This is a genomic window from Shimia sp. SK013, from assembly GCF_001292625.1.
Classification (GTDB): domain Bacteria; phylum Pseudomonadota; class Alphaproteobacteria; order Rhodobacterales; family Rhodobacteraceae; genus Shimia.
The window spans coordinates 342,711-456,154 of sequence record NZ_LAJH01000012.1 but is presented as its reverse complement, the minus strand read 5'-3'; the positions used below and the strand labels follow the sequence as shown (position 1 = coordinate 456,154).

At 57.4% G+C, this 113,444-nt stretch carries 113 protein-coding genes (2 of these 113 cut by a window edge); 61 read left to right on the top strand and 52 right to left on the bottom strand.

All coding sequences use genetic code 11. The features are described 5' to 3' along the window. From SHIM_RS11925 to SHIM_RS11850, 16 genes are all read left to right on the top strand, one after another. Positions 1-918: the 3' portion of a BCCT family transporter gene (locus SHIM_RS11925; protein ID WP_054002854.1), read on the top strand. The gene continues 576 nt to the left of window position 1, outside the view; only the last 918 of its 1,494 coding nucleotides appear in the window; its start codon lies off the left edge, out of view; its stop codon occupies positions 916-918. Between the two features lie 187 nt (positions 919-1,105). Beyond that, positions 1,106-1,591: a VOC family protein gene (locus SHIM_RS11920; RefSeq protein ID WP_054002853.1), complete on the top strand. Its 486-nt coding sequence runs from the start codon at positions 1,106-1,108 to the stop codon at positions 1,589-1,591. Between the two features lie 143 nt (positions 1,592-1,734). Continuing rightward, on the top strand, positions 1,735-3,621 hold the full coding sequence (locus tag SHIM_RS11915) for a PhoX family protein (RefSeq protein WP_054002967.1): 1,887 nt from the start codon (positions 1,735-1,737) through the stop codon (positions 3,619-3,621). Between the two features lie 181 nt (positions 3,622-3,802). Then, positions 3,803-4,666 carry a branched-chain amino acid aminotransferase gene (locus SHIM_RS11910; protein WP_054002852.1) on the top strand — a complete coding sequence of 288 codons (864 nt, stop codon included), beginning with the start codon at positions 3,803-3,805 and terminating at the stop codon, positions 4,664-4,666. Positions 4,667-4,790: 124 nt separating this feature from the next. Beyond that, complete coding sequence (locus tag SHIM_RS11905) at positions 4,791-5,246, top strand: universal stress protein (protein WP_054002851.1); 456 nt, start codon at positions 4,791-4,793, stop codon at positions 5,244-5,246. A 106-nt stretch (positions 5,247-5,352) separates the two neighbouring features. Further along, positions 5,353-5,916 carry a NifU family protein gene (locus SHIM_RS11900; protein ID WP_054002850.1) on the top strand — a complete coding sequence of 188 codons (564 nt, stop codon included), beginning with the start codon at positions 5,353-5,355 and terminating at the stop codon, positions 5,914-5,916. After that, positions 5,906-6,346: a GFA family protein gene (locus SHIM_RS11895; protein WP_241488851.1), complete on the top strand. Its 441-nt coding sequence runs from the start codon at positions 5,906-5,908 to the stop codon at positions 6,344-6,346. Before SHIM_RS11900 ends, SHIM_RS11895 begins: the two co-directional genes overlap by 11 nt. A gap of 9 nt (positions 6,347-6,355) precedes the next feature. Then, entirely contained in the window at positions 6,356-6,946 is a 591-nt protein-coding gene (gene tsaB, locus SHIM_RS11890) for a tRNA (adenosine(37)-N6)-threonylcarbamoyltransferase complex dimerization subunit type 1 TsaB (protein ID WP_082358375.1), read from the top strand. Continuing rightward, entirely contained in the window at positions 6,939-7,361 is a 423-nt protein-coding gene (locus tag SHIM_RS11885; RefSeq protein ID WP_054002849.1) for a GNAT family N-acetyltransferase, read from the top strand. The genes tsaB and SHIM_RS11885 overlap by 8 nt, the downstream gene beginning before the upstream one ends. A 157-nt stretch (positions 7,362-7,518) precedes the next feature. Then, complete coding sequence (locus SHIM_RS11880) at positions 7,519-8,508, top strand: BMP family lipoprotein (protein WP_054002848.1); 990 nt, start codon at positions 7,519-7,521, stop codon at positions 8,506-8,508. Positions 8,509-8,592: 84 nt separating this feature from the next. Continuing rightward, positions 8,593-8,949, top strand: a complete 357-nt coding sequence (locus tag SHIM_RS11875) for a hypothetical protein (protein WP_054002847.1) — start codon at positions 8,593-8,595, stop codon at positions 8,947-8,949. Then, the gene (locus SHIM_RS11870; protein WP_054002846.1) at positions 8,946-10,523 is read left to right on the top strand and encodes an ABC transporter ATP-binding protein; all 1,578 of its coding nucleotides are present in this window, start codon (positions 8,946-8,948) and stop codon (positions 10,521-10,523) included. The genes SHIM_RS11875 and SHIM_RS11870 overlap by 4 nt, the downstream gene beginning before the upstream one ends. Beyond that, positions 10,516-11,610 carry an ABC transporter permease gene (locus tag SHIM_RS11865; protein WP_054002845.1) on the top strand — a complete coding sequence of 365 codons (1,095 nt, stop codon included), beginning with the start codon at positions 10,516-10,518 and terminating at the stop codon, positions 11,608-11,610. The genes SHIM_RS11870 and SHIM_RS11865 overlap by 8 nt, the downstream gene beginning before the upstream one ends. Next, positions 11,610-12,620, top strand: coding sequence for an ABC transporter permease (locus tag SHIM_RS11860; RefSeq protein WP_054002844.1), 1,011 nt, complete (start codon positions 11,610-11,612; stop codon positions 12,618-12,620). Before SHIM_RS11865 ends, SHIM_RS11860 begins: the two co-directional genes overlap by 1 nt. A gap of 180 nt (positions 12,621-12,800) precedes the next feature. Further along, positions 12,801-13,715, top strand: a complete 915-nt coding sequence (locus tag SHIM_RS11855) for a sulfite exporter TauE/SafE family protein (protein WP_054002964.1) — start codon at positions 12,801-12,803, stop codon at positions 13,713-13,715. Beyond that, on the top strand, positions 13,715-14,479 hold the full coding sequence (locus SHIM_RS11850; protein ID WP_054002843.1) for a TIGR02186 family protein: 765 nt from the start codon (positions 13,715-13,717) through the stop codon (positions 14,477-14,479). The genes SHIM_RS11855 and SHIM_RS11850 overlap by 1 nt, the downstream gene beginning before the upstream one ends. 11 nt (positions 14,480-14,490) lie before the next feature. On the opposite strand, the gene SHIM_RS11845 is transcribed toward SHIM_RS11850, so the two are convergent. The 6 genes from SHIM_RS11845 to SHIM_RS11820 form a co-directional block, all read right to left on the bottom strand. Further along, the gene (locus SHIM_RS11845; RefSeq protein WP_054002842.1) at positions 14,491-14,709 is read right to left on the bottom strand and encodes a DUF6500 family protein; all 219 of its coding nucleotides are present in this window, start codon (positions 14,707-14,709) and stop codon (positions 14,491-14,493) included. A gap of 1 nt (position 14,710) precedes the next feature. Further along, positions 14,711-15,439: an SDR family oxidoreductase gene (locus SHIM_RS11840; protein ID WP_054002841.1), complete on the bottom strand. Its 729-nt coding sequence runs from the start codon at positions 15,437-15,439 to the stop codon at positions 14,711-14,713. Then, the gene (locus SHIM_RS11835) at positions 15,436-16,968 is read right to left on the bottom strand and encodes an ATP-dependent DNA helicase (RefSeq protein ID WP_054002840.1); all 1,533 of its coding nucleotides are present in this window, start codon (positions 16,966-16,968) and stop codon (positions 15,436-15,438) included. Before SHIM_RS11835 ends, SHIM_RS11840 begins: the two co-directional genes overlap by 4 nt. A gap of 130 nt (positions 16,969-17,098) precedes the next feature. Continuing rightward, positions 17,099-18,673, bottom strand: coding sequence for a DUF1254 domain-containing protein (locus tag SHIM_RS11830; protein ID WP_054002839.1), 1,575 nt, complete (start codon positions 18,671-18,673; stop codon positions 17,099-17,101). 162 nt (positions 18,674-18,835) lie between these two features. After that, positions 18,836-20,122 (bottom strand): crotonyl-CoA carboxylase/reductase, encoded by a 1,287-nt coding sequence (gene ccrA, locus SHIM_RS11825; protein ID WP_054002963.1) that lies wholly within the window; start codon positions 20,120-20,122, stop codon positions 18,836-18,838. Positions 20,123-20,270: 148 nt separating this feature from the next. After that, positions 20,271-21,632, bottom strand: a complete 1,362-nt coding sequence (locus tag SHIM_RS11820; protein WP_054002838.1) for a 1-acyl-sn-glycerol-3-phosphate acyltransferase — start codon at positions 21,630-21,632, stop codon at positions 20,271-20,273. 195 nt (positions 21,633-21,827) lie between these two features. Here SHIM_RS11820 and SHIM_RS11815 point away from each other — a divergent pair, with 195 nt between their 5' ends. From SHIM_RS11815 to deoD, 3 genes are all read left to right on the top strand, one after another. Next, positions 21,828-23,807 carry a protein meaA gene (locus tag SHIM_RS11815; protein WP_054002837.1) on the top strand — a complete coding sequence of 660 codons (1,980 nt, stop codon included), beginning with the start codon at positions 21,828-21,830 and terminating at the stop codon, positions 23,805-23,807. Positions 23,808-23,994: 187 nt separating this feature from the next. Further along, positions 23,995-24,315, top strand: coding sequence for an H-NS histone family protein (locus SHIM_RS11810; RefSeq protein ID WP_054002836.1), 321 nt, complete (start codon positions 23,995-23,997; stop codon positions 24,313-24,315). Between the two features lie 135 nt (positions 24,316-24,450). Continuing rightward, entirely contained in the window at positions 24,451-25,155 is a 705-nt protein-coding gene (gene deoD / locus SHIM_RS11805) for a purine-nucleoside phosphorylase (RefSeq protein WP_054002835.1), read from the top strand. Positions 25,156-25,666: 511 nt separating this feature from the next. On the opposite strand, the gene SHIM_RS11800 is transcribed toward deoD, so the two are convergent. Then, positions 25,667-26,710, bottom strand: a complete 1,044-nt coding sequence (locus tag SHIM_RS11800; RefSeq protein ID WP_241488850.1) for an AraC family transcriptional regulator — start codon at positions 26,708-26,710, stop codon at positions 25,667-25,669. Positions 26,711-26,889: 179 nt separating this feature from the next. Between SHIM_RS11800 and SHIM_RS11795 the strand changes: the two genes are divergently transcribed. The 3 genes from SHIM_RS11795 to SHIM_RS11785 all read left to right on the top strand — a co-directional run bounded on the left by SHIM_RS11795 (position 26,890) and on the right by SHIM_RS11785 (position 28,726). Beyond that, entirely contained in the window at positions 26,890-27,717 is an 828-nt protein-coding gene (locus SHIM_RS11795; protein WP_054002833.1) for an NmrA family NAD(P)-binding protein, read from the top strand. Positions 27,718-27,746: 29 nt separating this feature from the next. Next, positions 27,747-28,154, top strand: a complete 408-nt coding sequence (locus SHIM_RS11790) for a DUF4345 domain-containing protein (RefSeq protein WP_054002832.1) — start codon at positions 27,747-27,749, stop codon at positions 28,152-28,154. Positions 28,155-28,216: 62 nt separating this feature from the next. Further along, entirely contained in the window at positions 28,217-28,726 is a 510-nt protein-coding gene (locus SHIM_RS11785) for an anthrone oxygenase family protein (RefSeq protein ID WP_054002831.1), read from the top strand. 330 nt (positions 28,727-29,056) lie between these two features. Here the strand turns inward: SHIM_RS11785 and SHIM_RS11780 are convergent, their stop codons facing one another. After that, positions 29,057-29,974, bottom strand: coding sequence for a LysR family transcriptional regulator (locus SHIM_RS11780; RefSeq protein ID WP_054002830.1), 918 nt, complete (start codon positions 29,972-29,974; stop codon positions 29,057-29,059). A gap of 99 nt (positions 29,975-30,073) precedes the next feature. On the opposite strand from SHIM_RS11780, the gene SHIM_RS11775 reads away from it, so the two are divergent. After that, positions 30,074-31,180: an alkene reductase gene (locus SHIM_RS11775; protein ID WP_054002829.1), complete on the top strand. Its 1,107-nt coding sequence runs from the start codon at positions 30,074-30,076 to the stop codon at positions 31,178-31,180. 137 nt (positions 31,181-31,317) lie between these two features. Here SHIM_RS11775 and SHIM_RS11770 read toward each other — a convergent pair whose 3' ends face one another. Then, positions 31,318-32,217 carry a LysR family transcriptional regulator gene (locus tag SHIM_RS11770; RefSeq protein ID WP_054002828.1) on the bottom strand — a complete coding sequence of 300 codons (900 nt, stop codon included), beginning with the start codon at positions 32,215-32,217 and terminating at the stop codon, positions 31,318-31,320. 117 nt (positions 32,218-32,334) lie between these two features. Here SHIM_RS11770 and SHIM_RS11765 point away from each other — a divergent pair, with 117 nt between their 5' ends. From SHIM_RS11765 to SHIM_RS20005, 3 genes are all read left to right on the top strand, one after another. Then, positions 32,335-32,964, top strand: a complete 630-nt coding sequence (locus SHIM_RS11765) for a pyridoxamine 5'-phosphate oxidase family protein (protein WP_054002827.1) — start codon at positions 32,335-32,337, stop codon at positions 32,962-32,964. A 44-nt stretch (positions 32,965-33,008) separates the two neighbouring features. Next, positions 33,009-33,989 (top strand): alpha/beta fold hydrolase, encoded by a 981-nt coding sequence (locus tag SHIM_RS11760; protein WP_054002826.1) that lies wholly within the window; start codon positions 33,009-33,011, stop codon positions 33,987-33,989. A 339-nt stretch (positions 33,990-34,328) separates the two neighbouring features. Next, complete coding sequence (locus tag SHIM_RS20005; RefSeq protein ID WP_193749912.1) at positions 34,329-34,943, top strand: hypothetical protein; 615 nt, start codon at positions 34,329-34,331, stop codon at positions 34,941-34,943. On the opposite strand, the gene SHIM_RS11755 is transcribed toward SHIM_RS20005, so the two are convergent. Next, complete coding sequence (locus SHIM_RS11755; RefSeq protein WP_054002962.1) at positions 34,879-35,304, bottom strand: DUF4345 family protein; 426 nt, start codon at positions 35,302-35,304, stop codon at positions 34,879-34,881. The genes SHIM_RS20005 and SHIM_RS11755 overlap by 65 nt on opposite strands. 128 nt (positions 35,305-35,432) lie before the next feature. Between SHIM_RS11755 and SHIM_RS11750 the strand changes: the two genes are divergently transcribed. Further along, positions 35,433-36,047 carry a TetR/AcrR family transcriptional regulator gene (locus SHIM_RS11750; RefSeq protein ID WP_054002825.1) on the top strand — a complete coding sequence of 205 codons (615 nt, stop codon included), beginning with the start codon at positions 35,433-35,435 and terminating at the stop codon, positions 36,045-36,047. Positions 36,048-36,049: 2 nt separating this feature from the next. Here the strand turns inward: SHIM_RS11750 and SHIM_RS11745 are convergent, their stop codons facing one another. Beyond that, entirely contained in the window at positions 36,050-36,952 is a 903-nt protein-coding gene (locus SHIM_RS11745) for a LysR family transcriptional regulator (RefSeq protein ID WP_054002961.1), read from the bottom strand. Between the two features lie 115 nt (positions 36,953-37,067). Here SHIM_RS11745 and SHIM_RS11740 point away from each other — a divergent pair, with 115 nt between their 5' ends. The 3 genes from SHIM_RS11740 to SHIM_RS11730 are packed head-to-tail and all read left to right on the top strand — an operon-like array spanning position 37,068 to position 39,406. Then, a complete protein-coding gene (locus SHIM_RS11740) occupies positions 37,068-37,796 on the top strand; it encodes a DUF4386 domain-containing protein (RefSeq protein WP_054002824.1) in 729 nt (242 codons plus the stop codon). 13 nt (positions 37,797-37,809) lie between these two features. After that, complete coding sequence (locus SHIM_RS11735; protein WP_054002823.1) at positions 37,810-38,847, top strand: NAD(P)-dependent alcohol dehydrogenase; 1,038 nt, start codon at positions 37,810-37,812, stop codon at positions 38,845-38,847. Further along, positions 38,840-39,406 (top strand): DUF4386 family protein, encoded by a 567-nt coding sequence (locus SHIM_RS11730; RefSeq protein ID WP_054002822.1) that lies wholly within the window; start codon positions 38,840-38,842, stop codon positions 39,404-39,406. Before SHIM_RS11735 ends, SHIM_RS11730 begins: the two co-directional genes overlap by 8 nt. Before the next feature lie 209 nt (positions 39,407-39,615). Here the strand turns inward: SHIM_RS11730 and SHIM_RS11725 are convergent, their stop codons facing one another. Further along, positions 39,616-40,161: a hypothetical protein gene (locus SHIM_RS11725; RefSeq protein ID WP_152926531.1), complete on the bottom strand. Its 546-nt coding sequence runs from the start codon at positions 40,159-40,161 to the stop codon at positions 39,616-39,618. A gap of 419 nt (positions 40,162-40,580) precedes the next feature. Here SHIM_RS11725 and SHIM_RS11720 point away from each other — a divergent pair, with 419 nt between their 5' ends. Continuing rightward, the gene (locus SHIM_RS11720; protein ID WP_152926530.1) at positions 40,581-40,826 is read left to right on the top strand and encodes a hypothetical protein; all 246 of its coding nucleotides are present in this window, start codon (positions 40,581-40,583) and stop codon (positions 40,824-40,826) included. Between the two features lie 406 nt (positions 40,827-41,232). On the opposite strand, the gene SHIM_RS11715 is transcribed toward SHIM_RS11720, so the two are convergent. The 13 genes from SHIM_RS11715 to SHIM_RS11655 all read right to left on the bottom strand — a co-directional run bounded on the left by SHIM_RS11715 (position 41,233) and on the right by SHIM_RS11655 (position 52,178). Further along, positions 41,233-42,087 carry an urea carboxylase-associated family protein gene (locus tag SHIM_RS11715; RefSeq protein WP_054002819.1) on the bottom strand — a complete coding sequence of 285 codons (855 nt, stop codon included), beginning with the start codon at positions 42,085-42,087 and terminating at the stop codon, positions 41,233-41,235. Positions 42,088-42,110: 23 nt separating this feature from the next. Beyond that, on the bottom strand, positions 42,111-43,751 hold the full coding sequence (locus SHIM_RS11710) for an FAD-binding dehydrogenase (RefSeq protein WP_054002818.1): 1,641 nt from the start codon (positions 43,749-43,751) through the stop codon (positions 42,111-42,113). A gap of 114 nt (positions 43,752-43,865) precedes the next feature. Then, complete coding sequence (locus SHIM_RS11705) at positions 43,866-44,111, bottom strand: hypothetical protein (RefSeq protein WP_054002817.1); 246 nt, start codon at positions 44,109-44,111, stop codon at positions 43,866-43,868. Between the two features lie 143 nt (positions 44,112-44,254). Further along, positions 44,255-45,034 (bottom strand): succinate dehydrogenase iron-sulfur subunit, encoded by a 780-nt coding sequence (locus SHIM_RS11700; RefSeq protein ID WP_054002816.1) that lies wholly within the window; start codon positions 45,032-45,034, stop codon positions 44,255-44,257. 57 nt (positions 45,035-45,091) lie between these two features. Continuing rightward, complete coding sequence (locus tag SHIM_RS11695) at positions 45,092-45,922, bottom strand: hypothetical protein (RefSeq protein ID WP_054002815.1); 831 nt, start codon at positions 45,920-45,922, stop codon at positions 45,092-45,094. Between the two features lie 9 nt (positions 45,923-45,931). Continuing rightward, positions 45,932-47,737: a succinate dehydrogenase flavoprotein subunit gene (gene sdhA, locus SHIM_RS11690; protein ID WP_054002814.1), complete on the bottom strand. Its 1,806-nt coding sequence runs from the start codon at positions 47,735-47,737 to the stop codon at positions 45,932-45,934. Positions 47,738-47,748: 11 nt separating this feature from the next. Then, positions 47,749-48,120: a succinate dehydrogenase, hydrophobic membrane anchor protein gene (gene sdhD, locus SHIM_RS11685; protein ID WP_054002813.1), complete on the bottom strand. Its 372-nt coding sequence runs from the start codon at positions 48,118-48,120 to the stop codon at positions 47,749-47,751. A gap of 11 nt (positions 48,121-48,131) precedes the next feature. Further along, entirely contained in the window at positions 48,132-48,515 is a 384-nt protein-coding gene (gene sdhC / locus SHIM_RS11680) for a succinate dehydrogenase, cytochrome b556 subunit (RefSeq protein ID WP_054002960.1), read from the bottom strand. A gap of 264 nt (positions 48,516-48,779) precedes the next feature. Continuing rightward, entirely contained in the window at positions 48,780-49,439 is a 660-nt protein-coding gene (locus SHIM_RS11675; RefSeq protein ID WP_054002812.1) for a DUF1194 domain-containing protein, read from the bottom strand. Between the two features lie 54 nt (positions 49,440-49,493). Continuing rightward, complete coding sequence (locus SHIM_RS11670; RefSeq protein ID WP_054002811.1) at positions 49,494-50,525, bottom strand: MaoC family dehydratase; 1,032 nt, start codon at positions 50,523-50,525, stop codon at positions 49,494-49,496. Further along, on the bottom strand, positions 50,525-50,728 hold the full coding sequence (locus tag SHIM_RS11665) for a DUF1737 domain-containing protein (RefSeq protein WP_054002810.1): 204 nt from the start codon (positions 50,726-50,728) through the stop codon (positions 50,525-50,527). Before SHIM_RS11665 ends, SHIM_RS11670 begins: the two co-directional genes overlap by 1 nt. Positions 50,729-50,732: 4 nt before the next feature. Next, complete coding sequence (locus SHIM_RS11660; RefSeq protein WP_054002809.1) at positions 50,733-51,284, bottom strand: NnrU family protein; 552 nt, start codon at positions 51,282-51,284, stop codon at positions 50,733-50,735. 39 nt (positions 51,285-51,323) lie between these two features. Beyond that, positions 51,324-52,178: an HpcH/HpaI aldolase/citrate lyase family protein gene (locus SHIM_RS11655; RefSeq protein ID WP_054002808.1), complete on the bottom strand. Its 855-nt coding sequence runs from the start codon at positions 52,176-52,178 to the stop codon at positions 51,324-51,326. A gap of 227 nt (positions 52,179-52,405) precedes the next feature. On the opposite strand from SHIM_RS11655, the gene SHIM_RS11650 reads away from it, so the two are divergent. Further along, on the top strand, positions 52,406-52,717 hold the full coding sequence (locus SHIM_RS11650) for a hypothetical protein (RefSeq protein WP_054002807.1): 312 nt from the start codon (positions 52,406-52,408) through the stop codon (positions 52,715-52,717). Here SHIM_RS11650 and SHIM_RS11645 read toward each other — a convergent pair. Together SHIM_RS11645 and SHIM_RS11640 are read right to left on the bottom strand one after the other, a co-directional pair. Next, complete coding sequence (locus SHIM_RS11645) at positions 52,714-53,454, bottom strand: sulfite exporter TauE/SafE family protein (protein WP_054002806.1); 741 nt, start codon at positions 53,452-53,454, stop codon at positions 52,714-52,716. The two genes, SHIM_RS11650 and SHIM_RS11645, sit on opposite strands and share 4 nt — an antisense overlap. A gap of 49 nt (positions 53,455-53,503) precedes the next feature. Next, complete coding sequence (locus SHIM_RS11640; protein ID WP_054002805.1) at positions 53,504-53,707, bottom strand: hypothetical protein; 204 nt, start codon at positions 53,705-53,707, stop codon at positions 53,504-53,506. Between the two features lie 212 nt (positions 53,708-53,919). Here SHIM_RS11640 and mdh point away from each other — a divergent pair, with 212 nt between their 5' ends. The 11 genes from mdh to SHIM_RS11585 all read left to right on the top strand — a co-directional run bounded on the left by mdh (position 53,920) and on the right by SHIM_RS11585 (position 66,344). Continuing rightward, entirely contained in the window at positions 53,920-54,882 is a 963-nt protein-coding gene (mdh, locus tag SHIM_RS11635) for a malate dehydrogenase (protein WP_054002804.1), read from the top strand. A gap of 118 nt (positions 54,883-55,000) precedes the next feature. After that, positions 55,001-55,792, top strand: coding sequence for a sulfotransferase family protein (locus SHIM_RS11630; RefSeq protein WP_054002803.1), 792 nt, complete (start codon positions 55,001-55,003; stop codon positions 55,790-55,792). 235 nt (positions 55,793-56,027) lie between these two features. Continuing rightward, a complete protein-coding gene (gene sucC, locus SHIM_RS11625) occupies positions 56,028-57,224 on the top strand; it encodes an ADP-forming succinate--CoA ligase subunit beta (RefSeq protein WP_054002802.1) in 1,197 nt (398 codons plus the stop codon). A gap of 4 nt (positions 57,225-57,228) precedes the next feature. Next, positions 57,229-57,621, top strand: coding sequence for a hypothetical protein (locus SHIM_RS11620; protein WP_054002801.1), 393 nt, complete (start codon positions 57,229-57,231; stop codon positions 57,619-57,621). Between the two features lie 37 nt (positions 57,622-57,658). Beyond that, positions 57,659-58,540 (top strand): succinate--CoA ligase subunit alpha, encoded by an 882-nt coding sequence (gene sucD, locus SHIM_RS11615; RefSeq protein WP_054002800.1) that lies wholly within the window; start codon positions 57,659-57,661, stop codon positions 58,538-58,540. 89 nt (positions 58,541-58,629) lie between these two features. Beyond that, entirely contained in the window at positions 58,630-59,205 is a 576-nt protein-coding gene (locus SHIM_RS11610) for a DUF805 domain-containing protein (protein WP_054002799.1), read from the top strand. Then, on the top strand, positions 59,202-62,162 hold the full coding sequence (locus SHIM_RS11605) for a 2-oxoglutarate dehydrogenase E1 component (RefSeq protein ID WP_054002798.1): 2,961 nt from the start codon (positions 59,202-59,204) through the stop codon (positions 62,160-62,162). The genes SHIM_RS11610 and SHIM_RS11605 overlap by 4 nt, the downstream gene beginning before the upstream one ends. A 3-nt stretch (positions 62,163-62,165) precedes the next feature. Continuing rightward, positions 62,166-63,653, top strand: coding sequence for a 2-oxoglutarate dehydrogenase complex dihydrolipoyllysine-residue succinyltransferase (gene odhB, locus SHIM_RS11600; RefSeq protein WP_054002797.1), 1,488 nt, complete (start codon positions 62,166-62,168; stop codon positions 63,651-63,653). 81 nt (positions 63,654-63,734) lie between these two features. Continuing rightward, positions 63,735-64,070, top strand: a complete 336-nt coding sequence (locus SHIM_RS11595) for a hypothetical protein (protein WP_152926529.1) — start codon at positions 63,735-63,737, stop codon at positions 64,068-64,070. 209 nt (positions 64,071-64,279) lie between these two features. Next, positions 64,280-65,677 carry a dihydrolipoyl dehydrogenase gene (gene lpdA, locus SHIM_RS11590; RefSeq protein ID WP_054002795.1) on the top strand — a complete coding sequence of 466 codons (1,398 nt, stop codon included), beginning with the start codon at positions 64,280-64,282 and terminating at the stop codon, positions 65,675-65,677. A gap of 163 nt (positions 65,678-65,840) precedes the next feature. Next, the gene (locus SHIM_RS11585; RefSeq protein ID WP_054002794.1) at positions 65,841-66,344 is read left to right on the top strand and encodes a hypothetical protein; all 504 of its coding nucleotides are present in this window, start codon (positions 65,841-65,843) and stop codon (positions 66,342-66,344) included. A gap of 51 nt (positions 66,345-66,395) precedes the next feature. Here SHIM_RS11585 and SHIM_RS11580 read toward each other — a convergent pair whose 3' ends face one another. The 6 genes from SHIM_RS11580 to SHIM_RS11555 all read right to left on the bottom strand — a co-directional run bounded on the left by SHIM_RS11580 (position 66,396) and on the right by SHIM_RS11555 (position 74,440). Then, positions 66,396-67,394, bottom strand: coding sequence for a sterol desaturase family protein (locus SHIM_RS11580; protein ID WP_054002793.1), 999 nt, complete (start codon positions 67,392-67,394; stop codon positions 66,396-66,398). A 169-nt stretch (positions 67,395-67,563) separates the two neighbouring features. After that, positions 67,564-68,331: an SDR family oxidoreductase gene (locus tag SHIM_RS11575; RefSeq protein ID WP_054002792.1), complete on the bottom strand. Its 768-nt coding sequence runs from the start codon at positions 68,329-68,331 to the stop codon at positions 67,564-67,566. Positions 68,332-68,437: 106 nt separating this feature from the next. Further along, a complete protein-coding gene (locus SHIM_RS11570; RefSeq protein ID WP_082358372.1) occupies positions 68,438-69,418 on the bottom strand; it encodes a TAXI family TRAP transporter solute-binding subunit in 981 nt (326 codons plus the stop codon). Positions 69,419-69,420: 2 nt separating this feature from the next. Continuing rightward, complete coding sequence (locus SHIM_RS11565) at positions 69,421-71,535, bottom strand: TRAP transporter permease (protein ID WP_054002790.1); 2,115 nt, start codon at positions 71,533-71,535, stop codon at positions 69,421-69,423. Beyond that, positions 71,532-72,800, bottom strand: coding sequence for an alkyl/aryl-sulfatase (locus tag SHIM_RS11560; protein ID WP_054002789.1), 1,269 nt, complete (start codon positions 72,798-72,800; stop codon positions 71,532-71,534). Before SHIM_RS11560 ends, SHIM_RS11565 begins: the two co-directional genes overlap by 4 nt. Beyond that, on the bottom strand, positions 72,797-74,440 hold the full coding sequence (locus SHIM_RS11555; protein WP_054002788.1) for a sulfatase-like hydrolase/transferase: 1,644 nt from the start codon (positions 74,438-74,440) through the stop codon (positions 72,797-72,799). The genes SHIM_RS11560 and SHIM_RS11555 overlap by 4 nt, the downstream gene beginning before the upstream one ends. A 125-nt stretch (positions 74,441-74,565) precedes the next feature. Between SHIM_RS11555 and SHIM_RS11550 the strand changes: the two genes are divergently transcribed. Beyond that, positions 74,566-75,408 carry a helix-turn-helix domain-containing protein gene (locus SHIM_RS11550; protein ID WP_054002787.1) on the top strand — a complete coding sequence of 281 codons (843 nt, stop codon included), beginning with the start codon at positions 74,566-74,568 and terminating at the stop codon, positions 75,406-75,408. Positions 75,409-75,441: 33 nt separating this feature from the next. Here SHIM_RS11550 and SHIM_RS11545 read toward each other — a convergent pair whose 3' ends face one another. Together SHIM_RS11545 and SHIM_RS11540 are read right to left on the bottom strand one after the other, a co-directional pair. After that, positions 75,442-76,614 carry a DUF3179 domain-containing (seleno)protein gene (locus SHIM_RS11545; protein WP_054002786.1) on the bottom strand — a complete coding sequence of 391 codons (1,173 nt, stop codon included), beginning with the start codon at positions 76,612-76,614 and terminating at the stop codon, positions 75,442-75,444. A gap of 218 nt (positions 76,615-76,832) precedes the next feature. After that, positions 76,833-77,594 carry an NAD kinase gene (locus SHIM_RS11540; protein WP_054002785.1) on the bottom strand — a complete coding sequence of 254 codons (762 nt, stop codon included), beginning with the start codon at positions 77,592-77,594 and terminating at the stop codon, positions 76,833-76,835. A gap of 182 nt (positions 77,595-77,776) precedes the next feature. Here SHIM_RS11540 and glyA point away from each other — a divergent pair, with 182 nt between their 5' ends. The 4 genes from glyA (at position 77,777) to SHIM_RS11515 (ending at position 83,322) form a co-directional block, all read left to right on the top strand. Continuing rightward, complete coding sequence (gene glyA, locus SHIM_RS11535) at positions 77,777-79,069, top strand: serine hydroxymethyltransferase (protein ID WP_054002784.1); 1,293 nt, start codon at positions 77,777-77,779, stop codon at positions 79,067-79,069. Between the two features lie 522 nt (positions 79,070-79,591). Further along, the gene (locus SHIM_RS11530; RefSeq protein WP_082358370.1) at positions 79,592-80,575 is read left to right on the top strand and encodes a LuxR C-terminal-related transcriptional regulator; all 984 of its coding nucleotides are present in this window, start codon (positions 79,592-79,594) and stop codon (positions 80,573-80,575) included. 714 nt (positions 80,576-81,289) lie between these two features. Next, entirely contained in the window at positions 81,290-82,477 is a 1,188-nt protein-coding gene (locus SHIM_RS11520; RefSeq protein WP_054002781.1) for a winged helix-turn-helix domain-containing protein, read from the top strand. Beyond that, positions 82,474-83,322, top strand: coding sequence for a DUF817 domain-containing protein (locus tag SHIM_RS11515; RefSeq protein ID WP_054002780.1), 849 nt, complete (start codon positions 82,474-82,476; stop codon positions 83,320-83,322). Before SHIM_RS11520 ends, SHIM_RS11515 begins: the two co-directional genes overlap by 4 nt. On the opposite strand, the gene SHIM_RS11510 is transcribed toward SHIM_RS11515, so the two are convergent. Further along, positions 83,319-83,693 (bottom strand): hypothetical protein, encoded by a 375-nt coding sequence (locus SHIM_RS11510; protein ID WP_054002779.1) that lies wholly within the window; start codon positions 83,691-83,693, stop codon positions 83,319-83,321. The genes SHIM_RS11515 and SHIM_RS11510 overlap by 4 nt on opposite strands. A gap of 74 nt (positions 83,694-83,767) precedes the next feature. On the opposite strand from SHIM_RS11510, the gene SHIM_RS11505 reads away from it, so the two are divergent. Continuing rightward, positions 83,768-84,538 (top strand): alpha/beta fold hydrolase, encoded by a 771-nt coding sequence (locus SHIM_RS11505; protein WP_054002778.1) that lies wholly within the window; start codon positions 83,768-83,770, stop codon positions 84,536-84,538. Here SHIM_RS11505 and SHIM_RS11500 read toward each other — a convergent pair. Together SHIM_RS11500 and SHIM_RS11495 are read right to left on the bottom strand one after the other, a co-directional pair. Continuing rightward, the gene (locus SHIM_RS11500) at positions 84,523-84,708 is read right to left on the bottom strand and encodes a hypothetical protein (protein ID WP_054002777.1); all 186 of its coding nucleotides are present in this window, start codon (positions 84,706-84,708) and stop codon (positions 84,523-84,525) included. The two genes, SHIM_RS11505 and SHIM_RS11500, sit on opposite strands and share 16 nt — an antisense overlap. A gap of 107 nt (positions 84,709-84,815) precedes the next feature. Then, positions 84,816-85,565: a YbaY family lipoprotein gene (locus SHIM_RS11495; protein ID WP_054002776.1), complete on the bottom strand. Its 750-nt coding sequence runs from the start codon at positions 85,563-85,565 to the stop codon at positions 84,816-84,818. A 179-nt stretch (positions 85,566-85,744) separates the two neighbouring features. On the opposite strand from SHIM_RS11495, the gene SHIM_RS11490 reads away from it, so the two are divergent. The 5 genes from SHIM_RS11490 to SHIM_RS11470 all read left to right on the top strand — a co-directional run bounded on the left by SHIM_RS11490 (position 85,745) and on the right by SHIM_RS11470 (position 91,297). Further along, the gene (locus tag SHIM_RS11490; RefSeq protein ID WP_446740604.1) at positions 85,745-86,413 is read left to right on the top strand and encodes a response regulator transcription factor; all 669 of its coding nucleotides are present in this window, start codon (positions 85,745-85,747) and stop codon (positions 86,411-86,413) included. Between the two features lie 68 nt (positions 86,414-86,481). Then, positions 86,482-87,663, top strand: coding sequence for an FIST N-terminal domain-containing protein (locus SHIM_RS11485; protein ID WP_054002774.1), 1,182 nt, complete (start codon positions 86,482-86,484; stop codon positions 87,661-87,663). A 1-nt stretch (position 87,664) separates the two neighbouring features. Next, a complete protein-coding gene (locus tag SHIM_RS11480) occupies positions 87,665-89,869 on the top strand; it encodes a PAS-domain containing protein (RefSeq protein WP_054002773.1) in 2,205 nt (734 codons plus the stop codon). 160 nt (positions 89,870-90,029) lie between these two features. Next, entirely contained in the window at positions 90,030-90,590 is a 561-nt protein-coding gene (locus SHIM_RS11475) for a DUF4202 domain-containing protein (RefSeq protein WP_054002772.1), read from the top strand. Then, entirely contained in the window at positions 90,587-91,297 is a 711-nt protein-coding gene (locus SHIM_RS11470; protein ID WP_054002771.1) for a sirohydrochlorin chelatase, read from the top strand. The genes SHIM_RS11475 and SHIM_RS11470 overlap by 4 nt, the downstream gene beginning before the upstream one ends. On the opposite strand, the gene SHIM_RS11465 is transcribed toward SHIM_RS11470, so the two are convergent. Further along, positions 91,294-92,283 carry a LacI family DNA-binding transcriptional regulator gene (locus SHIM_RS11465; RefSeq protein WP_054002770.1) on the bottom strand — a complete coding sequence of 330 codons (990 nt, stop codon included), beginning with the start codon at positions 92,281-92,283 and terminating at the stop codon, positions 91,294-91,296. The two genes, SHIM_RS11470 and SHIM_RS11465, sit on opposite strands and share 4 nt — an antisense overlap. A 157-nt stretch (positions 92,284-92,440) precedes the next feature. Between SHIM_RS11465 and gap the strand changes: the two genes are divergently transcribed. From gap to eda, 4 genes are read left to right on the top strand one after another with little or no spacing between them, the layout of a single operon-like run. Then, positions 92,441-93,448, top strand: a complete 1,008-nt coding sequence (gene gap / locus SHIM_RS11460) for a type I glyceraldehyde-3-phosphate dehydrogenase (RefSeq protein WP_054002769.1) — start codon at positions 92,441-92,443, stop codon at positions 93,446-93,448. Positions 93,449-93,454: 6 nt separating this feature from the next. After that, positions 93,455-94,909, top strand: coding sequence for a glucose-6-phosphate dehydrogenase (zwf, locus tag SHIM_RS11455; RefSeq protein WP_054002768.1), 1,455 nt, complete (start codon positions 93,455-93,457; stop codon positions 94,907-94,909). A 41-nt stretch (positions 94,910-94,950) separates the two neighbouring features. Beyond that, positions 94,951-96,759, top strand: coding sequence for a phosphogluconate dehydratase (gene edd / locus SHIM_RS11450; protein WP_054002767.1), 1,809 nt, complete (start codon positions 94,951-94,953; stop codon positions 96,757-96,759). Positions 96,760-96,763: 4 nt separating this feature from the next. Beyond that, on the top strand, positions 96,764-97,411 hold the full coding sequence (eda, locus tag SHIM_RS11445; protein WP_054002766.1) for a bifunctional 4-hydroxy-2-oxoglutarate aldolase/2-dehydro-3-deoxy-phosphogluconate aldolase: 648 nt from the start codon (positions 96,764-96,766) through the stop codon (positions 97,409-97,411). Positions 97,412-97,612: 201 nt separating this feature from the next. Here the strand turns inward: eda and SHIM_RS11440 are convergent, their stop codons facing one another. From SHIM_RS11440 to SHIM_RS11400, 9 genes are all read right to left on the bottom strand, one after another. Beyond that, complete coding sequence (locus tag SHIM_RS11440) at positions 97,613-98,065, bottom strand: CoxG family protein (protein ID WP_054002765.1); 453 nt, start codon at positions 98,063-98,065, stop codon at positions 97,613-97,615. A 114-nt stretch (positions 98,066-98,179) separates the two neighbouring features. Next, a complete protein-coding gene (locus SHIM_RS11435; protein WP_054002764.1) occupies positions 98,180-98,959 on the bottom strand; it encodes an XdhC family protein in 780 nt (259 codons plus the stop codon). Next, on the bottom strand, positions 98,956-100,143 hold the full coding sequence (locus tag SHIM_RS11430; protein WP_054002763.1) for a vWA domain-containing protein: 1,188 nt from the start codon (positions 100,141-100,143) through the stop codon (positions 98,956-98,958). Before SHIM_RS11430 ends, SHIM_RS11435 begins: the two co-directional genes overlap by 4 nt. Continuing rightward, positions 100,140-101,015 (bottom strand): AAA family ATPase, encoded by an 876-nt coding sequence (locus SHIM_RS11425; protein WP_054002762.1) that lies wholly within the window; start codon positions 101,013-101,015, stop codon positions 100,140-100,142. Before SHIM_RS11425 ends, SHIM_RS11430 begins: the two co-directional genes overlap by 4 nt. Before the next feature lie 56 nt (positions 101,016-101,071). Then, complete coding sequence (locus SHIM_RS11420) at positions 101,072-103,498, bottom strand: aerobic carbon-monoxide dehydrogenase large subunit (RefSeq protein ID WP_054002761.1); 2,427 nt, start codon at positions 103,496-103,498, stop codon at positions 101,072-101,074. Further along, a complete protein-coding gene (locus tag SHIM_RS11415; RefSeq protein ID WP_054002760.1) occupies positions 103,495-103,989 on the bottom strand; it encodes a (2Fe-2S)-binding protein in 495 nt (164 codons plus the stop codon). The genes SHIM_RS11420 and SHIM_RS11415 overlap by 4 nt, the downstream gene beginning before the upstream one ends. A 22-nt stretch (positions 103,990-104,011) precedes the next feature. Further along, complete coding sequence (locus tag SHIM_RS11410) at positions 104,012-104,866, bottom strand: FAD binding domain-containing protein (protein WP_054002759.1); 855 nt, start codon at positions 104,864-104,866, stop codon at positions 104,012-104,014. Positions 104,867-105,013: 147 nt separating this feature from the next. Then, entirely contained in the window at positions 105,014-106,108 is a 1,095-nt protein-coding gene (locus SHIM_RS11405) for an MHYT domain-containing protein (protein ID WP_054002758.1), read from the bottom strand. Between the two features lie 85 nt (positions 106,109-106,193). Next, positions 106,194-106,880, bottom strand: coding sequence for a D-lyxose/D-mannose family sugar isomerase (locus SHIM_RS11400; RefSeq protein WP_054002959.1), 687 nt, complete (start codon positions 106,878-106,880; stop codon positions 106,194-106,196). A 159-nt stretch (positions 106,881-107,039) separates the two neighbouring features. On the opposite strand from SHIM_RS11400, the gene SHIM_RS11395 reads away from it, so the two are divergent. Further along, a complete protein-coding gene (locus SHIM_RS11395; protein WP_054002958.1) occupies positions 107,040-108,149 on the top strand; it encodes a M24 family metallopeptidase in 1,110 nt (369 codons plus the stop codon). 49 nt (positions 108,150-108,198) lie between these two features. Here SHIM_RS11395 and SHIM_RS11390 read toward each other — a convergent pair whose 3' ends face one another. Beyond that, a complete protein-coding gene (locus SHIM_RS11390; RefSeq protein WP_193749911.1) occupies positions 108,199-109,719 on the bottom strand; it encodes a putative bifunctional diguanylate cyclase/phosphodiesterase in 1,521 nt (506 codons plus the stop codon). Between the two features lie 363 nt (positions 109,720-110,082). Here SHIM_RS11390 and SHIM_RS11385 point away from each other — a divergent pair, with 363 nt between their 5' ends. Both SHIM_RS11385 and SHIM_RS11380 read left to right on the top strand, forming a co-directional pair. Further along, positions 110,083-110,784 carry a GntR family transcriptional regulator gene (locus SHIM_RS11385; RefSeq protein WP_082358369.1) on the top strand — a complete coding sequence of 234 codons (702 nt, stop codon included), beginning with the start codon at positions 110,083-110,085 and terminating at the stop codon, positions 110,782-110,784. Then, on the top strand, positions 110,784-111,677 hold the full coding sequence (locus tag SHIM_RS11380) for a sugar kinase (protein WP_054002755.1): 894 nt from the start codon (positions 110,784-110,786) through the stop codon (positions 111,675-111,677). Before SHIM_RS11385 ends, SHIM_RS11380 begins: the two co-directional genes overlap by 1 nt. Positions 111,678-111,711: 34 nt before the next feature. Here SHIM_RS11380 and SHIM_RS11375 read toward each other — a convergent pair whose 3' ends face one another. The 3 genes in view from SHIM_RS11375 to SHIM_RS11365 are tightly spaced (each overlapping or abutting the next) and all read right to left on the bottom strand, a layout consistent with a single transcriptional unit that may run on beyond the window. Further along, positions 111,712-112,401: an ABC transporter ATP-binding protein gene (locus tag SHIM_RS11375; RefSeq protein ID WP_054002754.1), complete on the bottom strand. Its 690-nt coding sequence runs from the start codon at positions 112,399-112,401 to the stop codon at positions 111,712-111,714. Next, a complete protein-coding gene (locus tag SHIM_RS11370; protein ID WP_054002753.1) occupies positions 112,398-113,150 on the bottom strand; it encodes an ABC transporter ATP-binding protein in 753 nt (250 codons plus the stop codon). Before SHIM_RS11370 ends, SHIM_RS11375 begins: the two co-directional genes overlap by 4 nt. After that, positions 113,143-113,444 carry the 3' end of a branched-chain amino acid ABC transporter permease gene (locus tag SHIM_RS11365; RefSeq protein ID WP_054002752.1) on the bottom strand. The gene runs 682 nt beyond the window's last position, so the window shows 302 of its 984 coding nt (coding positions 683-984); its start codon lies off the right edge, out of view; its stop codon occupies positions 113,143-113,145. Before SHIM_RS11365 ends, SHIM_RS11370 begins: the two co-directional genes overlap by 8 nt.

Here is a 113,444-nt window from a genome sequence, read left to right as displayed (position 1 = left end):
GCCATCGCTGTTGGCCTTTCGGGCTCACTGGCGATGGGGGTGTTTCAAATTCAAACCGGCGTGGCCGGGCTGCTTGGGATCGCCGACCCCGCCAAGATCACAATCCCCGTATTTGTTGCCATGTGCATTGCCTTTGTCATCCCCTTGCGCAGCGATTTGGGCGACGGCATGTCCAAACTGTCCAATGCGGCCATGTCTATTGCTGTGGGCCTGATGCTCTATTTGCTGATCGCCGGTCCCACATCTTATTTGATGAACGGTATTGTGACCGGCTTTGGACGCTACGTGTTCAATGTGCTGCCTGCAGGGTTCGCAACGGCCGAGTTCTTCGAAAATAGCCTTGTCGACTGGTTCCAGGGTTGGACGCTGAATTACATGATTTGGTGGCTGGCGTGGTCGCCATTTGTGGGCATCTTCATCGCGCGCATTTCCCGCGGGCGTACCATCCGCGAATTTCTGGTTGGCGTGATTGTCGCCCCTACTCTGTTTTCCATTCTTTGGTTCGGCATATTTGGCGGCCTTGGGTTCTTTGATGCCTTGCGCAGCGACGGGGCGCTGTCGGCCATCAACAAAGAAAACCTCGACGCCACGACATTTGCCCTTCTGGAGAAGTTCCCGTTGGATGGGATCACCCGATTGGCCACCATCGTGGCCGCGTTCTTGTTTGTGGTTACCAGCGTCGTCAGCGCCGGTTTCACTCTTGCCATGATCGGCTCGGGTGGCGATGAAAACCCCTCTCCGCGCCTGCGCACAATTTGGGGCGGCATATTGGCGGCGCTTGGCTTTGCCATGGTATTGGTCGGCGACATTTCACTGGTGCGCTCGATCATCGCACTCTCGGCCATATCGTTTGTGTTCATTGTGCCGGTGCTGGTTGTCTGCCTGTTCCGCGCTCTCAAAAAGGAAGACTTCAAATGAGCAGTGAACTCCTTGATACCGTGCTCAACATAGGCGTGTTTGCCTATATTGGGTTTTTGATCTGGTTAAGCCTACGCCCCAACCCCTGAGACGTCGGTGCGCATTTTTGCACACCCTTCGCGCCAAATCGCTAGTTTCGCACGCCACCTCACAACAATACCTTTGTTTCAAGCAAAGGAGTCCCACCATGAACACCCCCATCCATCCAGCCGCCCGCATCGGCCACGTTCACCTCAAGGTCGCTGACCTTGACCGCGCCATTGGCTTCTATTCCGGCGTTCTGGGTTTCGAAGTTCAAGTCCGCATTGGGAACGACGCGGCCTTTTTGGGCGCGGGCGGATACCATCACCACATCGGCCTGAACACTTGGTCATCCAATGGCGCAACCCCGCCACCTCCGGGTCACACAGGTCTGTTTCACACCGCGTTTCTCTATCCGGACCGCGCCGAGCTTGCAGACGCGGTGCACCGTGTGATCGATGCGGGATACGCCATTGAGGGGGCGTCTGACCATGGCGTGAGTGAAGCGGTGTATTTGACAGATCCCGACGGCAATGGTGTCGAACTCTACCGCGACCGGGCCGAAGCGGATTGGCCGCGCAACCCCGATGGCAGCCTCGCCATGTACACCCGTCGCCTTGATCTCCCCGCACTTCTGGCCGAAGCCGCATAGCGAGGCGCGACCACCAGCGTCGCAGCCTGTCACAATATTGAATCGCGGCTGTCACGAATCCGTTCCTTGCACCTCTTATGGTCGCGCTGCACACTTTGGGCGCCCCGCTGCGGCGCCCTGTCCAGCAAGCCAAGGAGCCAGCAATGGATCACGACGACCTGTCTTTTGACGACATTGACGAACTGATTTCCCCCCGCGCGGAAGAGACCGATTTTGACCGTGTTGTGGACACTGCCCTGTCTCGCCGCGGTTTTCTGGGCGGCGTGATGACCTTTGGACTGGGCTCCTTCCTTGTGGGCACCACCGCCCTGACCGGCGACGCGCGGGCTGACAGCGATCGCTTCGGCTTTTCGGCCGTTCCGGCTAACTCCAACGACACCATCACCGTCCCCGATGGTTTTGAATGGGAGCAGGTTGTGGCATGGGGCGACCCGATCACCGCAGACGCACCAGACTTTGACGAAGCAACCCGCGGCACTGCCGCGACACAGGCGATGGCCTTTGGCGACAACAACGACGGCATGTCGATCTTCACCAGGGGCGGGCGCACCGTTCTGGCCGTAAACAACGAATACACCAACCGCAAGATCATGTGGGGCAACAACCCCGACGGCAAACCGGCCTCGGGCGACGACATCGCCAAAGGCATGATGGCGCATGGTGTTTCGGTCTTTGAGGTCGCGCGCGACGACGCAGGCAATTGGCAGGTCGTGAAAGACAGCGACCTGAACCGCCGCATCACGCCGCAGACCGACATGGACCTGACCGGTCCAGCCGCTGGCGACGACATGCTGAAAACCGCCGCGGATCCGTCTGGCACCACAACCAAAGGTACATGGAACAACTGTGGTAGCGGCGAAACCCCTTGGGGCACCTATCTGACTTGCGAAGAAAACTTTAACGGCTACTTCTCTGCTGCCGACGAAGCCCACGAAGTCACCGCCGAGCTTAAGCGCTACGGCGTGTCGTCCAAAGATTGGGGGTACGGTTGGGCCAAAATCGACGACCGCTTCGATGTCTCCAAAAACCCGAACGAGCCAAACCGCGCTGGCTATGTGGTAGAGATCGACCCCTTTGACCCAACATCAACCCCCAAGAAGCGCACCGCCTTGGGTCGTTTCAAGCATGAAAACGCCGCCGTTGTTCTCGCCCCATCGGGCCACGCCGTGGTCTACCTCGGCGATGACGAACGCGGTGAATTCCTCTACAAGTTTGTCTCTCACGGCGTCTATGCCGCCAACGGCGACAACTCTGATCTGCTGGAGAACGGCGATCTCTTTGTGGCCAAGTTCCACGACGACATGCGCGGCGAATGGCTGGCCTTGACACCAGACACCACAGGCATGACAGACGCCGAAATCCGCATCCACACACGTCAGGCCGCGTCCAAAGTTGGCGCGACGACCATGGACCGCCCAGAATGGGTGGCGGTGAACCCGACAAAGGCAGAAGCCTACGTCGCGCTCACCAACAACAAGAATCGCGGCAAGAAACCAAATGCCGGCGGTGATGACACTTCCGCGAACGGCCCCAACCCGCGCGTTGAAAACCACTATGGCCAGATCGCCCGCTGGATGCCCGACAACGACGACCACGCGGCCCAAGGCTTCAACTGGAACCTCTTTGCTCTGGCAGGCAATCCCGACGTGCACGACGACGAATATGCGGGATCGGAGAACATCAACTCGGGCAATATGTTCAACTCACCTGATGGCATGGCGTTTGACAGCACCGGCCTGCTGTGGATCCAGACCGACGGCAAATACTCCAACGAAGGTGACTTTGCCGGCATGGGCAACAACCAGATGTTGGCGGGCGACACTGTGACCGGTGAAATCCGCCGCTTCCTGGTGGGTCCAAACGAATGCGAAGTCACCGGCATCTGCTGGTCCGCGGATCGTCGCACGATGTTTGTCGGCATCCAGCACCCCGGCGAGCGCGGCGACAGCCATTTCCCTGGTGGCGGAACGTCGGTGCCACGCTCTGGCGTCTTTGCCGTGCGCCGCACCGATGGCGGCCTGATCGGCTAACGGAATTTCAAAAAACCTTTTCAGCATCAAACACAGCCCCCGGCCTTTCAGCTGGGGGCTTTTCTTTGACCCACCTAACCCGCGCTGATCCGACCCATCACAAATCGCAATCTCCGCCCTCTGGACCTTGCGTCAGCGCAGGCATAGTCTGCGCTCCAGCGAGCGAGGGGAGTTTCCGCACATGGCCACCGGCAAAAATATCCGCACCTATTTCAACGGCACTTGGCATGACGGCGACACGCCGATCATCTCGGCTGCCGACCACGGCGCGTGGCTTGGCTCGGGCATCTTTGACGGTGCGCGGTTTGTGAACGGCCTCACGCCTGATCTCGACAAACACTGCGCCCGCACCAACCGCTCTGCCGAAGCGCTGATGCTCACGCCCACCGTTTCCACAGAAGACATGGTCGAGATCGCGCTGGAAGGTCTTAAAGCCTATGACACCGGCTCCGCTGTTTATATCCGGCCAATGTATTGGGGCATCGACGGCGACGTGACCGCCATCGTGCCCAGCGCCGACAAAACCGGCTTTGCGATCTGCCTCGAAGAAATCCCGATGGCACCGGAATCTGCCTCGACAACCCTGACCAAGACCCGCTTCCGCCGCCCTGTGCTGGAAAGCTCTGTGGTCAACGCCAAGGCCGGCTGCCTCTATCCCAACAACGCCCGCATGCTGCGCGAAGTGCGCGACAAAGGCTTTGGCAATGCGCTGGTGACCGACGCCATGGGCAATGTCGCCGAAACCGCCACCGCCAATATCTTCATGGTGCGCGACGGCGAAGTCTTTACGCCCGTGCCCAACGGCACCTTCCTGTCGGGCATCACCCGTGCGCGCCACATCGAAAACCTGCGCGCCGATGGAGTGACCGTGCATGAAACCGTGCTGGGTTATGCCGATTTCGAGGCAGCCGACGAAGTTTTCATGTCGGGCAACATGAACAAAGTCACCCCGGTGTCCGCGTTTGACGACCGCCAATATCAGGTTGGCCCGCTTACACGCCGTGTGCGAGACATGTACTGGGATTGGGCAGCCTCAAACGCCTGATACAGAACCGGCCAAAGCCCCTTGCTTTGGGCGTTCGCCGCGCAGGTGCCGCAATGGCCGTTTCCAAAATCTGTTGCGCCACCGCGCCCTTCCCGCCAATATCCCCCGAAACGGGAGACACCTTATGCGCAAGTTCCTTGTGATACTGGACGACAGCCGCGAATGCCTGAACGCCATGCGCTTTGCCGCCATGCGCGCCGCCAACACCGGCGGCGGCGTCAAAGTGCTTTCCGTCATTGCGCCCGAAGAATTCAACCACTGGATCGGCGTCAGCGACCTGATGCGCGAAGAAGCCCGCGAACGCATCGAAGTGCACTTTGAAGTCTTTGCCAAATGGATGCGCGACCGTCAGGGCGTAGACCCGGAACTCAAAATCCGCGAAGGCGAGGCCGTGGCGGAGATCCTGTCTGAGGTCAAAGAAGACACCGACATCGGCGTTCTTGTGCTCGGCGCGAACAACGACCGCAAAGGCCCTGGCCCGCTGGTCACGCAATTGTCGCGCAACTCGGGCTCCATGCCTGTGCCAATGACGGTAGTGCCCGGCGACTTGACCAAAGAACAACTCGAAGCGATCACCTGATCACAAGGGCGCGATGCCAAAGCGGCCCTGACCTTAGAATCATTCTAATCCTTGACAGACGGGCTGCGCGGGCGCATATCCATTCCTGATAGGAAAGGTCTGCCATATGTTCATTCAAACTGAATCCACGCCGAACCCGGCCACTTTGAAATTCCTGCCCGGCCAGACCGTGCTGGAAACAGGCACGGCCGACTTCCCGACGGCCGAAGGCGCCTCCGCCTCGCCACTCGCCACGCGCATCTTTGCGGTGAACGGCGTGTCCGGCGTTTTCTTCGGCAATGACTTTGTCACCGTGACCAAAGGCGACGACATCGAGTGGGATCACATCAAACCCGCCATCCTCGGCGCGGTCATGGAGCACTTCCAATCCGGTCAACCGGTTATGGCCGGAGATGCGATTGCACCTTCGGGTCACGCAGAACACACCGGCGAAGACGGCGAAATCGTTGGCCAGATCAAAGAGCTTCTAGACACCCGCGTGCGTCCGGCTGTGGCACAAGACGGCGGCGACATCACCTTCCACGGCTTTGACCGCGGCGTAGTCTATCTGCACATGCAGGGCGCCTGCGCCGGGTGCCCATCGTCGACGCTGACCCTGAAAATGGGCATCGAGAACCTGCTGCGCCACTACATTCCCGAAGTGACCGAGGTGCGCCCGGTTGCCGTCTGACGGCACCACACATCACAAGATCACAGGACGGTGCTATTGCGGCGCCGTCCTTTTGGTTTCTGACCACCTGCCCGCCACAGTTGCCTATTGCCACTGTTCGGACTGCCGCCGCTGGACCGGCGCACCTTTGCCTGCCTTTGCCGCCTTTGGCGCCGATCACCTTTCGGCAAAACCGGATCAAGGCACCGGCATATCCCACACCCAAGGTGTCACGCGCTGGAACTGCAACGCATGTGGCTCTCCACTGATGGCACGGTTTGAGTATCTTCCCGATCAGGTCTATGTTCCGCTTGGTCTGATCGATCAGGCCGCAGACCTGGCTCCCGCTTTGCACTGTCATGCGGACGCCGCCTATCCTTGGCTGCATCTCCAAGACGACGCCCCGCGCGTTTTTGGCAGCGCACGCAACACGTTGAACGACGCCATCTGAGAGACGCCCGTGACCTTTTCCCCTCTGATCCTTGCGTTTGACACTTCCGGCCCACACGTGTCTGCCGCCCTGTTACGGGGTGACAACGTTGTGGCTCTGATAAGCGAAGATATGAAACGCGGTCAGGCCGAACGCCTCATGCCACTTTTGCAAGAGGTTCTGGCTGAGGCCGACACGACCTTTGCCGATCTGGATGCCATCGGCGTCGGCGTCGGGCCCGGCAATTTCACCGGTATCCGAATTTCCGTCAGCGCAGCGCGCGGTCTTGCTCTTGGTCTCGCTATTCCAGCCGTCGGCGTGTCGGCTTTTGCAGCCACCTCACTGGACGCGGCCACACCGCATATCGCTATGGTCCCTGCGCCGCGCGATCAGGCCTATGTCCTAGGCGAGGGATACCCGACCCCGAAACTTGTTCCGGCGGACGATTTGGACGCAAACCTAATTCGCCCGCTTGTCGATCCGGCAACGCAGGTCCGCAACATCGCGCGCATCGCCGCAACGCAGTTCGATCAAAACCCGCCGCGTCCGGCACCACTGTATATCAAGCCCGCCGACGCCGCCCCGCCTCGCGATCCAGCGCCAGTGATTCTTGATGGCTGACCCCGATTTCAAATCACTTGCCGCATTGCACTCTGCTGCATTTTTAGACACCCGTGCGTGGTCGGCTGACGAATTCTCGAGCCTTCTGTCCAGCCCGCACTGTTTCTGCGTCTCTGATGACGGGGGTTTTGCCTTGGGGCGCTGCATTGTCGACGAAAGCGAGCTTTTGACACTGGCCGTGCACCCCAGTCACCGCCGCAAAGGCCTGGGCCGCACACTTCTTAAGGCCTTTGAGAGCGAATCGCAGAACCGACGCGCCACCCGCGCTTTCCTCGAAGTCGCCGAAGACAACGCCGCGGCACTTGCTCTCTATCAGGCCGCAGGATACCAAATCACCGCCAATCGGCCTGACTATTACCGTCGCGACAACGGCAGCCAAATAGCTGCCAGCCTTATGGAAAAGACGCTAAACTAAGCACAGGCCCGATTCGCGGACCAATTTTTTGGCCAAATAGTCAAAATTCAGTTGACCCTTCGGGGCGCTGTGGCCTTACTTGCACGATGATCCTTCGGGATTGAACAATTGGGACGGCAAATAAACGACCGCCCCGCTACTCAAATGGGAGACATTCATGAGCCTCATGCACAAATTCCTCGGCGCTGCTGCTGCCGTTGCCCTATCCGCAGGCGCAGCTCTGGCAGAGCCAGCGCTGATCTTTGACCTTGGCGGCAAATTCGACAAATCGTTCAACGAAGCAGCCTTTGGCGGCGCGACTCGTTGGGCCGAAGAAACCGGCGGAACGTTCCGCGAAATCGAACTGCAGTCCGAAGCTCAGCGTGAGCAGGCCCTGCGTCGTTTTGCTGAAGCTGGCGCCAACCCGATCGTCATGACCGGTTTTGCTTTCGGCAACGTACTGTCCGAAGTTGCACCTGACTATCCTGACACCAAATTCGCAATCATCGACATGGTTGTCGACAGCCCCAACGTACGCTCCGTTGTTTTCAACGAGCACGAAGGCTCTTACCTGGTTGGCATGATGGCGGCGATGGCCTCTGAATCCGGCACCGTTAGCTTCATCGGCGGCATGGACATTCCACTGATCCGTAAGTTCGCATGTGGCTACGTTCAAGGCGTCAAAGCCGTGAACCCAGACGCAACCGTGATCCAGAACATGACCGGCACAACACCTGCCGCCTGGAATGACCCGGTAAAAGGCTCCGAGCTGACCAAAGCACAGATCGCCCAAGGCGCAGACGTTGTTTACGCAGCGGCTGGCGGCACAGGCGTTGGTGTTCTGCAGACCGCAGCGGATGAAAGCATCCTGTCGATCGGCGTGGACAGCAACCAGAACTACCTGCACTCCGGTAAGGTTCTGACGTCCATGATGAAGCGCGTTGACAATGCTGTTTATGACGCAATGACTTCTGGTGTTGATCTGGAAACAGGCTTCAACGTCATGGGCGTTGCCAACGGCGGCATCGACTACGCCATGGACGAGCACAACGCGTCGCTCGTGTCTGCTGACATGAAAGCAGCCGTGGACATGGCCAAAGGCAAAATCGCTTCCGGCGAGCTGGCTGTTCACGACTACATGTCCGACAACACCTGCCCGGTGGAATAAGACAACGCTCCCGGCCATTCGCTGGGGTCGAAAATTGGGGCCGTGCCACTGCGGCGCGGCCCCTTCCACTCAAAAAGGCCCGTCATGACACACGCGATCGCAAGCTTTTTCGCCGCATGGGGCGAAGCTGACGCGGACACCCGCAGCGCAAACCTGCGCCAAACTCTGTCCTCGTCGATCTCATATGCCGACCCTCGCACGCCTGACCCGATAACCGACATCCAAGCGGTCATCGATTATGTCGGCATGTACAGCCAGTTCGCCCCCGGTGCGACAGCCGAGGTGGTGGCACAAAGTGAGACCGCAGCGCAGCATCGCGCGACCGTCGCTTTCCGCATGGCGGACGGCACCGAGCAATTGGGCCAGTATTACATAGACCTCGATGACCAATCCCGGATCTCCCGCGCGGTTGGCTTTGCAGGAATCGGAGCACCTGAATGACCGCACCGGCGATTGAATTAAAAGGCATCTCCAAGGCCTTTGGCCCTGTTCAGGCCAACAAGGACATCTCGATCTCGGTCCAGCCCGGCACGATCCACGGAATCATCGGCGAAAACGGCGCGGGCAAGTCCACGCTGATGTCGATCCTCTATGGGTTTTACAAAGCTGACGCTGGCGAGATCTTCATCAAGGGCGAGAAAACCCTGATCCCCGACAGCCAAGCCGCCATCAAGGCCGGCATCGGCATGGTTTTCCAGCACTTCAAGCTGGTGGAAAACTTTACCGTTCTGGAAAACATCATCCTTGGTGCCGAAGACGGTGCGATGCTGTCCACCTCGCTGGGCAAAGCCCGCAAAGAGCTGAAACACCTTGCCGAGGAATACGGCCTCAATATCGACCCCGACGCGGTGATCGAAAACCTGTCCGTCGGTCATCAGCAGCGCGTAGAAATCCTCAAGGCACTCTATCGCAAGGCTGAAATCCTCATTCTCGATGAGCCCACCGGTGTTCTGACACCGGCCGAGGCGGATCAGCTGTTCCGCATCCTTGACCGGCTGCGTGAAGAAGGCAAAACCATCGTCCTGATCACGCACAAACTGCGTGAAATCATGGACACAACCGACACGGTTTCGGTGATGCGCCGTGGCGAAATGACCGCCACCGTGAAAACCGCCGACACCTCGCCCGAAGAACTGGCCGAACTAATGGTGGGCCGCAAAGTGCTTTTGCGTGTCGACAAAGTTGCGGCGACGCCTAAAGAAACTGTTCTCGATATCAAAGGCTTGCGGGTAATTGATGAAAAGGGCGTCGAGCGTGTCAAAGGCATCGACCTTCACGTCCGCGCCGGAGAAATCCTTGGCATCGCGGGTGTGGCCGGCAACGGTCAGTCCGAGCTGCTCGAAGTGCTCGGTGGCTTTGCACATGGCACAGGCGTGATCGAAGTGAACGGCGCCGAGATCCCTTTGACCGGACACGGTGCCGACGGGCAAGCCCGCCGTGCCGCGGGCATCAGCCACGTCCCCGAAGACCGCCAGCGGGAAGGCCTGATCATGGAGTATTCCGCTTGGGAAAACACCGTGTTCGGCTATCACCGCGACCCCGCGATCCAAAACGGCATCCTGATGGACAACGCAGGAATTCAGGCCGAAGCGCAGGAAAAGATGGACCGCTTTGACGTGCGTCCGCCCAATCCCAAGCTTGCGGCCAAAAACTTCTCCGGCGGCAACCAGCAGAAAATTGTTCTGGCGCGCGAAATCGAACGCAATCCTGACCTCCTGCTGATCGGCCAGCCGACACGCGGCGTCGACATTGGAGCCATCGAATTCATCCACGAGCAAATCGTCAAACTGCGCGATCAGGGCAAAGCCATTCTGCTTGTCTCGGTGGAACTGGAAGAGATCATGTCGTTGTCAGACCGCGTTGCGGTGATGTTTGACGGCCATATCATGGGTGAGCGTGACCCCGCTCAGACCAACGAACGCGAACTCGGCCTCCTGATGGCCGGTATTACTGACACCTCCGCCGTAGCCGATTCCGGTGATGGCGCTTCTGAGGAGGCTCTCAACGATGGATAAGATGCCTAAATGGGCCGACATCGTCCTGATCCCGCTCATCTCCCTGTTTTTGGCTGCGTTTTTCTCTGCTTTGGTCATTCTGGCCATCGGTGAAAGCCCGATCGAAGCACTCAAGTTGATGATCGATGGCGCATTGATGCGCTCGTCCGGCTGGGGATACACGCTCTACTACGCCACAAACTTCCTGTTCACTGGCCTTGCCGTATCCGTGGCTTTCCACGCGCGACTGTTCAACATCGGCGGAGAAGGTCAGGCGATGATTGGCGGCCTTGGCGTGGCGCTTGTGTGCCTCTACGTGCCTTGGCCGCACTGGTCGCTTGCCATCCTCGGCGCCTCTGTTGGGGCCGCCTGCTTTGGCGCGCTCTGGGCGCTGATTCCGGCTTACCTTCAGGCAAAACGCGGCAGCCACATCGTGATCACCACGATCATGTTCAACTTTATCGCGGCCGCGCTCCTGAACTATGTTCTGGTGGAACTGCTGCGCCCCGTGGGTGCGATGGATCCGGCCTCGGCCAAGTTCGCCGCCGCCACTCACCTGCCCTCGTTTCAGGACATGTTCTCAACCGCCGAAACCCCGATGTTCCGCGGCGCACCTGCCAACGTGACGTTCTTCCTTGCGCTGGCCGCTTGTGTGTTTGTCTGGGTGCTGATCTGGCGCACCCGTCTGGGCTATGAAATCCGTGCCTTTGGCCAATCCGAAACCGGTGCCAAATACGCTGGCATCAGTCCGGTCAAAATCACCGTGGTTGCCATGCTGATCTCCGGCGGCCTTGCAGGCATGATGTCCGTCAACACCACCATGGGCGAAACCGAACGCCTGATCCTGAACTCCACCGAAGGGGCCGGCTTTATCGGCATCGCTGTGGCCTTGATGGGCCGCAACCACCCGTTCGGTGTGTTCCTCGCAGCAATCCTGTTTGGCTTCCTCTACCAGGGCGGCGCCGAACTGGCGCTCTGGACGTCGATCCCACGCGAATTGATCGTGGTTATTCAGGCGCTGGTGATCCTCTTCACCGGAGCTTTGGACAATATGGTGCGCGAGCCGGTTGAAAAAATCTTCATCGCGATGCGCCGGAGGAACACCTGATGGACTTTCTGACACTGCTTCAGGTTCTGGACACCTCTGTCCGACTTGCGACACCGCTGCTGCTGGCCTGCCTTGCCGGTCTCTATTCGGAACGCTCCGGCGTTGTTGATATCGGGCTTGAGGGCAAAATGCTGGCGGCGGCATTCTTCTCCGCCGCTGCGGCCTATTATTCAGGCAACGCCTGGGTTGGTATGCTCGCAGGCATCGGCGCTTCCGTGGCGCTGGCAACAGTACACGGTCTGGCCTCGATCACCTTCCGAGGAAATCAGCTGATTTCCGGCGTGGCGATCAACTTTTTGGCCGCTGGTATGACCGTTCTTGTCGCGCAAAGCTGGTTCAAACAAGGCGGGCGCACCCCGTCCCTGACCGGCTCTGCACGTTTTGGACCAATCGAGTTGCCCTTCGCCATCGGCCCATCAGACGCCGAAGCCGCAGGCCGCCCGCTCAGCCGGATGATCGCCGAAGCAGGCCCCCTGCAACAGTTCTACTCGGAACTGATCTCGGGCCACTCGATCCTGGTGTATCTTGCGCTGCTGACGGTGCCTCTGACGTGGTGGTTGCTGTTTCGCACCCGCTTTGGCCTGCGTCTGCGCGCCGTGGGTGAAAACCCTGCCGCTGTGGACACCGCTGGCGTGTCCGTGGTCTGGCTGCGCTACAGCGCGGTGCTGATCTGCGGCGTGCTGTGCGGCATTGCTGGTGCGTATCTGTCCACGGCGCTTCAGGCCGGATTTGTCAAAGACATGACCGCCGGTCGTGGCTTTATCGCCCTCGCCGCGTTGATCTTTGCCAAATGGCGTCCGGTCTATGCGCTTTGGTCCTGCCTGCTCTTTGGATTGTTCCAAGCGCTGGAACTGCGTCCTGACATCATCACAAACCTGACCGGCTTTGAGGTCCAGATTCAGCTGCTGGGCGCCCTGCCCTACATCCTGACCGTGGTGATCCTCGCGGGTTTCATCGGCAAAGCTATCCCGCCGAAAGCCAGCGCCGAGCCCTACATCAAGGAACGCTAACCGCGCCCAACAAGGTTTCACGACAAAGCCCTGCCCGCATCACTGCTGGCGGGGCTTTTTTCATCTGACCAAGCTCTGAGACGCTCAAATAAGTCCAGATTGACCCCAAAGATCTGTCCTGTGGGGTTTTCTCTGTCCACCGTGGTTGCAAAAGGCCGCCTGCTGACGCTATCAAAAACTATGCAGATCTACCTTCCCATCGCCGAAGTCTCTGTGAACGCTTTTTTGCTCTTGGGCATGGGCGGCTTGGTGGGCATTTTGTCAGGTATGTTCGGTGTGGGTGGCGGCTTTCTGATGACGCCAATCCTGTTCTTTATAGGCATCCCTCCCGCAGTGGCCGTGGCCACCGAAGCCAACCAGATCGTGGCCTCGTCTTTTTCTGGCGTGCTCGCACATGTCAGGCGACGCAACGTAGACTTCAAGATGGGCACAGTGCTGCTTGTTGGCGGCCTGATAGGGGCCGCGTTTGGCGTGGTGGTCTTCAATTACCTGAAATCGATGGGCCAAGTCGATCTGCTGGTCAAACTCTGCTACGTGGTCTTTCTTGGCGTGATCGGCTCGTTGATGTTTGTCGAAAGCCTGAACGCCCTGCGCAAGTCGCGCAACAACGTCCCGCCCACACGTAAGAAACACAACTGGATCCACGGCCTGCCGTTCAAGATGCGCTTTCGCGTGTCTGGCCTGTATATCTCCGTGATCCCGCCAATTATCGTCGGCGTCTTTGTCGGTATCCTGTCCGCTATCATGGGTGTTGGCGGCGGCTTTATCATGGTGCCCGCGATGATCTATCTGCTGGGTATGCCGACCAAAGTTGTGGTGGGCACCTCGCTTTTCCAGATCATCTTTGTCACCGCGTTTACCACGCTCTTGCACGCCACCACAAACTTCACGGTGGATATCGCGCTGGCCGTGCTTTTGCTGGTCGGCGGCGTGATTGGCGCACAGATCGGCACCCGCCTCGGCACCTACCTCAAAGCAGAACAACTCCGCATCCTTCTGGCACTTCTGGTGATCGTCGTCTGTGCCAAACTGGCGCTTGATCTCTTGCTGCAACCCACCGAGCTGTTTTCGCTCGGCGCGCCAGGAGGCCACTGATGTTACTGCGCAGCCTGCTCCTTTTGCTGACCCTTGCGACACTTCCAGCCCGCGCCGAAGAGGTTGTGCTCGGCCTCAGCCAAGACAAAGTCGCCATCACCGCCACGTTCAACGGCAAAGAAATCTTGCTGTTTGGCGCCGTCAAACGCGAAACCGCCATTCAGGAAACGCCGCCGCTGCAAGTGGTGATCGCAGTCTCCGGCCCTACGGGTCCGATCACTGTGCGCCGTAAAGAGCGCCGGTTTGGCATCTGGGTCAATACCGACGCCATTGAGGTCGACACCGCGCCAAGTTTTTATGCCGTGGCCACCTCAGTGCCCTTCTCCGAGGCGCTCTCCAACGTCGAAGATCAACGCCACAAAGTCTCCATCCCGCTGGCGATCCGTTCTGTTGGCGCGCCGATGGATGTCGCCAACCCGCAAGATTTCACCGAGGCCGTGATCCGCATCCGCCAGAACGAGGGCCTTTATCAAAAGCTCGACGGCGCGGTGCGGTTTGACGAACAAACCCTGTTTCGCACAACCATCCAGATGCCCGCAAACCTGACCGAAGGAAATTATCCCACGCGGATTTTCCTGACCCGCGGCGGCAACGTGGTGTCGCAATTTGAAACCGTGATCAACGTCAACAAAGTGGGGCTGGAACGCTGGCTCTATGACCTGTCCCGTCAAAAACCGCTTTGGTATGGCCTCATGTCTTTGGCGATTGCCATTGCCGCAGGTTGGCTCGCCTCGGCGGTGTTTCAACTTTTCCGCCGCACCTAAGCCTTTCGGTCCTAGTGCCCGGCGGCAATCATCGCGCGGATTTTCACAGCTTTCTCGAAATGATCAAGCGCGTGAACCTTTATCCACCAATGTGCAGCTTCCCAAAGCAAATCGGGGTTGTCATTTTTGTTAGCGAAAAACGCATAAAACGACAGCCCAACCGTTTCTCCCTTGGCGGCAATCTTTCGGTCACAAACCTCGATTGCTTTCGCGCGCAAACTTTCCCGCATTCTAACCGCGCCCGATAAAAGGCATTTTGGTCGCCATCACCGTCATGAACTGCACGTTGGAGGCCAATGGCAACTCCGCCATATGCAGTACCGATTTCGCCGCATCCGCCACGTCCATCGTGGCAATAGGGTCTTTGCCCTCAGCCACCAAAGCATCATTCAAACCCGCCACCATATCCGTAGCGGCATTGCCAATATCGATCTGCCCGCACGCGATGTCATAAGGCCGGCCGTCCAGCGACAGCGTACGCGTCAAGCCTGTGATGGCATGTTTGCTCATTGTGTAACAGACCGATCCTTCGCGCGGCACATGCGCCGATAGGCTGCCATTGTTGATGATCCGTCCCCCCGCTGGGCTTTGGGTGCGCATCTGTTTGAACGCCAACTGTGCGGCCACAAACATGCCGCGCACATTGACGGACATGACCTCGTCAAATCCCGCCAGCGGCACCTCGTCTATGGTTCCCGCAGGCCCAAACAGCCCCGCGTTGTTAAACAGCGCGTCCAGCCGTCCCGCCGTGTCGACAAACCGTGCAAACGCCGCCGCCATCGCAGCCGCGTCATTCACATCAGCCTCAAGCACCACCGCGCCATCGCGTCCCTCGGCCACCGCCGCCAGCCTCTCCGCACTTCGCGCCAACAGACCCACACGCCAGCCCGCATCCAGAAACACCTCAGCCGTCGTGCGGCCAATTCCCTGACTTGCCCCTGTGATGATAATTCTTTTCATGGCGCATCCTCCTGCACTTCCAACGTCAACGGCACCGGCGCCACCGCCAGATCATCGACCTGCAAATCATAGGTCGGCTTGGCCAACCGGTTCCTGACAACCCAATAAAGCCGCTCACTCGCCCGCGTGATCGCCACATAAGCCAGCCGTTTCCACAATGGCTGCCCCGCTTCGATCCGGTTCATCCGCGCCGCCACAAACAGGTCCGGCGCAAACACCTGCACGTTCTCCCACTGGCTGCCCTGCGCCTTGTGGATCGTCACCGCAGCGCCGTGCAAAAACGTCGCTCCCATACGGGCCGCAAACGGAATAAACGGCTCTTCCTCGTCCGGCTTTTCAATCTTTACGATCGAGGCTGCAGACACCCGAGGGTCTTCCGCCCCCATCACATGCAAACGTGAAAATCCCGGTTTTCGTCCGGGCCCGAGGTACACAACCTGCGCACCTTTGATCAGCCCGCGCGCCTCCAGATCCAGCCGCTTCTTACGGTGCTTCGCGGGCAACTCAATGCCATCACAAATCAACGGCTCGCCCGCCAAAAGTTCGTCCTCAGGCGCATGATGCACCCGCCGGAACGCCTCGATCAGCCGGATGCGTGTCGCATTGCGCCACACCAAAACCGGCGAGCGCGCCATCAGGTCAACCTCAACCCGTTGCGCAAGAATTACCCTGTCATCCTTGCGTGACACATCCTCGACCATGCGCTCAAAATCCTGAAACGACAGCTCCGGATCAGCCAGCGCATGCGCCAGATCAAGGATCGGATTGTCGGCCTCCTGTCGGTGGATACGCTCAAGATTATACACCGCCGGCGCCGGCAATTTATCAAACACCATCGTGCCCGACTGGTTCACAGGTGCCAACTGCGCCGGATCACCAAACAGCACCAGCGTGCTGAAAATCTCTTTCAGGTCGTCAAACTGCTTGTCATCCAGCATCGAGCTTTCGTCGATAAATCCGATGTCCAACGGATCATCCCGCCGCTTCCAGCCGGTAATGAAATCACTGCCCCGCAGCCCGGCCGCCGCCAGCGCTCCGGGGATGGATTTGTGCAGTTGATAAAATGCCGCTGCACGATCCAGCGCCTCATCCGTCAGCCCCTCAATCTCGGGCCGCTCGCCATTTTCCGCGAGCCATTCCGCAATCTTTTCGTATTCCGGATCATAAACCGGCGTATAAATAATCCGGTGAATGGTCGTCGCCGGCACGCCGCGCATCCGCAAAACACTCGCCGCTTTGTTGGTGGGCGCCAAAATCGCCAAGGTCCTGCGATCTTTGCGCTTTTTACCCTCATAATCACCGGAAACGATGTCCACGCCCGCCGCTTCCAGCGCTTTGACCATCTCGGCCAACAACAAGGTTTTGCCCGACCCAGCCTTGCCGGTCACCGCCGCAATCGCGGTTTTGCCCTCAGAGGCTGGCGTCAAAATGCCATCGTCCAAATCCACCCCAAGCCCCTTGAGTAAGGTGGAGATATTGTCAAAGGCCTCGGCCTGATCGTGGCTGAATGTAACGGGTGTGCTGCTCATGGCGCGACCCTATATTGGGCGGCGGATGGGGGCCAGCCGGTTTCGCGGCTTTTGGCAAGGGCGGGCAAACACTGTTTCCCCGCCCCCTTTGCGTTTTTCCGACCTGCACTCTCAGATCGACAAACTTGGGTCACTCAAGCCGTTCGAACTCTCCCGGCTGCCACGTCCGATCAAACCATTCATCAAGCGGGCCATAAAGCCGGAGCAGCACAAACCACCCTTTTTCCGGGATGGTTTGCACCCAGTTAGCCTCTTGGCCTTCCGGTGCCTCCGGTCCGAAGTAAAGCGTTACGGATCCATCCGCATTCTCCACAATCGGGTCGCGCTTGTTGTTTTTGGACGGATACGGTTGGCTGGTTTGTAATTCGGACCGCGTTTGCGGGTCATATACAACCACAGACCAGAAATCTTTGGCTGGCACATTCGCCGGAATTTCCAATTTATAATTACCCGACCCGTTCAGAAACACCCCATCCGAATCCGTCGCGTTCAATGCATATTGCGATCCAACACCCGGAATTTTCAAAACCATCGCAGGCGTGTTCACGGTCGCCATATAAAAGAACATGGTCCGTGCGTCCGCATACCGCCCGCCATCACCGTCATTCTTGAGCCACTGATAGCTGCCACCGACAAATGCCGTATACCAACCGCTGTTCTCATACAGGTAAGCGTCTGGATCCCGCGGTTTCAACCAAATCGACCGCGCGGTTGCGTTGCCAACCGCCACAGCTTCCCGAAGTATTTCGCTCATGCGCTCATCGGGTGCGAATGGTTTGCCCTTTTCGATCCCAATAGACGCGGCAAGTCCGCGCAGTTCTGGGTCCAGCATACTGGTCGGTTCCCGCTGTATCACTTCGTCGAGTTCGTGATAAAACTCAAATGTGTTGGCATGGATCGTGTTGAATACCTGCTCGGACCCGCTGATGAACTCCATTTCAGGTGGGTTGTCTTTTTGGGCCAAAGGATAGATGCGCAACCCCGTCTTATAGGCCGCGACGGCTGTGTCAGTCTTGCCATCCACAAGAAATCCCCGTGCGATGAACCAATTGACGTAACTGGTCGATTTCGACACGAAATAGGTCTCGCCGTCCACTTGGGCCTCATAGCCTCCTTCTGGCGGATCAAGCTCGCCTTCGTATTCCGGCGGCAAAATCAGGTACTTGCCCCCTTCGCCTTTATCCAATCCCGGAACGCCCATATCCGCGACAAACCGGAAATAAGCGTCGTTGACCGTCGCCGGTCCCTGCCCTTTCGGAATTTCAATCACCGTAGCGCCGTCTCTTTCAAGATCCAGCATGGTCATGCCGTAAATTGTGTCCGTGTTCCCCGTCAGAAACAGCGGATTGGAATCCATTAATTTGTCAAAAACCATGACTTGGTTTGACGTTTCAATGCCCATTTCCACGTGCCCACGTCGAATGCCTTCGATGGACGTTGCCGGAATAAAGTTCAGAAAAACCTCGACGCCGCGCATGAAATCCAAAGTGTCCCACATCAACGCACTTGTTTCGGGCGTCGGACGCCCGTCATCAAATCGCAATGTGCCGATGCGTGTTTCAACAACGTCAGGCGTCATTATGTCTTCAGGTATGGGGGTGTTGTATCCGGGAACGGTTTCTTCTGCGTTCACAGTGCCGGCGGCCATGACAGCAACGCAGGCGAATCCAATCAGTTTAATGCTTAGCTTTCCAAATAGATGCATGAGGCAATCCAATGCTGGTGTTCAGTTTCGGTATGTTCAAAGTCAATTCAGCTGGTCCAATACCTCACGCTAACGCGGACACGCCCAAAAATCAAAAAACCCCGAGCCTTGCGGCCCGGGGTAAGTCGAAAACGGGGAAACCGTTTTATCAAATTGTAAGTCTTACTTACCTGCTTCAAGCACCTCTTCCAAAGTACGCAGGCCAGTCTTTGGCGCCTGCACCAGCACCGACATGTTGCCCGGCTTGTGCTCGTTGCGCAGCATTTTCATGTGTGCGTCAGGCAGCTCTGCCCAAGGGAAAACTTCGGACATACACGGGTCCAGACGACGCTCAACCATCAGCTTGTTGGCGGATGCCGCCTGCTTGAGGTGGGCAAAGTGGCTGCCCTGCAAACGCTTCTGGTGCATCCACATGTAACGCACATCAAACGTACAGTTGAAACCGGACGTACCGGCGCAAATCACAACCATGCCACCCTTTTTGCAAACAAAAGACGATACAGGGAACGTCGCCTCACCGGGGTGTTCAAACACGATATCGACATTGTTGCCTTTACCGGTGATGTCCCAAATGGCTTTGCCGAATTTACGTGTTTCTTTGAACCATTCGGCATACTCCGGCGTGTTCACAGTGGGCAGTTGACCCCAGCAGTCAAAATCTTTGCGGTTCAGAACACCCTTGGCGCCAAGATCCATTACAAACTGCCGTTTGTCCTCATCCGAAATCACGCCAATTGCGTTGCCGCCTGCCGCATTAATCAGCTGGATCGCATAAGAACCCAACCCCCCGGACGCGCCCCAAACCAGAACGTTCTGACCCGGCTTAAGCTCGTGCGGGTGGTGGCCGAACAGCATCCGATAAGCAGTTGCCAGTGTCAGCGTATAACAGGCGCTCTCTTCCCAGGTCAGGTGCTTGGGACGCGGCATCAATTGCTGCGCCTGAACACGTGTGAACTGCGAGAACGACCCATCAGGTGTTTCATAACCCCAGATGCGCTGGCTTTCGGAATACATCGGATCGCCGCCGTTGCACTCTTCGTCGTCGCCGTCATCCTGATTGCAGTGAATCACAACTTCGTCGCCAACTTTCCAGCGCTTGACCTTGTCGCCGACGGCCCAAACGATGCCCGCCGCGTCAGATCCTGCAATGTGATATGGCTGCTTGTGCACATCAAACATGGAAACAGGCACGCCCAGACCGGCCCAAACACCGTTGTAGTTCACACCCGCTGCCATCACCAGAACCAGCACTTCGTGACTGTCCAGTGTTGGCACGTCTACAACTTCTTGCAGCATTGCCTTATCAGGTTCGCCCTGACGCTCACGCCGAATTGCCCATGCATACATCTGCTTAGGCACATATCCCATCGGTGGAATTTCACCCACTTCATAGAGGTCTTTTTTAGGAGCGTCATAAGACGCAATTGCGCTTTCGGTATCCAGAGCCATGAGTGCCTCCATCTGTTGATGTTGCCGCGATGCAGAATCGCGCTGTCCCCCCATGAAATATCGATGGATGGGTAATATTGCAACTACGCTTGCCGTGTTTTTGAAACTTTATAACCCAGCAGCTGCAGCAATCAATGCTGCACTTGCACTATTCCTTCAGCAGATGTGCAATGGAATTGGCATAAAAAGAAAGTATATCACGCCGTTCAGGGTTGGCTTCAAATGTACCGTTGTGGCGCAGAATGACGCGGCGTTCTTCCAAAATGCGCAACCCCGCCTCGGTCGCATAACTCAGATCGCCCCGCGGCAAATGAATGTGCTCACGGGCCAGCTTTTGCATCCAGCCGTCATAGGCCGTCTCAATCGCGCTCCGGCTAATCGGCGCGTCGCTGGCTAGGATAATCGCAGCCACCATCGGCGCTGGCAGCACCGGCACCACACCATTGATCCGTTCCATCAATTCGCGGGCAAGCGGCTTAGCCAATTCGCCCTCATAGGTGTTGCTGAACTCCGACAGCGAAAGCGGGGTGCCAAAGCTTACCGCCGCATATCCGAACTTGTGATATTTGCCGCGGATACGCAGCCAGATCTGTTTAAAAAAGAAACCCGCAACCACGCTGATCTTGGCGTCAAAACGCCGCCCGCCGCTGGCCTGAGCGTTGATCAGGATCCGGTCCTCAAGCACGCGGTCATAGTTCAGCGCCACCGGCACAAACACAACGTCCCGCCCGCCGGGCTCATACGTGTCGGTGATGTATTTGAGCAATCCCAACTTCGGTTGCTGCGGCGCGCCATCCAAACTCAACCCGCCTTCGGGGAACATGGCTTGCGACACACCGCCTTGCGTGGCAAGCCGCACATATGCCGCCAGAACCTTACGATACAGCGCGTTGCGCGATTTACGCCGGATAAAGTAGGCCCCCATCGCCTTGATCAACCGGCTCAGCGGCCATACTCGCGCCCATTCCCCAACCGCATAAGCCAGCGCCGATCGCTGCGCCGCCAGATAGGTCACCAGAACGTAATCCATGTTGCTGCGGTGGTTCATCACAAAGACCACCGTTGCGTCTTTTGGGATGGCGTTGATCCCGTCCTCATCAAAATGCACCAGCCGCACACGATACAACGCCCGGCTCAGAAACCGCGCCAAACGGATGGCAAATCCGAAATAGGCCGACGCCGAAAACGACGGCACAATCTCGCGCGCATATCGCTTGGCCTCTTCAAAGGCGACGTTCTCCGGCACCCCGGTTTCTGCCGCATGTTCGGTCACCGCCTGCGCCACATCTGGCTGGTAAATCAACCGCTGGATCATGTCGTAACGCCGCGCCAGCTTGAACGGCTCAATTGGCCGCTCCAACCGCTCGTTGAGCCGCGCCACGGCCTTCTCCATTCGACGACGGAAAAACCAGCGAACGGATGGAAACAAAAAGTGGCTGGCCGCCGTGACTGCCGCAAACAGCATGATCAGGATAAACAGCCAGATAGGTAATTCGACAGTCTGCGTCATGGCTCACCCTTGCAACGCTTCGCACGCGCAGTAAACAGGAAATCTCGCTTGGTCGGCGTACGTGCGCGGGCACGACCCCACGTCTCATCACGCCGCATCGCAGCAAATTCGCTTGCATATGAAATTTCGCGCAACTAGGTTCTCACGCAACAATATTGCCCGCCGTGTTCTTCACAGTGATTCAGGAGGCCCCAGATGTCGCAGACGCAGCAAGACCGCACCAAGGACCGTCCGTGGTTGATCCGCACTTATGCTGGCCACTCCACGGCCACCGCGTCCAATGCTCTTTACCGCGCCAATCTGGAAAAGGGCCAAACCGGCCTTTCGGTGGCATTCGATCTGCCCACACAGACCGGTTACGACAGCGATCACATTCTGTCGCGCGGCGAAGTTGGCAAAGTCGGCGTTCCGGTCGGCCATCTGGGCGACATGCGCGCCCTGTTTGACCAGATCCCGCTTGAGCAGATGAACACCTCGATGACAATCAACGCCACCGCGCCTTGGTTGCTCTCTCTTTATATCGCTGCTGCCGAAGAACAGGGCGCCGATGTCACCAAACTTCAGGGCACAGTACAAAACGACCTGATCAAGGAATACCTCAGCCGCGGAACCTACATCTGCCCGCCGGAACCCAGCCTCAAAATGATCGCGGACGTGGCCGAGTACTGTTACACCAACGTGCCCAAATGGAACCCGATGAACGTCTGTTCCTACCACCTGCAAGAGGCAGGCGCGACGCCAGAGCAGGAACTGGCCTTTGCGCTGGCCACCGCCATCGCCGTGCTGGACGCGCTCAAGCCGCGCGTGCCAGCCGAAGACTTCCCCGCGCTTGCTGGTCGTATTTCCTTCTTTGTGAATGCCGGTATTCGATTTGTCACCGAGATGTGCAAAATGCGCGCCTTTGTTGATTTGTGGGATGAAATTCTCGAAACCCGCTATGGCGTAGAAAACCCGAAATTCCGCCGCTTCCGGTATGGGGTGCAAGTCAATTCGCTTGGCCTGACCGAACAACAGCCGGAAAATAACGTTTACCGCATCCTGATTGAAATGCTTGCAGTAACCCTTTCCAAAAAAGCCCGCGCGCGCGCGGTGCAATTGCCTGCGTGGAACGAAGCGCTTGGCCTGCCGCGCCCTTGGGATCAACAGTGGTCGATGCGCATGCAGCAAATCATGGCCTTTGAAACCGACCTGCTGGAATTTGACGATCTATTTGACGGAAATCCAGCCGTAGACGCCAAGGTCGAAGCCCTAAAGGACGGCGCCCGCCATGAATTGTCCAATTTGGAAAGCATGGGCGGCGCTATTGGCGCAATCGACTATATGAAGTCCCGCCTTGTGGACAGCAATGCCGATCGCCTTGGCCGCATCGAAGCGGGCGAAACCGTCGTCGTTGGCGTCAACAAATTCCAGAAAGGCGAACCCTCGCCTTTGATGACCGGCGACGGCGGCATTATGGTTGTCGATCCCGCGGTTGAGCAGGAACAGATCTCTCGGCTAAATGCGTGGCGGTCCACACGCGACACCGACGCCGTAGAAAAAGCCCTCGCCGATCTGCGGGCGGCTGCGGCCAATGGCGACAACGTCATGCCTGCTTCTATTGCAGCAGCTAAGGCTGGTGTCACCACCGGCGAATGGGCCGCCCAGATGCGCACAGTTCACGGGGAATACCGCGGCCCCACAGGGGTTTCCGGCGCACCCTCCAACAAAACCGAAGGCCTGGATGAATTGCGCGCGGCGGTGGACACCGTCTCCGACAAACTTGGTCGCCGGCTGAAATTCGTGATCGGCAAACCGGGCCTTGATGGCCATTCCAACGGCGCCGAACAAATCGCGTTCCGGGCCCGCGACTGTGGTATGGACATCACCTACGACGGCATCCGCCTCACGCCCGATGAAATCGTGGCCACCGCACTGGAAGACGACGCGCATGTGGTTGGTCTTTCCATCTTGTCCGGCTCGCACATCCCGCTGATCGAGGATTTGATGCACCGCATGCGCGATGCCGGACTCGGTGACAGGCCGGTGATCGTTGGCGGCATCATCCCCGACGAAGACGCGGACCGTCTGCGGGCGATGGGCGTGGCGCGTGTCTATACGCCAAAGGATTTTGAACTCAATACGATCATGACCGATATCGTGACACTGGCAGATCCAAAATCAGCCGCCGCCGAATAGGCCTGTTTCCCAAATCCAAATTGGTATTTCTAGAGGCCTTGCAATCTGATCGTTGCGAGGCCTCTCATATTCAGACACCATGAGAAAACTGCGGGTTTCCTAGTGAAACTGACACAAATAACTGCTTGTACCTTCCAAGCGGAATCGCCGTAATGGACGTGACGTCAATTAGAAGGACAGTATTAGCATGAATTTGAGCAAAAAATCCTACGAAGAATTGCAATTGATGATGGCGGAAATCGACGTCGAATTAAAAAGGCGCGAAGCGGATCGTCGCAAAGACGCGCTTAAAGCCGTTGAAGACGCTGCAGAAAAGTTCGGATACTCCTTGGCCGATCTGGCCGCGGCGACCGGCCTTGGCAAGCGCCGTGGCTCGTTGAACAAAGGTGTACCAAAATACGCCGACCCCAAAGACAAGACCCGCACCTGGACCGGCAAAGGTCGCAAACCCAAATGGTTTGACGAAGCGCTGGCCGCGGGCGTGGCCCCAGATCAGATGGAGCTCTGATACCGCGTTTGGCGTCGCGTGACCCGTTTACGCCTGACTTCCTGCAAGTCTCTTGCCGAATTAGGGCTTGAACACAGCAGGCGGTTTGCGGCATCTGATCACTCTGGATAAAACGTCAAAAAAAGGGGTCGACCCATGACAGTGCATATTGGCGCCAAACCCGGCGACATCGCGGAAACCGTTCTTTTGCCAGGCGACCCTTATCGGGCGCGGTGGGCTGCGGAGAATTTTCTTGAGGATGCCGTCTGCGTAAACGAAGTGCGCGGCATGTTGGGGTTCACCGGCACCTACAAAGGCAACCGCGTCACTATCCACGGCTCCGGCATGGGAATGCCGTCGCTGTCGATCTATGTGAACGAACTGATCAAAGACTTCGGCGCGAAAACCCTGATCCGCATCGGCTCAGCAGGTGGCATGCAAAAACATGTAAACGTGCGCGATGTGGTCATCGCGATGACCGCCTCGACCCTGTCGACACCCTCACGTGGTATTTTCAAAGAGCTTAACTTTGCCCCTTGTGCCGACTACGGCCTGCTGCGCGCCGCTGCGGATGCAGCGACTGCCAAGGGCACGCCAACGCACGTGGGCGGCATCTACAGCTCGGACGTGTTTTATGACGAACGTCCCGACCTGAACGAACAGATGGTGCGCCACGGCATTTTGGGCGTCGAGATGGAAGCCGCTGAGCTTTACAACCTCGCGTCCCGTCACGGCGTGCGTGGTCTCGCAGTGCTGACCATTTCCGACCACCTTCTGACTGGTGAGGCCTTGCCGTCCGAGGACCGTGAAAAGAGCTTTGGCGACATGGTTGAAATCGCGCTCGAGGCTGCTTTCGCTTAAACAGCGCGCTCCCGCCCTTCGGTTGGGCATGGCTCATCTCCTACCGGAGACGAGCCTGACGCATCCTGATACAACAGCGCCCGCCCCGTTTACCGGCGCAGGCGCTTGTTTTTCGCATCACCGCATTTGGTGTTGGACCCGGCAATCTCAAAAGCGGACATTGGGCTAACCGCGGCCAACTCTCAGTTTGAGCCCACACCGGAAGTGCCAAAATCTTGCTGCGCGCACTCGCAGCGCAAGAAATGCTGCGTGAGCGTAAGATCTGGTGCCGCCGCGCAGCGTGAAATGCGGCCATTCAAGCAGACCGCAGCAAGGATCAGCGGTCGAATTCACAGACGCGGACCAAGCCGACCTTAAATTCTTCGCCTTCGCTGACGCAGCATCGCTTTGCACATGCGGCGTGTTTTTCGCTTTGCTACAGCCCACGTCACGGAAGCGGTCATTGCTTGCTGGTTTCGAATGGCTGATTCAGACCGCGCTTTGCTCAGGACAATCGGGAACTGTAGGCACCCTATGAATTTGACTTGCGATAGCTTGCGGGTGTTACGCCCAACCATCGCTTGAAAGCCCGTGTGAAAGAGCTTTGCTCGGAGAATCCAGTGAGGAAGGCAATATCGATAAGCGAGTATTGCGCGTCGCGAAGAAGGCCTTCGGCCAATTCGCGGCGCGTTTCCTCGGTCAAAGTCTGGAAACTCAGCCCATGTTCAGAAAGCCTGCGATGAAACGAACGCGCGCTAAGCCCTAAGCCCTTTGCAACATCCGCCATACGCGGGCCACCTTCGTTCAAGGCTTGCGCAATGGCGTCTTTGGCTTCGGCAACAAGGGGCGGCGCACTTTGGAAATCTGCAAGTTCTGCGTCGAGGTGGAGCGTCAAATAGCGTGAGATGCCTTCGTCGCCGAGTTTGTTCGGACGCTCCATCGCTTGCCGCGATATGAGGACGGCATCAAAGTCGGCGTCAAAAGTCACGGGGCAGCCAAACCACTCCTCGTGAAATGCTTTGGACTTCGGCCCGTTGTGCTGCGCAAAGACCTCAACTGGGGCAAACGGCACAGGGCACACCTCGCGGCTTAGCGAGACAGCACTTGCCAGCGTTGCTTCATTGGAAAGGCGCAGCCCCAATCGTCTCTCGCCTGCGCGGTGCAGGACAAAGAGCGTGCCGCGCGGATGCTCGCGCAGCTCATAAGTTACTACGTCCGTCCAGAGCCGCGCATAGCGTTCGATCCGCGAACAAGACCCGTAAAGCGTGGGTGCGGCCTTCCACGCGAGGCCAAGTGCGCCGTAGTCGTCACACCTCATCGACGCGCCGACATGCACGGGCAGCTCTGTCACGTCGACCACCTCGGCCATCGCCTCAAGCATGTCATAGTAGGCGACGGCGGGGATCATGTGTTTTGGATCCCAAGGCGCGTCATGATCAATGCCAACGGGCGCCAGCGTCGCCTTAGGATCAATCGCGGTTCCGGCGGCGGCGACCATCTTACGCGCAAAAAGGGAGGTCACATAAGGCATATTCAGAAGGATTTCCGTAAACCGACATCGTACATACAGAGACATTATCCGCGGTTCTTCAAAAAGTCACAGAGCACCTCTGACTGTTTTGACACCGGAGCTGCTGAACCACCCGTTGACGCGTTTTTGGCGAGCGCGGTCAAATCCTTGGCATTCTCGGTCAATATCTGAGGCCTCCGCGTGGCCTATTCCTTGGTCACAGAAACTCACCCAAGGAGAAAACCATGACCACCCAACCCATTCTCGTCGTCGGCGCAACCGGTAAAACCGGCGCGCGTGTTGCGGCCAAGCTGGAAGACAAAGGCGTTGACGTGCGCCGCGGCTCGCGCGGTTCGTCCACGCCATTCGACTGGGAAAATCCCGCCACCTGGGCACCAGCATTGAGTGGCGTCGCCAAAGCCTACGTCACATACTTTCCTGACCTCGCCTTCCCCGGAGCGGTCGAGAAACTCGAAGCCTTCACCAAGGTTGCTGCCGCCAGCGGGCTTCAGCATCTCGTTCTGCTGTCGGGTCGCGGTGAGCATCATGCCCGCCTCGGAGAGGACGTTGTACGCCACTCTGGCATTCCGTTTACCCTCGTGCGGTCCGCCTGGTTCGCGCAGAACTTCAGCGAAGGCTATCTGCGCGATCCGATCCTCGGCGGTATACTTCCAATGCCCGGTGGCGACATCGCAGAGCCAATCATCGACATTGACGATATTGCGGATGTCGCCGTCGCGGCGCTGACAGAAAAGGGGCACATTGGTGAACTGTATGAAGTCACTGGCCCGCGCCTGATGACGTTCGCCGAGATGGCCGGCGTGCTGACGCAAGCCACCGGTCGGACGATCCAGCACATCCCCATAACGTTTGAGGATTTTCACGCCAATGTGGCCGCGTCCGGTGATGATTTCGTCGCCGACGTCTTCACCGCAATCGCGCGCGAAACACTCGATGGGCGCAATGCACACTCCAACGACGGCGTCGAACGTGCACTTGGGCGCAAACCTCGCGACTTTGCTCAATTTGCGGCTGCTGCGGCCACTCTGGGGGCGTGGAGCACTGCCGCCTAACCGAAATCCAAAAATAGAAAGAATGTCTCATGTCTTTAACACTCTTAGAAAAAATCACGCTCGGCATCTCTGGCCTGACCGCCGTCGGCATTGGCGGCTTCATCATGGTCGCGCCCCACGCCTTTTATGCCAGCTACGGTATCACACTTAGCGATGATCCAAATTTGCTCAGCGAGCTTCGCGCCCCGGCAGCAGGCCTTTTGACACTAGGCGCTCTGATGCTTGTCGGCATCTGGCGCTCTGCGATGGCCCAATTGGCAGTCGCGGCGACACTGATCGTTTTCCTTGCCTTTCCAATGGGTCGGCTGGTCGGTCTTGCGGTCGACGGGGTCCCATCGGGCGGCATCATCGGCGCACTGGTGCTGGAAATCGCCATCGCAGGTCTGTGCATCGTTGCCTTCCGCCGTCGGATGGGGCGCACCGTCGCAACAATCTGATCCTCATATACAGCGCGCACCTTCCAGCACGCCGCTGTCCAAATCCATAAGGAGTAGTCCCTATGTCCCCCTTTATCTTCGTTGTTCTACAAGTCTCTATCGTCGCCTACGCTCTTATCGGCGGCGTGTTCCTGGCATTCTCAGATTTCATCATGCGCTCTCTTGCCTATACCGGCGGCGTTGGTGGAATAGAAGCAATGCAAGTGATTAACCGCGAAGTATTTCGTTGGATTTTCATGGCCCTCTTCCTCGGCATGGCTGCCGTCTCAGTTTTCGTTGTGATCTATAGCGTGACGAACCTGGCTGGCGGTCCGGGAACGCTCATCCTGATCGGCGCAGCCGTCTATCTTCTGGGTTGTTTCGCGGTCACGGTGTTCTTCAACGTGCCGATGAACGAAGCGTTGGCCGGCATGGATCTGACATCCGATACGACCAAGGATTATTGGACCAACACCTATTTGCCGCGCTGGACCATGTGGAACACGATACGTACCGTCGCTTGCGCGGTTTCGGCCGCACAGGTGCTCATTGGGCTTATCTGGTTGACGCAAGTGCAGATGCGCCTCGCCTAATCTTGGATCGGTCGCCTCAGATGTGGTGGCCGGTTCGCCAGACAAACAGGACCAATTCGCGGAAGAGAAAGGAGTTCTGATATGTCCGATTACATTATGACAGGCTAAGAGCATAATCGCATACGGAAGTCGTCGCTCGGACAATCAATGCCCCTTTGAAATATCACTGATGTAAGTCATCAGCAGACCTTAGATCGGGTAAGGTATATACGGGTAGGCACGCAGGTTGGCCATGCGATTGAGTAGTGCCGCTTTTCTCCGGTAACGGCATTTGAGTGGTTCAAGTTCGGCACGCACCCTGAATTTCAGCAGCTCAGCACTTTTCTGACATCAATGTGATCTGATCGCTTCCAATTCGGCGCGTTCCTTTGCCTCCACTCTCTTGGCAATTGTTTCCAGATGCGAGATTGCCACATCGACCCGACGCGGTGAAAATCTGCGATCGGGGCGCACCAGATGGATTGATCGATCACTATGCCAAAAATTCTGAAGAACCGGAACGACTGCGCCGGTTACAAATGTGTCGCCAAATCCCGCAAGCGCCATATAGGCAACACCGAGATCACGCATGCATGCGTCTAAAATCGCCGGGCCCGCGTTCAGACTTAACCGTCCACGAACCATTACATCCAGTTGCTTCTTATTCTCAGAAAACCGCCAAAACTTAGAGTTCGTCATAAGGCACTGATGGTCCTTCAGATCCCTAGGGTGCCGAGGAACACCGTGGGCTTTGAGGTAATTCGGTGAGACCGCCGCGACCCTTGTCCGGGAGGTTAAGGGTTTTGCGATCAGACCACTGCTTTGCATCGGGCCAGCCCTGATCGCAAAATCGTACCCTTCACTTAGAATGTCGACTTGCCGGGGGTTAAAGTCGACTTCAATCTCGATGTCGGGATGTTGTGCGGCCATCTGGTTCAAGGCGGGGCCGACAACCTGATCCGCAAAGGAACCTGACATGGAAGCGATCCGCAGGCGACCCTCCAATTTGCGTTGGGTATTTGATACCTCCTGAAATGCCTTTTCAAGATCGTCTGATATCTTTTCAGAGCTTTTTCGAAGCTGTTCACCTGCAGTCGTTAGCCGAACGGATCGCGTGCTGCGCTGAAACAGCTTGGTTTCCAGCCGTGCCTCAAGTCGTCCAACTTGACGGCTGACATGTGCCACAGAAACGTTCAATGCGCTTGCTGCCCCGGTAAACGTACCGGCGCGCGAAACTGCTAGAAATTCACTCAACCCGTCCGAGTTCATTATTACCACCTAGTAATAGTGTTTTGATTATTGGGCGGATACCGCATTCAAACAGAAACAACAATATAGGGCGAAGATCAAACAACGGAGCACAGATCAATGACCAAAAATCTCTTCGATCCCATCCAAGTGGGTGACTACCGCCTTAACAACCGGATTTTCATGGCCCCAATGACACGCGCGCGCGCTGGTGCCTCTGGGGTTCCCAACGAAATGATGGCGACCTATTACGCGCAGCGCGCCAGTGCTGGGCTTATTATCTCGGAAGCCACGGCAGTTTCGCCGCGTGGTGATGGCTGGCCGGGTGCGCCCGGCATTTACACAGACGCGCAGCAAGCGGGATGGGCATCCGTCGCGGATGCAGTGCATGACCGAGGCGGACGCATCTTCCTTCAGATATGGCACATGGGCCGTGCAGTCCTGTCTGAAAGCATAGGCGGGCAGAGGGCCCTTGCTCCCTCTGAAATCGCTGCAGAGGGCGAATTGCCCAACAGCGAGGGCATCCCGACGGCCTTCGATACTCCGGAAGCGATGTCTGTGGATCAGATCGACGAGGCGGTCGCAGAGTTTGCCTCTGCTGCACGCCGTGCCATTGATGCTGGTCTGGACGGCGTTGAACTTCATGCCGCCAACAATTTTTTGATTGATGCTTTTCTGCGCGATGGAACGAACAAACGCGACGATGACTATGGCGGATCGCTGAAGAACCGCAGCAGATTTTTATTGGAAGTTGTCGACGCGGTTGTGGCCGAGATTGGCGCAGGCAAGATAGGCGTTCGATTTTCACCGACAAACGCTGTTTTCGGAATCAGCGACAGCAATCCAGAAGCAATTTTTTCATTTGCAGCGCGACAGCTTTCAAAAAGAGAATTGGCCTACCTGCATGTGCTGGAACCGGCGCTCGATAGCGGAAGTCCGATGGTTGCTGGATTGCCTTCTGTCGCCCCGGCACTACGGGATGTTTATGATGGGTTTATGATCCTCAATGGCTCTCTGACCCAGAAAACCGGAGCAGATGTTGTCGAAACCGGGCGCGCTGATGCAGTCGCATTCGGGGTGCCATTCATCGCTAACCCGGACCTTGCAGAGCGTTTCGCCAACGGTATCGCCCTGTCTGAACCGAAACCAGAGACCTTCTACAGCGGCGGCGCAGACGGGTACATCGACTACCCGAATGGGGGTCGTCTCACACCTGCAGGCCAATGATCAAATTTGGGCCGGATGTTTTGATCCGGCCCAAACATTTCAAGTGGCACTTGCGATCCACTGCGATCTCACATCTGAACGTTGCCGGGGCCGATTAGACTGGAGTTCCGCCTTTTGGGCTGGGCCGCACAGCACCCTTAATTGATGTGCTTATCTGTCCGAAGGCGCTCTACCATGAAGTCAACAAATGCTCTGACTTTGCCGCTGACCATGCGGCCTTCTTGATGGACGACATGGATTGGCATCGATGGCAATTCGAATTCTTCTAGCACTGGTTTCAATTGCCCTGCTTCAATGAACGGAGAAACTTGATAAGATAGCGCTCTCGATAGGCCCCATCCCCGCAGCGCCATTTCTATTGCGGCATCGTTTGTGTTCATCTGCACGCGTGGTTTAACGTGAACCGAACTCCGCGCACCGCTGATTTGAAAATCCCACGCGTGAGACCCCGCAGCCGCCACAGACTGAATAAGAGCGTGATCTTTCAGGTTCTCCGGATGCGTCGGCAGCCCATGTTTTTCGATGTATTCGGGTGCCGCAAAAACAACCTGCCGAACTTTGCCGCAGCGCACCGCAGTGAGCGAAGAATCCGGCAACTCTCCAATTCGGATGCCAACATCCAGTCCTTCATCAATCAAATTCACGACGCGATCCACGTACACCGTTCGGGCGTCAACATGCGCGTATGTGTTGAGGAACTCGCCAAGCGCAGGTGTTACGAACATGCGGCCAAACAGAACCGGGGCCGTAATGCTCAACGCGCCTCGCGGTTCAGAATGTGACCCAACAGCCGCGTTCTCTGCCTCTTCCAATTCAAGTAGGATCCGCCGTCCATCAGCCAGAAACCTTTTGCCTACATCTGTGAGCCCGATTGAGCGGGTCGTACGCATAAACAGACGGGCCCCAAGATGTTCCTCTAGCATCGAGATGTATCGCGTGACTGCGGGCGGGGACATGCCCAGCCGGCGCGCAGCAGGTGCGAAACCTTGGCAGTCAGCCACCGCAATAAACACCTGAATGGATCGTAGTTTGTCCAATTGATTATTCCATAATATTGAATAATCAATTTACTAATACAAGTATTATGCAAATTCAAGGAATAGACTAACTCTTGTCCAACGAGTGACAGCCTCACAAACGAACAGGAACATCCCATGCCACGCGCATTCGCAGAAATTAGTTTTACACCTGCCGTTCTTGCCCTGCAGACACAGAACGGTTCGGCGCAAGGGTATTCCAAATTTCTTCATCCGGACGCTGAGCGTGGTGATCGGATCGGCCCCGCTGAAGCAGAGTTTATTACCGGAAGGGATGGCTTTTACCAAGCCACGGTTTCAGACTCTGGATGGCCTTATGTGCAGTTTCGCGGCGGACCTGCGGGGTTCCTTAAGGTGCTGGATGATCAAACGATTGCCTATGCTGATTTTCGGGGAAACCGCCAGTATCTGAGCGCAGGCAATCTTGCGCAAAATGATCGCGTCTCAATGATCTTGATGGACTACCCAAATCGGCGAAGGCTCAAGGTTTGGGGCCGCGCAAAGCTGACCGCGGCAACCGAAAATCCGGAACTGATAGCCCAACTTCAGGACACGTCCTATCGCGGGCGACCAGAACGCGCTGTGGTCATAACGATTGAGGCGCTTGATTGGAACTGCCCACAACACATCCCGCAGCGGATGACCCTGGAGGAGCTGGAACCGCAACTTGAAACCATACGCACCGAACATTCGCGTCTGAAATCAGAGAACGAGGAACTAAGAACTGCGCTTGGTCTGAACGACTGATCAGCGCCTCACATTCACCCCCCCCTCAAAAAAAGGAAACCAAAATGACCAATCCGATTAAGTCGGCACTCTGCGCGAGCCTTCTGGCTTTGACCCTTGCATCCCCCAATTTCGCCGCGTCACCCGCCTTCGCGGTTGAAACCAACGCTGTGATCGATGTGACACAAACGTCGTTTCACTCGGAAATCATAGATGGCATCAGGATCGCATATCGTGAGGCTGGTGATCCGGCCAAACCAACGATCTTGCTTTTGCATGGCTTTCCAACGTCGTCACACATGTTCCGCAATCTCATCCCCGAGCTTGCTGCCAACTACCATGTCATTGCGCCAGACTATCCCGGTTTCGGGGCGTCAGACATGCCATTGGCAGAGGAGTTTGATTACTCCTTCGCCAAGGTCGCGGAGATGATGACCACGCTTTTGGATCGCAAGAATGTCAACAACTACGCGGTCTATTTGATGGACTACGGCGCGCCTGTCGGCTTTCGAATGTTTGCACAACACCCGGAGCGGGTGTCGGGCTTCATCATCCAGAACGGCAATGCCTATGAGGAAGGTCTGCGCGAATTCTGGGACCCCATCAAAGCCTATTGGGCTGAACCCTCAGCCAAAAATGGCGATGCACTGCGCGGATTCTTGGGAATGGAAGCGACGAAATGGCAATTCACCCATGGCACGCAAAACCCTGATGCGATCAGCCCTGACAATTTCTGGCACGTTCAGTACCTGCTGGATCGTCCGGGCAATCAAGAGGTTCAACTGGCCATGTTCCTCGACTACGGTACCAACGTAGCTGAATACCCAAAATGGCAGGCGCTGTTTCGTGAATATCAACCGCCGACATTGCTGATGTGGGGTAAGAACGACCATATATTCCCTGCCGATGGCGCACATCCGTACAAGCGCGACCTGAATAACATTGAGTTCCATTTGCTCGACACCGGCCACTTCGCGCTTGAAGAATTCGGCATCTATATCGCGGCTGGGATGATCGAATTCCTAGATCGAAACACCAACCAATAACGCGCCAGCAGAACCGGCAGATACCGCATCTTTCAAAGAGGTGCGGTATCCAGCCTGGCTGACAAAACCAAAGGAAATACCATGTCCATGACCTCTCATCCGACACGTGCACGAGTCCCATTTTGGAAACGGTTTTACCAAGCTATCGCCACCTATGAGGACACGATGGATATTGATCCCACTGAGCGTGCGGTTGCGGCTCTTCAAAAGAGAACAGCCGTTTTGGAGGAGAGAGTGGCCAAGCTTGAGGCCATTTGTCACGACGTTTCACACTCATAGAAAAGACGGCTCCCCGTGGCAGGAACGCCTTCGCTCACGTAATTTATCTGGAGAATACCGATGGAAACCCTTGAAATATTTGGCGTTCAGTTTGTCTTGAGCGTAATTGTCTTCGCTTTGATTGCAAAATGGTATGCCGCACCCTGGCTTGCTCATAAATCTAAGCAAGTTGCTTTAGGGTTGCTGATCCTTCCACACGCATTCCGCCATATCGGACTAACTTTCTTGACACCAGCAGGCGTCAACGAGGGCATACCAAGCACCTTTGCCACTGCCGCAGCCTATGGTGATTTTGCCAGCGGGATTCTTGCGATACTTGCCTTGATTGCTTTGCGGAGGAATTGGCCCGTGGCCATGGCGTTGGTTTGGGTTTTTAGCCTGGCAGGTCTTGCCGATTTGCTCAACGCGTTGCGGCAAGCAGAAGCCGTCCCTTACTTTGCCGCTGTTTGGTACATCCCGACATTCCTTGTGCCGTTGTTACTAATCACACATGTCATGATTTTTGTACGCTTGCTTGGCGGCGACATGGCCAATTGCGCCGCCCCGTGTTCACCGTCCATTCGGGATTCGAGCGGGGCAACGAGAGTGTCAAAAAGTGTTTGCCTAACTGTCAGCTCTGATCCTCTCGTCTTCCCGACACGACGAGCCACCACGCAAGAAGCGGAAAGCCAGTGAGTTCCAGTGCAATTGACGGGGCAATTGCCGCGCTGAATATCACACCGCTGTCGATGTCACTCAGCCGGAATAGGCCCGCGATCGCGATCATCGCCGACAGAATGATCAATGTTGGGCGGAACGTACGCATCGCAAGACCGCCGATTACGAAGGCGGCACCGACACCAAACCAGATACCACCAATGAACCTTATGTGGCTATCCTGAGCGTGGAATATTGCAGCATCCATGATCGCCACGAAGTCGCGTGTCGATTGCCAGCCGAGTGTTTTGATCCCACCTAGACCAACGTTCAGTCCTAGAAAGATGATGGCTACGCCGACAATGGTGACAACCAGATTCAGTAAATTGATCTTTTTCATTTCCATGTTCCTTGAGGGAGTTCTGCTGGGTATCCATTTTATTTAGCACGCGTTCTATATTAATGTAACCTTGACAACGCAAGCATTATTTGTGACGCGTGCTAAAATACTATTGGAGAACCCAACCCATGGCTAAGACCGCAGGCAGGCCGCCCCGCAGCGAGAGTGACATTGCGGAGTACAGATCAAAGATCGCAAAGCAAGCACTCGCGATCTATCGCGCAGAAGGTTTTGATGCGGTTTCGATGCGCCGTCTTGCCAAGGAGGTCGGATGTGCCCCGATGACGATCTATGCGCATTTTGAGGGCAAACACGATATTCTACGATATCTGTGGGCGGATGTTCTTGCCGACATGTCCAGCGAAATTCAAGGAAAATTAGAACGGATCGATGCACCGGCTGAACGTCTACAAATGGCTGCGCAGACCTTTGTATCTTATTGGGTCGATCATCCCGACCATTTTAGGCTCGTCTTTATGTCGAACGACGTAACGCGGTCGGACGTCAGCACATTTGTCATGGACGAAGAAACGTTGGCACACTTTCAGATGTTTTCGGATCTGGTGCAGGACATTCTTCAAAATGAGAGCAACGTCAAAGCAAGCACCGACACACTGATATCTGGAATGATAGGCATCGCACTTTGTCTCAATACAATCCGTGACTACCCTTGGACCGACGTTAAGATGATGACCGACAGATTGCTAAGAAGCACTATCTCCCCTGTCTATACAGCGCCCTGAAGTTAACCCCGCCTCAGTTCTTCTGCCAGAAAATCATAGACCCTGCGTATGCGGCGGCTGGTTGTGAGCTCCCGGTGCGAGACGAGCCAGATCGGGAAGACAAGTGGTTCGAGATCAGGGAGGACGCGGCGCACAACTGGGTCGGCGTCTCCTATATGCGCATCCAGAATGCCGATGGCTGCCCCTTGGCGCACAAGTTCCCACATGACCAAATAGCTTTCAGTCAAAAGCGGAAAGTTCGCCTCTGTCAGACCAAGCCCAAGCGTGTTGAGCCCTTTGATCATCATGCCGCCATGATCCATATTCACGAAGTCAGCGTGGCGCAGGTCGTAGGGTTTGGTGGGGTTGCCAATTTTTTCGATGTAGTCCGGAGTTGCATATAAAATCGCATCCGCGTCGCCGATCTTCTTGGCGATCAGATCGGGTTCGGTGGGCCGGAAATTACGGATCGCGATATCCGCCTCGCGGCGGCGTAGGTCGCTGACATGGTTAGCGACGACAATCTCAACCTGAATGCCGGGTTCAATGATGCGTAGCTTGGCGATAATGGGAGGGAGCAAAACAGCCGCGTAGGTCTCGCTGGCCGAGATGCAGATCGTTCCTTCTAACGCTTGCGACTGGCCAAGGGCTGTCATCGAGACACGGCCCGCCGCTTCCCCCATATCGCGAACATGCTCAAGCAGTTCCAAACCGCTTGGCGTGAGTGTGAGGCCACGACCGACACGCTCAAACAATACGATGCCTAACTCTTGTTCTAAGCCGTCAACCTGACGGCCAAGTGTTGGCTGCGCCATGCCCAATGCGCGTGCGGCAGCTGACAACGATCCTTCCTCGGCCGTGACCAAGAAAGCCCGCGCTTTGTTCCAATCAAATTTAACTGACCGCCAATCCATGCAGATATGCATATCAAACCACAGGATTTGGTCAATTCGCATAATTGTCCTGAAGCACTACACCAAAGCCAATCCAATACACCAACACATCTCATCCGGTCTGCCTTGACCCATGAAAGGAAATGTAATGCCGAAGGACACTCAAAACACATTGAACCTGAAAGACGCCCGCATTGCCGGGGCGCTTTACCTCACCATTGCCGTCTGCGGTGGTTTCAGCATCGGCTATGTGCCGTCGCAAATCGTCGTGGCGGGCGATGCCGCAACCACTTCTGCCAACCTTATGGGACAGCTCGGTCTGTTTCGATTGGGCGTCCTCGCCGATAGCGCCGTAATCCTACTTGAGATCGCGATCACGGTCATTCTGTATCAGATGTTTCGTACTATCAGTCCGCGGCTCGCCTTGATCGCGATGGTATCTCGCTTGGGTATGATCGTCGTCATGGGGATCAATCTGTTGCTGTGGGTTATGCCCTACGTGTTGTTGACCCAACCAATGGGGCTTGACCCAGCAGACAGTCAGGCCTTTGCGCAAATCTTTTTCGAAGCGCATGCCCTTGGTATTTACGTCTGGCAGCTCTTCTTTGGCGCACATTTGTTGGCCCTTGGATGGGTTATCCTGCGATCCAACTTGGTCCCGCATCTACTTGGTTGGGGTCTGTTTGTCGGGGCGTTTGGCTATCTGATCCAAGGCCTTGTTGAGCTGACGTTCACCGAGGTGGCCGCACTGGACATCACCATTATTGGATTGCTCACGATTGTGACGATCTCGGAACTCGGCTTCGGGTTTTGGCTGTTTATCCGTGGCCTGCGCGGCACTGCAAACCAATCCAAATCATCTCCCCAAATAGCTTGAAGGAACATTTGATATGTATGCCTATACTTATACTGAATACGGCAGCCCCGACGTCTTGAACTACGTTGAACTGCCCACCCCAACACCCAAAGCAAACGAAGTGCTGATCCGAATTGTTGCCACCACCGTCAGTGCAGGGGATTGGCGCGCGCGCAGCTTGACGATGCCCGCTGGGTTAGGACTGGTTGGACGACTTGTCTTCGGGGTAACGCGCCCTCGAAAGCCAGTTCTTGGCACTGAGTTGTCGGGAATCATCGAGGCTGTCGGCGCAGATGTGACGACATTCCAACCCGGTGACGCGGTCATTGGATTCCCTGGCGCAGGATTTGGCGCACATGCCGAGTACATCACGATGCCAGCTGACGGGAAGATCGCCCGCAAACCAGAAAACCTGAACTTTGAGGAAGCCGCTGCCATCCCATTTGGGGCTACGACCGCATATGACTTCCTCATCAACAAAGGGAAGTTGCGTGCAGGCGAACGGGTTCTGATCAATGGTGCGTCGGGGTCGGTCGGATCGGCCTGCGTGCAAATCGCCAAACACTTCGGTGCTGAAGTGACGGGCGTTTGCAGTGCCGCGAACGCCGATTTGGTCCGTGAGATTGGGGCTGACCATGTCATTGATTACAATGCAGAAGATTTCGCGAAAGAGGGTCCGCTGTACGACATGGTCGTGGATACCGTTGGCACCGCACCGTGGTTCCGGACGCGGCATGCATTGGTACCAAAGGGCTGCATGCTGATGATCGCGGGAAGTACATCCGATATGATCTTGGGTAGGTTGAAGGCACGATTGCGCGGCAAGCGGATGATTGGCGGTGTAGCGTCGGAGGCCGTCAGTATCCTGAGCAAGGTCGTCGATCTCTCAGCGGCTGGCGATTTCCATCCAGTGATTGATCGGAACTTTGACTTTTCACAAATGGTTGCCGCACATGCCCATGTCGATACGGGGCACAAGAAGGGCAACGTCGTCGTGACGGTCACTCCAACTGGCAGCACAGGTGTGCATGCTGACCGCGACCTTCAATTGGTGGGGACGGCAAATGTCTGATATTCTCAGGTTCCGGATCATTGGTCTGTGTATTTTGGCGGCCTTCCCACTCTTTGGCGTTGGACAGGCCCTCTTGGGCACGCAACAGCATGGCCTTGGCCTTCTCATGTGCTTCAGCAATTCGGTCGGCGTGATGACGATAGGGCTTCTCATGCGCCCCGTAATCGCAAGAACCGCACCACGAAGTGGCCAGATATATCTCGTAGCGCGCTTAGCAGAAGGTGTGCTGTTGGGCATGAGCGTCACGATCGTCCAGAGCAACGTTATGGGGCTGACAGTCTCAGGTGAGGCCCTCTATCAACTCGGGATGATCGGACTCGGCCTTGGCAGCTTGCCGATGTGCCTCTGGCTGATCAAGTCGAAGTTTGTTCCGACGATGCTTGGGGCGTTGGGTTTCACGGGATACGTATGTCTTATTGCGGCGATGATTGCCGCAGCATCCGGTGCAGAGACGACCTCAATGACACTGCTGCTGCCCGGTGCAGCATTCGAGGTAATGTTTGGCCTCATTCTCGTACTGCGTGGTCCAGGGAAGTGGGCGCAACGCTATGCACTTTAGGCCAATCCGTCCGAAAGCCCGCCTTTCGTGTTTTTTGTGAAAGGCGGGATCGTGGCGGCCGCGCCTTCTTGGTCCCTACTGAGACCTTCGCCATAACTGCCATAAGCGGCGGATATGGCTCTGACCCTCGGTTTGAGCCGATGTGCGACGGATTGATAAGAAACGTCTGACGATATGAACCCATTACTTGGGGCTTCAACAGGCATCGATCAGGCGTAGGCACGTTTCCTTTTGAACGCCCAAGAGCTGACACCAAGCAAGACGATCAAGACAGCAGTCGTCGTTAAGCCCGATTTCACAATGGAAGCGACACTTGCCGCCAAGACAGTGTTGGCTGATACTTCTGGCCAACTCAGGATCATGAAGCAGATGCCGGCGTTCTCTAGATAGTCAGCGATAGCTGCCGCACTAGAAAACCAAGTTCCAATTCGAACAAGCTTTTGACTTACGTCTCGTGAACCAAGCCATTTGAACAATGATATTAAGGTCAGCGCCATCAGAGAGGGATAAACTAGATCAAGTGGAATTTGTCGCGTGAGATAGTACCACCTTCCACTGGATTCCAAGGCATCGATCAGCGAATTTGCCGATTCAGCCGAATATCCGCCGGGGCGCATGTCGAAAGGGCGAAGGCCGGATACGGTCTCGATGTGCGCCAGAGTGCCAAAGATCATCAGCAGATAGATTCCGGCGGCAGCGAGACCGAAGAGTGCCGCTTGCCGCCCGTACTGCTTAGTTGGTATCGTCATATTCATTGGTTGTTCTCCTTACCGTTGGCACCGTCGTACTGAGCGCGAGCAAAGCTGGCATTATCGTTTGATAAGGAATTCGCGATTTGGACCTCTTTACCTTTCTGACATGTCCCCCGAACGCATTAAATGGAGACACAGCGCATGAGTTCGCGGCAGCATGGAATGTTGAATTTGTAGAAAAGGGGCGTCGCATTGCGACGCAAGGCGAACCAGATCCAATGGAGCACATCATTCTTGATGGGCGCGCCACGAGCCAAATTAGCGATCCAGAAGGCCGCGGCGTTTGCGTTAGCTTTAACGCAGGTCCGTGCGTGGTCGCACCAAATGTCGCGAGAACTAGAAACGGGACCTCGCTCGTATCAATAGATGTAGTTGCGGACGCGTTAGTTGCGCACATGGACAGCCGCGCTTTGACTGAGCTCATGTTGGTATCGGAGCCAATTCGCGAATGGGCACACGGCATTTTGCAACAAGAACTGGCCCGTAAGGCTGACCGGGAGTGGTGCCTTGCTGCGCTTGGCGGGGCAGACCGCCTTGCGTGGTTTCGCGAAGATTTCCCGCGTCACGAAGGGCTCTTCGGCCATCATTTGATTGCATCTTTTCTCGGTGTCACACCGGTCACACTCAGTCGGCTTCGCGGTGCCGAGCGAAACACGGCGGTTGACTGAGGGTTCGATGGGGGGGACCTATTGCTAGCAAAGCTGACAATGGTAGCTGCCGTAGCAAAATGGCGTCTAGTCCGCATCGTAACAGTTCACGTTCGGTGCAGCGAAAGTGTGGTTTGGGAATGCCAAATTTCAACCATTCTTAATGGCCGCTCTGGTGAATTCGCTGCGTCGCCAAAAGTATTGCCGCCGCAACTGCAAACGAATGCTGCGTCAGCAACATGGCCAAACGTGAATGTCAGGAAAGTCCGCAAAGCGGACCTAAATCCAAACTGCGGCGAATGATCTACCCCCGGTGCACAACTCTATTTTCGGACACACCCTTGTTTTTTTACCGCACTCGCACCGACGCAATACAGACGTGTTGCAGACGCGAAGCCGAAGGGCAAATTCTTGGACGGTTTGCCCCTTAACCTTCCGGCGTTCCGTGGCTTCGGTCATAGCCGTTCACCAGCGGAGAACTCCACTCTTCCAGGGCACGCGCAGGCGGTGCAAAAACCTCCACCAAAAGCGGGTGACAGGCTGCCACATCAGAGCTGTGCTCAGCACTACAGTCGCCTCCCGGACAAGCGCTCAGCCCGCCCAACAGGTCTATCTCGGCAAAGAACTCAAGATAATCACCGGGCCGTACCGGGCTGGATTTCATGAAATATTGTCCGGTGTCGCGGGTGAACCCGGTGCACATAAATACGTTCAAAACGTCATGCACATACCCCTCTGCCTCGTGCAAAGGCAGCCCTGTGTGATCCGCCAAAGCCCGCGTCAGATTGGAGTGGCAGCAATGGTGATATTGATTTTCATTCAACAGGTTAGACGTGTAGGGATCGCACCGCGTTCCGATCACATCATGTACCGATCCGCCGTATTCATCGATGCCGTACCACCCCAGCGTATCTGCAACGATTGTCGCCATGGGGCGCAATGCTGGAAAGCTCGACCATAGCCGCTCACCGGTCGTTACATGCGTGCCGTGCAGCGCCCGCGTCTTGCCGGAATAAAACCGCTCTGACAGGTCATTCAGGTTCCAAAAGTTCAGATCCCCAACCTGCGGCCCCTCAACCGAGGTGATCCGCACAAAATGCCCAGCGGGCACTTCAAAACAACGCGCATCGCGGGCAGGAACCAAAGTTTCCGACACTTTGCTCGCGCCTTCGCGCGCGGCCTGATACAGCGCCATCGGCACCCCAGGCAGCGTGTCATTGGGATAGCAGATTACCGGCTTGATAGCCCGCCGTTCTTCGGCGTCATCTGGCATCTGTGTCATCGGCTATCCCCTTGATTATGTGCTTAAACAGACCGTCCCACTGCGCGACCCGAGAAAATGCAGCCGCCAAGGAACGTCCCTTCCAAAGCGTTATAACCGTGATAGCCGCCGCCGCCAAAGCCTGCGACCTCTCCAGCCGCAAAAAGTCCTTCAAACGCGCTGCCATCGGGGCGCAGAACCTGACCCGTTATGTCGGTGTGCAAACCGCCGAGCGACTTTCGCGTCAGCACATTCAGACGCACTGCAATTAGAGGGCCGTTTTCGCCACCCAGAATCCGGTGCGGCTTGGCAGTACGGATCAGCCGATCCCCGCGATAATTGCGCGCGCCGCGAATGGCGGTGACTTGCCCGTCTTTGCTGAACTCGTTTTCAATCTGCGCGTCACGCATTTCAATCTGGGTACGGATTTTCGTAATATCCACAGGCACTTGCGGCGTGATTTTGTTCATGCCCACGACCAGGTCTTCCAAGCTGTCCGCCACCACAAAATCTTCGCCATGTTCCTTGAACGCCTCCACCGGCGCGGGCGCGCCTTTGTTCATCATGCGGCGGCGCAAAACTTCGGACCATTTGCCCGACGTCAGATCCGGATTCTGCTCCGAGCCCGACAAAGCAAATTCCTTCTCGATGATCTTCTGCGTCAAGACAAACCAGCTGTGCTCATGCCCAGTCTGCAAGATCCGCTTGAGCGTGCCAAGGCTATCAAAACCAGGGAAATAAGGCGCTTCCATACGCTCACCAAGCGCGTCAAACCACATCGAACTCGGCCCCGGCAGAATACGAATGCCGTGGTTGGGCCAGATCGGATCCCAGTTCGCCAGACCTTCGGTATAGTGCCACATTCGGTCACCGTTGATGATACCCGCACCTGCGTTTTCCGCGGCCCTCTGCATCTGACCATCTACATAATCCGGCACCCCTGCCACCATACGTTTTGGCGCTTTGCCCAGTCGATCTTCGGGCCAGTATTGGCGCACCATGTCGTGATCGCCGCCAATGCCGCCTGAGGTGATGACAACCGCCTCTGCGCGGTGTTCAAACGTGCCGACAACGTCGCGACTCGTGGATTTTCCGCGATCCGCACCGTCGTCCGACAACACATCACCTTGCACACCTTTGACAACGCCACCCTCTACGATCAAGCCGTTGACTTTGCGCCGGAATTCCATGGTGATCCGACCCGCCGCCGCGTGCGCGCGCACCAACCGCTCAAAGGGCGCAACCACACCCGGCCCAGTGCCCCACGTGATGTGGAACCGCGGCACGGAATTGCCGTGCCCATGCGCCATCTCGCCACCGCGCTCGGCCCAGCCGACAATCGGAAACCAGCGCATGCCGATCGAGTGCAACCACGGGCGCATTTCACCGGCCGCAAAATCAAGATACGCATCCGCAACTTTGCGTGGGTTGGCATCTTCGGGCCGGTCAAACTGCGCCGAGCCCATCCAGTCCCCTGACGCAAGCGCGTGGCTGTCTTTGATGCCCATGCGGCGCTGTTCTGGTGTGTCGATCATAAACAGACCGCCCAACGACCAGAATGCCTGCCCACCAAGGCTTTGCTCGCCTTCCTGATCGACAATCAAAACCTTGCGACCCCGGTCCGCCGCCTCATTGGCCGCAACCAATCCGGCCAGTCCACCGCCCACAACAATTACATCAAACATGACAAAGCCTCCCCGTTTCAGGAGAGGCTAGTCAAAGCACTCAGCGGCTCCAAGCGCTACCTTGCGTCAGACACCTAGCGTCACAATGCGCGCAACACGCGGCGCACGCAGCCCTTAGGCGGCTTTTACATACTCGTAATAGGTTTCACTGGCGTTGGCGTTCACCGTGCGCAGCGGCAAGTTGTAATATGAATAAGCTTGCTCCAGTAGTTCAAGTGCGCGGGCAGCGAAATCTTCGGTTTTTGCATTGTCAGAAGGCGACATGAATTTTGCTCCAAAATGAATTGTGATGTTTTCATCTAGCGGCGATATAGGTGCATGCTGCACCGCAGAAAAGAGCCGAAAAAGCAAAGGTGCCATGCAAATAGCGCATTGACGTCTTTAGGAACCCCATTGGCGGAAAACCGCAAAGATACTGGGGAAGACCGCCTATTATGGCCTCGGGTGGCGAAAGAAAAAGGCGGCCCAAAGGACCGCCTTTCAAGAATTTCATTGCGCCGTGATCAAACGTGGCGTTCGATCAGCATCTTCTTGATGTCGGCAATCGCCTGGGCCGGGTTCAAACCTTTGGGACAGGTCTTGGCGCAGTTCATGATGGTGTGGCAGCGATACAGTTTGAACGGATCTTCCAGATCATCAAGACGCTCACCAGTGGCCTCATCACGGCTGTCGATGATCCAGCGATAAGCATGCAGCAACGCGGCTGGGCCGAGGTATTTGTCGCCGTTCCACCAGTAGCTTGGGCAAGATGTCGAGCAGCTCGCGCACATAACGCACTCATACAGACCGTCCAACTTTTTACGATCTTCAATCGACTGGCGCCATTCTTTGGCCGGCCGGTTCGTCTTGGTTTCAAGCCAAGGCATGATCGACGCGTGCTGCGCATAGAAATGCGTCAGATCGGGGATCAAATCTTTGACCACAGACATGTGCGGCAGCGGGTAAATCTTCACGTCGCCTTTGACTTCATCCAAACCATAGATGCAGGCCAGCGTGTTGATACCATCGACGTTCATCGCGCAAGAGCCGCAGATACCTTCGCGACAGGACCGGCGGAAAGTCAGCGTCGGGTCGATTTCGTTCTTGATCTTGATCAGCGCGTCCAAAATCATTGGACCGCATTTGTCCATATCCAGGAAATACGTGTCCAGGCTGGGGTTTTTTCCATCGTCCGGGTTCCAGCGATAAATCTGGAACTTGCGCACATTGGTGGCCCCTTCCGGCTTGGGCCAGGTCTTGCCGGTGGTAATCCGGCTGTTCTTGGGGAGGGCAAATTCGACCATAGTCTTTCCTTCCTATCCGTGGATGAATGTGACACTCACACCATCCTTCGTCCTGTCTCAGGCCTTTTGACGATCCGTGTCAAAAAGCGATTGATTGTCTTTCACCAGCGCGGCCACTTTTTTGCGGGCCGGTTGGGCAAGGCCCAAACCATTGAGCTGGCGCATGAATTCCAAAGAGCCCTTGTTGAGACTCTGGTTGCTGCGCCCCTCAAGGGGCGTCAGCGCGTCGATGTCTTGATCCGTCAGTCCCGCCAAACTCAAAAGCTGGCGACCAGGACGGTCCGCAGTGGTCTCATCCTCAAGCGCAAACACACGCAGGCGGTCGTCACCAACCACTTGCGCCACCTCGGCTGCAACCGCAGCCCAGTCGCGTGCCTTGGCGGTTTCCGCCTCAAACGCGGCCTGTGTTCCGGCATAGCCATCGGACTTAACCGCCTGATTGTAAACGCTGCGCAGCCAACTGGTCCGCTCGCGGGTATAAAGCACATAGTCGGGCTTAAAGGGCGCCAGATGGGTCTCGATCAACGACACGATTTCACCCGCACGCGGGTAAAGATCGCGCACCCCGCGCCGCCCCATCATTGCACCCACGATGTTCTCATGGCTGATGATGCAGACACGGTCTTCGCTCTCAAGCTCGGCCCGCAATTGCGTCAGCAGATCCACCAAAGACGCCTCATGCGCTGCAGGCTTCAAGCTATACAATGCGCAGGTCCGGCCCAAGTCACGCGTCAACGTGCCCTTCTCTGGTACGCGAACATCAAGACGCGCCGCAAGCGCGTCCCGATTGCGTGTCAGAAACCGGTGCAAAGACGTCGACCCGGTTTTCTGGGCACCGATATGCACGATGACCCGTCGGGTGGTCGATATGATGCGCGCTGCGCCCAAGCCGCTGCCTTAGAACGTCCGCGCTTTGGGCGCGATTTTCTTGAGGCTGATGCCACCTTCGGTTTCTGTCGTCAGCGGATCTTCGATCACCGGACGATAGCTCAGGTCAACCGCGTTGCCATCGATCCGGCTGATGGTGTGCACCCGCCAGTTTTCGTCGTCCCGCGTGGAATAATCCTCATGCGCATGCGCGCCGCGGCTTTCTTTGCGGGCTTCGGCACCGTGGATGGTGGCCAAAGCGTTTGGCATCAAGTTGGTCAGCTCCAATGTTTCCATCAGGTCGCTGTTCCAGACAAGCGACGTATCCGTAACGTGCAGGTCGTCGATCTTGGCCGCAATCGCGGTCATTTTCTCAACGCCCTCTTTGAGAGTTTTGTCGGTCCGGAACACAGCCGCATCCGCCTGCATGGTATGCTGCATCTCAAGACGCAGTTCCGCAGTTGGCGCGCCACCCTTGGCGTTGCGCAACCCGTCAAGGCGATCAAACGCTTTATCAACCGAAGCTTGGTTCAGCACAGGGTTGGGCGCATCCGCATCCACAACCTTGCCAGCACGAATGGCCGACGCGCGGCCAAACACCACAAGGTCAATCAACGAGTTCGACCCCAGGCGGTTCGCACCATGCACCGACGCACAGCCTGCTTCGCCCACCGCCATCAGACCCGGCACAACCGCCGTCGGATCATCAGCGGTCGGGTTCAGCACCTCGCCCCAATAGTTGGTTGGAATGCCGCCCATGTTATAGTGCACAGTTGGCAAAACCGGGATCGGCTCTTTGGTCACATCCACACCTGCAAACACTTTCGCGCTTTCCGAGATACCCGGCAAACGCTCTGCCAGAGCTTCGGCGGGCAAGTGGTTGAGGTTCAGGAAAATATGGTCGCCATTGTCGCCCACACCGCGGCCTTCGCGGATCTCCATTGTCATCGACCGCGATACGTAATCGCGTGGCGCGAGGTCTTTATACTGGGGCGCATAACGCTCCATGAACCGCTCGCCTTCGGAGTTAGTCAGATAGCCACCCTCGCCGCGGGCGCCCTCGGTGATCAAACAGCCGGAACCGTAAATGCCGGTCGGGTGGAATTGCACGAATTCCATATCCTGCATCGGCAAGCCCGCACGGGCCACCATACCGCCGCCATCACCCGTACAGGTGTGCGCCGAAGTGGCCGAGAAATACGCACGGCCATAGCCACCCGTCGCCAACACCACCATTTTGGCGTTGAATACGTGCATGGTGCCGTCGTCCAGTTTCCAGCAGACCACACCCTGACACTGTCCATCCTCGGACATGATCAGGTCGATCGCGAAATACTCGATATAGAACTCAGCGTTGTTTTTGACCGACTGGCCATAAAGCGTGTGCAGGATCGCGTGACCCGTCCGGTCCGCTGCTGCACAGGTGCGCTGCACCGCAGGGCCTTCGCCAAATTCGGTGGTGTGACCACCAAACGGACGCTGGTAAATCTTGCCTTCTTCAGTCCGCGAGAACGGCACGCCGTAGTGCTCAAGCTCGTAAACCGCCTTGGGCGCTTCACGGGCGAGGTATTCCATCGCATCCGTGTCGCCCAGCCAGTCAGAGCCTTTGACGGTGTCATACATATGCCACTGCCAGCTGTCCGGTCCCATGTTGCCAAGCGAGGCGGCGATACCCCCCTGCGCGGCAACCGTGTGGGAACGGGTTGGGAAAACCTTGGTCACGCAAGCGGTGCGCAGGCCCTGTTCGGCCATGCCGAGCGTGGCGCGCAAACCGGCACCGCCAGCCCCCACCACGACAACGTCATAGTCATGTGTTTCGTATTCGTACTCAGCCATGTCTCAAATCCTCAAAGCGCGATTTTCGCCAGCGCAAACAAGCCGGCGGCGGTCAGGCCGTATGTCAAGATGATCACCAGCATCACCAGCGCCTTGCGGGTGGACTTGCGGGTGTAATCTTCAATCATCATCTGCGCGCCCTTGCGAAAGTGCGCGAGGCCAAAGACCAGAACCAGACCCGACAGGATCGCAGGGAATGGGCGGCTCAGAACGGCGATGACGTGCTCATACGGCGCGCCCAACAGCGAGCCAAACATAAAGATAAACGCCGGCACGATGAACGCGAGGCCCACGGCGCTGACTTGCATATACCAGTGATGCTCGGTGCCGGCGTGTGCGGCGCCACGCCCTTCGGCACGCTTGCGGTCGGTCAGAAAACGCATGATCAGCCTCCTCAGACGATAATGATTGTCAGAACGGTCAGAACAACCGATCCGATGATACAGGCCCAGCCGAGCTTTTCTGCGGTCGGGATATCAAGCCCGCGACCCGCATCAAAAATCAGGTGACGCAGACCGGCGAGGTAGTGATACCACAGCCCCAGCGCCGACAAGGCAAAGATCACGTCGCCCAGCAGGCTTGTGGCAAACCCGTCAGCGACGGCAAAATGCTCCGGTCCTGCCGCAGCAGCCAAAAGCCACCAGACGATGATGAAAGTGGTGACGATCAGTGCATTGCCCGTGATCCTTGTCAGGATCGACGCCATCGACGTCAGCTGCGGGCGATAGATCGTCAGGTGAGGTGAAAGCGGGCGCTCGACCCTTTTCGCGTCAGCCATGTTGAATCCTTTCAGGTTCCCTTGCCACTTTACTAACGTTTTTTCGCGGGCTGTCACCTTTTTCGCCCGCAAAAACCCGCGCTTTTTTGGCACAGTTTGCGCTTTATTTGACCTTTGTGATCACACGGAATAATTCGTGATCACAAAAATCAATTCCAATTGTTTCTGTCGGATTAACCCGAGGGAAATCCGCCTAATTCCAACTTAGAATATCGCGAATCCACGCAGTCGGAAACTGTTTGCGCTCACACTTCAGCACTTTTATCAGGGTTTTCCCGCAAACTGCTCCGCCACTTCGCGGATCAGCTTTTGCCGGATACGCGCAGGGTAATCGTCAAACCCGTTTGCCGTCACCACGAATGCCCCCGAGCCTGTGATCACATTTTCCCAGAAGTAACCGGTCAGGTCGGTGTCATCAGTCTCGATCACCAAAGCGTTCACCGTCACAGCCATCCCGGCCAAACGCGCGCGCCCTTGTGCTGGCTCAATCCCTTCGTTGGACACACCGTCGCCTGATACATCGATGACCTTGCGCCGACACGTCGGCGCCTGATCCATCAAGTCCGCGCCACGCCACAATGCGTCGCCAATCGCCGTGGAATACTTGGACCAGGCCCTCGGCATAGCCTCAACGGCTTGCGCCAAAGCTTCCGCTTCATCCGCTGTGCGCACCCGTGTCCACCCCACAGACACCTGCTGTCGCCGCGTTCCGGTCCACTGCATCAACGCCACGGCCGCCTCGGCCTTGATCAAGGCTTCAACCACGATGCCGTCCCGCAATCCCGCGGCCAACCCGTCCATCTGCACGCGATACTCACCTGCGTCCACGCTGCCCGACACATCCACAGCCAGCAATAGCGCGATGTCACAGGCAGCAGAAGGTGCTGCTCCCAGAGCCCAAAATGCAAAAATGCGGCCAATCATGACCGCATTCTATGCACAGTTTCTCACCTGCGCTGTCACTTTGATGTGTGCGACCTACATCGGAATCAGCGCCCAATAGTCCAAATCCAACAAAACATCCGGCAGGTATTTCCCGTCATCGCCTTTCAGCGCAAATGGCGCGCCACCTTTGGTCGCCACAAGCCTCAGCCGGATCGCACCAACACCTGGCGCTGAGGTTTCGGCCTTGTCCAACACCTCAGACCACGCTTTGACCGTCAGGCCGGAAAACGCCGGATTGGCATGCGCGCCGCCGTTCAGACCCACAATCATCTGCGCGTTTGCCAAGCCGTTGAACGACAAAGCCCGCGCGAGCGAAATGATGTGCCCGCCATAAATCAGCCGCTGCCCATCAGGACGGAACGTGGCATCGAAATGCACTTTGGCAGTGTTCTGCCAAAGGCGCGTTGCCAACATATGTTCGGCTTCTTCAAGCGTCACACCGTCAACGTGGTCGATGGTTTCGCCAACCTTATAGTCGCCCCAGCGATGTGCCTCGCCGGATTGGGTGAAATCGTAACCCGAGAAATCCAACCCTTCAGGGATTACCAAATCCGCGGGGTCAATCACTTTGGACAACTCTGGCACAACGGTCTCTGGCGCTGGTGCATCCACATCGCGTTTGCGCACCATGACCCAGCGCACATATTCCATCACAACCTCGTCGCGCTGGTTCATGCCGCGTGTGCGCACATAAACCACGCCGGTTTTGCCGTTGGAGTTCTGTTTCAGACCAATCACTTCACTTGAGCTGCGCAGAGTGTCGCCCGCATAAACCGGCTTCAGCCACCGCCCCTCAGCATAGCCAAGATTTGCCACCGCATTCAGCGACACATCCGGTACCGTTTTGCCAAAGACCACGTGAAACGCCGCCAAATCGTCCAACGGCGACTGCGGCAGGCCAGACGCCCGCGCAAACTCGTCGCTGGAATACAGCGCATGCCGCGCCGGATAGAGCGCATGATAAAGCGCGCGTTCACCTGCACCGACGGTGCGTGGCACCGCATGCTCGATCACCTGACCCAGCGAATAGTCTTCAAAAAACCGGCCCGGATTGGTCTTGGCCATTAGTGTTCTCCCAGTTTGGTCTCCGGGGCGTAGGTACCGTCCACCTCTTTCACCACGGACTGGCCACAACGCATCACGCCGGTTTTGTGGCAAAAGGTTTGGGTCGGAGAGCCATACAGCTCCCACCCCTTGTTAAGTGCGTCTGTCACCTTGTGACAGAACGCAGATGTGTCCTCCTCAGAGAGAAAGCGGTATAGTTTCATACCGTTACGCTCCAAATGGGGATGGGCCAACCAGCCCGTGAATGAAACCGATCACCACCAAAAGGATGATCGAAGCGACCAAGAACATGCCGTCCTTTGCGATTGAGCCGGTTTCGGTTGGTTGCCACGGTCCTTCGGCTTTGTTGATCACGACCATCTCAAGGATCGCCCAGACCAGCAGCCCGCCAAACAGCACCACCGACGGCATGTCGGGATTAACCCAGATATGCGCAACCGCCCAAAGCGCAAAACCAACCAGCATCGGATGGCGCATGTTGTTAAGCAGCTTACCTTTGCGTGGCGCAGGGCTCATCATAAAGATCGCGATCAGCACGACGAGGTTGTTGATATGTTTAGCAAAACTTGGCGTCGACCACAGCGTGTCCGTCACCTCTGCCGCCCGATACCCAAGCACCATCAGTACGATCGACACCACAAGCGCCAGCGCAACAACGCCTTTGCCTTTGTCTCCCATCGGCTCCCGTACACCGGGCATCGCGCGTTTAAAGAAGTGGGCACCGGCCCACAGAAGTACTCCCAAAACCAATAAAGTCATCTCGCTCCCTCGCTGGATTAGTTGGTTATGGGACCAGAGTTACCCTTCTAGCGCGGCAATTGCATCCGCCTTCGCCAAAATTTCACGGGCCGTGACAACATGCAGGTTCTCAACAATCTTGCCGTCCACGACGGCGACGCCCTGTCCGCTTGCTTCAACGTCCTCAAACGCGGCAATCTGACGGTTGGCGAGGTCAATCTCAGCTTCGCTTGGCGCAAAGGCTGCATTGGCCACGTCGACCTGTGCCGGATGAATGAGCGTCTTGCCGTCAAAACCCATATCGCGGCCCTGATCACATTCAACCTTCAACCCGTCGGCATCTTTGAACGCGTTATATACACCGTCCACAATCACAATGCCTTCGGCCTTGGCTGCCAACAGGCACAGCCCCAATCCAGCCATCATTGGCAGGCGATCAGCGCGAAAACGGGTCTGCAATTCTTTGGCCAAGTCATTGGTTCCCATGACAAAGCCTGTGAGCTGCGGATAGGCCGCTATCTCTGCCGCATTAAGCATGCCACGCGGCGTTTCCATCATCGCCCAGATCGGTTTGTCGCCAATCAGCGCGGCTAGCGCATCCAACTGTTTTGTACTTTCAACCTTGGGCAACAGCACAGCGTCGCAATCCATATCGGCAGCCGCTTTGGCATCCGCCTCACCCCATTGCGTGTCCAAACCGTTGATCCGCACAACTCGCATACGATCACCATAACCGCCCTGCTCAAGCGCCGCTGCCAACGTGGCACGGGCGTTGTCTTTCTCATCAGGCGACACGGCGTCTTCAAGATCAAAGATGATCGCATCCACCGGCAATCCGCGCGCCTTCTCCAGCGCCCGATCTTTGGATCCTGGAATATAAAGAACCGACCGAAACGGGCGTGTGCGCTGATCCATGAACTCTCTCCGTAATTTTGTTGCGCAGAATGGGGCATTTTTCTCAGATAAGTTCAAGATCAAAATTGCCGCATCGCAGAAAAATCGCAAATGACGCGCCGTTCCCTCGACCCGCCGCGCGGCGCATTAACCAATATTTCCACCTCGGCCCGCAAGATTTTCCCATCGCTTGCGCACACAGAGTCGGCCAACGGCCGTGCGCCAAGGACATTTGAAAGGACAGGCATATGAAACACTTCAAACTCAAAATGGCGATGGCCTTTGGTCTTTTGATCATGGCCGCCACGCATTCCGAGGCCCAAGAAAACTGCGCGGCGCGCGACACCGTTCTGGCTCATCTTGCCGAACGCTACGGCGAAACCCGCCAAGCGATTGGCATCGCTCAACAAGGCGCGGTGATCGAGGTCTTTGCCTCCGAAACTTCCGGTAGCTGGACAATTACGGTCACTTCGCCCAGCGGCGACACCTGCCTTGTGGCCAGCGGTCAGGCTTACGAAGACCTCGCCGAAGCGCTGCCATCACAAGACGACGGCGCCTAAGTCAGCGCGTCAAAAATCAGTTTCGCGCCGGTGAGCGTTAGCAACACATAAGTTACAGCAAAGAAGGCCCGCTCCGGCACCGCGTGGTGGGCCTTCACGCCGATGGCCGCGCCCACCAAAGCAAAAGGCGCCAGCATCAGATCAACCCAAAGCGTCTGCAACGAGAACGCGCCCAAAAAGGCGTAAGGCACAAATTTCGCAATGTTGATGACCCAAAACACCAGAACCGTGGTGGCTTGATAGGTGGTTTTTCCGAGACCGCGTGACAGCAAATAGACCGCAGCAGGCGGCCCGCCCGCGTGACTGACGAAACTGGTAAATCCGGCGACGCATCCCGCGACAAGCCCGCCCCACAATGGCACAATCCGCCGCGCGGTTACTCCGGTCCACATCTGCCAGGCCACAAACCCGACGGACACACCGCCAATTAACAGGCGCAGCACATCGTCATTGGCCACTGAAAACAGCCAGCCCCCTGCAACGACCCCGGGAATACCCCCAGCAATAAGCACCTTTGCGTCGGGCCAACTCCATTTGCCCCAAAAGGGCCGCAGCGTGACCAGATCGATCAGCATCAACAAAGGCAACATGATGCCCAGCGCGACTTTGGGCGGCATCACCAACGCCAAAAGCGCCGCCGATGCAAAGGCGGCGCCAGATCCGAATCCGGCTTTGGAAATTCCTGCAAAACTAACGGCCAACGCCGCTAGCGCAAACACTTGAAAAGAATCAATCATCCGTCACTCAGGCGCAACCCAGAAAGCCGCGCCATTGGAGGAGACAACATCACTTTTTCAAAAGTTTTTTGCGCTGTTCGTTATATTCTTTTTCGGTCAGCAACCCGCCAGCATAGGCTCTTTCAAGGTCTGCCAGTTCTTGCCCCAATGTCTGGGTCGATACCTCGTTGGTGGTATTGCCGCCATTGCCGCAAGCTGACAATGTCATCCCCGCAAGAGCCAGAACCATAAGCGTTTTTGCAGCAGAGTTCATATTCGTCTGTCCTCATTTTCCGGAATAAATTTCGCTCAACTTTATCCCTTGCCGAGACGACAATGCAAGCGAGCTCTGAAATCGAACATTTAAATTTGAATCGACGGCCCAAGGTGCGACGGGAAGCCTCGCTGCTCCTGCAAACCCTTGCGTCAACGCCAATTTCGCCTTAAGCCACCCGCGACAATTCAAACGGACCGGAGACTGATCCCATGGCACGACCCAAGATCGCCCTCATTGGCGCAGGTAACATCGGCGGCACGCTCGCTCACCTCGCCGCTCTCAAAGAACTCGGCGACGTAGTTCTCTTTGACATCGCAGACGGCCTGCCCCAGGGCAAAGCGCTCGACATCGCGGAATCCGGCCCCGTTGAGAAAATCGACGCCGCCATGTCCGGCACTTCGGACTACGCTGGTATCGCTGGCGCCGACGTCTGCATCGTGACCGCTGGTGTTGCGCGCAAACCCGGCATGAGCCGTGATGACCTTCTGGGCATCAACCTCAAGGTTATGAAATCCGTTGGCGAAGGCATCGCTGCCCACGCGCCGAACGCGTTTGTGATCTGCATCACCAATCCGCTGGACGCGATGGTTTGGGCTTTGCAGAAATTCTCCGGTCTGCCCGCACACATGGTTTGCGGCATGGCTGGCGTTCTTGACAGCGCGCGCTTCCGTCACTTCTTGGCAGAAGAATTCAACGTCTCCATGCGCGACGTGACAGCCTTCGTTCTGGGTGGCCACGGCGACACCATGGTGCCTTCGGTGCGTTATTCCACCGTTGCTGGTATCCCATTGCCTGACCTGATCGACATGGGTTGGACCACACAGGAAAAACTTGACGCCATGGTTCAGCGCACCCGTGACGGCGGCGCCGAAATCGTTGGCCTGCTGAAAACCGGCTCGGCGTTTTACGCACCTGCTGCTTCTGCAATCGAGATGGCCGAAGCCTTCCTCAAGGACCAAAAACGCGTTCTGCCTTGTGCCGCCTACTGTGACGGCGATCTGGGCGTGAAAGACATGTATGTGGGCGTGCCGACCGTGATCGGCGCCGGCGGCATCGAGAAAATCGTCAACATCAAGCTCAACAAAGAAGAGCAAGAGATGTTCGACGTTTCCGTTAAGGCCGTTCAGGGTCTTGTTGATGCGTGCAAAGGCATCGACGGCTCGCTTACATAAGCTACAGTTTATAAATAGCCGAAAAAGCCCGCCAGTACGGCGGGCTTTTTTAGTTGTACTACACACCTGCACATGCGCATCTTTCTGACACCGAAAAATTCAACAGGAACGCCAGGGCATGAATGGTCTTTTCCGCCCAATCGATACCACCAACGGCCTAAAGCTGCTTGGCGAACGCAATTCCGGCACCAATTTGTTGACCGGTCTGCTGACGCAAGTACCAAACCTCAAATTGTTCCCCTCAACACCTCTCTTGCGTCAGCGCGACATGCCTCTGTATCGTCGTCCTTGGACCGCGCCCCTCGTCTACAAAGCCGCGCATGAGGCTACACTGGATGACTGGCATCTTCGGGACCTGCCTCAAACTGGCGGCTGGAAACATGCGGCCCCCGATGCCGCATTCCTCAAGCAGTTTCTCGAAGAATTCACCCCCGCTGTTCTCATTATTTTGCGCCACCCAGCGGTCTGGCTTCGGTCTATGCACCGCAACCCGTTTCATGCCCTGAACCCCGTTCCGCGCGACTTTTCGAAATTCATCCGGCAGGAATGGCTTTGCGTCGGCCGTGACAGCCTTGAACGGCGCATTTTGCCAAATTTGCCCCACCTCCAAGCTGCAAAAGCAAATGCATATTCTAACCTTTTGTCCCAATATCCCAACAGCAGCTTGATCCGCTACGAAGATCTCGCAAGCGACCCGACCGGCACTCTTGCCAAGATTGGTGTTGCACTTCCGCCTCGAACCGAACTTCCCGGCAACGACGCCCGTGGCTTTGCCCGCCGCCAAAGCTCCGGAACCGACTACGCCGCTGCTGCGCGTCAGGCCCGGTTTGACCTTCTGTCGCCGGCCGATGCTGCCTTCACCCGCGAAGCCCAAGCGGATAGCCCTCTGTCGGCGATCTATCAAACCTAGAAGCAGCGGCTCGGCGTTTTGGCGATTCCGAATTGGGCCAAAAACTATCGAGCCCGACAGGCTTTGTTTACCAAGCGGAAACCAAGAAACCGCTGACTGCCCTACATTTGTGATCACACTTTTTTAGACTGTGATCACAAATCCAAAAAAATGCGCTAACATCGCAAAAATTGCTATATTATCCTTTGGAACCTGTGCCAAAACTCCTCTAATCGCAGCAAGATGGGACAGTTCCATGAACATCCACGAATATCAGGCGAAAGCCCTGCTTCGCTCCTACGGCGCCCCGGTGTCCGAAGGTCGCGTAGTTCTCAAAGCAGAAGACGCCAAATCCGCAGCTGGTGAACTTGACGGCCCACTTTGGGTTGTTAAGGCTCAAATCCACGCTGGTGGCCGCGGCAAAGGCTCCTTCAAAGAAGCCGACGCAGGCGAAAAGGGCGGTGTCCGCCTTGCCTTCTCGGTTGAAGAAGCCGCTGAAGAAGCCAAAAAGATGCTGGGCCGCACGCTTGTGACCCACCAGACCGGCGCGCCTGGCAAACAGGTCAACCGCATCTACATCGAAGATGGCTCAGACATTGAAAACGAACTCTACCTCGCTCTGCTGGTAGACCGCGCCACATCGCGCGTTTCGTTTGTCTGCTCCACCGAAGGCGGCATGGACATCGAAGAAGTGGCCGAAGCCACGCCTGAGAAAATCCTGTCCTTTTCCGTCGATCCGGCCACAGGCTACCAAGCCTACCACGGTCGCCGCATTGCATTCTCCCTCGGCCTCAAAGGCGCGCAGGTCAAACAATGTGTGAAACTGATGGGTCAGCTCTACCAAGCGTTCATCGAGCGTGACATGGAGATGCTGGAGATCAACCCGTTGATCGTTCTGGAAGGCTCCGGCGATCTGAAAGTGCTCGACGCCAAAGTCGCGTTTGACGGCAACGCCATGTACCGCCAGCCCGCCGTGGCTGAGTTGCGTGACGAAACCGAAGAAGACTCCAAAGAGCTTGAGGCCTCCAAGTATGACCTCAACTACATCGCTCTGGACGGTGAAATCGGCTGCATGGTGAACGGTGCTGGCCTCGCAATGGCCACCATGGACATCATCAAACTCTACGGTGCTGAACCTGCCAACTTCCTCGATGTCGGCGGCGGCGCCACCAAAGAGAAAGTCACCGAGGCGTTCAAGATCATCACCTCTGATCCAAACGTCAAAGGCATCCTCGTGAACATCTTCGGCGGCATCATGCGCTGTGACGTGATCGCAGAGGGCGTTGTCGCTGCTGTGAAAGAAGTCGGCCTGCAGGTGCCGCTGGTTGTACGTCTAGAAGGCACGAACGTTGAAGAAGGCAAAGCCATCATCAACAACTCCGGCCTTGACGTAATCGCGGCGGACAACCTGTCTGACGGTGCTGAAAAAATCGTGAAAGCGGTTAAGGGCTAAGGCTATGGGACCTGGAGAGTTAATCGCGGTTGTTATTTTTGCGGTGGTCGCTGTGGCTGTTATTCTTATGAAAGAACAAAAACTAAATGACCCCTCGCAAATGGACACGATTTTCGCTCACCAGATGCGAGACGTGTGTGGTTTAAAAACAGGACCAGTTTCCGCGACTCTCTTCAGGCAATCCGGCAATCTTTACCGAGACCTCGGCCTGTTTAACAGATGGGAAGATGCAGTAACTGAAATAGAAAAGTCTTTTCGACGCGCGAAAATTGACTCTGTTTACGTGCAAGAAAACACCTCAAACCGGTTTGAAGTTATCCGACTACATCATTCGCATCGCGGTCGCGCCGAAGGAAAAAAACTTGGCGGGGCGGTAATCGCCTCTGAAGTATCATGAGCGCCAATCTGCGCAAAACAAATCAGGAGAACGCCAAATGGCTATCCTCGTAGACGAAAACACCAAGGTCATCTGTCAGGGCTTCACCGGCTCTCAGGGCACCTTCCACTCTGAACAAGCCATCGCATATGGCACCAAAATGGTTGGCGGCGTCACACCCGGCAAAGGCGGCATCGACCACCTTGGCCTGCCCGTCTTCAACTCGGTGCACGAAGCCAAGGCGACAACCGAAGCCAACGCCTCTGTGATCTATGTGCCGCCCCCCTTCGCGGCAGACTCGATCCTCGAAGCGATTGACGCTGAAATGGAACTGATCATCTGCATCACCGAAGGCATTCCTGTGCTGGACATGATGAAGGTTGAGCGTGCCCTGCAAGGCAGCGCAAGCCGCCTGATCGGCCCCAACTGCCCCGGCGTGATCACGCCGGATGCGTGCAAAATCGGCATCATGCCCGGCCACATCCACAAACGTGGCTCGGTTGGTGTTGTGTCCCGCTCCGGCACCCTGACATATGAGGCCGTCAAACAGACAGCCGACATCGGTCTGGGCCAATCCACAGCTGTGGGCATCGGCGGTGACCCCATCAAAGGCACCGAACACATCGACATCCTCGACATGTTCCTTGACGACGAAGAAACCCAGTCGATCATCATGATCGGTGAAATCGGTGGCTCCGCAGAAGAAGAAGCGGCTGACTTCCTCGCCAACGAGCGCAAGAAAGGCCGTTGGAAACCAACTGCTGGCTTTATCGCTGGTCGCACGGCCCCTCCCGGCCGTCGCATGGGCCACGCTGGCGCAATTGTTGCCGGTGGCAAAGGTGGCGCAGATGACAAGATCGCCGCGATGAAAGAAGCTGGCATCGTGGTTGCCGACAGCCCCGCCGGTCTTGGCGAAGCTGTGCTCAAAGCGATCGGCTAAATGCCTGCCGTCCGGCATATCACCATTCGGCAGCGCCTGACCTGCAAAGGGTCAGGCGCCATCTGCTGGTGCCGGGAGGAAAACCTGTAATGACGCTGCTTCAAAACACTCTGCACTGTTTCAAAAACGCGCTGCATTTCTCAGGTCGCGCGCCGAAACGTGATTTCTGGCAGTTCATCTGGTTCATCGTATTGGGCATGGTGATCTGTATTATTGTTAACTCAATGATCAATGGTCCAATCGTCACGACAACTTACGCGCTTGGTCCCGACGGTCAACCGGCAGGCAACCCGCTTAAGACTACGACGCATTACAACAGCGGCCTGTTCGGCAACATTTTTGGACTTGCCTGCCTGTTGCCTTGGCTCGCGGTCTCATGGCGGCGGCTGCACGACATAGGCAAACCCGGCTACTTCGGTTTCTTGCCATGGCTGGCTTGGATTGCGCTGATTTTTGCCGTGACCGTCGCCCATACCGGCTTGACCGAGTTCATGACTCAAATGTCGGAAACAGGCCGCGTCAATGTCCCGACCACCGTGCCTGTCGGACTTACGGTGTTCTTCTCTTTCTTCGGTTTGGTGGGTCTCGTGATCTACTGGCTCACCCGACCCTCCCAACCCGGCCCCAACAAATACGGTCCCAACCCACATGAGGTGCCATCATGACCGACCAGTCGCCAAACGACATCTTCCACGCCTCCTCCTTCATGCAGGGGCACAATGCGGAATACCTCGAACAGATGTATGCCCGCTATGCTGCCGACCCCAATGCGGTCGACGCGGCTTGGCAAGAGTTCTTCCGCCAGCTTGGCGATGCGGAACTCGACGTCAAAGCCGAGGCCGCTGGCCCCAGCTGGGCGCGCGCCGACTGGCCGCCACAGCCTACGGACGATCTAACCCAGTCGCTGACCGGTGAATGGGTGGAACCTGTCGAAGCCAAGGCCGCTGGCAAAAAGATCAAAGAGAAAGCCGCCGAGAAAGGCGTCGAGGTCTCTGACGAGGCGATCAAACGCGCGGTGCTCGACAGCATCCGCGCGCTGATGATCATCCGCGCCTACCGTATTCGCGGTCATTTGGTTGCCGACCTTGATCCGCTAGGCATGCGCGATCAGACCCCGCATCCAGAGCTGGACCCGAAATCTTACGGCTTCACCGATGCCGACATGGATCGCCCGATCTTTATCGACAAGGTTCTCGGACTGGACATCGCCACGATGCGCCAGATCATGGACATCGTGAAGCGCACCTATTGCGGCACCTTCGCGCTGCAATACATGCACATCTCCAACCCCGAAGAAGCGGGCTGGCTGAAAGAACGCATCGAAGGCTACGACAAGGAAATCCGCTTCACCCGCGAGGGCCGCAAGGCGATCCTCAACAAGCTGGTCGAAGCCGAAGGGTTCGAGAAATTCCTTCATGTGAAATACATGGGCACCAAACGCTTTGGTCTGGACGGCGGCGAAAGCCTCATTCCGGCGATGGAGCAGGTGATAAAACGCGGCGGCAGCCTCGGTGTTGGCGAAATCGTCATCGGCATGCCCCACCGTGGCCGCCTGTCGGTGCTCGCCAACGTGATGGCCAAACCCTACCGTGCGATCTTCAACGAGTTTCAGGGCGGCAGCTTCAAACCCGAAGATGTCGACGGCTCGGGCGACGTGAAATACCACCTCGGCGCCAGCTCGGACCGCGAATTTGACGGCAACACCGTGCACCTGTCGCTGACCGCGAACCCCTCGCACCTTGAGGCGGTGAACCCTGTGGTGCTCGGCAAAGTGCGCGCCAAGCAAGATCAGCGCAACGACGACAGCCGCACCTCGGTCATGCCGATCCTGCTGCACGGCGATGCGGCCTTTGCCGGTCAGGGCGTTGTGGCAGAATGCTTCGCGCTCTCAGGCCTGCGTGGCCACAAAACCGGCGGCACCATGCACATCGTGGTGAACAACCAGATCGGCTTTACAACTGCGCCGCATTTCTCGCGCTCCTCGCCCTATCCAACCGACAACGCGCTGGTGGTCGAGGCGCCGATTTTCCATGTCAACGGTGACGACCCCGAGGCCGTGGTACACGCCGCCAAAGTCGCCACCGAGTTCCGCCAGAAGTTCGGCAAAGACGTGGTCATCGACATGTTCTGCTACCGCCGTTTTGGTCACAACGAGGGCGACGAGCCCATGTTCACCAACCCGGTGATGTACAAGAACATCAAAAAGCATAAGACCACGCTGACACTTTATACTGAACGCCTGGTCAAAGACGGCCTGATCCCCGAAGGCGAAATCGAGGACATGAAGGCGTCGTTCCAAGCGCACCTGAACGAAGAGTTCGAAGTCGGCAAAGATTTCAAACCCAACAAGGCCGATTGGCTGGACGGGCGGTGGTCGCATCTGGACAAACAGAAAGACGACTACGATCGCGGCCAGACTTCGATCAAACCCGAAACGCTGGCCGAAATCGGCACAGCGCTGTCAACTGTTCCCGAAGGCTTCCCGGTTCACAAAACCATCGGCCGCCTGCTGGGCACCCGTGGCAAGATGTTTGAAACCGGCACCGGATTTGACTGGGCAACCGCCGAGGCCATGGCCTTTGGCTCTCTGCTGGCCGAGGGCTATCCAGTACGCCTGTCAGGGCAGGACGCCACACGCGGAACCTTCTCTCAGCGTCACTCCGGCATCATCAACCAAGACACCGAAGAGCGTTACTACCCGCTCAACAACATCCGTCCTGGCCAAAGCCAATACGAAGTCATCGACAGCGCGCTGTCAGAATACGCCGTGCTTGGGTTTGAATACGGCTTCTCGCTGGCCGAACCCAACGCGCTGACATTGTGGGAAGCGCAGTTTGGTGACTTTGCCAACGGTGCACAGATCATGTTCGATCAGTTCATCAGCTCGGGTGAAAGCAAATGGCTGCGCATGTCGGGCCTGACGGTTCTGCTGCCGCACGGCTACGAAGGCCAAGGCCCCGAACACTCCTCGGCGCGTCTGGAACGCTTCTTGCAGATGTGTGGCGGCGACAACTGGATCGTGGCGAATTGCACCACACCCGCCAACTACTTCCACATCCTGCGCCGCCAGCTGCACCGCACCTTCCGCAAGCCGCTGGTCCTGATGACACCAAAGTCTCTTCTGCGCCACAAATTGGCGATCTCGGAGGCCGAGGACTTCGTTGATGGATCGTCTTTCCACCGCGTGCTGTGGGATGACGCCCAGAAAGGCCACTCCGACACCAAGTTGAAAAAAGACAAAGACATCAAACGGGTCGTGATGTGTTCGGGCAAAGTCTACTACGACCTGCTCGAAGAACGGGACGCACGCGGCACCGACGATGTCTACCTGATGCGGATTGAGCAATATTACCCGTTCCCGGCGCACTCGCTGATCAAGGAACTGGAACGCTTCAAAAACGCCGAGATGGTCTGGTGTCAGGAAGAGCCCAAGAACCAGGGTGCCTGGTCATTTATCGAACCCAACATCGAATGGGCCCTCACGCGCATCAAAGCCAAACACACCCGTCCGGTCTATGCTGGCCGCGTCGCTTCGGCGTCGCCTGCAACCGGTCTCGCAAGCCAACACAAAGCCCAACAAGCAGCGCTGGTGAATGCCGCGCTCTCCATGGAAGGAAACTGATCCATGACCGAAGTACGAGTCCCCACCCTTGGCGAAAGCGTCACCGAAGCCACCGTCGCCACATGGTTCAAAAAACCCGGAGATGCGGTTGCTGTCGACGAAATGCTCTGCGAGCTGGAAACCGACAAAGTGACCGTTGAAGTCCCCGCTTCCACCGCTGGCGTTTTGGGCGAGATCGTTGCCGCCGAAGGCGACACGGTGGGCGTCGATGCCTTGCTGGCTGTGATCAACGCAGGCGAAGGCGCCGCACCAGCTCCAGCCGCCGCAAAAGCCCCCGCCGCAGCCCCCGCAGCCTCCGGCGGCGACGCTGTTGACGTTATGGTGCCAACTCTTGGTGAATCCGTGACCGAAGCCACCGTTTCGACTTGGTTCAAAGCCGTCGGTGATACCGTCGCACAAGACGAAATGCTCTGTGAGCTGGAAACCGACAAAGTCTCCGTCGAAGTGCCCGCTCCTGCGGCTGGCGTGTTGTCCGAGATCGTCGCGCCCGAAGGCACCACGGTGGACGCCTCTGCCAAACTCGCCGTGATCGGCGGCGCCACCGCAAGCGCCGCCCCGGCTGCTGCACCTGCGGCCGCTGTGGCACTTGCGGCGTCCGCAGATGTCGAGAACGCACCTTCTGCCAACAAGATGATGGCGGAGAAAGGCATCGATGCAGCTGCTATCACCGGCACAGGCCGCGATGGCCGCATCATGAAAGAAGACGTGATGAAAGCCGCACTGGCCCCAGCCGCAGCCCCGGCACCTGCCGCCGCTGTGGCTCCCCGCGCACCGGTTTCTGCCGACGATGCGTCCCGCGAAGAGCGGGTGAAAATGACCCGTCTGCGTCAGACCATCGCCAAGCGTCTGAAAGAAAGCCAGAACACCGCCGCCATGCTGACCACCTACAACGAGGTCGACATGGGCGAGGTCATGGCGCTGCGCAACCAATACAAAGGCGAGTTTGAAAAGAAACACGGCGTGCGTCTGGGCTTTATGTCCTTCTTCACCAAGGCCTGCGTGCATGCGCTGAAAGAAGTGCCCGAGGTCAACGCCGAAATCGACGGCACAGACATCGTCTACAAAAACTTCGTACACATGGGTGTTGCTGCTGGCACGCCCACCGGTCTTGTGGTGCCAGTGATCCGCGATGCCGACAGCATGTCATTTGCCGAGATCGAAAAAGCGATCTCCGAGAAAGGCCGCCGCGCCCGCGACGGCAAACTCTCGATGGCCGAAATGCAGGGCGGCACGTTCACGCTGTCTAACGGCGGTGTCTATGGCTCGCTGATGTCCTCGCCGATCCTGAACCCGCCACAATCCGGCATCCTTGGCATGCACAAAATTCAGGACCGTCCAATGGCGATCAACGGCGAAGTTGTGATCCGCCCGATGATGTATCTGGCGCTCAGCTATGACCACCGCATTGTCGACGGCAAAGGCGCCGTGACCTTCCTCGTGCGCGTGAAAGAAGCGCTGGAAGATCCGCGTCGTTTGTTGATGGATCTGTGATCTGAGAGTGGCGTTTTGACTCAGGTCCAAATCAAGGCGATATCTTGGGCGGCTATACTTCTGGCCGCTCAAGTGTCTTGTTTGATCTGGACCGCCCTGTCCTCGGCTGAAGGGTGGCTGGCGCAAAACCTCATATTCACGGCCTTGCCTCTTTTGCCGCTGATAGCAATCACTCTGCTCTTCTTAATTAGGACGGCAAATGGCGCTACCTCTACGCTCAAAATCTCGTTTGCTTTCTTCGCCGTCGCGGTCGCTGGACCGCTGTATACGGTCCTCATTCTCGTTCTTGAGCGAGGACAACTTGCCAACATTGGGTCTTTCCTTATCGGGCTCAACCTTCTGTCATTCCTGTTTTTGGCAATTCACCTGCACATCCATCGCGGTCTCGCGGCGCAATTTGCGGTGCAGGAAGAATGAACCATTTCCGTTCAAATCTCCGACGGCGCCCGACCGCAGGGTGGGCGAGAAGCGCCCGCCCGTTGGGGGCGGTTGGGCGCTGCGCGGCACAGCCGCGCGGGTCACACTCAGCCACGAAACCGCAAGAATTCGACACCACCGCAAAACCGACGTAATACCGACGCAATGCAGACCCCAGATTTCGCGTCTTCAATCAAAGGAAATGACCCATGTCCCAATATGACGTCATCATTATCGGCGCTGGCCCCGGCGGCTATGTATCCGCAATCCGCTGCGCCCAACTGGGCCTCAAGACGGCCATCGTCGAAGGCCGCGACACGCTCGGCGGCACCTGCCTCAACATCGGCTGTATCCCGTCCAAGGCGCTCTTGCACGCGACCCACATGCTGCACGAAGCGGAGCACAACTTTGCGTCTATGGGCCTGAAGGGCAAAACCCAGTCGGTCGACTGGAACCAGATGAAATCCTACAAGCAGGACGTGGTCAGCCAGAACACATCCGGCGTCGATTTCCTGATGAAAAAGAACAAGATCACCGTGCTCAAAGGCTGGGCGTCTATCCCTGCCGCCGGTCAGGTCAAAGTGGGCGATGACGTCCACGCAACCAAGAACATCGTGATTGCCTCGGGCTCCGTGCCGTCATCTCTGCCCGGCGTTGAGGTCGACAACGACAAAGGCATCGTCGTGGACAGCACCGGCGCGCTGGAACTGCCCAAAGTGCCCAAGAAGATGGCCGTGATCGGCGCGGGCGTAATCGGCCTCGAGCTTGGCTCGGTCTACGCGCGTCTTGGCACTGACGTAACGGTCGTGGAATACATGGATGCCATCACGCCGGGTATGGACGCTGACGTGCAGCGCACCTTCAAGCGTATCCTTGAAAAACAAGGCCTTAAGTTCGTTATGGGCGCGGCAGTGTCTGGTGTTGAAACCACCAAAACCAAGGCCAAAGTCAAATACGCCACCAAGAAAGCGCCGGACACCGAAGAGGTTCTGGACGCAGACGTTGTGCTGGTTGCCACAGGCCGCAAACCGTATGCCGAGGGCCTTGGCCTTGACGCATTGGGTGTGAAACTGACCGAGCGCGGCCAGATCGCCACGGACGCCAAATGGGCCACGAACGTGCCCGGCATCTACGCCATCGGCGACGTGATTGAAGGGCCGATGTTGGCCCACAAAGCCGAAGACGAAGGCATGGCAGTGGCCGAAGTTCTCGCAGGCAAACATGGCCACGTGAACTACGGCGTGATCCCCGGAGTGGTCTACACCACGCCTGAGGTGGCCACTGTCGGCGCCACCGAAGCAACCCTGAAAGCCGAAGGTCGCAAGATCAAAGTCGGCAAGTTCATGTTCATGGGCAACGGCCGCGCCAAAGCTGTGCACCAGGGCGAAGGCTTTGTGAAACTGATCGTGGACAAAGAAACTGACCGTATTCTTGGCGCCGCGATCATTGGCCCCGGCGCTGGTGATCTGATCCACGAGATCTGCGTCGGCATGGAATTTGGCGCATCGGCGCAGGACATTGCCCTGACCTGCCACGCCCACCCAACGTTCTCCGAGGCCGTACGCGAAGCGGCACTGGCCTGTGGTGACGGCGCAATCCACAGCTGACCCAGTCGGTATATTCTTGAAAAGGCGGGTCATTTTGGCCCGCCTTTCTTTTTTCACGATCCCGCCTCAGCCAACACACAGAGCCCTGCCAGTTTGTCGCAAATGCTTGGTCCCAGTTCTCCGGCTTCCGGTCGCAGGACACATTCATCAATTGGAGGCATCTATGCGCGCGTTCGGACTGTTTTTGTTGACAATTTTCTTTGCCGTCACCGGTCCAACACAGGCCCTGGCTCAGAACACCCCTACTTTTGGGACCTCCAAATCCCTGACATTTGTGGATAAAACCGGCCTGACCGACATGAACGGTGCCGCCTTGGATCTGTGTCATCTGGCCCAAGGTCGCAGCCTCTTGGGACAGGGAGTTTGGGTGACCTCCAAAGGCTATGTGCTTGCCCCAAATGAGTGTCTTTCCGACGACTACTTTACACTCACCGGTCTTCAGCTTTTGCAGGCTCAAAACGAAGGCGATATCGCAGCCGAGGTGCCCGTAACGCCCGACATGAACGAAGCGCAAATGATCGACCGCGCACGTGGATACAGCTTATTGGCCCTTATCGGCGGCGTCTTCGCTTTGCTGGGGATGGTCGCCTTCGTCATTCTTCGTCGCCGAGCAGCGGTACGCCGCTATTACGCGACCCTTTCGGCTGAAGAAGAAGCCGTCGCCTGACCCACGACAATCATCAACGGCCTGGCCCCGCGAAGCCCTCGGGCTAGGCTCTTACTCTGCTGGAGTGCGCGGTTTCTTCTGCGCGCCCCCCCGCTTAAGCCTGCGGCCAGCCTTGGCAAACGGCATCGCATAAAGCTTCCAGACGCTGTCCATCTCCATCGACTTCATACCCAGCACACCAAATTTCACATCCCGATTGTCTTCGGGCATGGTGTAGGTGCCAAAAATCACGTCCCACATCGGAAACATAAACGCGAAATTCTTGTCGCAATGATCGGGATGGCAGCTGTGGTGCACGTGGTGATGCGCCGGCGACGGAAAGACTTTGGACCAGTTTCCCGGCCAGCGCAGCCAGATGTGGCTGTGCCGCAGATTGTAGGCCAATATATTGAAGAAAAACATCAAAACCGGAACGCCGATGATCGTGATCTTGCTTGGCAACACACCAATCAAGTTATACGTGACACCTGTGATCACCCCATACCCGACGCCAATCGCCAGCAAGTAAAACAGGTTGTCGACTGGATGCTCACGGTAGTTGGACAGTGGATGCATCACCTCCGCAGAATGGTGCACCTTGTGAAATTCCCACAGGATCGGAACCTTATGCTGTAAAAAGTGCACGATATAACCAATCAAATCGCCCACCAAAACAGTGACAAACATATAGATCAGCACAATGCCCAGCCCCACGCCGCCATCAACCGTGGCCGGCAGTTGGGTCAGATGCGAACCGGTGACCCCCTTAAAAACATAAGTTAGCGCCGCCGCCGGAACGCCCAACAGCAGGAAATGCCCAATCAATTTGTGAAAGAAGAAGTATCGCACATCCAGCCAGGCTGACGGATGGCTCCAGACCGACTTGGGAAACAGAAACCCCAGAAATGATGCGGCCTCCGATTTCTTCGCCTTGCGCGCGGCAAGGTAAACCCCAAAGGCGAAGATCATCGACGTCGCCAGATACAGCACAAAAATCCGCTGTTTTGGGTTAAAAATCGACCCCAAGAAACCCCGGACATAGTCCAGATAATTCGCAAAAAAATCCTGCACGGCTGCTATACCTCTTTGTCGGATGTGGATCTTATGCCCACATTTTGTTTTCAAAGAGCTTAAGTCATTACCGCGCACAGGTCACGAACTGGCTGATTGTTTTTTCCTGCGTCCAAACAATTGCGCGTCCAGTCAGGCCTGATCGGGTCGAAACACTGTTATGCGCGGTTCACTTTAAACCAAGCATATCGGTTTGCGCCAAAGCGCCCATGCCGCCGTCAATCACGATATCCGTGCCGCGCAGCCAATTGCTCTGTGGGCTGATAAGAAACAGGATCACGTCAGCCACTTCCTCCGGCAGCCCCGGCCGCCCAACGCGGGCAATGTTTTGCGCAACCTTTTCACCAAAAGCGGCAACAAAATCATCAAGGATGCCGGTGCTAACAGCCGCAGGGCTGACCGAATTCATTCTGATCCCACGCGCTATCATGGTCTCGGTTTCGGCCATGGTCAGCACAATCACCGCCTCTTTTGACAGGTTGTAGGCGCGGGTCGCCCCCATCGAACGGTCGGCCATGAACTCCGATACTTCACCTGGGCTAAGTGCCATTAGGGCTTTGACTTCATCCAAATTTTGACGCCACATCGCCCCTGCCCGCGAGGCTGTGTTGACGATCGCCGCACCAGGGGCAAGCTTGTCGAGCATGCCATCCAGAAAGGCCTTCAATCCGAAATAGTTCACCTGCAAGATCTTCTCTTCCAAACCTTCTCGCGGGGGCAAACCCGCGTTGTTGATAAGCGCATCAAAAGGTCCTGTCGCCTCGGCAATCGCAGCCGCAATCGACGCCGGATCGCTGAGGTCGGTCTGTATCCAGCGATCAACCGCCGCCGTGGGCTCGGAAATATCAAACGCCGTCACCTCATGACCGCCAGCCCTGAGTTTTTCTGCCACTTGCGCGCCGATACCGGTGGCGCCTCCCGTCAATGCAACGCGCATGGGTCAAGGCCTCACGTATTTGGATGTGATTTGAATCCCCAACGGGATCTTTGACGTCGTTAACCGAGCAACCCGGCGCCGGTGATGACCAGCGCCGGAATTTGATTTAGTCGATCACACCAACTTCGCGGTAATAACGCGCCGCTCCTGGGTGCAACTCCATCATGCCCAGTTTCAACGCTGCTTCGTTTACGCTCAGCCGCTTGGCCCAGGGTGCATCAGACGACACCTGCCCGACGTTGTCCCAGAAGGCCTTGGTGATATTATAAACCGTGTCTTCATCCAGATCGGCCCTTACACCGACGCCGACATGCGTACCCCAAGACGTGACAGGGCCATCATTCGTCTGGCCATCATAAAGTCCGGCAGGGATATCTTCACGTGCGCGGAACTTGCCCAGAAACTTTTCTACCGCCTCGCCTTCATGGCTTTCCGGCGCAAGGAAACGGATTTCCACGGTTTCTGTGATCTGAATAAACTGACCACAAGGATCAAGACAGCCGGTGACGTAGACGTCGATTTTGCCGTCCATAAAGGCTTGGAAGCCAGTCTGCCAATTGGCTTTGATCGCCTCATAATCCTCACCGGCAACAAGTCCGGTTGTGGACGCGATCCAGCCTTTGGCGCCATTATAGGCTCCGCCGCCAGTTGGCCCCAAGAAGACGGTCGAGCCTTCAAGATCATCCAGCGTTTTGATGTCGCTGTCTGCCCGTACGGTGAAGTGATAAGCGCCGTAAGGATACCACATCAAGAGCTTGAGGTTCTTGGCCAGCTCCGGTGCTTCGGGCGTCTTGGCATACATCGCCTTGCCGCTGGACATCAGGTTGTAAACAACCGGGCTGGTCATCGACAGATCAAGGTTGCCGCGCGCCACTTCGACCATATGAAGCGTTGCCGCGCCACCGCCGGACACTTCGATCTCGGTGCCTTCGACGTGGTCATTCACGATGTTGGCGAACGTGGCCATGGTGATCGCGGCGCTCAGGCTGGGCGCGATCGTGGCCATTTTCAACGTTTCCTCTTCGGCCTGAAGCGGTGCGACCGCGAGGGCCATCGCGGCAGTCGCCGCTAGGATTGTAGTACGCATGATTATCCTCCCTGATTTAATGCGTAGTCTTTCGGCACCGCGTCAATCGGCGACGGATCGCCTTTCAAGAAACGATGCACAACGATCAATGCGATGGCTGCAATCAGCGCCGGTCCGGCAATGGCCACCTTAGGCACAAGCAGCAGCAGACCAACAGCCGCGCGCAAAACCCTTTCCACAGGGTTCAGGCGGTTTTTCTCAAATCCCGTCAGGGCTGAGGTCAAAAGCCAAAGGGCAATGGTCATGGCCAGCACGATCCATCCAAGGTCAAACCATGTGACAGTGGTGATATCGATCATGGCGCGCGATTGCGGCAGTTCCTCTCCGAACCACGCAAACATGACCTGAAGTTTGTACAGGATCGCGGGGTGATAGACGAAAACAAATGGGATCAGGAACCCCGCTAGCGACAGCCGCGCGGCCTGAAATCCCGTGCGCACCGGATCCGCGCCCGCAATTGGCGCTGCGGCAAATGCGGCCAGCGCCACAGGTGGCGTCACCGTGGAAATAACCGCGAAGAACACCACGAACAGGTGCAGCGTCAAAGGCGCCACACCAACCGCATCGATGCCCGAGGACAGCGCAATCACGATGATGAAATAGGTCGCCCCCGGCGGCAGCCCCATGCCCAAAACGATAGAGCCCAGCGCGACCACAACAAGAGTCAAAAACAGCGGTCCTTGTGACAATTGCGCCAGCAACAGCGACAGCCGCCCGGAAAAACCGGACACTTGAATCAGGCCGACAATCAGACCGATCGCAGCAACAATCAAAATGATCGAGGCAGACATCCGGCCGCCTTCGACAAAGGCCCGATACACTTTTTTGCGGTCCCGAAAGGATGGAAACAGGATCAGCGCACTCAGGATCGCGGCTACAAAACCAAAGAAACCGGCTTTGGGCACTGATGGCTGTGCAAACAGGAAGTAGCTCAGCACAAAAATCGGTACGACAAACACCAGGCATTGCACCAGATCCGGTCGGCTCAGCTTTGGCCGCTGATCTTTGGGCAGCGGTCCAACACCTTGGCGGCGGGCCTCGAAATAGACCGTCATAAAGGTGCCAAGGTAATAGAAAGCCGCAGGGATAATCGCCGCGATGACGATATAGCGATACTCCAGCCCGATTTGGCCTGCGACAAAGAAGGCCACGACCCCCATCACCGGCGGCATCACTTGCCCGCCAGTTGAAGCCGCCGCCTCGACGGCCGCGGCAAACGCTGGTTTGAAACCAGAGCGTTTGATCACCGGAATTGTCATCACACCGGTTGAGACAACGTTGGAAATCGCCGCGCCCGACAGGGTGCCAAACAGTGCGGAAGACGCCACCGCCGCGTGCGCTGCACCGCCGGTCAAACCACCGGTCAGCCGGTTGGCGACCTTCATCAACAAATCTCCTGCGCCGCTCGCCATCAGAACGGACCCAAAGACGATAAAGATCAACACATTGCCCGACACCACTTGGATCGGCTGGCCAAACATGCCGCCGGTCTGTGTCCAGAAATTCAGCACCATCGAACGCATACTTTGTGCAAATGTGCTTTCGGATCCCGCAAAAATTCCGGTCCATTCGGGCAAATAGCCACGCATAAAGAAGTAGATCACCCAGAACAGACAGAACCCGACAATGAACGTGCCATAGATGCGCCACGTCATATAAAGCGTGATCGCTGTGATCAGCGGAAACAGCACGTAATCAATGGTTCGCGCCGTGGGCAACAGCCCGCCATCGATGGCAAACAGGTTTGAAATCCAGAACGCAAACACCACAATTGAGACGCCAGCCAGCGTCCAGTTGATCCACGCGGTTTTGTGCATGGTCAGCGACATGATCACGAACCCAAACGCCAACGGCAGACCCAATATCATCCCTGTCGGGGTTAGGAGCGATTGCTCGATCGTGCGATATGCCGCGCCCAGCCAATGGGTCTTGAGCAACAGCCGCTGATCGCGACGCGACAGCTCGTCAAACCCCGGCGTGGTTGTCTCAATCACCCAGCGAACCAAATCGCTGATTGGCCCCGATGCCGCAAAGATCAGGATCAGCAGCACAAACAGGAACGACGCAACATCTGCGACCTTTTTGTGGAAACCCGGAACATGGATCGGATGACTCATCCTTGGCCCTCAATCTTGTCACGCAGTTGTTTTGCACCCCAAAAATACGTGTTGCGCGCGGTCGCGTTGATTTCGACTTCGGCAAGTGCTTCCATCGTGTCGGCCTTGAGCGTTTCTGCGGGTGCGCCCAGCGCGATCAGGTGATCACAGAGCTCCAACCGCCATTGCATGTCGCCGGTGTCTCGTGCTTTGGCCATCAAGGCCTCAACGCCACCTGCCAGCTCTGCCACATGGCCTGCCCGCGTCGCGCTGGACAGCGTGCCAAGGTGGGTCGGGTTGCCATCATACCACCCCAAAGTGCCTGTCGCAAAAGCCCGCGCCGACCACGTAGCCTTGCCGTAAAACTCTTTCAGCCACGGCTTGTCCGCGATCTCGGCAGGCAAGGCCATCGCCGCACAGATGTCATCCAGCGACTGACCTGCATTCATACCGTCGGCAGTGGCGCGCATCACGTACAGGATTGCGTCGCGGGTTGATGTGAGCACATCAACCACGTTTTCCGCCCCCACAACCGGACGCGTATGGCCGGGCGCCATCGTCTCGGCCCCAAGGTCTGCCATCAGCGTCAGGCTGTCGGCCCAAGCCTGAAAATCGCGGTACGGCGTGCCGCGAATGGCGTAGAGGTTTGGAAAGGCGTGATACCAGTTGTCCCCCGAAAACAGGATTTTCAGATCTGGCAACCAGACCACCAGATGGTCGTCCGTCTCACCCGGCGCATGCACCAGACGCGCGGCAACTCCGTCCAGATCAATCTCGCAATCCTGCGAAATCAACTGCGTGGGCGCGATAAAGCCTGCCCCCATGCCTTCCATCGGACGATCTCCTGGGCCAACTCCCAGACTGATGCGCTGCTCAGGTGCCAGCCCGATACCAAATTGCATCATGGTGCGTCGCATCAACGCTTTGTTAGCGGCGATCGCGCTCTCGTCCACATCCACCAGATCGGATTTGAACAGATGCGACGCAATCACCGGAACGTCGCGCCCTTCCGCAAACACGCTTGCGCCAGAAATATGGTCCCGATGGCTGTGTGTCAGGATGATCCGCCCTACCGGTTTGTTTGTCAGCTTGCGAAACTCGGCGAAGATATTCTCCGCCGCCTTCGTGGTCTCGGTTGTGTCAATGATAGTGACGCTGTCGGCACCTTCGATCATATGCACGGTCGATGCTGCATAGCCGACAGCGGTCCAGATACCCGGCGCCAGCGCAATGATGTCTTTGCGGGTTTGCTCGCCTTGCGCGATCAGATCAGGATGGGCTGTCATTGCGGTGTGTACCTCTGCTTCGCCTTACCCCGATATTTGGACAAGAGCTCTTCATCGACTTCTGTGCCGTCAACCAGAAAGGGCAAAATGCCCCGTCGCATGGAACGGCCGCGCATCGCGCGGATGTCGTCATCCGAACGGGTCACCCTCTGGCTCATCCGTCGGCCCCACTCCGCCAAATGGGCGTAAAGTCTGTCGATCTCGGCCTCATGCGCATCGCCCTTGGCCAAATCGTGAAATTCCTCGGGGTCCTCGTCCAGATCAAACAGCATCGGGCGGAACCCGCCTTCGGCATGCATCAACTTGAAGCGACCATCAAACACCATGAACAGCCGTGCATCGCGCGGCTCCAACCCCAACTTCATGGCCTGCGGCGTGGCGGAATAGTCAAACTCGCTGATAGCATACTCGCGCCAGTTCGGAGTTTCGCCCCGCAACCACGGCATCAGCGACCGACCCTCGATGATATGGTCCGGCACTTTGCCGCCCGCCGCCTCGACAAATGTCGCGGCCAGATCGATGGATTCGACCAGCGCATCGCACGTGCTGCCACGGCTCGCATCCGCTTGCGCGCGCGGATCATAGATGATCATCGGCACCTTGACCGATGGCTCATGGAACAGATCTTTCTCACCCAACCAATGATCGCCAAGGTAGTCGCCATGATCGGACGTCAGCACGATCATGGTGCTGCTCAACTGATCCGTCGCTTCCAGGTGATCCAACAGCCTGCCCAGTTGATCGTCGCATTGCTTGATCAGACCCATATAGGCAGGGATCACCTTTTGGCGCACCTCATCGCGCTGAAACGCCTGGGCGATCTTGTTGCCCTGATAGGCGTCAAACACCGGATGCGCGTCCTCGCGCTCGACATCGTGGCGCACGGCGGCAGGCACGTGGTTCGCCCCGTACATGTCGTGATACGGCGCGGGCACGATATACGGCCAATGCGGTTTGATGAAACTGACATGCGCCAACCACGGCCGCGCGTGTTCTTGTTCGGTGAACTCGATTGTCTTGGTGGTGAGCCAAGGCGTCTCGCTATCTTCTTCTCGGATGTTGGCCGCCTTGTCGGCGTTGCGGAAAATCCAGCCCGAAGCAATCTCATCGCCCTCAACGCCAGAGTTGGCAAAATCCGCCCAGGGGTTCTCGCTCTCATAGCCTTTGGATTTCAAGTATTCGTTATAGGGCGAGCGTTTTTCGTCATAAAAACCGTCCGGTCCGTAGCCCCACAGCCCGTCATCGCGCACCCAAGCGTCAAAGCCGCATTCTGCCTGCCGCGCGCCGATCATGCTATCGGCTGACAGACCCAAGCGCGCCATCCCCTCGGCATCCGCCTTCATATGTGTCTTGCCAATCAGCCAGCAATCCATGCCCTCACGGCGGAGATGATCGCCAAGCGTCTGTTCGCCCACCCGCAAGGGAAACCCGTTCCACTGCGCACCATGGCTGGACGCATAGCGCCCGGTGTAAAAACACATGCGCGACCCGCCACAGACCGGAGATTGCACATAAGCGTTGGAAAACCGCACGCCCATGGCCGCGACCCGATCAAAATTCGGCGTGTGTAGATGCGGATGACCAGCGCAGGACAAGTAGTCGAAACGCAGTTGGTCATACATGATGAACAGGATGTTCATGGATTTCAAATTTCCCCGTCGCGGGAGCAATCCCGCAGTGTCATTTTTCTGATTCGTTGCCTCACTTTGACAAGCAGACTTGGCTTGCGCTATTCAGGAGTTCACCAGATGAACCGGAGGATGGCGTGACAGACCTCGAAGGACCAAAGCGTATTCGCGCGCTTGACCGCGGGCTGTCGGTTGTCGAACACCTCTCAAATTCCGGACTGTCCACCCTCGCGGATCTGCGGGCCGCGACCGGACTCAGCAACGCCACGTTGCTGCGCAATCTGGCGACATTACAGGATCGCGGATGGGTGCGTCGCAATATTGTCGAAGGTCACTACGAACTCGCCCATTCGCTTGGCGAGGTGCTTGGCGCCAACGCCCGCGCGCACCCTCTGGCGGAAATCGCCGCGCCGATCCTCTTGGAAATGAAAGGCCGACAGCTTGGCTTTCCGTCCGATCTTTGCGCCCTGATAGGGCCGGGAAAGATGGAAATCGTGGAAAGCACCCGCATTCGCGGCCCAATGGCGCCGGGACGCACCTCCTTGGGCATTCGACCCTCAATGCTGCGCTCCGCTCATGGCCGTGCGTTTCTGGCGTTTTCTAGCCGCGAAGTGCGGGATTTCCACGTGCAGATCATCCGTTTGCAGGATCTCAAGGAAAACCGCCCGTGGGTGGAGGCTGCCCGGTTGGACGAGGAACTTGAGAAAACACGCCAGCGCGGTTACGGCCTGCGCGATGCTGACTATTTTCTTCACTACGCGTTTGATCCCGGCCCTGACATCTCGGCAATCGCGGTGCCAATCCTGTCACGGTCCGGCATTCACGGAACCCTCAGCATCCTTTGGCTGCGCGAAGACACAACCCTTCAAGAAGTGCTGGCCTTGGACAGCTTGAACGACATGCGTAAGGCCGCGTCACGCATCGGTGCCGCCATGGACAAGCACGGTATCAAGGCCCCGGTGTTTGCCACAACCGGCTGATCACGTCACATCAACGCGACCTCTCCCACCAGCTCAGAAAGCGTAAAATGTCGTTTGCGGGTGAAAGGTGATCCAAGCCCGCAGAAACTGTTGATAGCTTTGCAGCTGCACAAGCTGTTTGCCTTGTAGCGCACCAGAAACACAGCGCCCGAAATCATCCCAGCCCGACCCTGTGCCAAGGTCGCGAACCCCGTCCTCTGCCCATTCAAACTCCAACGCCGCGCCGTCAATGCGCCGGTCATAGACAAAGCCCGACGTGCCCGCCGCATCGCTCAACACCAGCAGCGGTGTCTCGCCAACCTGATCCATCACCATCCGCGCTTTTTGCAACTCGGCCCAGTCATATCCCCGCACCGCGCCGCCGGTTTCGACCCCGATCACAAGGGGCGGAGTTTCCTGCCGGTGCCAGCCGGGCAAGCTCGCCTCATAGTTCAGCAGCTTGGCCAGAAAGGTGTATTTGCCCACAAAGGCCGGATCATACTGCAACACGCTGCTTTCCGGATATTTTGCCAGCCAGTTTTCCAATGTCATCTGCTCAAAGGCGACGTCTTCCAGTTGCCGACCTTCCAACGGCCCCTTGGCGGCCTCTCCGGTTTCCTGCCGCCACCAACTGCCGGTCCGGCTGTCACAGAACACCGCGTTAAAACTGATTGCGCCAACCAACGAAAACTCAAGCGGCTCTCCGTCCACGTCGATGTCATAGACCCGCCCCGAGCGGCACAGCCCGCAATAAGTGACCCAGATCGGCTTGCCCGCGATCTCGTCTGTGATCTGGTGGTGATAAAACAGCATGTTGACTGGATAAGCCTTCTGCACGCCATCGCGCTCCACGCCGACCACTTGCAGCTGCGGGTCGACCTTGTTCTCATCCGCGCCCAGAAATACTTTTTGCGAAATCGGCAGGAACTTCACCTGACCCACCCAAAAGTGGTTGAAGACCCAATAGATGCCCGCCCAAACCGCGCCCAAAATCAGCGTGCCCAACACCACAGCCACCGGCGCGACGGCCATGGCTTGTGATGCAAAGACCACCAGCGCGATGGCCAAAACTATGCGGAACATCCGAATGTTGGACCACATGAAATGCGCCAGATCCATCTGCCACGCAAATTTCTGCAAAATCGGCGGCGTTCCGTTGGCGCTAAGCCCCTTGATCAGTTCGACCAATATCAGCAGCAGAAAGGTGACAAAGAAAAGTGTCGTCATGTGATACGGCCTCCAAGGGGTGCTGCAAGCTCAGCAATCAACGGCTCTGGAATTCACCGCTATAACGTGCGCTGTTATTCCGATTCGTCTTCCGATCTTGGCAAATGGCCGATTTCGGCACTATCGATCTGTTCACCAGGTGAACAGGTCAGCCGGAAGGGATTTGCCTCCGGCAAAGCCAGAACACACCCAGCGCGCCAGTTAGGCGCACATTTGGCTTACACAAATTGTTCGCGGATCAGTCGTTCTTCCAGGCCATGACCGGGATCAAACAAGATCCTGTGCGCAACCGAAGGTTCCGAGCGGATCTCCACGCGCGTCACGTTTTCAAACGACCGACTGTCAGCATCCGCCATCACAGGCCGCTTTTCAGGCTCCACCACGTCAAATTGCACATGCGCCACCTTTGGCAGCAAAGCCCCGCGCCAGCGACGCGGACGAAACGGCGCGATGGCCGTCAGTGCAAGCACATCCGACCCGATGGGCAGGATCGGTCCATGTGCGGAATAGTTATACGCAGTCGATCCCGCAGGCGTGCTGACCAATGCGCCATCACACACCAGCTCTTCCATACGCAATCGGCCGTCCACCGTGATCCGCAACTTCGCCGCTTGCGGACCCGCGCGCAAAAGCGAAACTTCGTTGATCGCGAGCGCCTCATGTACAGATCCATCCGCGCAAGTCGCGCGCATCGACAGCGGGTTCAGCACCTCTTCTTGCGCCGCGTCCAGCCGCTCCAACAGATCGCCTTCGCCGTAACTGTTCATCAAAAACCCGACGGTGCCACGGTTCATGCCATAAACCGGCGCCGCCAAATGCTGTGTGTCATGCAGGGTTGCGAGCATGAATCCGTCACCACCCAGCGCCACAATCACGTCGGCTTCCTCCGGCGTGCAATCCCCATAGCGGCCGATCAAAGCCGCGCGCGCGGTCTGTGCCACGGGGGCACGACTGGCCAAAAAGGCGATTCTTTTTTGCATCTCTACCAAATCCGCCGAGATCGTTTCCGAGCTGCGCCATTGTTTCCTATGGCGGCATATATTTATCCCCTGCACCATTCACGGCGTTCAGACAAGACATTGCGTCGTTTTATGACCTTCCGTCTCTGTCATCTTTCCTTTACCTAGCGGCCAACGTGAACACCTGATCTGGAGATGCATCCATGACTGCGACCCGCGACGCCGGCTTTTTCACAGAGTCCCTGTCTTCCCGTGACCCCGAGCTTTTTGCCTCGATGACCGACGAGCTGGGCCGCCAGCGCGACGAGATCGAGCTGATCGCCTCCGAAAACATCGTCTCCGCGGCGGTGATGGAAGCGCAGGGCTCCGTGCTGACCAACAAATACGCCGAGGGCTATCCCGGTCGCCGCTACTACGGTGGGTGCCAATATGTCGACGTGGCCGAAAACCTCGCTATCGACCGCGCCAAGCAACTGTTTGGGTGCGACTTCGCCAACGTACAACCCAACTCCGGCAGCCAAGCCAACCAAGGTGTTTTCACTGCCCTTCTGCAGCCCGGCGACACCATTCTGGGTATGTCACTGGACGCCGGTGGCCACCTGACCCACGGCGCCAAGCCAAACCAATCCGGCAAATGGTTCAACGCCATCCAATACGGTGTGCGCCAACAAGACAGCCTGCTTGATTACGATCAGGTGCAGGCACTTGCGACCGAACACAGACCCAAGCTGATCATCGCTGGTGGCTCCGCTATCCCGCGTCAGATCGACTTTGCCAAGTTCCGCGAAATCGCCGACAGCGTGGGCGCCTATCTGATGGTCGACATGGCGCACTTCGCCGGTCTGGTTGCCGCAGGCGAGCACCCCTCGCCGTTCCCGTACGCAGACGTGGCCACCACCACAACCCACAAAACCCTGCGCGGTCCGCGCGGCGGCATGATCCTCACCAACGATGAGGCCATCGCCAAGAAAGTGAACTCCGCGATCTTCCCCGGTATTCAGGGTGGCCCCTTGATGCACGTGATCGCCGGCAAAGCTGTCGCCTTTGGCGAAGCGCTGCGTCCCGAGTTCAAAACCTATCAAAAGCAGGTCCGCGCCAACGCTGTGGCTCTTGCCGATCAGCTGATGAAGGGTGGCCTTGATATCGTCACCGGTGGCACCGACACCCACGTGATGCTGGTCGATTTGCGCCCCAAAAACGTCAAAGGCAACGCCACCGAGAAAGCCTTGGGTCGCGCGTTCATCACTTGCAACAAAAACGGCATCCCGTTTGATCCGGAAAAGCCGATGGTCACCTCAGGCATCCGCCTTGGCACCCCTGCCGGGACCACCCGCGGTTTTAACGAGGCTGACTTCCGCGCGATTGCCGACATGATTGTCGAAGTGGTCGACGGGCTGGCCGCTAATGGCGAAGAAGGCAACGCCGAGGTTGAAGCATCGGTCAAAGCCAAGGTCGCAGACCTTTGCGCCAAATACCCGATGTACCCGAACCTGTAAAAACGGCGTTCGAAAATCAAAAGGCCGTCTCTAGGTAATCTGGAGACGGCCTTTTCTTTTGGGCATGTCCGCAAATGGTGCTGGGAACAGGAAACCGGACAATCGCCGCGGACTGACCTTAGGTCTGCTTTGCGGACGAAGCTGCCATTCACTGCGGCTGACCCGCCGTCTGCTTTGCAAAATTCACGTTGGGAAAGGCGCCTGTCGTCTGCGCGGGTGACAAAGTTCCACTTCAAGCAATGCTAATCAATTCCAAGGATCACAAACTTGGAGCAAGACAATGGCGAACTGGGTAACAATCTCACGCAATGCGAAAACACATGGTCACTTCGCGGGGCGCACTACGGCAGAACAGGACGCGTATTTCGAGTTTTTTGGAGGATCAGATCGCAGTGGCCTTAAAGTAATCTTCCTGACTGTCGGAAGGGTCTTCACCAAGGTACGAAATGTCTATTCGGCGCGCGGCTTGCGTTTTCCCTTTGCCGAGATAGCTTCATCTAAGTAAAACACGAGCCCTTGAACATGTCTAAGACCACGACCACGAAACCCAGAGCACATGATGCTATCCGGAAGGTGCTTGAAACCGACATAGACAGTTATCTCGCACGCGATCGCGACGCCTGGTTGCAGTGTTGGATCGACGACGCTCGATTTCGAAGCGTTATGGAATGCGGAACGATGCAGATCGCGCGTTCGTTCGATGAGTTTCGCCGGAATGTGTTTGAAGCAATGGACGCCGAACCCGACCCGGTGCAAGCAGACGTGCAGCTCAAAAATCTTGAAATCCACATCAGTAACAATGTCGCTTGGGCCACATACGAAGAGATCGTCACAAGCGCTTCCAATCCACGTGCAACACCAAGTCATTCGCACAATTTTCGCCTGTTGGAGTATGGAAATGGAGCATGGAGGATTCTCTTTCATGGTTGTTGGGCAGAACCGCTCCGCGACACTGAGGACCCGGCACTAGAAGTCGCTAAAGATGGACGCGTTCTTTGGGCGAATGATGTCGCCACGGCGGAACTGAAGAATTTCAGAGGCCTTGTCATCAGCAACGGAAAACTGCGCGCTTCCAAGCCGTCATGGACTTCAGAACTTCATTGCGCCATCTCGCGTGCTCACAATCTAACGGCGTTCGGAAATTACAATCGCGCAAAAAGTGAAGGAGGAGGTGAGGTCCAGTATCCGGTCGTCTTGGGTGAAAACAACGACGGTGGCTTGATGCTGTGTTGGGTTAAGGTTGTCGATGCGCGTGTGTACATTCTGTTTGGATCCGGCAGTGACCTCTCAAAACAGATCGATGTTGCTCAGGCCATTTTCGCGCTTTCAAAGGCGCAAACAGATATGGTCAGATTGATCGCCAAAGGCATGGAACTCTCCGATGCCGCCGAGGCTTTGGGTGTGACAAAAAACACCGCACGTACGCATCTTAGACGCGTCTACGAAAAAGTTGGTGTGAACAGTCAGATTGAGCTCTTGCGGTTGATTATTAGCTTTTCGACCTGAAGCCTGATCGAACAAAGCTGCCATTCAAACGCCACGCAGCATCGGTCAAAATGGGCTCAAATTGCACATTCGCCGCATTCGGCCCAATGTCTAGTTCTGGGATTGCTAGGACCAACATAGAATGCGGGCATAGTCCTTCTTTGCATACTGACAGGACGACTTAATGGTCCAATCTCTATTCAGACTGGGCCTTCAACCAGCCAATAATCCTGACAGCCGCAGAACCTGAAAAATTCGCAGCCTTTTGCGAATCATATGAATCCTTGGACGGGTCAAAAACCCGCGCGCTTTTGGCGCCCTTGGGCCTCACCCAAACGCAAACCAACTCGCCGAATTCATCCGTTTCGGCAACGTACAAAGCGCTGTTCATCTTTCATCTCCGTCCAGCCAAAACGCGAAAAAGCCGGCGTAAAGCGCCCGCTCAAACAGCAGCTTTCTGTCATTTTTAATGTCATTGTGCAGGGCATCTGCGCCGCACATAACTGCAAACTGGGACGCCACGTTTACGCCGTCCTACCAAACTTACCGCCGAGGAAAAGCCCGCCACAAACGTCGCCAAAAATTCCGGCATCTCTTTGCCGACGTCACCCGTTTTTTGCCGATCTGTCCGTATGCATCAGGCGCGCACCCCTAGGCGAAACCCCACCGCCGGAATCTCGACCAAAGTCAAAGAATGTTCTTCCTTTGTCCAAACGCATCCCCTAGCGTGCGCCAATGAGTTTACGTATTTCCAATCGCGATGCACGGCGGCTTTGGCTGTCGCTTCAGGGCCTCGCTCCCGCCCCCACAGGCCCCGCCGATCCGCTCGCCACCATTCAAAAGCTCGGCTTCGTGCAACTCGACAGCATTCAGGTACTGGCCCGCGCACATCACCACATTCTTTGGTCGCGCAACCAAAACTACCGCGAGCCGATGCTGGACAAACTCTTGGCGCAAGATCGAACAGTTTTTGAACATTTCACCCATGACGCCTCGGTTCTGCCTATGGAAACCTATCCCTACTGGCGCGCGCAGTTTAGCCGCCGCAAGAACAGGATGGACACCAAGGGCTGGTTCAAAACCGCGCTGTCAAAGGTGGATCTGGATCAGATCAAAGGCCGCATCGCCGCCGAAGGGGCCCTTTCGACCGAGGCCTTTGACACAAAAATCGAAGGCCCCAAGGAAATGTGGTCGCGCCCACCCCACAAACAGGCGCTGGATTACATGTGGTACGCGGGTGACTTGGCCACCTGCTATCGCCAGAACTTCAAAAAGTTCTACAACCTGCCGGACAGGGTCATTCCCGACCACATCCGCGCCGCTGATATGTCAGCAGCCGTGCAGCAAGACTGGCTTTGCACCGAGGCCGTTTCCCGGCTGGGCTTTGCCACGCCCGGCGACATCAAACGGTTTTGGGAGGCCGTGGACACAGCCGACGTCAAGGATTGGGTGGCCAGCTCAAACCTGATCGAGGTCGAGGTACAAACCGCCAACCGCCAATGGCTGCCGATGCTGGCCCCGCCCGACATCGCCGACCGCATCGCAGACACGCCCGCACCGACATCACGCTTGCGCATTCTCAACCCGTTTGATCCGGTGATCCGTGATCGCGACCGGCTGTCGCGTCTTTTTGGCATGGACTATCGCATTGAAATCTTTGTGCCTGCCGCCAAACGCATCTGGGGTTACTACGTCTATCCGCTTCTGGAAGGGGACCGTTTCGTGGGACGCTTGGAAGCAAAAGCCGACCGCAAAAATGGCACACTTTCCGTTACCCGCCTCTGGGCCGAAAACGGCGTGAAATGGACCGAAGCTCGCACGACAAAACTGGACGCTGAACTGGAACGCATGGGCCGTTTTATTGGCGCGCGTGATATCTTGTGGTCCTGCGACAAAGCCCCGGAGCCCGCCCCCGTACAATGACCCGCACGCTGTCAAACACCCGCCTGCTGGAACGCGCCCTAGGCGACTGGATGCGCGCGCGCCTGCCTGCACCGCTGACAGAACTTGTGATGTTCTGCCTCAAGATGCTCTGGGCGGGTCTGTTTGGTGGCGCGTTGCTTTTGGGCATGATCGTCACCAATCGCATCTGGCAATCAGACTGGCCCATCGCGCGTTACGACGCCCTGCTGATCTATGCCATTGCCTTGCAGGTTTTGTTCCTGACCCTGCGCATGGAAAGCTGGCGCGAGGCCCGCGTGATCCTTCTTTTCCACCTCACCGGCACCGCGATGGAGATCTTCAAGGTCAACGCCGGCAGCTGGGCCTATCCCGGTGACGGGCTGATCAAACTCTGGAACGTGCCGCTGTATTCAGGGTTCATGTACGCGTCTGTCGGCTCGTTCATGGCCCGTGCGATCCGGCTGTTTGACATGCGCTTCACACCCTATCCGCAGTTCTGGACGACCATACTTCTGGCCTGCGCGATCTATGCCAACTTCTTCGCGCATCACTTCCTGCCCGACATCCGGCTGGCATTGTTTGCGGCCACCGTTCTGCTCTTTCTCAAGACCCGCATTTACTTCCGCATCGGCGCAAACTGGTATTGGATGCCACTGCCACTCGCAGCATTTCTCTCCAGCATCTTCCTGTGGCTCGCCGAAAACATTGGCACCGCCACCAAGGTTTGGCTCTATCACGGCCAATCCGCCAATGACTGGGTCAGCCTCGCCAAAATGGGCAGCTGGTATCTCTTGCTTTATGTCAGTTTCACCACGGTCACCGTGGTCTTCCGCGACGCCCTTATGCGCGAACACACGCGCCCCTAGATATAGCCCTGCCAGCGCAGAAACAGGATCACCAGCGCCGTCAACACAATCAGGTTAAAGCTCAGCGAGCCCAGCACATCCAGTATCCGGTCAACACGGCGTTGGCGCGGATCCACAGTTTTCAAATGTTCCGCGATGGCATCAAACGCCTTTTGAACCCGCGCACCGTCCATTTGACGCATCAGCTTGGGATGGCCGGTCAACCCGCGGGCCTCCTCGATCACTGCGGCCTCTTTGTGCAGCCAGTTCGGAACCCGTCGCCCGATCTTTTTCATCGCTTTGGGCAATGACTTGCTGCGCACGCCGAACTTGGTCTTTGCCAAAGCCAGCACAGCGCGCGCTTCTTGATCAAGTGTGTCTGCATCCATCATCTGGCCTGTTTAAGGCCTTGCCGCGTCACACTCAACTCTGGAACCCCACACCATTGCGCACTATTCATTGCCGTATGCTGAATGTAATTGACCACGGCCCCGCCGACACCAACGAACCGCCGCTCCTGATTGTGCATGGCCTGTTTGGCTCCGGCCGCAACTGGGGCGCGATTGCCAAACGGCTGTCGCCAAACCGCCGCGTGATTGCTGTCGATCAGCGCAACCATGGCAACTCCCCTTGGTTTGACAGTCACACCTACGAAGACATGGCGGCTGATCTGGCTGAGGTCATCACGCATTTTGGCGGACGCATGGACGTGTGCGGGCATTCCATGGGCGGCAAGGCAGCTATGGTTCTTGCGCTCACCCGCCCTGATCTGGTCAACCGCCTGATCGTGGCTGACATCGCGCCGGTGACCTACGGCCACGATCAGAACCAAAACATCCAAGCCATGCGGTCAGTGGACCTCTCCAAAGTCACAAAACGGGCCGATGCTTCGGCACAATTGGCCGCTCATATTCCTGACACCACATTACAAAGCTTCTTCACACAATCGCTGGATGTCAAAGAACAGCGCTGGCGTCTCAATCTTGATGTGCTGGACGCCGAGATGCCGAAGATCCTGTCTTTTCCGGACATCTCAGGTCGGTTCGAGGGTCCAACCCTGTTCCTGTCAGGGGCAAACAGCGACTATGTGGCACCCGAACACCGCGCAACGATCCGCGAAAAATTCCCCAAGGCGCGTTTCGCCAAAATCACTGGCGCGGGTCACTGGCTGCACGCGGAAAAGCCGCGAGAATTTGTCGCCTCGCTCGAGGCATGGCTCTCTCACTCGGCGTTATAAATCCGTTTGGCGATGACCCAGCTGATCGGAAAGGCGATCAGAAAACCTGCAACGGCGGCTCCAAGAATGGTCCACAGCCCGCCAAAACCGGCAACCAGTGCAACAACGATGGCCACACCTGACAGGGTGGCGCCAATAAACAGATGCAGGATCAGGCTTAAATGCAGCATGGTTTCGCTCCCTTTTCTGAGCCTTTCCTAGCTGCCAAAACCACGTGCACGCAACGCGGCCTTATGGCGCGACATGTCAATGCAAAGCGCCAAACACAGACCGCCGTTTACTCCGCCATCAAACGCATAACCTCGCGACCATCCGCATCCACCAACGCGGCACCGTTCTGCACGTTATATCCTGTCACCCGATCCAGCGCGGCAAAGAACTGCATTTCCTGCGCGCCCAATGCCCCGGGGCACGCCATCTTGGTGCTGGCCAACGGCCCAAAGGCAAATCCGCCGCGGCTCGTGTCCACGCTGCCAGTGAAACGGTTGCACCCACTGCTGCCGCTCACGCGCCCATCCGCGTCAAAGCGCATCTGCGGCAGCCTTTCGGATTGCAGCTCTTTGCCATCAAGGACCACCACCAGCCACTCTGATGATGTTAAAACATCTGGCATCTCTGCGGCTTCTTGCATCGGCATCTTCTCCAACATCACATCCACGCTCTCCGGAGCCTCGCGCGTTAGGGCAGGAAACACCGATGTCGTGCGCCACAACACGTCGCCGTCCACGACGATCTTGGCCTGCACCGCATAGCTGTGCGCGTCGCGCACCATCGCATCATCATAACTCAACCGATACGAAACCGGCACATTGCCTTCTGGACGCAACACAATCCGCGCCAGCTCGACCGAGGGCGCATCGGCAAGCGAAATATCCTGCAACGACACCTCGACTGTAGCGCCTTTCGGCATCGCGATCCTCTCGCGATACCCCACGCTGCCGCTCAGATCCCGGATCTCCGCCACTGCCACACCCGCCGCGCCAAACAATGCCGCCGCCAAAAGACCGACTTTCCAAAACTGAGCCATCTCGCACCTTTTCTCACACAACCTACGCCACCCTAACCCAGCTTTCGCACCAGACAAGAACCCGCCGCGTCATACGCGTCTTCCCGCCCAACACCACCTGACCGCTACGACCTTTGGCCCCCTTGGATTCGCCTTGCACTTTGTTAGGCTGACCGCCTAACTCATGTGACATGACCCAAATGCCTGATCTTCCTCGCCAATCGTTGCGAAACCGCTTCAAAACAGCCCTCGTGGTCGACGACCACCCGCTGTTTTGCGACGCTTTGGTGATGACCCTTCAGGCAGTATCTCCGGTTGAAACCGTCACCACTGCCGCCAGCTTGGCAGAAGCCCTGACCGCACTTGACGACAACACACCAGACATCGTCGTGCTTGATCTCAATCTGCCTGACGTCAACGGCTTTGACGGGCTGATCCGTTTGCGCAAGGCCACCCGCGCCGCAATCCTTGTGGTGTCCTCCATGGCCGACGCCCGCACAATCAACGCGGCGCTTTCGGCAGGCGCCGCCGGTTTTGTGCCCAAACACAGCCAACGCGACATGTTCCGCCGCGCGCTCGAAACCATCGGGCGAAACGAAACTTTCGTGCCCGAAGACCACATGACCGAGGCCGACACCGCCACCCAAGAGGCGGTCGCCCGTCTCGCCTCGTTGACCACGCAACAGTCGCGCATCCTCGAATTGATCTGCGAAGGCAAGCTCAACAAACAAATCGCTTTTGACTTGTCGATTGCCGAAACCACGGTCAAAGCCCATGTCACTGCAATCATGCGCAAACTTGGCGTTCATTCCCGCACCCAAGCGGTGCTGATCGCCAAAGAAGCCAGCTTCGACGAGTACTTGCGCTAAGCCACATCGCACGCCTAAGGTGCGCGGGCGGTCCTGGGGAGAGACCGCCAAAGGGAGGAGATCACATAATGGACGGCGTGACCGACCAGTCCCGCCACCCTGTTCAGCGGAAGGAGGAGGCCGCTGGGCTTGTGCGCCGCGGGTTTGCCCCCTGCGAGGCGCCGGACGCCATAGATCGTCTGGTGACCGCGCTTGGACACGACCCGTTGGCGCTGGTGATCCTCTTCCTCTCCCCGCAAACACCCCTGCCGGAGTTTCTGAGATCCGCCAAAGGCCGTTTTGGCGCAGCCCAGGTTGTCGGCTGCACCACCGCAGGCGAGCTTGGCGCCGAGGGCTATACCGAAGGTGAAATCGTCGCCATCGGCTTCCCGCAAGCGCATTTTGCCGCCAGCACGCTTTTGATTGACGACCTCAACGACATCCGCGCCTCTGACCGCATCTCGCAAATGATCCAGAACCGAAACGCGCTGGCCGCCAGCCACCCTGCTTGGCAATCTGAATTTGCCTTTCTGATGGTTGACGGCCTGTCGCTGCGCGAGGACGCGCTGGCCAATGAAATCGCCCTCGGCCTTGGTCCTGTACCCTTGTTTGGCGGTTCTGCCGGCGATGGTGAAGACTTCGAACAGACCTACGTAATCCAAGATGACCAAATCCACGACAACGCCGCGATCCTTGTGCAGGTCCGCTCCAATTGTCCGGTGCGCGTGTTCAAGACCGATCACCTGCAACCCACCGATGCGCGCATGGTTGTCACCGCGGCCGATCCCGCCAAACGCCTTGTGCACAACATCAACGCCGAACCGGCCGCCCGCGAATACGCCCGCATTCTCGGCAAAGACCCCGAGCAGCTCTCGACCTTCACATTTGCCGCCCACCCCGTCGTGGTGCGCATCGGCGATCAAACCCACGTCCGCGCCATCCAACGCGTGGCCGAAAATGGTGATCTGGTGTTCTTTTCCGCCATCGACGAGGGTATGGTGCTCACGCTGGCTGAACCAGAAGACATGGTCGCCCATCTGGACCGCGAACTCTCTGCCCTATCCGGCTCCAAAACGCCCGATATGATCCTAGGATGCGATTGTCTGTTGCGCCGCGTCGAGGCCACCCAGAAACAGATGACCACCGGCCTTTCCGAGGTCATGGCCCGTCACAACGTCGTCGGGTTTTCCACCTACGGCGAACAGGTCAACTCTATGCACGTGAACCAGACCTTCACCGGCGTCGCGATCTACCCGCCTGAAAGCACGTGACATGGCCAATTCGCTGATCAATCCAACCGACACGCTTGTGCGGCAGAACGAGAAACTGCTCACCATTGTCGACACGCTAATGCGCCGCGCCGAACAAGGACCAGACACTTCCGGCATGGCCTACGCGCAATTCGAACGCGCCGTGATGCTCGAAGAGGAGGTCCGCGCCCGCACCCGCGACCTTGAACACGCGCTTGATTTGCTCAACTCTTCCAATGCCCAACTTGCCACTGCCAACGCCGAGGCCGAAGCCGCCCGCGCCAACCTCGCCAACGCGATTGAGACCGTGCAAGAAGGCTTTGCGCTGTTTGACACCGACGAAAAGCTGGTGATGTGCAATTCGCGCTTTGGCAAACACATGCGCGACGTGCACACCAGCTTCCAACCTGGCCTGCCCTTCCGCGACTACGTTCACATCGTCTCAACCAGCCCATATCTGGAATTGCCCGACGGCGAGACCCCCGCCCAATGGGCCGCGCAACGCATGGCCCGCCACAAAGAACAGCACGTGGTGTTCAACGCCCGCATGGCGGGCGATCGTTGGCTACAAGTCAGCGAACACCGCACGCGCGACGGCGGCACCGTGGTGTTGCAAACCGACGTGACCGACATGATGCTGCTGGAGCGTCAGGAACGCGAGCGGCTCAAGGACGATCAGGCTCAGCTGATCAAAGCCACGCTGGAGCATCTCAACCAAGGGGTTGGCATCTTTGATTCAGAGGCCCGTCTTGTGGGCTGGAACCGCCGCATGAGCGAGCTGCTGTCCATCCAGATCGGCCGCTTCCGTGTCGGCCAGACCTTTGGCTCCATCTTTGACCAACTCCGTCGCAAAGTGTCCTTTGCCTCTGCACAAGATGCCGAAGCTTTGCCGCATTGGACCGCCCGCAAAGGTCGCCGCGCCCCGCTTAACTTTGAGGTAGAAATCGGTCAGGACCGCACTCTCGCGGTCTTTGCCCAGCAGATGCCCGACGGCGGCTTCGTGATATCCTTCACCGACATCACCGCCGAACGCGCCGCCATGAGCGCCATCTCACAGGTCAATGAAACACTGGAGCGACGCGTGACCGAACGCACGCTGGAACTTGAGGCCGCACTGGCCGAGGCCGAGCGCGCCAATGCCTCCAAGTCGCGCTTCGTTGCCGCCGCCAGCCACGATCTGTTGCAACCTCTGTCCGCCGCCAAACTCTATATGGCGTCGCTCGACACCGATCTGACCGACGCGGACCAACGCGAACGCCTCCTTAAAGCCAGCAACGCCTTGCAAAGCGTCGAACATATCCTTGGCGCGCTGCTTGATATCTCGCGGCTGGATTCAGGCCGCGCCGCCGTGCATGTCTCCGAAATCCCGCTCAATGTAATGCTGCATCAATTGCACGACGAAATGGCTCCGCTGGCAGCCGTCAAAGGGCTCCGGTTTGATGTGGAAACACAGGCCGCGCACGTGGCATCCGACGCAACCTATCTGCGGCGTATTTTGCAAAACCTGATCTCCAACGCGCTGCGCTATACCGATCAAGGCCGCGTGTCAGTGGCACTCAAACGCCAAGGCAATCGCGTTGTGGTCACCATCGACGACACCGGCCCCGGCATTCCACCGGAACAACAGGACAAAGTCTTTGACGAATTCCACCGCGTCAACGCCGCCGCCAGCCCCGCCGAAGGCCTTGGTCTTGGCCTCGCCATTGTGGATCGGGCCTGCCGTCTGCTGGATCATCCGCTGACCCTGAACTCCACCCCCGGCGTCGGCACACAAATCTCTGTCGACCTGCCTCTCGCCGTTCCCAGTTCTACGTCCGTTGCAGCCGCCATTGACCCTATCGCCGAAACACCACTGACGCACCGGATTGTGCTGTTGGTGGAAAACGACTCCGATCTGCGCAACGCCATTTCTATGACGCTGGAAAACTGGGGCGCGGATGTGTTGGCCTGCGAAGGGTACGGTGAGGCAGTCGCGCTCCTCCAAGAAATCGACATTGCCCCCGACGTGATCCTTGCCGACCATCAGCTTGACGACGGCGCAACCGGCACAGGGCTGATCGCTGATTTGCGCGCCACCTACGGCGCCTTGCCGGCTGTGGTGATCACCGCCAATCGCGCCCCCAATGTGCAAACGGAAGCCGCCGCGCTAGACGCGCCGCTGCTTTACAAACCCCTTGATCTTGACGCATTGCGCGCGGCTCTGGAAACGCAGCTTCCGCGGAGCTGAACTGCTGAAACCAACTTTTGGCAGCCTCCCGGTGTCTCACAGCAACCTCCGTATCGACACCGCCGCGATACCGTCGCAATACCGACGCGATGCAGACAGTCCTTTCGCCGCCCTCCATCACGTTCTAAATTCCCCTCAAACTCGTCAGCCGGAGCGCCCTATGTCCAAATTAGCAACCGTCCTCGCCGCCATTGATGCCGCCAACGCCAAAGACCCCCGAATGGACGAAGGCCAACCCGAAGCTTTGCTTTACGGCCAGCGCATGAGCGCCGAGTGCGACAGGCTTTTTCCCAATGCTTCCGAGGTGTTACAGATTGCCGCCCGCGGTCAGCACATCGAGCGCTGGGTTCTGAAACGTGCTGATTTCCCCGAGGGCCGCGCAGGCTATCTCAAATGGCGTCGCGACCTCGGCGCGCATCATGCATCCCGCGTGGGGGAGCTCATGGCTCAGGCTGGATATTCTGAAGATGAGATTGCCGAGGCGTCCAGCATGCTGCGCAAAGAAGGCATCAAGCGCAATGATCAGGTACAAGCCCTTGAGGACGTTATCTGTTTTGTCTTCATCAAATGGTATTTCGCGCCGTTTTCCGGCAAGCATTCGCCCGAAAAAATCCTCGATATCGTCGCCAAAACCGCACGTAAAATGTCGGCCAAGGCGCGCGCCCGCGCATTATCCGAATTCGACCTGCCTGCCGATCTGGCCGCCGCTTTCGACGTATGACTCTGCCCCCCAAACAGGCGCTGATCGTGGCGCACGGCCAGCCCTCAGACCCTGAGCCGCCCGAGCTTTGGCTGGCCGAATTTGCCGTTCAGGTAGCGGCTTTTCTGCCCGAATGGACCATCCGTTCCGCCACCATCGCCAAACCAGAAGCTCTTGAAAATCAAGCGTATTATCTGGATGACGGCGCGGCTGTGTTCCCGATGTTCATGGCCGACGGCTGGTTTGTCGGCCGCGTCCTGCCGCGCCGTCTCAAGGGACAAAACCTGCGCATCCTGCCGCCGCTTGGGTTCCATGACGACCTTCCACAACTTGCCGCCGCGGTGATCCAAGATCACCTCAGAGTTCAAAATTGGACTGAATCCGAGACACATGTCCTGCTCGCAGGTCATGGCTCTGCCAAAGGCGACAAGGCCGCGCTGTCCACTCGAAACTTTGCTGAATCTCTTTCCGAGCTCTTGCCGGAAATTGATATTACTCAAGGACTTATCGAAGAAAGCCCCTTCATATTCGACGCCGCCCGCGACCTTGGTGATCGCGCCATGTGCCTGCCGTTCTTCGCCCTCGAAGGCGGCCATTGCAAATTTGACATCCCTCAAGCGCTCGACGCAGCCGGCTTTACCGGCCTCCGGCTTCCGCCATTGGGCTACGCAGCAGCTTTGCCCGCACTTGTCGCGCAAGCCCTTAAAGAGTCACGTAAAAACGCCTAAAGCGATTGACCGCGAATGGCTTGGGGCTCCAACTGGACCAATTGCGCCACCTTGGGCGCGTCCAAAATAATTTGCGCGGCCGCCTCACCAATCGCAAGCCGATGCGCGTCGGTTGTGGCCAGTTTGATTGGCAAACCGCGCAACAAGTTCAGATTATTAAACCCCGCCAAAGCCAATTGATCCGGCACCGAGATTCCGGCAGCGACGCAATGCATATAGGCTCCAACGCTCATAACATCACTGCTGAAATACAGGCACTCCAGATCCGGTGTCCGCGCCAATAACTCCTTGGTCAGAACGTGCCCGTTTTCAATGGACGAAGCCCCCGAATACAGTTCCTGATCAGCAAGAGAAACGTCCGCCTTGTCAAGCTCTTGCAGAAATCCCGCCAAGCGTTTTTCCGCCCGAAAATCCTGTGGCATCTTTGTCCCGATGAACCCGATCCGCCGATATCCTGCGTCAAGAATCTCTCGCGCCATGGCCCGCCCGGCCGCCAGATGGGAAATGCCCACACAATGGCGCACCGGATTGCCGTCTACATCCATGACTTCAACCACCGGACAATCGGCGTTCGCCATCATTTTGCGCGCCGCATCCGTGTGTTCAAGCCCGGCCACTACAATGCCCGCCGGACGCCAGCTCAGCATTTCGCGGATCACCTCTTCTTCTTCGTCCAAATCATAACCCGTGACCCCGATCACCGGCTTGAGCGGCGTGTCTTTCAGCTTCGAAGAAATGCCCGACAAAACCTCAGGAAACACCGACGAATTCAGGCTCGGCACCACCACACCAACAAGGTTGACCTTGTTGGACGCCAGCGCGCCCGCAATGCGATTGGGCACATATCCCACGTCCTTGGCGATCTGCTCGACTTTTTCGCGTGTGCGTACGGACACATCCGGCGCGCCCCGCAACGCGCGCGACGCGGTCATCTCGCTGACACCAGCCAAGTTGGCGATGTCTTTTAAAAGAAGCTTTTTCCCCATGGCGCAATGCTCTGACACCCGCCCCCAAACCGCAAGCTTAAAACTTGTGATGGAAACTGTGCCGCAATCCCCTTGATTATTGGTTCGGACGCGTATACCGATAGCGCTAACGGTAGCGCAATCGAATTGCGCTTGTCTACGGGTTAGGAGTTTTAGGATGACCACGAAGATTGCAATCAACGGCTTTGGCCGCATCGGCCGCGGCGTCTTGCGGGCCCTGATCGAAAGCGGCGTAAATGATATCGAGGTTGTGGCGATCAACGATCTGTCCCCCAACGACCATCTCGTTCACCTTCTGAAATACGACAGCGTGCACGGCCGGCTGAACGCCGATGTCTCTCTGGACGGCGACGTCATGAAAGTCGGTTCTCAATCGATCCGCCTCACCGCGATCCGCAACCCCGAGGATCTGCCTTGGGCCGACGTTGATGTGGCGTTTGAATGCACCGGAATTTTCACCGCCAAAGACAAAGCAGAGCTGATCCTGAAAAGCGGCGCTAATCGCGTGCTGGTTTCGGCACCAGGCAAAGATGCCGACAAAACCATCGTGTTTGGCGTGAACGACGACACTCTGACCGCAGATGACATCATCGTATCCAATGCGTCCTGTACGACCAACTGTTTGGCTCCGGTCGCCAAAGTTCTGCAGGACTTGGTTGGTATCAAAACCGGATACATGACCACGATCCACGCCTATACCGGCGATCAGCCAACACATGACACCAACCACAAAGACCTTTATCGCGCCCGCGCCGCGGCTTTGTCGATGATCCCCACCTCTACTGGCGCCGCCCGCGCGATCTCTCTGGTTTTGCCAGAACTCTCAGGCAAACTCGAAGGCTCCGCCATCCGAGTGCCCACGGCCAATGTGTCGATGGTCGATCTGGTCATCGTGCCGGAAAAAGCCACCTCCGCGGACGAGATCAACGCCGCCATGAAAGCTGCAGCCGAGGGCCCACTCAAAGGTGTACTTGGTTTTGAAGAGGCGCCGCTGGTTTCTGTCGACTTCAACCACGATCCGCATTCGTCGATTTTTGCCCCGGCGCAAACAAGTGTCACAGACGAAGGCCTCGTGCGTGTGGTAAGTTGGTACGACAACGAGTGGGGGTTCTCCAACCGCATGCTCGACACAGGCCGGCGCATCGCCGCATTGCTTAAAGGATAAGAACACATGGTCGCTCGCGTCATCCCGGTGTCTCCCTTTGATCTGGTGATCTTCGGGGCGACGGGCGATCTGGCCCGGCGCAAGATCCTGCCGGGCCTGTTCCTGCGCTTCAAATCGGGCCAAATGCCCGAAGGCGCGCGCATCATCGGCTCCGCCCGCTCCGACTTTGACAGCGTCGAATTCCGCAAAGTGATTGGCGCTGCCCTCACTGAATTTCTCGACGAAGAACATCGTCCTGTCGATATGCTCACGGCCTTTCTTGACCGGTTGGAATATGTCCATATCGACGCTATGGGCGACACTGGTTGGGGCGCGCTCAAAGGCATCTTGCGCGACGATGTGATCCGCACGTTCTACTTGTCGGTGTCACCCTCGCTTTTTGGGGCCATCGCCGAACGCCTCAGCACCCACGGCGTCGCCACACCCGAAAGCCGCATAGTTGTGGAAAAGCCTTTTGGCCACGATCTCGCCTCTGCCCAAGCGCTGAACACCGATTTGTTGCGCCATTTTTCCGAACACCAAATCTATCGCATCGACCACTATCTGGGCAAAGAAACCGTCCAAAACCTCATGGCTTTGCGCTTTGCCAACTCTCTGTTTGAACCACTGTGGAATTCCACCCACATCGACCATGTCCAAATCACCGTCGCCGAAAGCCTCGGCGTGGGCGGGCGTGGCGGCTACTACGATCAATCCGGCGCAATGCGGGACATGGTGCAAAACCACCTGATGCAACTCTTGTGCCTCACCGCGATGGAGCCGCCTTCCAAATTTGCCTCCAACTCGGTCCGCGACGAAAAGGTCAAGGTGATCGAAGCGCTTGATCCAGTCAAAAGCGAAGACATCGTGCGTGGCCAATATCGCGCAGGTCGTGATGCACCCAGCTATTTTGAAGATGTAGACAACGACAACAGCACCACCGAAAGCTTCGTCGCCATGAAGCTCAAGATTGCCAACTGGCGGTGGGCGGGGACGCCGTTTTATCTGCGTACCGGCAAACGCCTGCGCGACCGTGTCAGCGAAATCACCGTGGTTTTCCGCGACCCGCCGCACATGATTTTCCCCAATCCGATGGAGGGGCGCAAAGGCAACGCGCTGATAATTCGTCTACAACCGGACGAAGGCATCACGCTGCGCACCACCATCAAAGAACCCGGTCCTGGCGGCATGCGCCTGACTGAGGTCGATATGGACATGACCTTTGCCGACGCGCTTGGTTCTGACTTGAACACGCAAGACGCCTATGAACGCCTGATCATGGATGTGATCCGCGGGGACCAGACGTTGTTCATGCGCGGAGACGAAGTCGAGGCCGCTTGGGGTTGGGCGGATCCGCTGATCGCCAACTGGCAAGAAAACGGCAAGCGCCCCGTGCCTTATGATGTCGGCAGTTCCGGCCCCGAAGAAGCCCTTATGCTCTTGCACCGTGACGGGCGCCGTTGGCGTCCAATCGGCGCCTGACGCAACCAAACAGACGCGATTTATCAGGAAGGAAGGCTCCCATGCCGATCCACCCAACATTGCAGGCGGTTACAGACCGCATCATCGCTCGCAGCGGGCCGACCCGCACTGCTTATCTTGCGCGTATGGCACAAGCCCGCAAACAGGGCCCCGCCCGCGCGCATCTGTCGTGTTCTGGTCAGGCCCACACATATGCCGCAACCGGCGAAGACCAAGACGCGCTCGCAACTCAGGACGCTGGTCACCTTGGTATCATCACTGCCTACAACGATATGCTGTCGGCGCATCAGCCGTTTGAGGCCTACCCTGCGGCCATAAAAGAGGCAGTCCGTACCATTGGCGGCACCGCACAGGTTGCGGGCGGCGTCCCAGCAATGTGTGATGGCATCACCCAAGGCGAAGCGGGCATGGAGCTCTCTCTGTTCTCGCGTGATGCGATCGCGATGGGTGTCGGCGTGGCGCTGTCGCACAACGTCTTTGACGCCACCGTCTTCCTTGGCGTTTGCGACAAGATCGTTCCCGGCCTCATCATCGGTGCGCAGGCGTTTGGCCATCTTCCGGCGGTCTTCCTACCCGCAGGCCCGATGACCTCAGGCATCTCCAACGACGAGAAATCAGAGGTTCGCAAGAAATTCGCCGCTGGCGAAATTGGACGTGATGAGCTCCTGAAATCCGAAATGTCCGCTTACCACGGCCCCGGCACCTGCACGTTCTATGGCACGGCCAACACCAACCAGATGTTGATGGAATTCATGGGGCTTCATTTGCCAGGCTCCTCTTTTGTGACCCCGGGCACGGACCTGCGCGACGCCCTAACCCGCGAGGGCGCCAAACGCGCGCTGTCTCTGTCGGCACTTGGCAACGACTACACGCCGGTATGTGAGGTGCTGGACGAGAAAGCTTACGCAAACGGCATCGTTGGCCTTATGGCCACGGGCGGCTCTACCAACTTGCTGATCCACCTGATCGCCATGGCCCGTGCGGGCGGCGTGATCCTTGACTGGCAGGACTTCGCAGACCTGTCTGACGTGGTGCCCCTGATCGCCCGCGTCTATCCCAACGGCTTGGCAGACGTGAACCATTTCCACGCCGCCGGCGGGCTTGGCTACATGATCGGCCAACTCTTGGGTGCGGGCTATCTGCACGACGACACCAAGACCGTCACTGGCGCCGGCCTTGGCAGCTACACCTCCGAGCCCTTCTTGGAAGATGGCGCGCTTACGTGGCGCGACGGCCCCAAAGACAGCCTGAACGAGCAAATCGTGCGGCCCGCCGACAACCCTTTTCAGGAAACCGGCGGCCTGTCCCGCTTGACCGGCAACCTCGGCACCGGCGTGATGAAAGTCTCCGCTGTGGCGACTGAAAACCGGGTGATCGAGGCCCCTGCGCGCATTTTTCACGACCAGAACGAAGCCAAAGAGGCTTTCAAGGCAGGCGAGCTGACCGAAGATGTGGTGATTGTCGTCCGCTTCCAAGGCCCCAAAGCCAACGGTATGCCCGAACTGCATTCCATGACGCCGTTCCTGTCGATCATGCAGGGTCGCGGCCAAAAAGTGGCGCTTGTCACCGACGGGCGCATGTCCGGTGCGTCTGGCAAAATCCCTTCCGCGATCCACGTGGTCCCCGAAGCGCTCGATGGCGGCCCAATCGCCAAACTGCGCGACGGTGACATTGTGCGCGTGGATGCCACCTCAGGCACGCTCGAAGTGCTCGCCGAGGATTTCCTTGACCGCGACGTGGTCACCGCCGATCTGTCCGCCTATCAACATGGAACAGGCCGCGAACTCTTCGGCCTGTTTCGCAACGCCGTGACATCTGCCGACACCGGCGCAACCGTTTTTGGAGCCTGACACTATGCCCATCACCCCACAGCAAGCCTCTGTTGAAGCCCGCAGAATTTGCGAAGCCGCCCCCATTGTCCCCGTGCTTGTTGTGCATGACGTGGCCCACGCCAAACCGCTGGCAGAAGCTCTGGTCGCAGGTGGTTTGCCAGCCCTCGAAGTCACCTTGCGCACACCGGCCGCACTGGACGTGATCGCCGCGATGGCCGAAGTCAAAGGCGGCATGGTTGGTGCGGGCACATTGTTGACACCCGATGATGTCAAAGCTGCCAAGGACGCTGGCGCCACTTTCGGCGTCTCCCCGGGTGCAACCGACACGCTGCTGGATGCCTGCGAGGCCGAAGGCTTGCCGCTGTTGCCCGGTGCCGCCAGCGCGTCAGAGGCGATGGCGCTTCTGGAACGCGGCTATGACATGTTGAAATTCTTTCCAGCCGAAGCCGCAGGCGGCGCCAAGTTCCTCGGATCCCTTGCCAGTCCCTTGCCACAAATCAGCTTCTGCCCGACCGGTGGCGTAAACCCGCAAAACGCGGCGGACTACCTAAGCCTGCCCAATATCATCTGCGCAGGTGGCAGCTGGGTCGCGCCCTCTGCATTGGTCAAAGGCGGCAAATGGGACGAGATCGAAGCCCTCGCCCGCGCCGCCGCCGCGCTGCCGCGCTAATCAGGCCCGCCCGCCTCTTCCTTTTGCCTCAAATATCCTGGGGTGAATTGGCCAAAGGCCAAAAGGGGCAAAGCCCCATGTCCTTTTGGTGACCGTATCCGTACGGCGGCAAAACTTGCCATCTTTTCCAAGCTCAGGACCCTCAAAAAGCAGCAGATCGGCCTTCACCCCAAGGCACGGGCCGATCTGCCAGCAATTGGCTCAGGCGACGGGGTCTTCCGCCACGACATCCGCAAATGATTTGAAGAACTTAGCAGCCAGTTTCTTGGCCGTGCTTTGAATCAAACGGCTGCCCAGCTGTGCCAGTTTCCCACCGATCTGAGCTTTGGCTTCATATCTCAAAATGGTCTGATCGCCTTCGGTGACCAATACAACATCCGCGCCGCCTTTGGCATGTCCCGCAGCGCCGCCGTTGCCTTGACCCGTCAGGGAAAATGCGTCCGGTGCACCTTCCGTGTTCAGCACCACATCGCCGCTGAATTTGGCTTTGACCGGCCCCACCTTCAAGACAACTTTGGCTTCCAACTCGGTGTCGGATTTCTTGATCAGTTCCTCACAACCAGGGATACATTGCTTCAAAATATCCGGATCATTCAGGGCGGCATAAACCACCTCTATGGGTGCATTGATTGTGATTTCGTCAGCCAATTCCATGGCATTTCCTTTCTTTCTAACGTCAGCAACAGGGGAATTTGATCTTGGCCAGCACCTCGGCCTGCTCGGCAGAAGGCATCAAACGACGGGCCATGCGGTGTAGCAGCTTGCGCATTACGGCCTCCTTTCCAGATCTCTTCGGCGTATTTGGATCAATTCGCCAAGGATCGAGAGCGCGATTTCCTCAGGCGTCACAGCACCAATATCAAGCCCCGCAGGCGCCACGACCCGGTCGATGTCGCTTTGGGACACGCCTGCGTCCGCAAGCTTTTTCGACAAAGAGGCATACTTTTTATGGCTGCCAACAAACGCCACATAACTTGCGCTTTGCCCGAGCGCGGCACGCAGGGCATCCAGATCGCCTTGTCCCTGAGTGGCGACAACGGTGGCCTGTAACTTCCCCACTATTGCCGGTGCCTCCACAGCCCGCGATACCGACCAGTGAAAATGCGGCGCCAATTCCGCAAGCGCTTCGGCCACAGGCGACGCACCAAGTACGGTCAACTCAGGCATCGGCAGGCACGGTTCTATGAAAATATCAATCGTGCCGCGAGACGGACAGCCGTTGCGGGCATAGGTCACACCGTCCACCATCGCCCCCGCGCTGACCCCGATGTCGTTCAGGAAATCTTCGGGGGCGACAGACACCAATTGCGGCGCGCCAGAATTAAGTGCGATGAGCGTGGCACGTTTGACAGCGCCGCGCGTGCACCCGCCGCCAAGAAATCCATTGAGAATGGTCCCATCCGCGCCAATGATTGCCTTGGCGCCGGGTTTTGCGGCCGTGGTGCCGGCGGTGCGCACGATGGTGGCAAAGGCAAACGGTTCGTCCTTGTCGCGCAGCGCACTAACCGTTTGCGCCAAGTCGGCATCCATAAACTCTGCGGGGGTCATAGCGTCACCAGTTCCTTTTCCAATGCAACAAGATCCTCCAAAGTGTTGGCCGCGGCAAAACGGTCCAAATACGGAAGCGCCGCGGCCATGCCAGCGGCAACCGGAGCGTAATCCTTCCAACCCTTGAGCGGGTTGAGCCAGATGACCCGACACCCTCGTTTGCGCAATGTGGCCAATGCGGTGCCCAAGCGATCCGGATCAGATGTGTCGTAACCATCCGAGAAAATCATGACCACAGATCGCCCATCGACAAATTTGCGGGCATAGGTGTTGGCAAAAGTCTCAAGGCTCTCGCCGATTTTCGAACCACCCCCAAACCCGTCTGCCATCAACGACATCCGCCCAATGGCGCGCATCGCGTCCTTGTCGCGCAAGGCTTCGGTGATGCGCACAAGCCGAGTGTGGAAAAGATACGCGTCCGCAGTGGGATCGCTGCGCATCAGCCCCGCGAGGAATGCCAGAAATACCTGCGCATAAACACTCATCGACCCGGACACGTCGCAAAGTGTGACGATCTTTCGGCTGCGGTCAGGGCGTTTGCGTTTAATCAGGCGCACCGGCTCGCCGCCTGTCGCAAGGCTGCGGCGGATGGTCTTGCGGAAATGCAGCCGGTCGCCTCTGCGGGCTGCGACACGACGGCGTGAGCGGCGGTCGCGCAATGCCAGACCAAGGCGGCGCGCAACGGCTTCTGCCTCCGCAATCTCTTCGGGCCGCACCAGATCGCGCAGGTCGCGACGCGACAGGTTGCGCACCTCCGTGGCAATCAGCTTGCCTTCGCCATCACTATCCGCTTCACCGCTGCCGCCTTCAGGCGCGGTCGCTTCTCCGGCGCCTCCAGCATCTTTGCCTTTCGCGTCGCGTGACGACTTCACGCTGTCATCACCTTTGGCGGGGGGCATAGTCTTGGGGATCACCTTTTGGCGGACGCGGCCTGCGTCCATCCAAAAGGCGTCAAACAGCGCGTCAAACCGCAGCGCCTCGTCCTTGCAGCCGGTGAAGACAGCCTTCAGAGCATGGCGTGTTTGGTCCGGACTTGCTGCCTCAACAAATGTCAGTGCCGACAGCGCCGTTTCTGTTTCCTGCACACCAAGACGCAGACCGTTCTCGCGCAAGTGGGCCATAAATCCCGACATACGCGCCGAGGCACCGGGGTCACGACCCGCAAAGCGGGTAACACGGCTCATGCCGCTTTCCCAGCAAGGCGCTGTGCAACTTCGGTGGTGATATGGGCGCGGTCGCTTTGGGTTTTCAGCAGCGTTGTCAGCGTGGCCTGCAAGGTGACGGGATCTGTAGTCAGATCCGCAATGCCCAGCCCTGCCAGAGCGGCGGCAAAATCCAATGTCTCAGCAATGCCCGGTGTTTTTTCCAGCTCCTCTTTGCGCAGGTTCTGCACAAAGCCGATGATTTGATCCGCAAGCCGGGTTTCAATCCCTGAACACCGTGCTTGCAGGATCGCCAATTCCGTCGCGCGGTCGGGATACTCGACATAGGCAAACAGACACCGACGCCGCAACGCATCCGACAAGTCGCGGGTGCCGTTTGACGTCAGGATAACGGTCGGCACGCTGGTCGCGGGAATGGTGCCAAGCTCCGGTACGGTGATTTGATAATCCGCAAGGACTTCCAACAAAAAAGCCTCAAATTCTTCATCCGCCCGGTCAATTTCATCAATCAACAGCACCGGCGACGTTTCTTGCGTGATCGCCGCCAGCAAAGGACGCTCCAGCAAGTAGTCCCGCGAAAAGATGCGGTCTTCGACCTCTTTGCCGGTTTCGCCCGCCTCAGACGAGGCGCGAATTGCCAGCAATTGACGCTGATAGTTCCATTCATAAATCGCCTGCGACGCGTCCAGCCCTTCGTAACACTGCAAGCGGATCAGCTTAGTGTCTTGCGCAGCTGCGAGAACACGTGCGACCTCGGTCTTGCCGACACCGGCAGCCCCTTCAAGCAGAAGCGGGCGTTGCAGCGACAGCGCCAGATGCAACGACACAGACAAATCGTCGGATGCCACGTAATTCTGTGCCGCCAGGGCAGTTTGCAGATCAGTCCAGGTCATGAGAGCCTCAAGTCTTTGGAGGCGCGCGCAGCCCCAAGACCGCGCGCGCCAAATGTTTAGCCGTGCAGACCCAGATCATTGGCAGTCTTCCAGATCCGCCAATGGTCATGCGGCATGTTTGTGTGACGCAGGCCAAAGGCACGGAAAGCATCATTCACCGCATTGGAGAAGCAAGGCACACCACCTACATGGGGGCTTTCACCCACACCCTTGGCACCAATCGGGTGGTGCGGGCTGGGGGTCACGGTGTGATCGGTCTCATAGTTGGGAACTTCCCACGCTGTCGGCAGGAAGAAGTCCATCAACGTTCCGGTCTTGACGTTGCCCATGTCGTCATAGGCAATCTCTTGACCCAACGCGACGGCCAGCGCCTCGGTCAATCCACCATGCACTTGTCCTTCGATGATCATCGGGTTGATGCGCGTGCCGCAGTCATCCAGCGCGTAGAAGCGGCGGATGTCTGTCACACCGGTATCCACATCGATGTCCATGACACAGACATAAGCGCCAAACGGATAGGTCATGTTGGGCGGATCATAGTAGCTGACCGCTTCCAGACCTGGCTCGATGCCCGGAATGGCCTGATTGTAGGCGGCGAAGGCAATTTCCTTCATCGTCTTGAACTTCTCAGGCGCGCCTTTGATCACAAACCGATCCACGTCGAATTCAACATCATCATCGTGCACTTCCAGCAGATAGGCCGCGATCATCTGCGCCTTGGCGCGGATTTTGCGCCCCGCCATCGCCGTGGCCGCACCAGCAACCGGTGTAGATCGTGACCCATAAGTGCCCAAACCATACGGTGCCGTATCGGTGTCGCCCTCCTCAATCGTGATGCTGTCCGCTGGCAGGCCGATCTCGGTTGCAAGGATCTGCGCAAAGGTTGTGGCGTGACCCTGACCTTGCGAGATCGTGCCAAGACGGGCAATCGCAGACCCCGTCGGGTGGATGCGAATTTCGCAACTGTCAAACATGCCAAGGCCCAGAATGTCGCAATTCTTGACCGGACCAGCCCCGACGATTTCGGTGAAATGCGTCAGGCCAACGCCCATCAACTTGCGGGTCTTGCCAGCTTTGAACTCCTCGACACGCTGGGCTTGCTCGGCCCGCAGACCGTCATAGTCCACAGCCTTCAGCGCCTTATCCCAAGCAGTGTGATAGTCGCCGGAGTCGTACTCCCACCCAAGGGCGGACTGATACGGGAACTGCTCTTTTTTGATAAAGTTGATCCGACGCAGCTCGGCCGCGTCCATGCTCAACTCGATCGCCAGAACTTCGACCATGCGCTCGATGAAGTACGCGGCTTCCGTCACGCGGAAAGAACAGCGATAGCTGACCCCGCCCGGCGCTTTGTTGGTATAGACACCGTCCACCGCCAAATAGGCCGTTGGGATGTCATAGGAGCCCGTGCAGATGTTCATGAAACCCGCAGGGAATTTGGTCGGGTCCGCACAAGCGTCAAAGCCACCATGATCCGCTGTCACATGACAATGAAGACCGGTGATCTTGCCTTCTTTGGTGGCCGAAATCTTGCCGGTCATGTGATAATCACGCGCAAATGCGGTGGTCATCAGGTTCTCCATCCGGTCCTCGACCCACTTGACCGGAACGCCGGTCACGATAGAAGCCACCACCGAGCAAACATAGCCGGGATAGGCCCCAACCTTGTTGCCAAAACCGCCGCCGATGTCGGGCGAAATCACACGGATGTTGTGCTCTTCAATCCCGGAAATCAGGCTGACCACGGTGCGGATCGCGTGCGGTGCCTGAAACGTGCCATGCAACGTCAGCTTGCCGTTGACCTTGTCCATCGACGCCACGCAGCCACAGGTTTCAAGCGGGCACGGGTGTGTGCGGTGGTAGTAAACCGTTTCTTCGGCCACCACATCGGCTTCGTCCAACACCTGTTCGGTGGCGTCTTTCTCGCCCACTTCCCACGTGAAAATATGGTTGGGGTGTTTGCGCGGGCCATGCGCGCCGTCCGGCAGGCTGCCGCCGTCACCAAGCAGATCCTCACGCAGGACCACGTCGGATTCCATCGCAGCAAACGGATCTGTCAGAACCGGAAGTTCTTCGTAATCCACTTCGACCAGCTCCACAGCGTCGGCCGCGATATAGCGGTCTTTGGCGACCACAAAGGCGACTTCCTGTCCTTGAAACAGCACTTTGCCGTCGGCCAGAACCATCTGCTTGTCACCAGCCAGCGTCGGCATCCAGTGCAGCCCCAGCGGCGCCAGATCTTCGGCCGTCAGAACGGCAATCACACCATCCAAAGCCATTGCGGCGCTGCTGTCGATCGATTTGACGCGTGCATGCGCATAGGGCGAGCGCACAAAGTCACCCTGCAACATGCCAGGCAGCTGGATGTCATCGACATAGTTGCCTTTGCCTTGGGTAAAACGGGCATCCTCTACGCGTTTGCGCTTGCAGCCCATGCCGCCCAGCGCATCGGTGCGTTCCTCGCGGGTTAGCTCCTTGTTCATTCTGCCGCCTCCTTGGCTGCATTCATCTCACTCGCCGCAGCAAGGATGGATTTCACGATGTTCTGATACCCGGTGCAGCGGCAGATGTTGCCGGCCATGCCAAACCGAACTTCTTCTTCGGTTGGTGTCGGGTTCTCTTCCAACAGTTTGGACGCGCGGGTGATCATACCCGGCGTGCAAAAACCGCACTGCAAACCGTGGTGCTCTTTGAACGACTCCTGCAGCACGTGCAGGTTATCAGGATTGCCCAGACCTTCGATTGTGGTGATGTCAGCGCCATCGGCTTGGGCGACAAACACGGTGCAAGCTTTCACCGATTTTCCGTTCATCGTCACCGTGCAAGCACCGCAATGCGACGTCTCGCAGCCAATGTGAGGACCCGTTTGACGCAGACGCTCCCGCAATGTGTGGATCAACAGTTCACGCGGCTCGGCCAGAAACTCTTGCTCTTCACCGTTCACGGTCAGTTTAAAGTGTTTTTTGTTCGACATGTTCTCTCTCCTCAGGCTCAGGTCAGGCCCTGTCCCAGGCGTTTTCGATGGCGCGACGCAGGATGACCGACGCTGCATGGCGTTTGAATTCAACCGGGCCACGGTTGTCCTCTGTCGGGTCGATGTCACCCAACATGGCGTCTACAGCGGCTTTCATGGACGCATCATCCAAAGACGACCCGACAAGGGCCGCCCCCGCGTCAGCCGAGTAAACCGGCGTGTCGCTCAGGTTGGTCATCGCAATCGAGGCTGACGCGCATGCGCCGCCCTCTTTGGTGATCAGCACAGCGGCCGCCGCCGTCGCATAATCCCCAATCTTGCGCTTCTGTTTCTCGTAGGCATACCCGGCATTGGGCGCGGCAAATTCGACTGCAGTCAGAACCTCGTCGTCCGCGCGGTCCGTCATGTACGCAGCTTCATAAAAGTCGCGCGCGGCAACCGAGCGTTCGCCATCCGGTCCCACCAAGATGAAAGTAGCATCAAGGCATTGCATCAATCCCGGCATGTCGTTGCCCGGATCGCCATTGGCGACGTTGCCGCCAACCGTGCCCATATAGCGCACCTGCGGATCGGCAATCTGAAGCGACGCCTCGCGCATGATTGGGGCTGCATCTGTCAGGCCGGCGTGGTTGATAATTTCATGCTGGGTCGTCATCGCTCCGATGCGAATGCGTCCCGCATCAATCGAGATGCCGGTCAATCCGGCCACATCCTGCAAGTCGATCAGGTGCGGCACTTCGGCCATGCGCAGCTTCATCATCGGGATAAGGCTGTGCCCCCCCGCCACGACGCGCGCATCATCTCCATGTTCCTCAAGAACGGACAAGACGCCCGCCATATCCTTGGGCCTATAATATTCAAAGGCTGCTGGAATCATTGCCTCTCCTCCCTTAAGCAATTGTTCTCGCTGCCAGGAGGCTGCATCCGCAGCTGGCTTAATTCTTTAGATAGCAACTTGTTATCGCGCATTTTGCACGAAATGCGCCTCAACCCACACGAATTGCGCCTGCGCGGCTGGCCTTACTCACCCAAAGGCGGTCTGCGCCTCTTTGAGGTTGGAGCGACTGACCGGCACCGGTGGCAAATCACCTTCGCCAAAGGTGCATTGCCCTTTGTCTTTGCTGCGCTCAAATCGCACGACCTTCTTCGGGTTCACGAGATAGCTGCGGTGCACCCGCAAAAACCCACATGGCACCAGCCGTTTGACCGCTTCGGTGATCGGCCAAACACAGAAGTATTTGTCCGTCTTCGTGTAAACTTGGGTGTAGTGCCCATCGGCGCGCACGAACACCACATCTGTCGCCGCGATAAAAACCTTGCCGCCGTCTCGTTCACAGGGAATGCGCGCCATCGCAGGCTCCGAGGGGGCTGGGTCGGACGGCGACAGCTCCGACACATCCGCTTGCGCTGGAACAAGATAGGTCGTCCCAACCCATAAAAAGGCGCCAAATATCACGAAGCTCGACAGGATCACGCCCACGGCCATGACCTCATTATTGATCATCGGGCCAAACTCGCGAATATTGTCGAGCGCCACAAAATTTGTCCCTTGCATGGCCAGAAAGTGTACCGAAAATACAGCCACACCGAAACATAGGGTTCCAATCACGATGGTCCGGTTGGACCGCACGCCATAGGCAACCCCGATCGCCAGAATGCAAAGCGCAATAGCCAAAACCGAAGACCCGATCACACCGGACACGGTATAAATAGGGCGACACACCTGCATGCCTGCCATGCCGACATAGTGCATGGTCAGAATGCCTGCGCCGACAATCGCCCCCGCCGCCGCTATGGTGATCGGTGTGCGCTGCACGAAATGCAGCAACACCAACGCAAGCGCCACCATCAAGATTGCGATCAGAGCAGACGCCAGAGTGATGGCGGCGTCATAGTAGAACAAGATCGGCAGTTTCAGACCCAGCATCGCCACAAAGTGCATCGACCAAATCCCGCCGCCCAACGCGACGGCCCCTAGCGCGATGGCCAACTTACGCTGTGGCACCGACTTTTCTGAAAGGTCCCGCGTCAATGAAAGGCCGGTGGCGCCTGCGACAAGCGCTACGACAAAAGAAACGGCCACAAGCCACGGGTTATGTCCGAAGTCCAAGAATTCCATAGCGCGGACAATGCAGCAGCGGATTGCATTATTCAATCATGGCTTGCACACTTTATGTGCCAAGAGGTGGAACCTTGCACAATCCTTAGCCCAACCACGCTTCATAGTCGCTTACCAACAAATGTGTGGGCGCAACATCTTCTTCGATTTCGGCAAACCGGCCGATGGGCGCGCGAAAAATATTGTCGGTCCTGTCGTCGTTCACAGTGGACACTTCCCCAATCAACACGTCGCCCCCCTCGCCCCAGAACGCGTGCCAGTCGCCGGGCATCAGGGTCACGCTCTCTCCAGGGGCAAACTGCAATTTCTCCCCTGGCGCAAAGGCTTTCTTGATCCCGTCGCACATCACAACGCCACCACGGTCCTCCGCGAAATCCCCCGCGTCATCGCTGCCATAAAGTTCCACCACCAACGTCGCCCCGCCTCGGTTTATAATGTCTTCGGCTTTGATGACATGGGTGTGCATCGGGCTCAGCTGGTCCTGACGAGAGATCAACAATTTTTCGGCATAGCACATGCCGCCTCCGCGTTGCAGATCGGCCAACATGCCGTTGCGCAGCGTGAATAAAAACAGGCCCATTTCGTCAAACCGCCCATCGCCATAGTCGGTAATATCCCAACCGCATTGCGCCTCGATCACGTGACGCGCCGCGTCTTTGTGGGTAACGAATTCATCCGGGCTCCACTTGGCAAACGGCGGCAAGACAAAGCCATAGTGACGGATCATCTCATCCGCCTCTGACATGATTTCATTGATGCGGGAACGTTTCATCGGGCTGTCTCCTGTGTCGGTTGTTTGTCTACCAGCCTCCTTCCTCCCTGTCAGTGACAACAAACAGATCTCGGCAAAATCCTTGCCATCAAGTGCGTATCTCATTGCAACGGTTTGCCAGTTGCGCGACAAATGAACGAACGTTCAATGGAGCCCGCAATGTCAGACGCCATCTTCACCGCCCGCATTGACGCCCTGCGCACACGCATGGCCGAGACCAACACCGATCTCGTGGCGCTTGGCCCGTCGACCCACATGGGATGGCTCTCTGGCGTCAACCCGCACGGCGACGAACGTCCGGTTATGCTCTTGGTGAGCCGTGACAAAGCCGGCTTCCTCATGCCGTCGCTCAACGCGGACAGCGCTGCCCAAATGACCGACCTGCCGTTCTTCACTTGGCGCGATGACGAGGGTCCAGCCGAAGCTTTGACGGATTTGTTGGCACACTTGGAAATCGATGTGCTCACCGATCCCTCCATCGTCATCGACGAAACCATGCGCGCCGATTTTGCGTTCCGGCTCACCGACGCGGTGCCGACGCAATACCGACGCTTTACCGACGACACGGTTGGCCTGCTGCGAAGCCGCAAAGACGCCAGCGAAAAAGCCGCCATCAAGGCAGCACATCTGTTAAACGACGACGCCGTCCGGATTGCCTTTGACAGCCTGCGTGAAGGCATGACCGAGCGCGACCTTCAGGACATCATCCGAGCCCACTACAAGGCAAATGGCGCCACGCCGGAATTCACCATCATCGGGTTTGGTGCGAACGGCGCTTTCCCGCATCACCACACCGGTGACACTCGGCTGGAACGTGACATGGCCGTGTTGATTGACACCGGCTGCCGCCTTGATGGGTACCCATCCGACATGACCCGATGCGGTTTCTTCGGCGCGCCAAATGATGAATATCAAAAGGTTTTTGAGACCGTAGAACGGGCCGTTCAGGCCGCAGTGGCCGCCGCCAAACCCGGTGCTATGGCGCGCGACGTCGACGCTGCTGCGCGCGATGTAATCACAACCGCTGGTTATGGCGATCTCTTCCTGCACCGCACGGGCCATGGCCTGGGTGTCGATGTGCACGAACCGCCCTACATCACTGCGACATCTGATGTTGTGCTAGAGGCCGGCAACGTCTTTTCCATCGAGCCGGGGATCTATGTGGCGGGTCATTTCGGTGTGCGGCTCGAAGAAATCATGGTCCTGACAGAAACAGGCAACGAAATCTTTTCCGAATTGTCTCGCGCGATGGCGATCCGCCCCGCGTAAAAGCCTCGCGGCGGCACACCGGATACTCGGTATTTATCAGTCAGCGAAATTAGCCGACAGCTTTGACCGCTGGCGGCAACAACACTCGGTGCTCCGCCCACTCCGTCTCCAAAAGCCATGAGATCTGATCTGCCGGGATCGGCTTTTCAAAATAGAAACCTTGGCCAAGCGAGCACGACGACCCTTGAAGGTAGGCAAGATCATCGCTCGTTTCGATGCCTTCGGCGGTCACATCCAGGTCCAGCCCCTTTGCCAGAGACAGAATCCCTGAAACGATCTGTTGGTTCTGCTGATGGGTGGAAATGTCCGTCACGAAACTGCGATCGATCTTAATGCGGTCAAACGGCAAACTGCGCAGACATGACAGGCTTGAGTAACCGGTGCCAAAATCATCCAGAGCAATCTGAATGCCCAACGCTTTGAACGCCTCGATCTTCGGGCGGGCAACATTCACATCGTCAATGACCGAGCTTTCTGTGATTTCGATGGTCAACCGCTCGGGTTGGAACCCCGTTTCATTCAGGACGTTCTTGGTGCTTTCCACCAACGCAGCGTCTCGGAACTGGATCGGCGATACGTTGAACGAAATCGACAGCGCCTCCGGCCAATTCGCCGCGTCCACACAGGCTTGACGCAGGAGGCTCACGCCCAACTTACCGATCAGACCGTTGTCTTCGGCGATCGAGATAAATGTAAAGGGCGGGATATTGCCCCGGGTCGGGTGGATCCAACGCGCCAAGACTTCAAACCCGACAAGCTCCCCTGTCCCGATATTCACAATGGGTTGGTAAAACGGAGTGATGATGTCGTTCTGGACCGCCGACTTCAACTCGGTCGCGATTTCAGCCCGCTCCAACGCTTGTTGGTCCGCGTCGCAATCATACCACGCGAAACAGCCGCGACCACTGAACTTCACCTGATAGAGAGCGTGGTCTGCCCGGCGCATCATTTCTGACAAGCCAAGCGCGCTGTCCCATTGCACCAAACCGATGCTGGCGCCAACAAGAATGCTTAGCCCGTCAAACGGGACAGGTTCTGCAACGTTCCAAAGAATGCGGCGCGCCGCACGCTCGACATCCGCTGCGTTCATTTCCGGCGCGAACAAGATTACAAATTCATCACCGCCCAACCGCGCAACGTGTCCGCCATGTCCGACCTCTTCGCGCAACCGATCAGCCACCGTACAAAGCGCAAAATCTCCCGCCGCGTGTCCGTGCACATCATTCACTGGCTTAAACCGATCCAGATCGACCAAACCGACAAACTGCGCGGCGTCCGAAGCCACGCCGGCAAATGAGGCCTGTTCGAGTATCTCGTAAAAGGCGCGGCGGTTGATCAGACCGGTCAGCGGGTCGTGACGAGCGTTTTGTTCAGCCCGCTCACGCTCCGATTCCCGAACCTCGGAAATCCGTTTCAGCTTGCGAGACTTGTACCAAACCGACGCACCAAGCGCGATCGTCAGATTGATGACCAAAAGCGCGATTTCATCAATCTCCCAGCTTTCATGGGTGCGGCTGAATTCATAAAAGACTTCGAAAGCCTCCAATTTCGTCAGAATTGGCCACGTCACCAACGCGCTCAAAAAAAACAGCGCAGTTGGAGATTTCAATCGTTTGCGCCAGATTGCTTTTTGTTCTGAGGACAACACGCACAGGCTCCCAAGTTACCTTGCCAGCCTTATGAAGTCGCCTGACAACCCTAATCTTTGGTAAATTCTGTGTCTTGGCGCGGCGGCAAAATGATAAAAATGGACAAAAGTCCGTCGCGTTGCCACTTTGCCCAGACTTAACCCCTAATGCGACCTCATCATCCGCCCTCAGGCCGCAGCCGCCTTGCGCCCCGCCCAAGCGTATCAAAGGGTCCAAAAAACTGCACCATGCCGAACCGAGCAAAAGCGCTTGCACGCTCAGAGCAAACCAAATACTAAACTGATATGCTAGTCGACCAGACACCTCTGTCCCCTCTGCCACAGGCCACAGCGATGTCTGTCACCGATCAGGTGTTTGACCGCCTGCACACGGCCATTATTGCCTTGGAACTCCCCCCGGGAAGCAAAGTGTCGGAGGCGGATCTCGCCAACCGGTTCGACGTCTCACGCCAACCAGTGAGGGATGCGTTTTTCCGCCTGTCCCAGCAGGGGTTTCTCCTTATTCGGCCTCAGCGGGCCACGCTTGTGACCAAGATCTCGGTGTCCGCGGTTGCGCGCGCGGCCTTTGTCCGCTCCGCACTTGAAACCGCTTGCTTGGCGGACAGCATCCCGCGCCGAACCAACGCTGATCTCGCCGCGTTGGACGCCCTGATTGAGCAACAACACGAAGCGATGCAAAAAGCCGACGGCGTTCGGTTTTACGAACTGGACGAAACCTTTCACCAACTGCTGTGCGCCATCTCCGGACACGACGACATCTGGCCACTGGTCAGTGCGCAGAAAAGCCATATGGACCGCGCCCGACGGCTGTCGCTCCCCGACAACGGGCCTGTGGCTTTTCAGGAACATTGTGAAATTGTCACCGCGCTGCGCCAGCAAGACCTTGGCAGTGCGCAGGCCAAATTGGATGCCCATCTGCACAGCCTGTTTCCCCTGATGGACGGAATACGCGCCAAAAACCCGGAATTTTTTGAGGACAACACCTGATGCGCAACAAACTATTGGCTATCGGTGAATGCATGGTTGAAATGGCTCCCACCGAAAGCGGGTTGTTCAAAATGGGCTATGCCGGCGACACCTTTAACACCGCTTGGTATGCCCGCGGCCTCGCCGATCCGAACCTCGACATCGCCTTTATGACCGCCGTTGGTGATGACGCCGCCTCCGACCGGTTGGTCGACTTTGTTACCCAGAGTGGCATCACTCCTGAAATCCGTCGCATCGCTGACGCCTCCGTCGGTCTCTATCTGATTGCCACCCAAAACGGCGAACGCTCTTTTTCTTACTGGCGATCCGCCGCGGCCGCGCGCCAGCTTGCACAAGACCTCACCGATCTGCCTGTCTCAGGCGCCGGTGACATCGTGTTTTTCAGTGGCATCACGATGGCGGTCTTACAGGGCCACGGGCGACAGAAATTGCTCGCCGCCGTGGCCAGAGCCAAAGCCAAGGGCGCCCAAGTCGCCTTTGATCCCAATCTACGCCCCTGCCTTTGGGAGGACGCCGACACCATGCGCCATTGGGTCACCGAGGCCGCGCGTCACGCCGATTTGGTGCTGCCCTCCCACGAAGATGAGGCCTCTTGGTTTTCCGACGCGTCCCCAACGGCCACCGCCCGCAGATATCTTGATTTGGGTTGCGACCTCGCCATCGTCAAAGATGGCCCCGGCCCTGTCCAAATCGCGCACGCCACCGGCGAAACGCAAACCGTTGCGCCACATCCCATCGCCACGTTGGTAGACACCACCGCCGCCGGAGACGCCTTCAACGCGGCGGTGTTGGTCGCGTTGATGTCCGGCAAATCCGAAAGCGTCGCGGTCCAAGCCGGTTGCGACCTGTCTGCCCAAGTCATCCAAGAACCAGGCGCATTGGTCGAAGTATAATTTTCTCTCCGACGCGCCAAACAACGCAAGCCGATCAGATGCCAAGAAACCTATCGGTCACATCCGCGGACAGCTCGGCAAATGCCCCATTCCACACGGACGTGCCTTTTTCGAGAATGACCGCAGTATCCGCAACACCACGCAATTCCTGCAACGACTTGTCCACAACAACAATTGCCAGACCTGTTTGCGCTTTCAGCTTTGAGATCGCCTGCCAGATTTCCTGACGCACAACCGGCGCCAGCCCTTCTGTGGCCTCATCCAGCAGCAACAGCTTTGGATTGGTCATCAACGCGCGCCCGATTGCCAGCATTTGCTGCTCGCCACCTGACAGTGTTCCTGCCGCCTGCCCCCGCCGCTCCAACAGGCGTGGAAACAGCTCTGCCACTGCGGCGAAATCCCATGCCCCTTTGCGCGCCGCGGCAATCAGGTTCTCGTATACCGTCAGGTCCGAAAAACACCGTCGCCCTTCCGGCACCAAACCGACGCCCATGCGGGCCACCTTATGCGACGGCGACCGAGCAACATCATTCCCCGCAAACATCACAGTGCCGCCGCGATGTTGCAGCATCCGGCAAATGACCTTGATCGTGGTCGACTTGCCCATGCCATTGCGCCCCATCAGGGCGACAACTTCCCCTTCAGCGACTGAAAAATTCACGTCAAAAAGCGCCTGTGACGGGCCATAGAACGCAGACACCTGATTAAGAGACAAAAGGCTCATTCCGCCACTTCCCCCAGATACGCTTGCCGCACCGCTGGATTGCCGCGGATTTCGTCCACTGTGCCTGTTGCAATAATTTCCCCATAGACCAGCACGCTGATCCGGTCCGCCAAGGCAAACACCGCATCCATGTCATGCTCAATCAGCAAAATTGGGGCCTGATGGCGCAATTGGTCCAAGAACCCCTGCAACTGCTGAGACCCTTCCGCCCCCAATCCGGCCATCGGCTCATCCATAAGGAACGCCTTAGGGTCCAGCGTCAGCGCCACCGCGACCTCCAATTGACGCCGCTGACCATGCGACAAATCCGACGTTCGAAAGGCTCTGACGTCCTGAAGCCCCACCTGTACCAGCGCCTTTTCGGCAACCTTAAGCAACTGTTGGTCTTTCATCACACGGTTGAAAAACCGAAACACGTCGCCGCGTCGCCCAAGCGCCCCCAGCACCACATTTTGCAAAACCGAGTACTCCATCGCCAGCGACGAAATCTGGAATGTGCGTGCCATGCCCTTGCGCGCCCGCGCGGCTGTGGTCAGCGCACTGACATCTTGCCCGCCAAACTGCACCGAACCGGCATCAGGGCGCAAAGCGCCACTGATCAGCTGCACCAAAGTCGATTTTCCTGCGCCGTTCGGGCCAATCAAGGCATGAATTTCACCCGCACGCAGGTCCAGATCAACGTCTCGGGTTGCCACCAATCCGCCAAAGCTTTTGGTCAGGCCGCGCACCTTGAGGATGGGGTCAGTCATGCGCCACCTCCCGCCCGGCAAGCAGTCCAAAAATGCCGCCCCGTGCAAACAGCACGACACCCAGCAAAATGGCCCCCAAGTACACGTGCCAATAAGGGCTGAGACCCCCAAGCGTGTGCTCCAGAAGAATAAACAAAGCCGCCCCGGCCACCGGACCGTAAACCCGTCCCACGCCACCGAGGATGACAAACACCATGATCTCGCCAGAGGTCTGCCAACTCAGCATCGATGGGCTGACAAAGCGATTCAAATCGGCAAACAACGCCCCGGCCAAACCGGTGATCGCGCCCGATA

Bases quoted from the DNA above. Each gene is read 5' to 3' on its own strand.
- SHIM_RS11765 (WP_054002827.1), top strand. From the start codon at position 32,335: ATGCCACGCGCATTCGCAGAAATTAGTTTTACACCTGCCGTTCTTGCC.
- SHIM_RS11465 (WP_054002770.1), bottom strand. From the start codon at position 92,283: ATGGGGAAAAAGCTTCTTTTAAAAGACATCGCCAACTTGGCTGGTGTC.
- odhB (WP_054002797.1), top strand. From the start codon at position 62,166: ATGACCGAAGTACGAGTCCCCACCCTTGGCGAAAGCGTCACCGAAGCC.
- SHIM_RS11870 (WP_054002846.1), top strand. From the start codon at position 8,946: ATGACCGCACCGGCGATTGAATTAAAAGGCATCTCCAAGGCCTTTGGC.
- sdhD (WP_054002813.1), bottom strand. From the start codon at position 48,120: ATGCGTTTTCTGACCGACCGCAAGCGTGCCGAAGGGCGTGGCGCCGCA.
- SHIM_RS11755 (WP_054002962.1), bottom strand. From the start codon at position 35,304: ATGAAAAAGATCAATTTACTGAATCTGGTTGTCACCATTGTCGGCGTA.
- SHIM_RS11430 (WP_054002763.1), bottom strand. From the start codon at position 100,143: ATGAGCCGTGTTACCCGCTTTGCGGGTCGTGACCCCGGTGCCTCGGCG.
- mdh (WP_054002804.1), top strand. From the start codon at position 53,920: ATGGCACGACCCAAGATCGCCCTCATTGGCGCAGGTAACATCGGCGGC.
- sucC (WP_054002802.1), top strand. From the start codon at position 56,028: ATGAACATCCACGAATATCAGGCGAAAGCCCTGCTTCGCTCCTACGGC.
- SHIM_RS11815 (WP_054002837.1), top strand. From the start codon at position 21,828: ATGTCGCAGACGCAGCAAGACCGCACCAAGGACCGTCCGTGGTTGATC.
- SHIM_RS11410 (WP_054002759.1), bottom strand. From the start codon at position 104,866: ATGATTCCAGCAGCCTTTGAATATTATAGGCCCAAGGATATGGCGGGC.
- SHIM_RS11415 (WP_054002760.1), bottom strand. From the start codon at position 103,989: ATGTCGAACAAAAAACACTTTAAACTGACCGTGAACGGTGAAGAGCAA.
- SHIM_RS11370 (WP_054002753.1), bottom strand. From the start codon at position 113,150: ATGACTGACCCCATCCTCAAGGTGCGCGGCCTGACCAAAAGCTTTGGC.
- SHIM_RS11735 (WP_054002823.1), top strand. From the start codon at position 37,810: ATGTATGCCTATACTTATACTGAATACGGCAGCCCCGACGTCTTGAAC.
- SHIM_RS11915 (WP_054002967.1), top strand. From the start codon at position 1,735: ATGGATCACGACGACCTGTCTTTTGACGACATTGACGAACTGATTTCC.
- SHIM_RS11865 (WP_054002845.1), top strand. From the start codon at position 10,516: ATGGATAAGATGCCTAAATGGGCCGACATCGTCCTGATCCCGCTCATC.
- SHIM_RS11435 (WP_054002764.1), bottom strand. From the start codon at position 98,959: ATGACCCCCGCAGAGTTTATGGATGCCGACTTGGCGCAAACGGTTAGT.
- SHIM_RS11795 (WP_054002833.1), top strand. From the start codon at position 26,890: ATGACCACCCAACCCATTCTCGTCGTCGGCGCAACCGGTAAAACCGGC.
- SHIM_RS11470 (WP_054002771.1), top strand. From the start codon at position 90,587: ATGACTCTGCCCCCCAAACAGGCGCTGATCGTGGCGCACGGCCAGCCC.
- SHIM_RS11585 (WP_054002794.1), top strand. From the start codon at position 65,841: ATGCGCGCGTTCGGACTGTTTTTGTTGACAATTTTCTTTGCCGTCACC.
- SHIM_RS11490 (WP_446740604.1), top strand. From the start codon at position 85,745: ATGCCTGATCTTCCTCGCCAATCGTTGCGAAACCGCTTCAAAACAGCC.
- SHIM_RS11845 (WP_054002842.1), bottom strand. From the start codon at position 14,709: ATGCGGGAAAGTTTGCGCGCGAAAGCAATCGAGGTTTGTGACCGAAAG.
- glyA (WP_054002784.1), top strand. From the start codon at position 77,777: ATGACTGCGACCCGCGACGCCGGCTTTTTCACAGAGTCCCTGTCTTCC.
- SHIM_RS11800 (WP_241488850.1), bottom strand. From the start codon at position 26,710: ATGTCTCTGTATGTACGATGTCGGTTTACGGAAATCCTTCTGAATATG.
- SHIM_RS11710 (WP_054002818.1), bottom strand. From the start codon at position 43,751: ATGTTTGATGTAATTGTTGTGGGCGGTGGACTGGCCGGATTGGTTGCG.
- SHIM_RS11385 (WP_082358369.1), top strand. From the start codon at position 110,083: ATGCTAGTCGACCAGACACCTCTGTCCCCTCTGCCACAGGCCACAGCG.
- SHIM_RS11565 (WP_054002790.1), bottom strand. From the start codon at position 71,535: ATGAGTCATCCGATCCATGTTCCGGGTTTCCACAAAAAGGTCGCAGAT.
- SHIM_RS11495 (WP_054002776.1), bottom strand. From the start codon at position 85,565: ATGGCTCAGTTTTGGAAAGTCGGTCTTTTGGCGGCGGCATTGTTTGGC.
- SHIM_RS11900 (WP_054002850.1), top strand. From the start codon at position 5,353: ATGTTCATTCAAACTGAATCCACGCCGAACCCGGCCACTTTGAAATTC.
- SHIM_RS11440 (WP_054002765.1), bottom strand. From the start codon at position 98,065: ATGGAATTGGCTGACGAAATCACAATCAATGCACCCATAGAGGTGGTT.
- SHIM_RS11620 (WP_054002801.1), top strand. From the start codon at position 57,229: ATGGGACCTGGAGAGTTAATCGCGGTTGTTATTTTTGCGGTGGTCGCT.
- SHIM_RS11715 (WP_054002819.1), bottom strand. From the start codon at position 42,087: ATGACACAGATGCCAGATGACGCCGAAGAACGGCGGGCTATCAAGCCG.
- SHIM_RS11555 (WP_054002788.1), bottom strand. From the start codon at position 74,440: ATGAACATCCTGTTCATCATGTATGACCAACTGCGTTTCGACTACTTG.
- SHIM_RS11705 (WP_054002817.1), bottom strand. From the start codon at position 44,111: ATGGCACCTTTGCTTTTTCGGCTCTTTTCTGCGGTGCAGCATGCACCT.
- SHIM_RS11700 (WP_054002816.1), bottom strand. From the start codon at position 45,034: ATGGTCGAATTTGCCCTCCCCAAGAACAGCCGGATTACCACCGGCAAG.
- SHIM_RS11855 (WP_054002964.1), top strand. From the start codon at position 12,801: ATGCAGATCTACCTTCCCATCGCCGAAGTCTCTGTGAACGCTTTTTTG.
- SHIM_RS11380 (WP_054002755.1), top strand. From the start codon at position 110,784: ATGCGCAACAAACTATTGGCTATCGGTGAATGCATGGTTGAAATGGCT.
- SHIM_RS11500 (WP_054002777.1), bottom strand. From the start codon at position 84,708: ATGCTGCATTTAAGCCTGATCCTGCATCTGTTTATTGGCGCCACCCTG.
- SHIM_RS11485 (WP_054002774.1), top strand. From the start codon at position 86,482: ATGGACGGCGTGACCGACCAGTCCCGCCACCCTGTTCAGCGGAAGGAG.
- SHIM_RS11645 (WP_054002806.1), bottom strand. From the start codon at position 53,454: ATGATTGATTCTTTTCAAGTGTTTGCGCTAGCGGCGTTGGCCGTTAGT.
- SHIM_RS11400 (WP_054002959.1), bottom strand. From the start codon at position 106,880: ATGAAACGTTCCCGCATCAATGAAATCATGTCAGAGGCGGATGAGATG.
- SHIM_RS11835 (WP_054002840.1), bottom strand. From the start codon at position 16,968: ATGAGCAGCACACCCGTTACATTCAGCCACGATCAGGCCGAGGCCTTT.
- SHIM_RS11405 (WP_054002758.1), bottom strand. From the start codon at position 106,108: ATGGAATTCTTGGACTTCGGACATAACCCGTGGCTTGTGGCCGTTTCT.
- SHIM_RS11790 (WP_054002832.1), top strand. From the start codon at position 27,747: ATGTCTTTAACACTCTTAGAAAAAATCACGCTCGGCATCTCTGGCCTG.
- deoD (WP_054002835.1), top strand. From the start codon at position 24,451: ATGACAGTGCATATTGGCGCCAAACCCGGCGACATCGCGGAAACCGTT.
- SHIM_RS11675 (WP_054002812.1), bottom strand. From the start codon at position 49,439: ATGATTGGCCGCATTTTTGCATTTTGGGCTCTGGGAGCAGCACCTTCT.
- SHIM_RS11630 (WP_054002803.1), top strand. From the start codon at position 55,001: ATGAATGGTCTTTTCCGCCCAATCGATACCACCAACGGCCTAAAGCTG.
- gap (WP_054002769.1), top strand. From the start codon at position 92,441: ATGACCACGAAGATTGCAATCAACGGCTTTGGCCGCATCGGCCGCGGC.
- SHIM_RS11730 (WP_054002822.1), top strand. From the start codon at position 38,840: ATGTCTGATATTCTCAGGTTCCGGATCATTGGTCTGTGTATTTTGGCG.
- eda (WP_054002766.1), top strand. From the start codon at position 96,764: ATGCCCATCACCCCACAGCAAGCCTCTGTTGAAGCCCGCAGAATTTGC.
- SHIM_RS11505 (WP_054002778.1), top strand. From the start codon at position 83,768: ATGCTGAATGTAATTGACCACGGCCCCGCCGACACCAACGAACCGCCG.
- SHIM_RS11560 (WP_054002789.1), bottom strand. From the start codon at position 72,800: ATGACAGCCCATCCTGATCTGATCGCGCAAGGCGAGCAAACCCGCAAA.
- SHIM_RS20005 (WP_193749912.1), top strand. From the start codon at position 34,329: ATGGAAACCCTTGAAATATTTGGCGTTCAGTTTGTCTTGAGCGTAATT.
- SHIM_RS11910 (WP_054002852.1), top strand. From the start codon at position 3,803: ATGGCCACCGGCAAAAATATCCGCACCTATTTCAACGGCACTTGGCAT.
- SHIM_RS11760 (WP_054002826.1), top strand. From the start codon at position 33,009: ATGACCAATCCGATTAAGTCGGCACTCTGCGCGAGCCTTCTGGCTTTG.
- sucD (WP_054002800.1), top strand. From the start codon at position 57,659: ATGGCTATCCTCGTAGACGAAAACACCAAGGTCATCTGTCAGGGCTTC.
- SHIM_RS11540 (WP_054002785.1), bottom strand. From the start codon at position 77,594: ATGCAAAAAAGAATCGCCTTTTTGGCCAGTCGTGCCCCCGTGGCACAG.
- SHIM_RS11810 (WP_054002836.1), top strand. From the start codon at position 23,995: ATGAATTTGAGCAAAAAATCCTACGAAGAATTGCAATTGATGATGGCG.
- SHIM_RS11480 (WP_054002773.1), top strand. From the start codon at position 87,665: ATGGCCAATTCGCTGATCAATCCAACCGACACGCTTGTGCGGCAGAAC.
- SHIM_RS11775 (WP_054002829.1), top strand. From the start codon at position 30,074: ATGACCAAAAATCTCTTCGATCCCATCCAAGTGGGTGACTACCGCCTT.
- SHIM_RS11660 (WP_054002809.1), bottom strand. From the start codon at position 51,284: ATGACTTTATTGGTTTTGGGAGTACTTCTGTGGGCCGGTGCCCACTTC.
- SHIM_RS11920 (WP_054002853.1), top strand. From the start codon at position 1,106: ATGAACACCCCCATCCATCCAGCCGCCCGCATCGGCCACGTTCACCTC.
- SHIM_RS11665 (WP_054002810.1), bottom strand. From the start codon at position 50,728: ATGAAACTATACCGCTTTCTCTCTGAGGAGGACACATCTGCGTTCTGT.
- edd (WP_054002767.1), top strand. From the start codon at position 94,951: ATGCCGATCCACCCAACATTGCAGGCGGTTACAGACCGCATCATCGCT.
- SHIM_RS11830 (WP_054002839.1), bottom strand. From the start codon at position 18,673: ATGCATCTATTTGGAAAGCTAAGCATTAAACTGATTGGATTCGCCTGC.
- SHIM_RS11785 (WP_054002831.1), top strand. From the start codon at position 28,217: ATGTCCCCCTTTATCTTCGTTGTTCTACAAGTCTCTATCGTCGCCTAC.
- SHIM_RS11610 (WP_054002799.1), top strand. From the start codon at position 58,630: ATGACGCTGCTTCAAAACACTCTGCACTGTTTCAAAAACGCGCTGCAT.
- SHIM_RS11650 (WP_054002807.1), top strand. From the start codon at position 52,406: ATGAAACACTTCAAACTCAAAATGGCGATGGCCTTTGGTCTTTTGATC.
- SHIM_RS11545 (WP_054002786.1), bottom strand. From the start codon at position 76,614: ATGACGACACTTTTCTTTGTCACCTTTCTGCTGCTGATATTGGTCGAA.
- ccrA (WP_054002963.1), bottom strand. From the start codon at position 20,122: ATGGCTCTGGATACCGAAAGCGCAATTGCGTCTTATGACGCTCCTAAA.
- SHIM_RS11420 (WP_054002761.1), bottom strand. From the start codon at position 103,498: ATGAACAAGGAGCTAACCCGCGAGGAACGCACCGATGCGCTGGGCGGC.
- SHIM_RS11860 (WP_054002844.1), top strand. From the start codon at position 11,610: ATGGACTTTCTGACACTGCTTCAGGTTCTGGACACCTCTGTCCGACTT.
- SHIM_RS11750 (WP_054002825.1), top strand. From the start codon at position 35,433: ATGGCTAAGACCGCAGGCAGGCCGCCCCGCAGCGAGAGTGACATTGCG.
- SHIM_RS11395 (WP_054002958.1), top strand. From the start codon at position 107,040: ATGTCAGACGCCATCTTCACCGCCCGCATTGACGCCCTGCGCACACGC.
- SHIM_RS11570 (WP_082358372.1), bottom strand. From the start codon at position 69,418: ATGCGTACTACAATCCTAGCGGCGACTGCCGCGATGGCCCTCGCGGTC.
- SHIM_RS11740 (WP_054002824.1), top strand. From the start codon at position 37,068: ATGCCGAAGGACACTCAAAACACATTGAACCTGAAAGACGCCCGCATT.
- SHIM_RS11655 (WP_054002808.1), bottom strand. From the start codon at position 52,178: ATGGATCAGCGCACACGCCCGTTTCGGTCGGTTCTTTATATTCCAGGA.
- SHIM_RS11745 (WP_054002961.1), bottom strand. From the start codon at position 36,952: ATGCATATCTGCATGGATTGGCGGTCAGTTAAATTTGATTGGAACAAA.
- SHIM_RS11425 (WP_054002762.1), bottom strand. From the start codon at position 101,015: ATGACCTGGACTGATCTGCAAACTGCCCTGGCGGCACAGAATTACGTG.
- SHIM_RS11515 (WP_054002780.1), top strand. From the start codon at position 82,474: ATGACCCGCACGCTGTCAAACACCCGCCTGCTGGAACGCGCCCTAGGC.
- SHIM_RS11475 (WP_054002772.1), top strand. From the start codon at position 90,030: ATGTCCAAATTAGCAACCGTCCTCGCCGCCATTGATGCCGCCAACGCC.
- lpdA (WP_054002795.1), top strand. From the start codon at position 64,280: ATGTCCCAATATGACGTCATCATTATCGGCGCTGGCCCCGGCGGCTAT.
- SHIM_RS11375 (WP_054002754.1), bottom strand. From the start codon at position 112,401: ATGAGCCTTTTGTCTCTTAATCAGGTGTCTGCGTTCTATGGCCCGTCA.
- SHIM_RS11885 (WP_054002849.1), top strand. From the start codon at position 6,939: ATGGCTGACCCCGATTTCAAATCACTTGCCGCATTGCACTCTGCTGCA.
- SHIM_RS11670 (WP_054002811.1), bottom strand. From the start codon at position 50,525: ATGGCCAAGACCAATCCGGGCCGGTTTTTTGAAGACTATTCGCTGGGT.
- SHIM_RS11840 (WP_054002841.1), bottom strand. From the start codon at position 15,439: ATGAAAAGAATTATCATCACAGGGGCAAGTCAGGGAATTGGCCGCACG.
- SHIM_RS11880 (WP_054002848.1), top strand. From the start codon at position 7,519: ATGAGCCTCATGCACAAATTCCTCGGCGCTGCTGCTGCCGTTGCCCTA.
- sdhC (WP_054002960.1), bottom strand. From the start codon at position 48,515: ATGGCTGACGCGAAAAGGGTCGAGCGCCCGCTTTCACCTCACCTGACG.
- SHIM_RS11575 (WP_054002792.1), bottom strand. From the start codon at position 68,331: ATGCGCGTTGCATTGACGGGAGGCGCCACCGGTATCGGCGCGCAAGTG.
- sdhA (WP_054002814.1), bottom strand. From the start codon at position 47,737: ATGGCTGAGTACGAATACGAAACACATGACTATGACGTTGTCGTGGTG.
- SHIM_RS11905 (WP_054002851.1), top strand. From the start codon at position 4,791: ATGCGCAAGTTCCTTGTGATACTGGACGACAGCCGCGAATGCCTGAAC.
- SHIM_RS11820 (WP_054002838.1), bottom strand. From the start codon at position 21,632: ATGACGCAGACTGTCGAATTACCTATCTGGCTGTTTATCCTGATCATG.
- SHIM_RS11520 (WP_054002781.1), top strand. From the start codon at position 81,290: ATGAGTTTACGTATTTCCAATCGCGATGCACGGCGGCTTTGGCTGTCG.
- SHIM_RS11780 (WP_054002830.1), bottom strand. From the start codon at position 29,974: ATGAACTCGGACGGGTTGAGTGAATTTCTAGCAGTTTCGCGCGCCGGT.
- SHIM_RS11530 (WP_082358370.1), top strand. From the start codon at position 79,592: ATGTCTAAGACCACGACCACGAAACCCAGAGCACATGATGCTATCCGG.
- SHIM_RS11850 (WP_054002843.1), top strand. From the start codon at position 13,715: ATGTTACTGCGCAGCCTGCTCCTTTTGCTGACCCTTGCGACACTTCCA.
- SHIM_RS11720 (WP_152926530.1), top strand. From the start codon at position 40,581: ATGTTGGTATCGGAGCCAATTCGCGAATGGGCACACGGCATTTTGCAA.
- SHIM_RS11875 (WP_054002847.1), top strand. From the start codon at position 8,593: ATGACACACGCGATCGCAAGCTTTTTCGCCGCATGGGGCGAAGCTGAC.
- SHIM_RS11725 (WP_152926531.1), bottom strand. From the start codon at position 40,161: ATGAATATGACGATACCAACTAAGCAGTACGGGCGGCAAGCGGCACTC.
- SHIM_RS11605 (WP_054002798.1), top strand. From the start codon at position 59,202: ATGACCGACCAGTCGCCAAACGACATCTTCCACGCCTCCTCCTTCATG.
- SHIM_RS11640 (WP_054002805.1), bottom strand. From the start codon at position 53,707: ATGAACTCTGCTGCAAAAACGCTTATGGTTCTGGCTCTTGCGGGGATG.
- SHIM_RS11510 (WP_054002779.1), bottom strand. From the start codon at position 83,693: ATGATGGATGCAGACACACTTGATCAAGAAGCGCGCGCTGTGCTGGCT.
- zwf (WP_054002768.1), top strand. From the start codon at position 93,455: ATGGTCGCTCGCGTCATCCCGGTGTCTCCCTTTGATCTGGTGATCTTC.